This window comes from uncultured Roseobacter sp., assembly GCF_947488185.1.
GTDB lineage: Bacteria > Pseudomonadota > Alphaproteobacteria > Rhodobacterales > Rhodobacteraceae > Roseobacter.
The window spans coordinates 1-115,343 of record NZ_CANKYM010000003.1 but is presented as its reverse complement, the minus strand read 5'-3'; the positions used below and the strand labels follow the sequence as shown (position 1 = coordinate 115,343).

Here is a 115,343-nt window from a genome sequence, read left to right as displayed (position 1 = left end):
CAGTATCTGCTCGACACCATCCGCGATTCCCTGATCACGCCCGGCGTGCCATGCCATCATCGAATCCCCCATTGCGAGAATTCGGGGGGATTTGTCATGTGGAACGGTTTCGCCGCACCCAACAAGAACGAGAATTAAAGCAATCAATTGACCCCAAAGAAGCTTCATGTACACCACCATCTTTTGTCACCAGACGCCCGCATGACAGGCGCTTCCACAGCGTCACTAGTACTTCCGGGACTCTGAAAACCCGTTAACGCTGGGCCATAATGCATGTTCTTAAATGCTAAGATTTTTGCACAAATCCGCTCAAAAGAAAAACCAAGACAACAGCTTAATCTTAAAAATAGGATTTGCATTCAATTACCTAAGCGATTTCACACCTTGGGGACGATTTGGGATCGCGTCAGAAATCAGCAACAATCAGTCTGCAGTAAAGGCATTCGGCCCATCGGGAGAACAATCTACCCTCCCAACACATCGTTAACAACCATGCGGCGACGAAACTCTCGGCGATTCTCGATCGAACCATCAGCTCCATAACCAAATATTGGGCCCACCAACGTCCTGAACAGGCCCCACGATCTCCCCAAGAATGCCTTTAGACGCACGCGGTCATCGAAGATTGACAAAAAGGCAACGACTATCTATTATTTCAGTCATGACAGAAATAACTAATAAAACGAACAGAACAGACGCTATGTCACAATTCATCCTGTATTGGGGTGACATGGGTGGCCAATGGGGCGTCAACCGCTCTGTCGCGCAAATACAGGCGCTGCTCTTTCTGAGTGTTTCGCCTTTGAATGCCGAACAGATTTCCGAAGAACTCGGTATTGCACGATCGAATGTGTCCAACTCTCTCAAGGAACTCGTCAGTTGGAAGCTGATCCGCCGCGTGCCGGTGGCTGGCGACAGGCGCGAACACTTTGAGGCAGAAACCGACGTTTGGGAGATTGCCCGTTGCGTGGCCCAAGGCCGGAAAGAGCGCGAGATTGACCCAGCCATGCGGGTGATTTCCGACTGCGTAACCACGGCTGAAAGCGAGGATAATCTCGATCCTATCATCCTCAAGCGGATGAAAGACATGCAGGAATTTTTGAGAACAGCGGACAGTTGGTATGCGCAGATGCTGGGTGTCCCGAAAGCGAAACTGAATTTACTTCTCAAGATGGGAAACAAGGTGCTCTCCGTACTGACACTGACGGGGAAGAAATCCGGCTGACTAAAAAATTTGCCAATGTATTTCTGTTCATACAGAAATTTCAGATTAAGTTAGAAGGTACTCGACATGCAGATGAACTCCCGATTTGACCCGCACCTTCCCCGGAAAGACACTCGCTTTAGCAAACTGCTGGGGCAAGAGATGTGGCACCGAATGCCACCGGCCATCCGGCAGCGTTTCGGAAAAAGAGTCAGAGGCGGCGCGAGCGTCGCATACCAGGGGGTCGTGACAGACATGCAGATGAACTGGGCCGGGTGGCTGCTATCGCAGGCGGCACGTCTGGTCGGCGGCCCCCTGCCCTATGACATGTCCTGCGTCGGTCAGCCTGCCATCGTGGTTGTGACCGAAGATATTGCGGGAAACGGGCAATTCTGGATACGGCAATATGGTCGGCAATCCGGATTTCCGCAAATGGTCCACAGCTCGAAGAGATTTACGGGACCGACCGGATTGGAAGAGTACATTGGCTATGGCATCGGCATGGCACTGAAAGTCGAGCCTCAGGAGGCGGCGCTCCTCTTCAAAAGCGACCACTACTTCCTGTCGCTTCTCGGTCTGCGTATACGCATGCCCGGCTGGATAAGCCCCGGCGCCCTGACCATCGGACACCACGATCTGGGCGGAGGCAGTTTCAGGTTTTCGCTGCGTCTCACCAATCGTCTCTTTGGGTTGTTGATCGGTCAGGATGCAGTCTTTCAGGACGCGGGAGGACCAGACTGATGCCCACTCAGGCGATCTGGGTTTTCGACAGCCTTTGTGCGCTTTGTGACGGCGGCGTGCAGTACACGCTGAAACACGAAAAAACCGACAGCATTCGATTTGTCGCTATCCAGTCGCAGGAAGGGCGCGATCTGGCGACCACGTATGGCATTGATCATGATGATCCGGCCACACTCCTGTTCATCGAAAACGGCGCGGTCCTTGAAAAATCTGATGCCATCCTTGCGCTTGCCCGGCACTTAAAGGGCCCCGCGCGATTGGTCCTCCTGACGCGTTTTCTGCCAAGGCGGCTACGCGATATCGGCTACAAACTGCTGGCCCGCTACCGTTACCGTCTTTTTGGAAAGAAAGACGCCTGTATGGTTCCGACCGCGGCAAACCAGCACAGGTTCAATCTATGAAACGGGCACGCATTCTTATCATCGGGGGCACCGGAGTCTTTGGCAAACGTCTGGCCCGCCACCTGATGGCTTTTAAAGGTATTGAGCTTTTCGTCACCTCCAGATCCAGCGCCAAGGCAGATCGATTTGCCGATGTTTTGCGTTCCGGTAATGGGGTCACCCCGGTGCACGGCGTGGCACTCGATTCTCACAAAAATCTAACGACTCGTCTGGACGAAATCAGACCTTTCGCCGTCATTGATTGTTCAGGCCCCTTCCAACATGCGGACTTTGAGACCGCCCGCAGTGTTGTCTCCGCCGGTGCACATCTGATCGATTTTGCCGACGCGCGCAGCTATCTTGCGGGTTTTTGCGATATGCTGGGCGAACTTGCCCGCGCAAAGGGTGTCGCAGCCCTGACCGGCGCAAGCTCGACCCCGACCCTTTCCACCTGCGTGGTTGATCACTTAACCCGGGAATGGCAACGTGTGGATACGATCGACATCTGCATTACCCCCGGCGGGAAAAGCGAGGTCGGTCGTTCCGTCATTGAGGCGATCCTGAGCTACGCGGGCAAAGACATCCCGATCTGGCGCAACGGCCAGCTGTCGCACACGTCCGGATGGTCTGAGCCGCGCCAGGTGGAAATCCCCGGTCTAGGTCGCCGGCGCGTAGCAGCTGTAGAGACATATGACGCGGAATATCTGGGCGCGCGCCACGAGGTTCAGTCCCGCGTTTCCTTCTCGGCAGGACTTGAATCCATCATTGAGCAACGCGGTATTGAAACCCTCGCGGCTTTGCGCAAAAGGCACCTGCTGCCAGACTTGGGCGTTCTGATTCCAGCGCTGCTGAAGGCAAGGCAAGTGACCCGCCTTCCCACCTCCGATCGGGGCGGCATGCAGGTCTCAATCTGCGGTCTGGATGCACAGGGCGGATTTACACAAGCCCATTGGACTCTCGTTGCCCAAAACGACCACGGGCCCAATGTCCCCATCCTGCCTGCGGCTGCCGCGCTCAAAAAACTGTTGGCAGGCGAAGTCGAGGCCGGCGCGCGCCTCGCACACAACGCCGTCACACTGTCCAACATCCTCGCAGAGGCACGTTCCTACGCGATAGAAACAAATACGGAGGTGATGACGCGCGACCACGGATTGTTTGAAGCACATCTTGGGACTGAGCGGTTTCGGCAGTTGCCACGCGCCTTGCAGCATTTTCACGGGCAAACATCGCCCCCCATCTGGTCAGGAGAGGCGGATATTGATGCGGGACACTGGTTCTTGCCGAGGTTTGTCGCGTGGGTGTTCGGCTTCCCAAAGGCCGGGCGAAACATACCCGTTTCAGTCAGCGTTGATCGAAAGATGTCGCGGCGCAGGTCCCCCATTGAGCACTGGACCAGAAGCTTCGATGGCCAGAAACTGACCTCGCGTCTGGCGCGTCAAAAAGATGGTTACCTGACGGAAACATTCTGGCCTTTCTCCTTTGTCCTCCCGGTTCGGGCAAGCCCTGACAGGATCAAGATGCCTGTTGCATCCTGGACCTTGGGCAAAGTGCCCCTACCCAGCCTCCTCGCACCAAGATCAGAGACATCCGAATTTCAGGACCACAAGGGTCGCTTTTGCTTTGATGTACGCCTCAGCCTGCCGATAATCGGCCTGCTGGCGCATTACCGCGGCTGGCTACGTCCAATTAGTGACAGGGCTGCCCGGACGAACAGCACAGAGACCAAGCGCCAGACATCTGGACACGGCTGACGCAACAAGCATTGATGGCGATTTGCGCGGATGAGCCTGAACCGTCCGCTATCTTATCCCGCCGCTCTGAGGCGTGCCCGAATGTACTTGGCGGCTGACCGAAAGTGGCTCGGCCCCGCCGCTTCCGCCCAGCGACCGGTCGTCCAGTTGTTGTTCGCTCCTTTCATAGGACTCCCGTAGAGCTCGGTCTCGGAGTGTTCTTCCAGGAATCGCGTCAACGCTTCGTATCTTTCCTGCAAAAGTCTGCACGCGTCATCCCAACTCATATGCGCTTGCTTTCGTCGCAATTCGGCGTTGTATCGCTTCAATTCATTCCATTTGTATCCTTCCGCAGGAAAGAAGACCGGCTTGCCGGCAAGCCCGTCATGATACCACCCAAGGAACAGATCAATCCAATGCGCACGATGCGCGATCACATCCCTGACAGACGTATCCTCGTCGTCGTTCCGCCGGGCAAAGGGCTCTTCGATCTGCGTGACAAGCCTCTGTAGCTTGGCATACTCTTTCCGGGTGATGTCGAGCAGTTCTGTCTTGTTTTGTGCGGCCATGACTTTTCTCACGATACCACCCAAGTCTGGCATCTCTCATGATCTTGCACATTGAGCCATGTCAACGGCGCCTGAGCGAGCGAACAGCTCTATCCTCAAAGCCTACCTGACAATAATCTGCGGGGGGCGCTCTTTTTACAAATGCCAAGCGTGTATTGGTGGTGCCCCGCGGGAAACTATGCCTAAATCCTCCAGACCACCCCCGAACGCTGCTGATCGCATGCTCAACCCGAAAGACCCCGCATGAAACGTTCCCGCATCAACGACACGCTGGCACAGGCGGATGAAATGATCCGCTCCTACGGTTTTACCCTGCCGCCTTTTGCCTATTGGTCGCCCGAAGAATTCAAGGCACGCAAGACCCAGGCACGCGCCCTGATTGACGCACGGTGCGGGTGGGACATCACCGACTACGGCGCGGGTCGGTTCGATGAAATGGGTCTCTTCCTTTTCACCCTGCGCAATGGCTTGCTGTCGGATCTGAAACGCGGTGGCGGCATGTGTTACGCAGAGAAACTCCTGATCTCACGACAGGATCAACTGTCCCCGATGCACACGCATATCATCAAGGCGGAAGACATCATCAATCGCGGCGGCGCGACGCTTGTGATCGAGCTCTTCGGCTCGGATGATGCCGGTGATTTTGCCGAGGATCGCGGCGGCATCGTCTGGTGTGACGGCATCCGCCGGGACTTCGCGCCGGGGGAAAAGCTGCTCATGGCACCGGGAGAGAGCGTGACACTGCGGCCGGGTGACTGGCATGCCTTCTGGGGCGAGGGCGGCGACGTTCTGGTCGGCGAGGTTTCCACCGTGAACGATGACGAGACCGACAATATCTTTCGCGATCCCATTGGCCGCTTCGCCACCATTGAGGAGGACGCAGACCCGATGCACCTGCTGGTCAGCGACTACGAGACCTGGCTGCGCTGACATCGCTCAGCCAAGGCGGATATCGCCCGTTCTGACGCGACACCATTGCTTAAAGCTGCTGAAGCAATCGGTGCCGCACCTGTGATACAGCTCCGTCTGCCATGGCTGCCGAAAGATCGACAGAATAGTCCCAACCCGGGAAAAACCGCAGCTTCGTCGCCTCTTCGATATCCAGAATATCAACCAGAAACCGGTCCAGTGGCGTGCCACGCGGCGCATCCTGGGGAAAGAGAAAGCAGGCAATATCCACGTTACTCTCCGCATCCCAAGGATAGGCGAAGGGATCAACCGAGATGTAGTAGTACGCAGTAGGGATCGGCACCTCAACGCCGTCACGAGCGATCACCTCAGAATCCTCGCCAAAAACAGGACCGGCAATTGCCCAGATATGATCTTTCTGGGAGGTGTCATCGATGTTCCTGATCTTGTTTTCGAGATCAAGCCAGACACCGGTGTTCAAGCTGCCGCGCTGCGGGCTCATATTGGTCATGAAAAAGGTTTCGAGCTGTGCCAGACGCCCGAATTGCCGGTTGATGGCTTCGTTGGGCACCATGTGGCCCACATGGTATTGAATGCCGTCTTTCCGACCGAAGGTCTTTGAACTCAGCCTGATGCCTTTCTCGATGCGTTCATCGGCATAGTAGAGATGTGGGCGGTCATAGCCGACATCGCGACTGGCCCGCGCAACACGGTACGCGGACCAGAGCGGTTGAAACCGGGTTGGACAGTACCCGGCCACGTAGCCGTGGTTGATGAGGATGGAGACCTCATGGTCCTCATCTTCGTTGACCGGCGCGCCCTTGAATAAAAAGAGGTCAATCAAATGCGCGAAGTGCTGACTGCTCGGGTGAACCTTGGTATTGTCGACCATTGAAAAATCCTTTTTTAATGAATGATTTTCACTGCCCGGCGGGCGGGTCAGTTATTGATCCGCCATGCGGCGGCCAATTGATCCCCGTCAAACCCCTGCAGATAGAGGGTTTCGAAGGCGCCAACATCTTCAATGATCAGTTCCGTATCACCATCCTCGACGTCCAGCGCGCCAATCGGCCGATTGTCCAGATAGACATCGACCCGCGCGAGGTTCTCCGTTTCGATGGAGATCGTAAGATCGCCAGCTTGCTGGCTCACAATCTCACCACGCAACACCCGTGTGGGCAGTTCAGCAAGCTTGCGCGCCGCGAATTCAATCAGATCGACATTGCCATCCAGCAAATCGGCGCGTGTCGGATTGTGCAGAAAATCGGGTTGCACCCCCAGATCCTCTACCGGCGTGCCGGAGCGGTCCTTGACCCTTAGGGTGCGCCGGATGGCGACCCGCATGTTTGCGCCCCCCGGCAGACCCGCATAGGGACCACCGCGACCCGCCAGCCGCCGCAACAGCGAATGCGTCCAGACATTCGCACCGCCTGCCCCGGTGTTGCCGTCCACCCCAATGATCGGGCCAATATCGTGATCCTGAAATCCGGCGGCAAAGATGTCAGTGGTCGAATAACACTTGGCATCGGTGATCAGCACAACCGGCCCCTGATACCGTTGCCCAATGCCATTCGCCGTCTCAACCTCCGTGATCGGATAGCTTCTGGAGTAGACTGCCCCGGTTGATATCGATTCCTCCATGGAGTCGCGCCACGGTGCCAGGTCAAGCCCGATCAGCGAGGACGAGGGCGCGTTCTTGCGAACAATATCGAGGTTGAGCGCTGTATTGATGAATTGTGTACGCTCCGTCTCGATGGGCTGAGGCGTCAGTACCTGCAACAGCCGCTCGCCCGCGTAAATCAGGCCACCGCCATTGCCGCGCACATCGATGATCAGACCGTTTTGCGGCAACAATTCGGCAAGGCGCACGAACTCGGCCACGAAGGCATCGGCATCGTCCACACTAAACGTGTGAATGCGGATGTGCCCGACCTGCCCCGCCGCAGTGTCCACTGTCTTGGCGTGCAGGACCGATGGCATCGACGACGGCACTGCCTCACCCACATCAAATTTCTTACGCCTGCGCGACGGCTTCTTCGCGCGGACAGCGGCTTCGGCGGCCACGACTGAAGGTGCGAACAGCAGCTTCTTGGCGATCCCCGCAAGCTCGCCGTCGATGTCCACGCCCATTGCGAAGGCGTTGCCACTGACGTCCTCGATTTGCGCAACCACGGCACCGGAAGCATCAGGCGTGAAGACCAGCCAATTCAGCCTGATTTCATGTTCAGCGCCATCCGCTGTCCGGTATCCAACCAACACGAAATCCTCATCCGGGGGCAGCGACTGGATGAGCGGCCGGATGGTCATCCGCTCCAATCCGCGGGCCCGGCGGGCCTCCATGTTTGAGCCTGCAAACCGGGTGGCGTTGGTCGCCACCGCCAGATCAATCGGTGCCCCGTTCCAGGACGTGACCTCAACGCCCGGACCAAAAGGGGGCTGATCCAGTCCAGCGACCAGATGAGACACCAGATAGCGTCGCTCATCGCCCTCGAAATAGCTTTCCAGCAGGAACGGCACATAGGCGGTTTTTGCGTTGTAGGGTGCGGGCAGAAAGTAGTTGGTGTGCAGGTCCCGCACCGAGGTGAAGATACGCAGCATGTCTGCGTGAAACTCCAGATCGGACATATCGTCTTCGGAAGACTCCAGTTTCTGCAACAGCAGGCTCAGCGCTTGAACCGGGCGCACAGCATGCATGTTTTCCTTGAGCGGCAAATGCACGTAGTTGTCCCGAATCAGAACCATACCCTGTCGCACCAGTTGGATTTTCTCGTCCGTTGCAAGTTCACTCGGCGTCTTGCGGAAATCCGGCAGCGTTTCGGTCGCGGCCATCACCGTCTTCACTGCGGCGTGGGCATGCATCAAAAACGGGGCGGCAAGATCCTTGCGACGGCTGCGAGTGGGTGTCTTTGGTTTGTTCAATGAACGTTGGAGCGTCTTACGGGCCATATCCTTCTCCAAAAAATGTACTTGAGTTAAAAAATCGAGTGAATTGGGCATCACGATCAAAATTCTCGGAGCCGTTGCACCTGACACGATAACCCGAAGTTGCAGAATCTCAAAATTGGGCCTTGATCCGATTGAGCGCTGCACATCGCACCTGACCTCCGCACCCACCGGGGTTCAAGCGCGCGGTAGCTGCCTGAAAGAGCTCGATTTGTGCGGCCTCCGGGCGTCTACGCGCCCGATTTGGAAGGACCGGAACAGCACGCCAAAAGATCCTGCACCCTGTCCAAAGCTATCAGGTCCGGCGCACCGGCGTCCGAAGGCATCCCGGCCAATTGTTGGGTACGCGAGCTAGGCGGTTGCTGCTGTACTCAGCGCGCCCCCGGATCGATGCTTTGCGCTCCAGATGTTCAGCAGGGCAACCGCGGCTTCCTCGCGTGCATCCGCATAAAGCGCGATGGCAAGGGGTTCGTGCCCAAGCTTGTGCGACAGGGAAAGAAACTCGCCCGTTTCGATCTCCCTATGCGCCATGCTGAATGGTATCCAGCCGACCCCGAGCCCCTTCAGCGCCATCTCCTTGATACCGCTGGAAAACGCAGATTCGCAAACTGGGTTATCCGTGAACCTTTGCGTCCCGAACGGCCGTTCCGCCTTGCCCAGCACCTCGCCGAAATAGCTATCCTCAGGATAGACAATCGCGGGCGTGTCGCTGGCGATCGTGGCATCACCCGTTACGCCATAACGCAAGCCACCGCCCACAACCGGGATCAGCTGATCGCTGCCCCAGATTTCGCGCCGCACCGTATCTCCAAACGGAAGCGGCTCCGTGTTTTCGGTCTCGTAGCACAGCAACATGCTCGTATCGCCGCGCAGGAAGAGAGAGACGCAGTCATGGTGGTTGCCGGCACGAAGCCTGAACTTCAGCGACGGATAGTACTGTTTGGCATGCAGGGCCATTTCCGGAAATGTTGAGAAGATCGGCGCGTGCTGCGCCGCTATGGCAACAGTCGTACTTTCAGGATCGAAGTTCGCGATCTTGCCACGCAAGGCTCGGATACGAGCCGCCAGTGCACGAATTTCATCTTCATTCGCGCTGAGCGCGGCATTGATGTCGATCCGGTTGGTACCGCGCGTGAGGATTGGCGCGCCAATCCAGTTCTCCAGCCCCCTGATCCGCCGCGAGAAGGCGGGTTGCGTGATGTTTCGCCGCGATGCCGCGCGGGTCATATTGCCCTCTTCCAGCAGCACCAGAACGTCCTCAAGCCATTGCGTATCCATGCTCTCCCCCTCTTTTGCCCATACAATAAGTATGAACAGGCAGAGAAAGAAGCATTATTCTTCACTTCGGCATTCGGCCTAGTTTGGGCACAGCAGTTTGAAGGACCCAAACCCTATGTCAGTGAGCGACGAGACAACGACGCCGGAACCGGCGGGCGCACCGGAGATGATGGCAAGCCGATGCAAGGATTTGTCGATCGCGCTTGCCCGTTTTCCGCGGGTGCGTCTGGGACATTTGCCCACTCCGCTGGAGTCCATGGATCGCCTGAGCGAACACCTGGGCGGGCCGCGGCTCTGGGTCAAACGCGACGATTGCACCGGGCTGTCATCCGGGGGCAACAAGACGCGCAAACTTGAATACCTGATGGCCGATGCGCAGGCCAAGGGGGCCACTTGCATCGTGACGCAGGGCGCCACCCAGTCCAACCACGCGCGCCAAACGGCAGCAGCAGCCGCGAAACTGGACATGCGCTGCCACATTCTGCTGGAAGACCGCACGGGATCGAACGATCCGAACTACACATTGAACGGCAACGTCCTGCTGGATCGCTTGCATGACGCCACGGTGTCAAAACGCGCCGGCGGCACCGATATGAACGCAGAGATGGAAGCTCTGGCTGCAACACTGCGCGATGATGGCCAAACGCCCTACATTATTCCTGGCGGCGGGTCGAACCCGACCGGCGCGCTCGGCTATGTGAACTGTGCGCGTGAGCTGGTGGAGCAAGCGACCGAGATCGGCCTGCACATCGACGCCTTTGTGCATGCAACCGGCAGCTCCGGCACGCAGGCCGGGCTGGTCACCGGGTTGGCCGCGATACAAAGCGATATGCACCTCTTGGGGATCGGCGTGCGCGCGCCACAGGGGAAACAGGAAGATATGGTGTTCGATCTTGCCCAGCGCACGGCCGATCATCTGGGCACCGGATTGCAGATCGACCGGACGCAGGTGCGTGCCAATTGCGACTATGTCGGGCCGGGTTACGGCCTGCCAACCGAAGGCATGATCAAAGCGGTCAAACTTCTGGCACGGACCGAGGGCCTTTTGTTCGATCCAGTCTATTCCGGCAAGGGGCTGGATGGCCTAATTGACCTGATCCGCAAAGGATACTTCGACGGGATGGACAACATTGTCTTTCTGCATACGGGCGGCAGTGCTGCCCTCTTTGGCTATCCCGACACTTTCGATCTGCACGGATATGCAGACTAAAAAATCAAGAAAACCAACAAGGAGACGAACGATGCCGTTCAAGAAATCACTGATCACTGCCCTATGCGCTTTGGGGCTGTCCGCCCCCGCCGCCCTCGCGGACGGCCACGGCGGCACATTGGATAAAATCGCTGCAAGTGGTGAAATTGTCATCGGGCACCGCGAAAGCTCTGTCCCCTTTTCCTACCTCGACGACAGTCAGAACCCGGTGGGGTATTCTATCGATCTTTGCCTCAAAGTCGTCGACGCGGTTGCCGCCGAATTGGGCAAGGAGTTGACCGTGAAATATGTGCCGGTCAATCCCAAGACCCGGATCGCGCTGATGGCCAATGGTACCATCGATCTGGAATGCGGATCGACCACCAACAACCTGACACGGCAACAGCAAGTGGAATACCTGCCGGTGACCTTCGTAACCGGGACAAAGATCCTGACGCGCAAGGATTCCGGCATCGGGTCGGTCGCCGATCTGGATGGGAAGGCCGTAGCCCTGGCGCAAGGTACGACGAATGAGCGTGCCGTTCTGGCCGCCGTTGAAGCCGCCGGTCTCGACGTCAAAGTCCTGCCCGTGCGGGATCATGCCGAAGGGATGTTGTCGCTGGAGACGGACCGTGTGGATGCCTATGCCACGGACCACATCCTACTCTTCGGTCTCATCTCGAAGTCCAAGACCCCTGAGGAATTCGCTGTTGTCGGTGATTTCCTTTCCTTTGATCCCTATGCGCTGATGGTCCGACGGGATGACAGCGCCTTTGAGCTCATCGGTAAGAAAGCTCTGGCAGAGGTGTTCCGGTCCGGCGAAATCAACGCGATCTATGCCAAATGGTTTGACCCGCTGGGCGTCCCGGCTGATCCGCTCTTGCAGGCGGCATTCAAGCTGGGCGCCTTGCCAAACTGATGCGGTTCCGGGGCCGGGCACGCATGATGTGACCCGGCCCCGGATCAACAGATGCAGCGGGGCAAACGAGCATGAACTACAATTGGAATTGGGGTGTTCTCTTTGAAGAGCAATACCTCAACTGGCTGATCTCCGGTTTTGGCTGGACCATCTCCGTCGCTCTCTCGGCCTGGTGCATCGCGATTGTCATCGGCTCTCTGGTGGGGGTCGGCAAGACGGTCCCAAACAAAATCGTACGCGGCATCTGCGCCACCTATGTCGAGATCTTCCGCAATGTCCCGCTGCTGGTTCAGATGTTCATCTGGTACTTTGCGGTGCCGGAAATGCTGCCCGAGGACTGGGGCCGCTGGATGAAACGGGACCTGCCGAATCCGGAGTTCGTGACCGCCGTGGTCGCGCTCGGCCTCTACACCGCCTCCCGTATCGCCGAGCAGGTCCGCGCGGGCATCGAGACGGTCCCGCCGGGCCTGTCTGCTGCGGCAACGGCGCATGGTCTCAGCACCGCGCAAACCTACCGCTATGTGCTCCTGCCGATCTCCTTCCGCATCATCGTCCCGCCGCTGACGTCGGAATTCCTGACCGTTTTCAAGAATTCCTCCCTCGCGCTGACGATTGGCCTGCTGGAGTTAACGGCGCAGAGCCAGCAGATCGCGGAATACACTTTTCAGGGGTTCGAAGCCTTCACCGCCGCCACCGTGATCTACGTTTGCATCGCATTGGTCGCGACCATCCTGATGCAGGTGCTGGAGAAGTACACACGCATCCCGGGCTATGTCGGCAAGGAGGCCTGAGCGATGACGGATTTCGATTTCAACGTCATATGGTCGTCCCTGCCTTTCCTGTGGCAGGGGCTTCAGCTCAGCCTGTTACTGACCCTTCTATCCATCATCGGCGGCATTGTTCTGGGCACTCTGCTGGCGCTGGCGCGGCTCTCCGGCATTGCCCCCCTCGCGATTGTGGCAGCCACCTACGTCAACCTGATCCGCTCCGTGCCGCTGATCCTGGTGATCTTCTGGTTCTACTTTCTGGTGCCCCTGGCGCTTGGCCGCCCCATCGGCGGTTTCTACTCCGCGCTGATTGCCTTCGTGCTGTTTGAGGCGGCCTACTATTCGGAAATCATGCGCGCCGGCATCCAGAGCGTGAAACGCGGGCAGGTACATGCCGGGCAATCCACCGGTCTGAGCTACTGGCAAATCCAGCGCTATGTCGTCCTGCCACAGGCGTTCCGCAACATGGTGCCGATCCTGGTCACCCAAGGCATCATCCTCTTTCAGGACACCTCGCTGGTCTTCGTGGTCAGCCTGCGGGACTTCATGACAGCCTCCTCCATCGTGGCGCGTACCGAGGGCAGGTTGGTAGAGATGTATCTCTTTGCAGCCCTTGTCTATTTCGTAATCTGCTTCTCCGGTTCGATGCTGGTCCGAAGCCTCAAATCCCGGATGGCCACATGATCGACATTGAAAACATATCCAAGTGGTACGGTGACTTCCGGGTTTTGACGGACTGTACAGCGCAGGTTGCCAAGGGAGAGGTTGTCGTCGTCTGCGGTCCCTCAGGGTCCGGCAAATCGACCCTGATCAAATGCGTGAACGGTCTGGAGCCTGTCCAGCAGGGTCGGATTTCCGTGGATGGGGATGACGTGACCGCCAAGGGTGCCAATCTGACAGCCTTGCGGTCGCGGATCGGCATGGTGTTTCAGCATTTCGAACTCTACCCGCATATGAGCGTGTTGGAAAACCTCTGTCTGGCGCAGGAAAAGGTCCTTAAACGCGCGCGGGCGGAGGCCGTGGCTCGGGCAGAAAAATTGCTCGACCGCGTCGGCATGGCCGATCATGCGGCCAAGTTTCCAAGCCAGCTGTCAGGCGGTCAGCAGCAACGCATTGCCATCGCCCGCTCCCTCGCAATGGATCCGATTGCGATGCTTTTTGACGAGCCAACCTCGGCGCTGGATCCCGAGATGATCAAGGAGGTGCTGGACGTCATGGTGGAACTTGCGCAGGAAGGCATGACCATGATGGTGGTGACCCATGAGATGGGCTTTGCCCGAAAGGTCGCCGACCGGGTGATCTTCATGGACAACGGCGCCATCGTCGAAGACAGGCAAACCACGGCCTTCTTCGACAATCCCAAAAGTGAGCGCGCGCAGGATTTCCTGTCAAAAATTCTCGATCACTGATCGACGTTCAGCCCATTGAGGGTCTCCGACAGACGTTTTTCAGATGCTTGCCAAAGGCCCGGGGGCCGTGGCGACAGGATCAGGTCTCCTGTCCGATCAGGGAGCCAAGCCAGATGCCAAGCTCCTTCGCAGATCGCACTGTTTCGGGGTGGTCATTCATGATGACGCTGTTTGGCATCCCTGCGTGTTGCGCATCCTTTGGGTCCTGCACAATGGTCTGACCGCCCATGTCATAGATCACCTGAGCCCCGCGCATCCCGTCTTTCATTGTCCCTGAAAGGACCACGGCAATCGCCCGGCTGCCGTATTCAGCCGCAAGCGTCATAAACAACGCGTCGATAGAGGGGCGAAATCCGGAATCTCTTACAAGGCTGGAAAGGTGAATTCTTTCGTTCCGGAAAAATGCATGGGTCGCGCCGGGCACAGTATAAATCCAGCCTTTCCGCAGTTTTTCACCGTCCTCAGCTCGCTTGATCGGCAGATCACTCACGAGCTTCAAAACATCCGCCAACCTGGACGAGGGTTCGCTGTGCACGGCAATCACAATAGGCGCGTCAAGATCGGCAGGAAGCTCCGCAATCAGATCCTTGATCGCCGCCAGCCCGCCAGCCGATGCCCCAATCGCAACGACGAACTCAAGCTCATCTGCAGATGCCATATACTATCCATTTCCCCTGATCCGGGAAGCCTAGAGAATACGTCGGCGGCCCGCAAGACGTGGCGGCGCTCCCCGAGGCGACGTTGCAACAGGGGCGGTGCTTCGGGAGTGCAAGGCTGGGCCACCAATCCGCGCGCCAAGACACGCATTGAGACCGATGTCCTGCTGTGGTAGCGCGGATATGTGAGAGTATTGCGACGAACAGGCACGCCGCGCAGGGTACGTCAGACCGGAGACGACAGCCCCGCGTCCTCCTTGCTGGGGTATGTGTGGCGCATGAGCGAATGGCATCAGGTTGCGGTTTGCCTGCTGGGGGTTTGTGTTGCCGTCCTGAACCTCGCGCCTCTGGAACTGCAACGCCGCATCGTGAACGAAGTGGTGGAAAGCCGGGATGTCTCCATGCTGGTGCAGTTTGGCACCGCCTATGTGGTGCTTATCCTTCTGCATCAGGCGCTCAAATTCGCTCTTTGGATTTATCAGTCCTGGATCACGGAAAGCGCCAGCCTCTACACGCGCCGCCACCTCCTGACCCTTCACGAGGAACGCAACGGCGACGCGGCGGACGGCAACGGTCGCGCCGTATCGATTGTGGGGTCGGAGGTGGAAAAACTCGGCGGTTTCGTGGGCGAGGCGCTGTCCGGGGCCTGCGCAAACGGGGCGATGCTGTTGGGTGTGGCCCTCTACATGTTTGTCGTGGAGCCCCAAATTGCCATCTTCGCCCTTGGATTTCTGGTGCCGCAGGTGGTGCTGACCCCGCTTTTGCAGCGGCGTCTCAATCGACTCATCGAAGAACGTGTCGGCCTGTTGCGCGACCTTGGCGACGAGATTTCGGACCACAGCGTCGAAACGCGGGACCAGTGCAAAAGCCTTCTGACCGATATCTACAAGAACCGTATGCGTTTTTTCATCCTGAAATTCGCCATGAAATCAGCGCTCAACCTGTTGAATGCGATGGGTCCGTTGACCGTCCTGCTGTTCGGCGGATATCTCGCCATGCAGGGCGAGGTTCAGTTGGGTGTGATCGTTGCCTTCATCTCCGGGTTTGAACGGATTTCTTCCCCCCTGCGCGAACTCATCGGCTTTTACCGGGTGGCCGCGCAGGCCAATGTGCAACACCGGCTGATCGCGGACTGGATGTCCAAGTAGGCGCAGCCTTCGACTATTCCCCACGCGACAGCAGGTCTTCTTCTCCCTCCTCGACACGTGTGGTCGCCTGTTGCTGCAAATCCTCCGCCTCATTTGCCAGGTCGGCGTCGAGGCTGGAATGAGCGGGTTCATGAGGGAGCTGCGCAGGGGCCTCTGTCTGAACAGGCGTTGCACCCGCGGCGTCCTCGCCGTCAGTCGCGTTCTTGATCGGTATGCCCTGCGGGAAGATAACCTCACGGGCTTCGTCCGGCATGGAGACACCGCCTTCGGTCAGTGCCTTCTTGGCCTGCCGCAACAGGGCTGACTTGAGTTTCAGGGGCGAGAGCTTGGAAAAATCATACCAGTAATAGACCTTGATGTTGACGGTCGAGGTCCCCAGCGAGTCCACCAACACCATCGGGTGTGGATCATCGTAAATCATGTCATTTTCATTCAGCAAATCGGTGATGATCTGCTGCACCTGAACGACTGAGGCATCATAACCGATGCCCACATCAAAGGTGTCACGCCTTTTCGCTGCGGCGGAGAAGTTTTCGATGGTGTTCTTGAACACGGCCGAGTTGGGGATCTGGATGTGGTTACCTTCGCCGGAGATGAGGACGGTGCTGCGGGTGTTCATGCTCTGCACCAGCCCCTCCTGACCGTCGACGCGGATCCAGTCACCGCGCCTGAAAGGCTGCCGGATGCTGAGCAGCAGGCTGGCGAGGAAATTCTCCGCGATATCGCGAAAGGCGAAACCGATCACGATGCCCAGAACACCGGCGCCCCCCATGACCGACAGAGCCAGCTGGGTCAGTCCCGCCATCTGCAGCACCAGATAAAGCCCCAGCAGGAACACCGGGAAGGATATGGTGCGCGCGATGATGTCTTTCAGAAACGGCGACTGGATTCGGCTGCCCATCATCCATCTGGCAATGCGCGACACCAGCCTGGCCAGCATCCACGACAGCGGTAGAATGAACAGCGACAGTAGCACGAGCGGCATCGCGACAATTGTCTGCTGCATGAAGTTGCGCAATTCCCGCCGCGCCGGATCAAGGCTCCAGGAGACCTTTTGCTCCACCTCCAGCCGGTTGACGACGGCGACGACCCCATCGGTCTTTGCCGCCAGATCCCGCGCCCATTTGCGGTGGTCCGCCAGTGCCACGGTCCCGTCAAGGAATGCGACCCCCTCCTGCACGCGCACCACAGGATTGATGAACCAGCCCGTCGCCTCGAAAATGCTTTCGACACGCTCGGCAATTGTCACATCGCTGGCCGTGGGTTCGAGTGCCACGGTCTGCTCCGGCACGGATATGTCGGCATTCTGGCTCGTGTCCTGTGCCGCGACGGTGGTGGTCAGCAAACTGATCACGATGAGGCCGAGGAAACCCTGGCGCAGGGTTGTCAGATTCAAGCAAATCATAAAGGTGTCCCGGATACTGGCCGACCTTCGGCCGTTCTACTGAATACTCTGACTCAAAGATTGCGCTGAAGTGAGCCGGGATGGAAAGCCCCCGCCGGCGGTATCCTTGCGTGCATGATGAAATTTGTCAGCGCGACGGCCCCGCACCTTTCTGTATTGCGCGCATCCCGTGCGGAACATAAAGTGAACAAATGACTCGCATGACCGTCAAAAGAAAGCTCGAAATCCTGAGCGATGCCGCCAAATACGATGCCTCATGCGCCTCGTCAGGCTCCAGCAAGCGCGACTCGCGGGATGGCAATGGGCTCGGCTCGAACGAAGGCAGTGGCATCTGTCACGCCTATGCCCCGGACGGACGGTGCATCAGCCTGCTCAAGATCCTGATGACCAATTTCTGCGTCTACGACTGCAGCTATTGCGTGAACCGGGTGTCTTCGAACGTGCCACGTGCACGCTTTACCGTAGATGAAGTCGTGGACCTGACGATCAACTTTTATCGGCGCAACTACATCGAAGGGCTGTTTCTCTCCTCAGGGATCATCCGCTCGCCGGACGCAACAATGGCGGATATGGTGCGGATCGCGCGCAGGCTGCGAAGGAAGGAATCCTTCAGGGGATACATTCACCTGAAAACCATTCCGGACGCGGCGCCCGAACTGATTGCCGAGGCGGGGTTGCTGGCGGATAGGCTGTCGATCAACGTCGAATTGCCTACAGATGCCGCGGTCGAGGCCTACGCGCCGGAAAAAAGCCCCGAGCAGATCCGGGGCGCAATGGCAGATGTCAGGCACCGCAAGGACGCAGCACAGGACAGGTCACACCGCGGTCGCCGTCCGCCGCGGTTCGCGCCCGCCGGTCAGTCAACGCAGATGATCATTGGCGCGGATGGCGCGACAGATAAAACGATCCTGGGCCGTTCCACCCGGCTCTACGGCGACTACAAGCTCAAGCGCGTGTATTACTCGGCGTTTTCGCCGATCCCGGACAGCTCCGCCAAACTGCCCCTGATCAGCCCGCCGCTGCAGAGAGAGCATCGGCTGTATCAGGCGGATTGGCTGCTGCGCTTTTACGGGTTCGAACTGGATGAAATCACCTCGACCACACGGGACGGCAATCTCGACCTCGCGGTCGATCCGAAGCTCGCATGGGCGCTGGAACATCGCGCATTGTTTCCGGTGGACGTGAACAAGGCGCCGAAAGAGTTGTTGCTGCGGGTGCCCGGTTTTGGCGTGAAGACGGTCAAGCGGATCGTGAGCACCCGACGGCATTGTTACCTGCGCTATGACCATCTTCTGCGGATTGGCGGCGCGATGAAAAAGGCCCAGCCCTTTATCGTCGCGGGCGGGTGGAGCCCGGGCAGCCTGACCGACAGCGCCTGCTTGCGTGCGCGATTTGCGCCGCCGCCCGAACAGTTGACCCTCTTTTGATGTATCACGTCGTGATCCCCAAAATCGGAGCTGCCACTGCGTGGCGCACAGCAGCACGGGGCTTTCTCGCAGCGCAGGTCCCTCCCCATGAAATATGCTGGCAAGAGCCGGGCGCCGCGCCAGAGCTCTTTGCCCGTACGCAGGCGCCGCCCCCCACAGGCGACATCAAGGTGTCCCGCCGCTTTGTCGCGATGGCCAACAGCGTTGTCTGGCATCGGGATCGCGATCGTTTCGCGCGCCTTTACGGTTTTCTGTGGCGGCTGCGGGATGCGCCACACTTGACCGGCGATCACGGTGACTCGCGTCTCGCGCGCTTGCGGCGGATGGAAAAGAACGTGCACCGATGTCAGCACAAGATGAAGGCCTTTGTCCGCTTTCGGGAGATCGGCGATCCGGAAGCACCACGCCGCTCTTTCGCCGCGTGGTTTGAGCCCACGCATCACACGGTCGAGCCGACGGCATCGTTTTTCGCGAGACGCTTTGGGGACATGGACTGGCGGATCATAACGCCTGACAAAACCGCCATATGTGTTGATGGGGTGGTGTCGTTTTCAGCGGGCCAACCGCGCCCGGATTTACCCGAGGATGCTCACGAAGACCTGTGGATCGCTTATTTCGAGAACATCTTTAACCCCGCCCGCCTGAAGGTGTCGGCGATGTGTTCCGAAATGCCCAAGAAATACTGGAAAAACCTGCCCGAGGCGGTCGCCATCCCGAACCTCGTGAAAACTGCGCCCGAGCGCGCAGAGAAAATGGCCCGCGCCGCACCGACCTTACCGCCACTACGCGCGGAAAGAATGAAGGAGCGGCTTGCACAGGGCAACGCAACGGACGGGACGCTGCCTTCTCAAAGCTCTGCCCTGCGCCAAAGAAAGTGACCTGGTCGGTCGCTCGGAAAGACAGCGCCTTTCGACGCCAGGCACAAAGGCCGATCGCTCCGCATCAGTTCAGGTTTTGCAAGAACCTCACAGGGACATCTTCAATTCATATTGTCCAAGTGTCCGCTCCGCGCCGAGAGAGGCCATGAAAGCGCGGAAACCATCCGAGGCGGTGTCGGCATTGATCACGCGCAGACTTTCCACGTCCAGATAGCTTCCCAGCAGCGCGCCAGCGATCCCCATGCGCCGTTTGTCTTGCCTGACGGCAATCTGCGCCAGGGTCCCCGTGCTTGGAACAATCGCCGCGTAACCTGCCACCCCTGCACCGTCGAAAACCGCATGACATCTCACATCATCGGCGATCGCGTTCAAGGATTCGGCGTCGTTTTGCCAGGACGGCTGAAAATCCTGCAGGGGCTGAACAGCCTGCGCCACCGCGTGCCAGGAAACCTCTGACACCTCATGTCGCCCCGCCGGACCTTCTGGACGTGACAGAGCATAGCAATCCAGAACACGCGCGGTCGTCATCCCGAGCGACAGATACAGATCATGGGCTTGTTTGTTGTCGATCAACACTTCTGTCTGCAAACTTGCCGCCCCGGCGCGTTTGAATGCCGAAAGGCACTCTGCGGCAAGGGCACGCGACAGCCCACGCCGCCGATGTGTCGGGTCAGTTCCGCTGGAAATCAGATAACCCGCCGCGCCGCGAACGGACACGAGCCAAAGTGCGGCAATTTCACCATCGATGAGCGCAACTCTGGACGCCGCACGATCAAACCCTCTCTGGCGCATCATGAAAGTGAAGGCCTCGGTCGTCAGATGCATCGGCACTGCGTAGTCGGAGAAGGATCGGTTCATCGCAGCACACAACGCCTCCATCGAGCAGGCTTCTGCGGATTGGATTTTTGCGGGACTGGTAATGGCTGATGATCCTTAAATGCGGACAGGTGTGTTGTCTTCGGGTTGCCTGGACGGGTAGCGATAATTTGTCGTCATCCAAGTGCGACCTAAAATCAACCGTTCTCGCTGAATTTCAATGCATGTTCAGCCGCCGGACGCCAATCGAAAACCCATGTGCGGCACAAAGAGGCCTTGTCGCCACTCAACGTCGGCGCAATCAAACAGCGCCATACATCAGATTAGACGCCGCAGTTTCTGCGCGACATAAACACAGCCGATACCTGCATTGCGCCTTTTATTGGTAGAGCTACATGTCGACAGCGTAACACCCAGCAGAACAGTCAATGTCCAAGGCTTGGAGTTTCAGATGCTTAAGCGCCTTTCGCCAAACACTCTCCGTGCAGTTCCTGAACAGTACCAAGGCATATATGTGCATGGCACCGAAATCACGGAACCACGTAGGTTCGTCTTCCTATCCGGCCAGATCGGTGTAGCGCCGGACGGCACGACCCATGCGAGTTTCAAAGATCAGTGCAACCAAGCGATTGACAACGTCGAGGCGCTCTTGGTTGACGCGGAGATGACGACTGCCGATATTCTGCGTGTCACCTACTTCGTGACTGACGCTGACAACCTTGCAAGCCTTTCCGAGGTGCGTCAGACCAGATGGAACGAGGGAAATGCACCTGCCGTGACAACTTTGGTTGTGGCCGCGCTGGCCGCTCCCGATTTGTTGGTAGAAATCGAAGTCACGGCTGCGAAGTAATCTGTTTCAGATTGACCCGTTATCTTCCAGAGATATGCAGTTTTAGACCGCAAATCCATAGGTGTAGTCGTGCTGCAGCTACGTAAGACAGTCGCTCTGCAGGCATTTGGGTCAAAGACTGTTCCCGGAGTATCTCTCCGAACGGTGCTTGCTGAACAGCTGCTTGCTCAGGCGCACTTCAGCAGCCAGCCAGCTAGATAGCTTTGCAAATGCATCGGTCTGCGCAAAATCACATGTGGTAACCAACCAGTATTTGGACGCAACTGATTTGGGTGGCCCGGAGTTGACGAGCAAACCAGCCTCCAGATCACTTTCGAAGAGCAAGCTGCGTGCAAGCGCATGTCCCATACCACCTATGGCCGCCTGTATCGCAACATCCGTACGCTCGAATGTCACAGAGGTATCAAAGGGACCTTCTCCATATCTTTCAGCCCCAAGATACTGCTCCCACGAGTTGTCGGGATCGTCCATCTCGGCGCGCGTATCCCGCAACAGCACCGCGCGGCGCTCACCGCTCATCAAGGATGATGCCAAACTGCCGCTGGATACGGGGATGGCAAAGCAACTTGACAGCACCGTCGCGAACAAACCGGGGTATGGACCCGGGCCGAAGCGGATCGCAGCATTTGACGCGCTACTCGGGCCAAACTCCGTTAGCTCGTCATCTACGTTGAGCGTCAGTTTCAAACCGCTCGCCTGAGCGCGCGTCATGGCGGGCACGACCCATTTCATTGCAAGAGATGAAGAGAGGGACAGAGTTGCTCCATCGCGCTGCTGAATGCGAAGGACGGCGTCCAAGGCGTGTTCCAGCGCATCCGTTGCGCTTTCACTGGCCGCGCAAATTGGCCCACCTTGGAGCGTCGGCGTCACGTTTCGCGTGGTACGTGTGAAGAGAGCGAACCCCAGGTCCTCCTCGAGAGCGTTGATTTTATGACTGATGGCGGACTGATGGACGCCCAGCTCATGCGCCGCCTGCGTAAAGCTCATTGTCCGAGACACGGCCGCAACGGTTGGCGCCGCCGCTGCAAGTTTCCGAATAGATTTCTGACTAATTCTTTTCATGAAAAAAGCTCATTAATATATGATCCATTTTCACGCAAACTCCTTTTATAGATGGGCATAACTATCCACCTGAGGAAGGTACCATGAACATAACAGATGAGAAGACAAAAGTGACTGCCCACATCGTCAATGGCTTCGTCAAAAACGGAACGGGTGGAAATCCCGCTGGCGTAGTCTTCGATGCAGATCATCTAACCGATGAAGACATGTTGCAAATTGCGGCAAAGATTGGCCTGTCAGAAACGGCATTCGTGTCCCGCTCTGATAAAGCCGGGTTTAGGTTGGACTTCTTCACACCGAACCGCCGTATTGCGCATTGCGGTCACGCGACAATCGCCGCCTTTGCGCATATGGCCGAGACCGGTGCCGTTGCTGAAGGCGAAACGTCAAAGATGACGGTTGACGGTCCACGCAAGATCACCATCAAGGGCGAGCAAGCCTTTATGGAGCAGATCGCTCCGTCGTATGAAACACCCGCACAATGGTCCGACAAGGGTGTCTCGCTCCAGGATGTGTTGAACTCCCTGGGGCTCGACGAGGCCGACATGATGGATGGCGTTGACCCCCAGTTGGTCAATACCGGGAACAGTTTCGTGGTTGTTCCGGTCAAGAATGAAGACGTGCTCGCCGGGATTACACCAGACCTAGACGCAATCAGCGCGATCAGCGACAAACTCGATCTCATCGGCTACTATGTATTTACGACGTCGCCTTCTTCTTCCTCGAGCCACGCGACGACGCGGATGTTTGCCCCGCGATATGCAATCCCGGAAGAAGCTGCTACGGGTATGGCCGCTGGCCCGCTTGGATGTTTTCTCTACGATGTCATGGGCATCAAAGAGACCCATATGACCATCGATCAGGGTGATTTCATGACCCCGGCTTCACCAAGCACAATCATTGTCGATCTGACGCTTGATACAACCGGAGCGATCACAAGCCTGACTGCGGGTGGGTACGGGCGCTCAATGCGACAAATGGAGATTGAGCTCGAATGACAGGCTCGCCGCACCGGGGTCGTAGGGCCCCGGGAGCGTCAGCCAAACGCGGGACACGCAGCCGGGCACCCCTAGCGCTTCTGTCAGATGCGCGTGAGCGAAAACTATCTATGGCGATTATGCGCCGACGGCTTCCGCAGGCGCATCTTTTGCCCCCGTCATGAAAGCAACGGCGTCGGACATCGTGTAGTCCTTGGGGTTGATGACACACAGCCGCTTTCCCAACCGGTGCACGTGAATTCGGTCAGCGACTTCAAAGACATGCGGCATGTTATGGCTGATCAGAATGATCGGAATGCCACGGGACTTCACATCCTGAATGAGTTCCAATACCTTGCGGGATTCCTTGACGCCCAGCGCCGCCGTGGGCTCATCCAGAATAATTACCTTGGACCCAAAGGCCGCTGCCCGCGCGACCGCCACACCCTGACGTTGCCCACCGGACAGAGTTTCGACCGCCTGATTGATGTTTTGAATGGTCATGAGCCCCAGTTCAGTGAGCTTTTCCCGCGCCAGGCGTTCCATCTTGGGGCGATCCAGCTTGCGAAACCACTTGCCCATGATGCCCGGGCGGCGGATTTCGCGGCCCATGAACATGTTGTCTGCAATCGAGAGCGCGGGCGACATCGCGAGCGTTTGGTAAACGGTCTCGATCCCTGCTTCGCGCGCCTGAATGGGCGACCGGAAACTGATTTGCTGACCTTCCAGAAAAACCTGTCCCTCGTCCGGGATGACCGCACCGGATACCGCCTTGATCAGGGAAGACTTACCCGCACCGTTGTCGCCAATCACAGCCAGAATTTCACCGGGCATCAGATCAAAATCGCAGTGGTCCAGTGCCGTCACCTTGCCGTAACGCTTTACCAGACCACGTCCTTTGAGAATGGGTTCCATTACGCGGCCACCTTTCTGATCCATTGGTCCACGGCAACCGCCGCGATGATGAGCACGCCAATCAACAGATAGGTCCACTGTGCGTCCGCCCCCATCAGGCGTAAGCCAAGGGTAAAGACGCCCACGATCAATGCACCGAAGAAGGTGCCCAGAATGGAACCGCGCCCCCCGAAGAGCGAAATGCCCCCGATCACCACCGCCGTGATGCTTTCAATGTTCAGCAATTGTCCTGATGTGGGCGAAACTGATCCGATCCGCCCAATCAGGGCCCAACCGGCGAAACCACAGATCAGCCCGGCCACAGCGTATACGGAGATGAGCGTGCCCTTGACGTTCACGCCAGACAGCTCAGCAGCTTCGGGATCATCCCCAACGGCATAGACATGGCGCCCCCAGGCCGTGTGGCGCAGCACATAGGCCAGCAGGACGACCAGCACCACCAGGAAGAGCACACCGACCGTAAAGACCGCCCCCCCCACTTTGAACTTGGCGCCCAGCAGCTGCAGCAAGGCGGCGTTGGACGCGATTTCCTGACTGCGGATCGTCTCATTTGCGGAATAAAGGAAGTTTGCGGCCAGCACGATTTGCCACATGCCCAGGGTGACGATGAAAGGCGGCAGTTTCATCACCGCCACCAGCCAGCCGTTCACATATCCAATGGCGGTCCCCGCGATCAGGCCGCAGGCGACGGCCACTTCGACCGGCAGGCCATAACGAAAGGTGAACTGCCCCATGATGACGGATGAGATGACAGCAATTGCGCCCACACTCAGATCAATACCTGCCGTCAGGATAACCAGCGACTGCGCCGCCGCGACGATGCCAACGATCTGCACCTGCTGCAAAATCAGCGTCAGGGCAAAGGGCGAGAAGAATTTGGATCCCAAGAGCAGACCGAAGACAACAACCGATGCCACCAGAACGATCAGCGGCACCAGAGCCGGATTGATATGCAGCCAGTGTTGCAGTGTCCCGATAAGGCCGCGGTGCGGATCGTCGAACTTGGCGACCCCGTCGTCTGTCATCTCTGCGCGTGACATTTCTTCCCTCTCCCTTGGTAAAAAGGGGCGCGCCAAGCCGCCCCTCTTCTTAGTCTAGACATCTAAGGCACTCGGCGTCAGCCCCAGCAGAGGTTTGTGCCTTCGGTTGTGTCGATGCTTTCCACGCCCTCGACAGGCTCGTCCGTGACCAGGGCAACGCCCGTGTCAAAGAAGTCCTTGCCCGGTGTCAGAGCAGGCTTGGTGCCATCCTTCGCCCAGGCCGCGATGGCTTCAACGCCCTTGGACGCCATCAGCAGCGGGTACTGCTGGGATGTCGCGCCGATCACACCGTCCTTGATGTTGGCCACGCCAGGGCAGCCGCCATCGACGGAAACGATCAGCACGTCGTTTTCACGACCGATGGATTTGAGCGCCTCATAGGCCCCTGCCGCGGCAGGCTCGTTGATGGTGTAGACGACATTGATTTCCGGGTCCTTCGCCAAAAGGTTTTCCATCGCCTTGCGACCGCCCTCCTCATTCCCCGCCGTGACATCATTGCCCACAATCCGGGGGTCAGTCTCGTCCCCCCATTTGTTCGGGTCGCCTATGTCAATGCCGAAACCCTGCAGGAATCCCTGATCCCGCAGCACGCCAACGGTTGGCTGCGATACGGCAAGATCAAGCATCCCGATCTTTGCATTTGCGGCCTCATCGCCAAGCTTGGCGGCGGCCCATTTGCCGATCAACTCGCCCGCCAAAAAGTTGTCCGTGGCAAACGTCGCATCTGCGGCATCAATCGGAGAGAGGGGCGTGTCGAGCGCAATGACAACCAGACCGGCATCCCGCGCCTGCTGCACAGAGGAAACGATGGAGGAGGTGTCGGACGCCGTCAGCAAGATGCCTTTTGCGCCGTCGGCAATACATGTCTCGATCGCAGCGACCTGCGTTTCGTGGTCACCATCGACTTTACCGGCAAAGGATTTGAGCGTCATGCCCAACTCTGCCGCCTTGGCTTCGGCACCTTCCTTCATCTTGACAAAGAATGGGTTGGTGTCTGTCTTTGTGATCAGGCACGCGGTCACGGCATGACCATCTGCAAATGCCGCACCGGACAGTGCGGTCATGGCGACAGCAGTTGTTGCGAGTAGTTTTTTCATGATGTCCTCCCAGACGATAGATCCAATTAAGCGGAACCAATTTTTAACAAAACCGATTCTCAGAACAGGGTCAATAAATAAATAAACTTGATTTATTAATCGCCCGCGACGTATCCTTGACGTGTAACTTTGCGTTTAAGGCCTGTATCTATGGATGGGTCCAAGATCAGAACTCTCAGTGGTGGCGTGAACCAGAGCGGGTTGCGAAACCACAATGAACGTCTGCTTCTGTCGATGCTGCAGCGCAACGGCCCCCTGCCCGGGAGCGATCTCGCGCGGCTTGCCGGTCTGTCCCCGCAAACCGTTTCTGTCATCCTGCGCAAGCTTGAAAAAGATGGCCTGCTCCAGCGCGGCAAGCCGGTACGTGGTAAGGTCGGAAAGCCCTCGGTCCCGATGAGATTGGCGCCCGATGGCGTGTTTTCGATCGGGGTCACGATCGGACGACGCAATGCCAAGATCATCCTGATGGATTTCACCGGCGTCGTGCGCGCCGAACGGGCCATCGGATTCCAATATCCCTTGCCGCATGAAATCTTCGCGTTCTTGCGGGATGGATGCGCAGACCTGGTCGGCGTTTTACCGGCGAAGCTACAGGACAGGATTTGCGGCATTGGGATTGCAGCCCCTTTCGAGCTGTGGAACTGGCACGAGATGGTGGGCGCCAGCGCAGAAGAGTTCGCGCTGTGGCAGGATGTCAGCTTTCGCGAGGAAGTTGCCGAGTTCTCGGATCTACCGGTTCACATCGTCAATGATGCCACTGCCGCCTGCCGGGCGGAACATGTCTACGGACGGGGGAAAGAGTTCCGCGACTACGCCTATTTTTTCGTCGCGGCCTTCGTCGGCGGCGGTGTTGTGCTCGATCATTCGGTGTTCGAAGGACATCAGGGCAACGCGGGCGCGCTGGGGTCTTTGCGCAGCGTCGGCCCGAATGGGGAAAGCCGCCAACTGATCGACATCGCCTCGATCCATCTGCTGGAGGCGCGGCTGGCAGAAGTGGGGCTGGACCCCAGCGCCCTGTGGACCAGCGGCGACTGGAGCCCCTACGAACGCTATGTCGAACCCTGGATCAGGCAGACCGCGCAGGAGCTTGCCAAGGCTGCACTCTCGACCTGCGCCGTGATCGATTTCGAAGCCATTCTCATTGACGGCGGCCTGCCCGCGGACGTCAAGCGCACACTGGTAGAACGGACCCGGCGCTACATTTCAAATCAGGACACGCGCGGTCTCATCCCCCCGCAGATCGAAGCGGGCGAGATCGGGCACAAGGCGCGCGAAATCGGCGCGGCATGCGGGCCGATCTGGTCGCAATTCCTGCTGAAATCAAATGCCGGGCTGACCTGACCCGCCTCCAGATCCGCCCTGACTTTTCCCAGAGCGTTTTCGTCACACCATCGGACCCGAGATCGTTGCAATCGCACCCGCGCGGTATTTGAGGAAAACCTGGCGTCGTCCACCCCACCCCTTCTCGACGGCTTTCCGACCAAGCCCATGTAGAATGAACCACGGGCATTTGGACACCCTGTGGCGCCCTCCGTGCCCGCGGGAATCGTAGCAATCGATTCGCGCAAGCGGCCACGCCGGAAGGCCCAAAAACCGCAATCAACACCCGAAACACGCCTGTCCTGAAAGTCAGATGAAAATTCGATGAACCCGCAGTTAAGCGTTCATAAATTTATTATTAAAATCAATATCTTGGTTGAAAGCACAGATCAAGCCTCTCATCCTCGACACATACCCGCCGGACAGCCTTCGGGTCAACACGCGGGTGCGAACGTGAACCTGACCAGACAATCGACCCCAGAGAGGACATGAAATGCAATACTTCAAACGGCTCAAATCCGAGATTGATCCGACCCCGTTTCTTGACGAGATCAACAGCGTCGCAAATGCCTGGGACGCGTCCACCGGCAGACAGGACAAGATCGCCGTCCAGCGCGAGGCCAAGGCTATCCCGCTACGCGGTCTGCGCAAATCTGCCATCGGTGATCGCAAACGGCGCGATGTACATGAGAGCAGATGGACCACCGGATCACAGAACTACCCACTGGCACGCGCGTTTCTGGAGGACTTCGCACAAGAACAGGACAGCATCCTCGGTCGCGGAAAAATCGTCTGCCTGCCTGCAGGGAAACGTGTCTATCCACATATCGACCGCGGGCAGTATTACCGCGTCCGCAACCGCTACCATTTCGTGCTGAAATCAACGCTTGGGTCCTGGATGAAGGCCGGCGACGAAGAAGTGCGCATGCAGCAGGGCGAGCTCTGGTGGTTCGATAACGATCAGATGCACGAAGCCAACAACGACGGGGATCAGGACCGTATCCACATAATCTTTGACATGTTGCCCCGTCACCTCGCCGAGGAAGTTCTGGGCGCGGCCGCCTGAACCATCAGAAAACGGGAGCGTTACCATGTGCATCGATTTGAACACTCTTACCCCCAAAACCCCGCCTCACCGATTGGTTTTTCGGTCCGGGAAAGGCGCGGACGAATTGGATTGCTGGATGGCGCTCCCCCGCAAAATCGCGCCGGATGTCCCTCCGCTCATCGCGGTGCATGGCATCCGGCGCGGTGCCAGGCTTCAGGCCGCTCTCTTTGCAGAGCGGGCGGCGGCCGTGGGTCAAGCGGTGATTGCCCCGATTTTCGACAAAATCAGCTGGCTTGGGTATCAGCAGGCGTTCCTCTGTGGACGCGCCGACCTGGCCGTGTTGGACCTGATGCTTGCACTGAGACACGAGGGCACCGTAACGGCGGAGCAACTCGATCTTTTCGGCTTTTCAGGCGGCGCGCAATTCGCGCACCGGTTTGCCATGTTGCATCCCGACCGCGTCTCGCATCTCAGCATCGCCTCGCCGGGATGGTACACCTTCCCGGATAACGCCACCTATCCCTACGGCCTCTGGCCACGCCCCAATCATGCCGACGCATGGAGCTACCGCATGATTGCAAATCTGGACAGGTTTCTTGCCTTGCCCATGCAAGTGAGTGTGGGGGAAAACGACTGCCTGCGGGACAAGAACACGCGCAGCGGTGCCGCAATCGACGCGCAACAGGGTTTGACCCGTCTCGACCGCGCCCGCAAATGGACGGAGGCGATCCGCACCGTTGCCGCGGAGATGAAGATCGCGCCCAAGATCACGCTGCATGTGTTGGAGGGATGCGGACATGACTTCGAGACCTGCGTGACCAAAGGCGGGCTCGACTGCATCGTGATCCCTGATGCCCCAGCACAACTTCAGCCCGCGGCCCTTTGCCGGGGCACATGTAGCGCACGGCAACAGATGGCCTGCCAAGCCAGGCGCGCAGCCACGCCCCTTCACCAGATGGAGGCCACGCGATGAGCACCCTGCCAAAGGTCATGGGCGAAAGACGCGGGCACAGTATCCTGCTGCTCACCTGTCTGGCCCTGGGTCAGGCCACGGCGACGGGCATTGCCGCCTTTGCCACGCGGGATGTCTTTGCGGCATTCCGCGACACTTCCGCGTCACTGCCTCTTTTGGCGCTGGCCTGCGTCGCCCTCAGCGGTCTTGCAATCGGGTTCTTCAGATTTCGCGAGCGACTGACCGCTGAGAAAGTCGGCCAGCACTATGCGGCTTCTCTACGCATCAAACTCTTCAAGCACATGGCGCGGGTGTCCGCACGCGATGTTGCAGCCCGCCGGAATGGGTCACTGGCGCTGAGGTTCGTAGGCGATCTGACGGCTGTGCGGGCCTGGATCAGCATGGGGTTGGCCAGGCTGATCTCGGCCCTGATTGTCCTGCCTGTCGCGGCCGGGGTTCTCTTTTACATGAATGTCGAGATTGGATTGGCGGCCACGGTGCCAATTGCCGTGGGATTGCTGTTTTCCAGTGTTCTGGGACCGAGGCTTGGTCCCGCGCACAAGCGGTTGCGCGCCCGACGGGCGAGATTGGCAGCAGATATGAGCGAGCGCATTCCGCATGCCCCTGAATTGCGGCTTTTAGGACGTATCCAGACTGAAACCCGGCGGCTCAAAGTGAAGACGGAAAAACTGGTCGACGCTGCCCTTGAACGGGCGAAGGGGGCCGCTTTGCTGCGCGCGATACCTGACATCGTCTCCGGCATCGCGGCTGCGAGTGTATTTAGCGTGGCATTGCATCGTGGGTTGCCTGCCGCAGAAGCGGCCGGTTGCCTGGCCGCTGTTGGCTTGATGATCCAGCCTATGCGAGACCTCGCAGGCGTTTGGGACCGGCATCGTGCATGGCAAAACGCCCGCGAGAAATGTCTCAATCTGCTGAATGTGCCAAAGCTTGAGATTGACAGGTCCACGGATGTTACCGTGCCAGATGCGCCGCCTGCTCTGATGTTTTCCGATGTCTCTGCAGGCGCACTCTCAGCGATCAGTGCAACGGCATTGCCGGGGCAACGGATCGGGATTGTTGGCGCAAACGGTGCTGGCAAATCCACGCTACTCAGCCTCGCCGCAGGGCTTGAACATCCAACGTCCGGCACCGTGATGTTTGGAGACATCTCACCTGCGGCATTGACCACCCGGGAACGCCGCCAGATGATTGCCCTGATTGGCACAAGATCCCCGATCCTGAAGGGATCACTGCGGCGCGCGCTGACCATGGGTGTTCAGGGGCGCCCGGCGGACGCGGATATTGTGCGCCAGGCCAAGACCTTCGGACTTGGCAAAGTTATCTCCCGCCTAGGTGGGCTGGATGGCACGGTGTCGGAAGGCGGTCGCAATCTATCTGCCGGCGAAATCCGCAGGGTGCTTCTGACCCGTGCAGCGCTGTCCAACCCACGCCTGATGCTGTTGGATGAACCTGACGATGCCTTGGATCAAGAAGGCCCGGAACTGGTGCGTACCCTTGTGCACGGATGCGAGGCGACAACGATTCTGATTACACATAACATGCAAATTGCGAAAATGATGGACGTCCTTTGGGTCATTGAAGACGGGTGCATCGTGCAAACGGGCACGCCAGACGAAATATTGATAAACCTCGCGATCAATGGCTGATGTCCGGCGGCGGCATGCCGTGAAGCGTACCCCCCGTCTTCACGGCACGCCCATTTTCTATTCGGATGAATTGGGAAGCCACAGCAGACAGCATCCCGTGACAAACCCCGAAGAGAATGGCGCGTAACCTGGCAAGGGCCAGCATGAGTTTTGTGCCTGAACAGCACTGTGCACAGGCTTGGCATCCCGACACGGGCCTACCCGAACCGATAACCGGCCCCGCGCACCGTTGCGATGAGTTGACCGTACGGGCCGAGCTTCTTACGCAACCGACCGATGTAGACATCAACGACGTTGGTCATCGGGTCCTCATGTGTGCCCCAGACGGAATTCAGAATGCGTTCTCGGCTGAGAGCCTTGTTCTTGCTGGCCATAAGAATGGCGATCAGTTCCCGTTCCTTGGCGGACAGATCAACCACCACACCGTCTACCGTCAGCACCATGGCGGCGCTGTCATAGACCAACCCCTGATGCTGCAGCTTGCCCTCGTCGCCATTGCTGGCGTATCCGGTCGCACGGCGGTGCAACGCGGACACCCGCGCAATCAGTTCATCGAAATCGAACGGTTTGGGCAGGTAATCATCGGCCCCCAGGCGCAAGCCCGAGACACGTTCATCGGTGCTGTCCAATGCCGTCAGCATCATCACAGGCGTTTTGTTCAACCGGGCGCGCAGTTTTTGACAGACCTGCTGACCACTGATGCCGGGTAGCATGAGATCGAGGATGATGACATCGAATTTCCGGTCCCGGATGATGTCCAAACCAGTCTCGCCGTCACCTGCATGCTCGACAACCCATCCTTCGGCCTTCAAACCACGACGGATAAAGTCTGCCACCCGCAATTCGTCTTCGATCAACAGGATATTCATAGCCAATGCGCCTTCTTGCTGTCTTTCGGGCGCGTTGCTCTCGCCCTGTGAAAGACAAACGGCTAGGGCTATCACTTTATTCCCGATTAACTTCTCGAACCAAACGCGCGCCGCAAAACTGTCAGGATTGCGATACAACCCGCAAGGGCGTGGAGACTGGCAGTTCCATAATGCTCGAGAGTCCGCCGCCATCCCGGTCCTGCAAAAGCGCGTTTCCGCCATGCGCACGGGCTATGGAACGCACCACCGGCAGGCCAAGACCTGCCCCGTCTTCATATTGGTTTGCGGCGTTCGATCCGCGGAAGAAGCGCTCGAAGGCCTTCTCTTTCTCGTCATCTGGAAGGCCTGGGCCGTCATCTTCCACACAGACGCGGTAACCGGTTGCCGTCCGCACCAATCGGACGATAATCCCGGGTCCGCCGTAACGGCGGGCGTTCTGGATCATGGCCGCAACGCATTGCCGAACGCGCGACACATCCACCGACACCTCCGCCGTCTCGAGATCAGTGACAACCGGTACATCCGGACCAAAAACGCCGACCGCGTCAGACAACAACTGCTTGAGATCAACCCGTTCCAGCTTGAGGCGAGTTTGCCCGGCCTCTTCGCGCGAAATGAACAGCAGGTCATTTACCAGCAGGTTCGTATGCCTGGCCGTCTCGCGCGTGCGCCGCAGCGCCTCGCGATATTCTTCGACCGTCTTGTCCGCGCCGCGCAGTGCCACATCGCTTTCCCCCTGAATGATGGTCAGCGGGGTGCGTAGCTCATGGCTGACGTCGGCGAGCATCTGGCGGCGCGCGTCTTCGGCGACCCGCGATTTTGTAAGCAGGCTTTCCAGTTCTGCCGTTCTGCTACGCACGGCTTCTTCCAACTCGGTGTTTTGCGAGGTCAAGGATTTCGTGCGGGCTTCGACCATGGCGGCCATCGTGTCCATCACGCCCCCGATCGCAGAAATCTCGCTACGTCCTTTCAATGCGATACGCTGCCCGAATTTACCTTCGGCCAATGCGCTGACACCCTCCATGAGATGGCTCATGGGGCGCAGGATCTGCCGCGTGTAGATCCACAAGGCCCCGGCAGAGACGCTCAACGCCAGTACCACAAGAAAAAATGCCACCGAATTGGCCGTTTGCAGGTGCTTGTCTGCCGCTGCGCGGGTCGCCTCGACCTCTTCCAATTCTTCGTCAAGGGCGGCGTTGATCATTGAATGAAAATCACGGTCGATCTCGTCGTCCAACATGACCGACAGACCGGTCCAATTACGTTCAAACCGGTCAAATGCAGTGTCTGTGCGAACAATTTCGAAACGTGTGATCAGGCCTTCGATCTTACGCTCGATCTGGGAAAGCAACTCAAGCTCTTCGACCTCTTCATTTCCAACCAGTTCGATCTCCTGTCCGATCAGGTATCGAATCGAGCGGATATTTTCCCGGATCAACCGGATCAACTCGGCCTCTCCCCTGCCCTCGTCACGATCTCCGATCAGCATGGCATCGCCATATTGCTTGAACAGTTGATAGGTATTGCCGCTCAACTGCAGATGAACCTCATAGGATTCATGCGCCAGATTGATCCGTTCGTTGTAAAATGCGGCCCGCTGCGCCGTCCAATACGCGAGCGCAGATCCGCTCAGCGCCACAATCAGCATGATTGCCGCAAGGATACGCAGCAGATTGGCAATACTCATACTCTTCTCCTCAGCGCTCCAGGCAAAGCGACGAATAGCTTTTGCGTTATGTGCGCCGACCCTTTCCCCGATGCTACTAACACCTCATGAAAGACGGCAGGCTCTGTCGCGGCCATGCTATCCGCAACAAGGGCCGCATGAAACATGCGGCCCTTTCTTTTCAGTATGGCAGTCTTGGTCATGCGGCAGTCATCTCTTCGATGACCATCGGTGTTCCCGCCCGCTGGGCGGTTGAGACGCGCAAAACGATCTCGGCGACAGCCATCACCTTCGACGGTGTGCACAAATCGGTGCGGGAAAGAGCGGGGATGCCAGTTGCTTTTTCGGCCTCCATCGTTGCGAGAGGCGACTGCGTGAGCTTGCCTGACATCGCGAAAGGCCGCAAACCGTAGTCAGCCAATACCCGGGCTCCACCAACCGCACCCAACGCATCAGGTGTCGCAAAGAGGATACCATCCATACGGTCACAAATGGACGATCCGGCCAGAATTTCCCGGGTTTCCTGTTGGAAAACACCATCTGCGATTTCCACAACCACGATATCCGCGCCATTTGCCGCTGCTGTGCCGACCAAAGTGTCAAACCCCTGCTCGACCCGGTCCATGGGCATCCGGTAGGTTGTGGGCATGCCTGCATCCGTAAAATCCATGGCACTGACACCAGCATCTTCGAACGCGTTGAAATCGCTGAACGCCCCAGTCCCTGTTGCTTTGACCCCGACCACGCTGAAACCAGCTTGCGAGAGGCCATGTGCCAAGCTGACTGCGGCAGTCGTTTTACCGGCATTCATTGAGGCACCGAAAACCCCGATGACAGTCACATGGTCAGGGATAGTTGCTGCTGGCAATCCGTAACGCGCGATGTTGATCACCTCGCCTGTGCGGTCTGTTAACAAACCAATCGGACGGAGCTTGGTGGGTGCGATCATCCGGTCATGTGCATGTTCCATGCTACCAACCACGCCGCCCCCGGCAAGCAAGTCGGCGCCTGCAGCCGTAACACGTGCGGCACCTTCGAATTGATCCGGCGCATAGCGGTCGCCGATACACAGAACGACCTTGTCGCCAACGTAACTGGTGGACGCGCGGCCGCTGGCCAGCTGAATTTTCTGATGCTGATTGACTTGTGTAATTTCACACAGCGCCAAGTCTCCAGCGACACCCAACTCGACGGCAGGATCCAGCCCGGTCACATCGTCATGATTGACACGGCGGGTTGTGAAAGCCCATTTCGCGGTCAGGTGCAGCATTGTCAGGTCGAAATCGAAGTTGTGAACGGTCATGTCAGTTATCCTCTTGGGTTAGTGTGTCTGAGGATCAATTTAGGCAGAGTGATTGTCTGTATCCTGTCGTCGGGATGAATGGTTCGACAACAGACAATGAACAGGAAATGAACACTTAATATGTTGTTTTAAAAAAGTAAAATCCACCCATTAGGGTGGACTTACCTCATCGCCAGCTTGAAAGGTGGCGGGTTCAGCGCAGCGCCTCCAGTGCCGCTGCCTCAGCTTCCAAATCAAGGGGAGGACCGGCATCGTTGGCCGTAAGATATGCATCCAAGGTATCCAGCGACGACGCCGGCGCATATCCGGTATCGGTCGCTGCAGCAGCCGCAACGGCCATCTGCACATCCCACGCGCCATCTCTCTGGCACGCGACGGATACGATTGTCATCCCATCTGCGCGGTCGAACTCAAATTCCCGACACAGCGTCTGCGCCCCATCAAAGAACGTCGCAATCGGCGCAATCCGCGCGCCATTCTCCAACTGCGTATCTTCCCCCGAAGGCAGCGTGTCCAAAGCGGCGATAACCTGACGATCCGTCAGCGCAGCAATCTCGATACTGCCAAAACTGCTGCCGCTATCCTGAGACAGCATCAATCCCGCGCCAAGACCCACCGCTAGTGCCAGACCCGCCGCCAGCGGCAGTTTCCAAACGGGCGTTGCCGCCTCTGGCCGTGCGCTTTGCGGGAAGGCGACAACTATATCACCGGCGGCTTCGTGCGTACCCTCATCAGCAGCCGCGAGATCGCGGACACGTTGTACAAGGTATTCCGGGACAGGTTCCTGCAGCACGGGCTCCCAGGCGTCCTTCGCGACCATCTTGGTATCGACGAACAGCGCAAGGCGATCTGCCAGATCAACGCTCTCGGCCAGCGCGAGATCCAGCGCCGAGGCCCGCTCTTCCACCAATTCGCCGTCAGCGTAGGCCATCAATTCCTCATCTGTAAATTCAGGCTTTTGCATCTCAGCTGTCTCCTTGACTGCCAGAAGAACGCGCGGTGTCGGTGTTTATTCCCAACTTTTTTGCAACCGCCAGCCGCGCACGGGCAAGACGGCTCATAACAGTGCCAACCGGCGTGTCCAGAACCTCTGCAGCCTCTTTGTAACTCATCTCTTCCACACAGATCAGCATCATGACATCGCGTTGGGCTTCGGGCAGCGTTTCAATCGCGGCCTTGGCCGATTTCAACATCAACGCGGTTTCTGTTACCTTGGTGCCGTCCACCGTGCTGGCATCGGGCGCATCCTCTATGTCAATCTGCGTGCCCCGTGTCTTGGTGCGGCGCGTCATGTCGATCCAGGCATTGCGCAGAATCCGAAACAGCCATGCCTCAAGGCGGGTGTCCGGGTCGAACTGGTGACGCGCGGCAAAGGCGCGTTCAACTGTGATCTGGACAAGATCATCCGCCGTGTCCGGTGATCTGCACAGCGAGATCGCAAAGCGCCTGAGGTTGGGGAGAAATGCGATGATGTCATCTGCAAAGGTATCTGACACCATTGTTATTTTCTCTCTCGTTAAAGAATGGAATATTCCGCTGGGTGTGCCGTTACCTTTATTGCAATCTGGAAGCGCGGCGCAATAACTTGCGGTCTTTGGCTGTCCAATCGTGCAAATTGCGGCTCACAAGGAGGCCCCGAATGTCAAAGTCACTATTTCGGTTCGCATTGACCCTTCTGCTTGTGACGGCCCTGCCGATTGTCTCACCGTATGGCCCCTATTATTCAATCGCCCTCGCCGATGACGATAGTGATGGTGACAACGGGGACAGCGACAATGGTGGCGATAGCGATGATGACGACGATGATGATGACGACAGGGACCGGGGAAGCGGTTCAGAACAGGGAAGCGACAGATCGCCGCGACAGGCCAACCCGGGCGGCAATCTGCTCGACCGGATTTTTGGCCGCACCCCTCAGCCCCGCGCAGCCCAGAGACCGGTGCCGCAACCCCTGCCGGACCGCGCCACTGACGAGATCGTTGTTCTTGATCTGGCGCAGAGCGATCTCGATGCGTTGATCGCGCTTGGATACCAGGTGCTGCAGGTCGCGGAGATCGGCACCCTGGACAGCACCATCCGACGGTTGCGCGTGCCGTCAGGCACATCGCTGGATGCGGCGCTGGAGGAGATACGCCAACTGCCAACGGGTCAGGCGGCGGACTTCAATCATTTCTACCGGATGAGCGAGGGCATCACGCCGCAATGCGAAGGTCTGCACTGTCCCACCTTCGACCTGATCAGTTGGAAACCACCCACGTCGTCTCTGGCCTCCTGCAGTCAGGCGGTCGTGCCCATCGGTCTGATCGACACCGACATCAACCCGGACCACGAGGCCTTTGTCGGCAGCCAGTTGTCTGTGCTGGACTTTGACACCGGCCAGAAAGCGGGATCGGGTGCGCAACATGGCACCGCCGTAGCCGCCATCCTTGTTGCCTCCCGCCAGGGACGTGCGCATGGGCTACTGCCCGAAGCAAAGCTGATTGCCATCGATGCCTTCTATTCAGCGGGGCGCGATGAACGCAGCGACGTCTTCAATCTCGCGCAGGCCATGGACAAACTGGCGGCAGCGGAGGTCAGGATCATCAACATGAGCCTCGCGGGTCCGCACAACGCGCTGCTGGAGCAGATGGTGGCGCGGCTGAGTGATGCGCAGATCCTGATCGTGTCAGCAGCAGGCAATGACGGCCCGCGCGCCGCGCCGGTTTTTCCCGGCGCCTATGATCCCGTCCTGACCGTCACAGCCGTGGATGCCTCGGGGCGGGTGTATCGGCGCGCCGGGCGTGGACCCCACGTCGATCTTGCGGCCCCCGGCGTCGAGGTTTGGACGGCAGCCTCGATCAGGGGGGTTCGCACGAAAACGGGCACCTCCTTTGCCGCCCCTTTTGCCACGGCCGCGGCCGCGATCCTGATGTCAGAGCAACCCGACATGGCGGTGGCGGAGGTGAAATCATTCCTGCGCGACACTGCATTGGATCTTGGAGATGAAGGGCCGGATGAGGTTTTTGGCGCAGGACTTGTCCAGTTCGCGCCGATTTGCGCAAGCCCGCCGGGCGTGCAACCGCTCCTGTTGGAATAAGGGGCCTTTCACCGCACCTCCATCATCGTTTCAAGAAGCAGACGTATGGCACCGCGAAGGTGCTGCGTAGATAGTCCAACTTGGCCATTCTGCAGACGATGGCAGCGAGACTGCATTGACCCTCCGTCAAGGTTGGCGGCATATCCGCTTTCTTCGCTCAGTGAACGGAGCGGTTATGGCCGGATACCCGGCGGTGCACTTTTTCGGGCAAACCCCGCAGGTTTCTGGAACGGGCTTTGTCTCATGCTCCTTTTGCAAGCGGACATGTCCCTCGATGACAACCCCGACGGCTACAAGAGCTGCCTCATCACGTCGGCGACCAGACGCCCATGTTACGATTTTATGACATCCACTGGAATAAGCGCTGCGCCGCGACGTTCCCTTCTCAAACACGCAAACGGAAGGACGCCCGATGACCAGCCTCTCACTGTTGCCACCCCTCTTTCGCAACTGGCCTCTGCAACAGACCGAGATGGTGGCCCTCCCGCTGGCACTCGTTGCCGTTGCGCTGTTCTGGACCCTCCCTGAAACGCTCAGCCCCGGCGGACGCAGCGCGCTGACAATCACCGCCTTCGCCGTGATCGGCTGGACCATGACCCGCCTTCCGGATTCGCTAGTGGCCATTGCCGCGGCCCTTGCACTCGTGCTGACCGGGACGCTGCCCGAAGACCGTCTCTTCGCCTCGCTGGGCCGCGACCTCGTGTGGTTGCTGGTGGCCGCCTTTGTCATCGCGTCCGTTCTGAAATCCAGCGGGCTGATGGAGCTTCTGGTGGCGCGTGCCCTTCTCCCCTTTCGCAGCTTTGTCTCCGTCGCCTATGTACTGACCCTGCTGATCGCCTGAACCGCGTTTTTCATCCCATCGACCTCAGGGCGCGCGGCATTGCTGTTGCCGGTCTTTCTTGCCCTTGCAGCACAACTGCCCGACCCCAGATTGATCCGGCCCCTGGCACTCCTGTTTCCCACGGTGATCCTGATTTCGGCAGGTGGCTCCTTGCTGGGTGCCGGCGCGCATCTGATTGCCGTCGACGCCATTTCGCAATCCGGCGGCGCCACCATCGGGTATCTGGAATGGATAACCTTGGGTCTTCCGGCGTCCCTGCTCTCCTGCCTTCTGGCAACGGCTTTGATCCTTTGGCTTTTTGTCCCGCCAGATCTGCAGAGTGCCCCGCTTGTGTTGCAACGGTCCACCGGCAGGCTGACCGCGCATCAAAAGCGGCTGGTCGCCGTCCTTGTCATGCTTCTGGGCCTGTGGACCACAGCGGGGCTGCACAATGTCTCCATCGTGCTGATCGCCCTGGCAGGTGCGCTTGTCCTGCTCAGCAGGCCCTTCACGGACAGGAAGACCAAAGAAATTTTTCGCGACGTCGATATGGAGCTCATCCTTTATCTGACCGCCACCATCGTCATCGCAGACGCCATCATCGTGACCGGCGCGGATCGCTGGCTGGCCGATGGCATGCTGTCAGTGCTGCCGGAAACGCTCGCGAGAAACCGCGCGGTTGCCATTGGCTTCATGACACTGACGGCGGTGCTGTCCCATCTGGTGATCACCTCCCGCAGTGCGCGCGCCGCCGTTCTGATACCCGCAGTCGCCTTGCCGATTGCCGCCTTCGGTCATGATCCGACGCTCATCGTGATGGTCGCCGTTCTCGGAACCGGGTTCTGCCAAACGATGATGGCCAGCGCAAAACCGGTGGCGATCTATGGCGGTTTGGAGCAGCCGACCTTTGACCAAGGAGATCTGTTCCGGCTTGCCGTGCCCCTGATGCCTGCTGTTGCCATGCCACTTGTTCTCGTTGCCGTGACCCTCTGGCCCTGGCAGCTCGATCTGAACACGCCCGCGAAAGATCACATGGCGGCGATTGTGCCTCTCCACCCGGCGACGGCCTCCACATCCTATGCAACCTCCGACCTTGTGCCCTCCTCCAGTTCACGCCCCGTTTTACGTCCGGACAGAGTGCTGGCAACAACCGCCCCGCCACCGAAGCCGCAGCGATCTGCGCCGTCACGACGCGTCACCCGGCTAAAGGTCGAGCTGACAATAGCGGCGCGCGAGGTGCGGCAGTCCGTCCGCATTCTGGGACAAAAGCTGGGCCTGCGCTGACTGCGCGGCGTTCTGCCCAAGACGCGCAAAAAAGGGACCTACAGGGAAAAATCCTTCTGCCCCACCGTTCTCCTTTCATGAACAAATTCAAGGAGATAAGATATGTCTTTCACTATTCTCGTCGCCCCGTCGGGGTTCAAGGAATCCCTGTCCGTCAATGATGTCACCCGCGCGATCAGCGCTGGCGTTCGCAGCGCCCTGCCAGCAGCACGCGTGCTGGAAGCCCCGATGGTCGATGGCGGCGAAGGCTTTACCAAAGCCCTCGTCAACGCCACCAAGGGAACACTGCACAAAGCCATCGTGACCGGCCCGGTCGGCTGCCCCGTCACCGCCTTCTTTGGCATCATGGGAGGCGACGGCCCCCGCACCGCGGTCCTGGAAATGGCCGCTGCCGCCGGTCTGAGCCTTGTCCCGAAGGACAGACGCGATCCGGGCCGCACCACCAGTTACGGCGTTGGCGAATTGATTTTGCGCGCACTGGACCACGGTGCGGACAGAATCCTGATCGGCTGTGGAGACAGCGGCATCAATGACGGCGGCGCTGGCATGGCACAGGCCCTTGGTGCCCGTCTGCTGGATGTCGATGGACAGGACATCGGGTTTGGTGGCTACGAACTGACACGGATTGCCGAGATCGACGAAAGTGGGATCGACCCGCGACTGGCCGATGTGTCAATTGATGTCGCCGTGAACTGGCACAATGCCTTGCTCGGGCCCAAAGGCGTTGCCCGCGTTTTCGGACCGCAGAAAGGGGCAACACCGGATCAGGTCGACGCCCTTGAAACCGGACTTGAGCGATACGCCGATCTGATCCATCAAACCACCGGGCTGGACCTGGGCCAATCGAATGGGTCAGGTGCTTCGGGCGGCCTTGGCACCGGGCTGGTCGCTTTTGCCGGTGCCACGCTGCATCCACGCTTTGACATCGTGATGCAATATCTTCGGTTTGACGACATGCTGGACAAGGCGGATCTGGTGATCACCGCCGAGGGCTCTCTGGACGGGCAATCGCCCTATGGCAAGGTGCCCTGTGAGGTCGCCAGACGGGCGCGTGATCAGGGCATTCAGACCATCGCTCTGGCCGGAACTATCGGCAAGGGGGTGCATGAAACGCTGGACAACAGCATTGACGCCTTCGCCTCGATCATCAAACGCCCCTGTTCGCTGGATGAAGCCATCCACAAGGGCGAGAAACTGCTCCGCCGTGCGGCGGAAGACGCGATGCGCATGATGATCGTGGGCATTCGTCTGACGGACCGTCCTGTCGCCGTTCCAGCCCAAAAGCCTCTTCACGCGCTCGGATAGTGAGAGCATCGAGGGACAGTTTCACGAGAACTCCACCAGCGTCTGCATCAGGCGCTGGTGGGTGATTTTTTGACCGGCCCCATGGATCAGGCAATCGTATCTCCGAACAAGCCCTCTTGAAAATCATCTGTGACGGCAAACCAGTTTTCGGCGCCCAAAAAGCGGTCTGGTAAAGCAGGTCAGCCCGAACGTTTGGTCAACAGATTGATCGCCTGCAGCAGATCGTCAGTATCCATTGGTTTGCCGAAAGCCATATCCGCCCCGAGATCCCGTGATATTTTCAAAAGCTCCGACATGCCCTGATTGTGAATCGCACCCGAGATGGCGATGATCGGCATCTTTTTCATCCACGGCTCCAGATTCCAGCTCAGCGCGCCGCGCAACCGCGAGATCAAGGAAATGCCACCGTCCGGCACCGGGGCGTCATCTTTCAGAACAATGATGTCGGTGATCAGCAGATCGTACCGGTTTTTGGCAATCAGGTTGAAAGCCTCGGACGCGGACTGGGAGGTCGTGACAACATGCCCATTGGAGGAGAGCACCTCGTCCAGGACTGTGCTCAGATCAACATCATCTTCCATCAACAGAATACGGGCCATGCGCTACTCCACCAAATTTGTCGGTACTACTTGTTGCCCGGCGTTCGCGGACGCGGTTTTTGAAGCGGAGAGCGGCAGGCAGGCATCAGGCAGCATTCGTTATCCCAGTCTCTCGGACGGCTTACCCGCCAGCGTGTCGGCCAGTATTTCCGCCAGTTCACCGGGCGGGCACGGTTTCTGAACCATCGGTGCCACAACCTCGCCCATTTCGGAAGAGGTAAATCCGGTGTAGCCGGACATATAGACGACAGGCAGATCGGGACGCAGCTTTCTGACCCGCGTTGCCAGTTCAAACCCGCCAATACCGCCGGGCATGACGATATCCGTCAACAACAGATCCACCGCATCTCCCATCTCGATCAGCTCCAGCGCCTCGGCACCCGACCGTGCGGCGATGAATTCGAAACCGAGCTCACTGATCAGATCTTCCATCACCATCAGCAGGCTGACTTCGTCTTCGACGACAAGGATTTTTTCACCCTGCCCGCGTCGCGGCGGCAGACGGGTCATAGGCTCTTCTCTTTCATTCTCCAGTGTCCCTCGCGGTAGGATCAGTCTGATCGTTGTGCCAAATTCCAGTTCAGAATAGATGCGCAATTCGCCATCGGAATTCTGGATGAACCCATAAACCATCGACAGACCCAGACCGGTACCCGAATTCGTATCCTTTGTGGTAAAGAACGGATCAATCGCACGCCTTTTCACCTCATTCGTCATGCCGGGACCATCGTCTGTCACCGACAGTTCGACATAGCGATACGCGCGTTCATCCTTGCGTGCCACATCTGCGGCATGCTCCTCCCGCATGCCTTGGGTGATATAGGCATGCAGGTCCTCGCGCCGGAGCGCCAGATCGACATCCACCTCGTCAATCGCACGTGCCTTGACGATGATCTTGCTGCCCTTGCCGCTGCGCATGATGGCGTCCCGGCTGTTGAGCACCAGGTTCAACAGCGCATTGTCGAGTTGGCCATGGTCACAATAGACCAGCAGTTCCGGGTTCGGTGCCAGGAAGGAAATGTCGACCGTCTCTTCGATCGCAGGTCGCGCAAGCGCTTCGAATTCGGCAAAGGTCTCGGTGAGCGGGCGCGATTTTGCCAACCCCGGTTGCCGCTTGGCAAAGGCCAGCAGCCGGTTGGTGAGCGCGCGCCCCCGCTCGACCGCATTCAGCGCCGTCAACAGAACCCGGTCAGACCGTTCCGAAATATTGTCTGTCCGCGTCAATTGCATTGCGTAGAGGATGGTGGCGAGCAGATTGTTGAAATCATGCGCGATACCGCCGGTCAGCTGACCAAGGGCATCCAACCGCCCCTTGCGCTCGACCTGCTGCCGGTTCTTTTCCAGAAGGGAGACATCATCCAGGACAATCACACATCTCAGACTGTTCGTGCCATCGGCAACCAAAGCGCTGGACACACGGACGTAGCGGTTCTCTGGGCTGCCACTGCGGGTCATCAAATGCGTTTCACCAGTCAGGACCTGCCCGGCAAGCGCGCGATTGATCGGATCGGAAGACGCATCCAGCGGATGCATGTCCGCCACGTCCAGAAACTTGATCTCGTCAGGCCATGCAAAGGGCGTCACCTCCGACTTGCCACCAAGCATATGACGCGCCGCTGGATTGATGACATCCACCACCCCTTTCTCGTCAAGCCCGATGATGCCGTTTGCGGTTGTGTCCAGCACAATACGCAACTGTTCGGATGTTGCCCGCAGGTCGCTTTCGAAATCAAGGAACCGATCCCTTGTCTTGTTGATTTCGGTTGCAATCGCATCAAGGTCATCCCCGCTGTGGACATGTTTTCGGTCCAGGGTCAGCGGCACATCGACCGTGAACCATTCCGGCTTTGAAACATAGGCTGAGATGTGCCGTAAATGGCGACTGACCAGACGACGGAAGATCACCAGAATTGCAATCGCGGCAAAGCCGGTCTTGGCCATGTTTGACAGGAACACCACCAGCACCTGTGCGTAGATGTTGGACCAGATCCGTGCACGGCTCAGGCCCAGTTCCAGCGTTCCAACCGATGCAGTGCCGCGCACCGGATCGAGATATTCGAGATCGAAACGTTCGACATCCAGTTGCTCGTCAGGAGTGGACGGTAGACGTTCCCAGATCTGCCCATTGCTCCCGGAGAGCGTGAGCGAGGCGATGTCGCGATTGGCGTGGATACCATCCAGAATATCGTCGACCTGCTGCGTATCAAAGGACCACAACGCCGAACTCAGGCTTTGCCCGAAGCCCCGTTCGACCTGTACCACAGTGTCGCGAAGCGCATCTTCCTGCCTCTGAAAGGTGACGTAGAGTTGCACGGAGGTTGCCAGGACAGACAACAGCGCACTGCACAGCAAGACCCACAATAGCAGCGAGAATGCGAGCCGATTGTTCCATCTTTCGGGCATGTGAGGCTAGTCCGCGCTATGCTTTTTCAGCAGCGCGTCCAGCGACCCATCGGCGCGCATATCGGCCAGCGCCGCGTTGAAATCCGTTACGATATTTGCGTGATCCGGTCGCAGCCGGGACACCGCCATGTGAATTTGCTGTTTGGTCAGGGCTGGTTCGAGAAACTCAAGTTGGTCCTCAAGGGCGTCGTCCGTGAGCTGCATGGAGTGCCGCACGACATGTGCGCTATCCAGGGTCAAATCGACACGCCCGGCGGCCACCATCTGCAGGCCCTGCAGGGTCGTGGTCACTTCGAATTTGTTGAGGTAGTCCGCATTGTCGAAGGCGGCTTCGTACAGAAATCCGGCACCGACCGCGATGACATAGGATTGCAAGGACTCCAGCCCGTCATAGGCGATGTCACTGCCTTTTTGCCGCACGAACTGAACCTGCGTTTCAAAGAACGGCTCGGAATAGAACACGGATTTTTGCATTTCCGCGTCGAGAAACAGGCTGGTAACGATATCGTACTCGCCGGATTTTGCGCCGCTGACCACGCGAGACCACGGCAGGATCGCCGTATCCACCTCATAGCCGGCACGCTCGAGCACGGCACGGGTCACATCGATGGAAATCCCACGTCCCGGCAATCCCTCCCCGGAAAAAGGAGGCCACTCATCCGCGACGACAAGGAGACGTTCCTCGGCAACTACAACGCCATTGCAAAAGACGAAAATTGCGATCAACCAGGCGCAGACGCCTTTTCCAATGGACACGAAATCTCACCTCTATCACCTGCAGGAGACCATGCACGTGATGGTCGGAAAATTCAAGTTGAGGTAGAAAGCCCCCCAAAGCCTTTTCGCCGGTTGAGCTTTTGTGACAACTCTTTGAAACCTGATCTCATCAGCCTGTCCGATATTTTTCCTCCCCACCACCATTCCGGTGAACACCTCACAAAGGGCTGGCTACCGGACGTTAGATCCGCCTGGTCGCGCGGTAGGTATCGCATAGATCGGCAAGACAGCAGCCGTGACACGTCGGCCATCTTGCCGGACATTGACGTTGCCCATGACGCTTTATCAATTGGTGATGGCTGTCCACGTTCGGCGCGCCCCATTGTTGCGGCAACAAGGGCGACAGCTGCTCGAACGCTTCAACCGTCCCCGCACGCTGACGGATCAAACCAAGGCGACGGGCAACCCTCAAGTGATGCGTGTCAATCACGAGGGCCGGTTTGCGAAGGGTGCTGAAGTTCAACACCGTCGCCGCCGTTTTCCGACCAACGCCGGGCAGTTGTTCCAGCCAATTCAGCGACGCGCTAACCGACATTGGTTTGAGCAGATCAAGCGTCAGGGCGCCTTGGCTGGCGGTCACCATCTGAAGGGCTGTCTTGAGCCTGCGCGCCTTCACCTCCGCAAAGGTCACAGGCGCGATCAGATGCCTGATCTCCTGCACCGGGGCATCCCGCAGGCTTTCCCAATCATGAAACCGTCCTTTGAGCGTGCAAAAGACGGATGTCGAAATATCTTCCCGCGTCTTGCCCCCGATAAGCCCCATGACAAGCTGTGAGACCGGGTCCAGCAACACGTGAGGGCCTTGAGGACCGTATTGCCTGCGCAGGCGTCGATGGATGGACAGCAGGCGGTCTTCCCGATTATCTGGAATCAAGGATAGCTGCATGTGCCGCAGCGTAACAAAAATAGAACAAAACATGAACTAAATTCTCGCCTGACGAGAGTTCCTGCCTGTTGCCCGCGACCAAATCAGTGGGTTGAAAACGTGGCAGGAAGGGCTGAATTCACTTTGTCCGCACGGGGCACCGTAAGAAAAAGCGTTCAGCCCCCAATGCCTTGACATCCGCATTTGACGCCCGACCGATCACCATGTCCGCCAGCAATTCGCCTGACTTCGGCGCCATCATCAAGCCGTAGTGCGAATGTCCAAAATTCAGAAACAACCCTTGTTTTTCCGGCGCTTCGCCCAAAACCGGCAGGCTGTCGGGAAAGGACGGACGGTGCCCCATCCAGAAGCTTTCCACACCCGTGTTCAGGTCGGGAAAGGCGGCTTTCGCCAGCTTGCGCAACTGCCCGCGTTTTCGATCATCAGGTGGGGCGTCAACCGGTGCGAATTCGGCTTGCCCGGCGATCCGGACACCTGCCTCCATACTGCTGGCAACCAGTTTCGCATCGACATCCATCACCGAGTTCCGGATCTCGATCCCCGGCTGCGCGAATTCCAGATGGTAGCCGCGCTCGGCCATCAGCGGCATCCGAAGACCAAGGGGCGCCAGGAGGTCGGCGCTCCAAGCCCCCATCGCCACGACGACCCGAGCGGCAGCATGTGTGCCGCCATCACAGACAATCTGCCAGTCACCGTCCGACCTGTTCAGCTTGCGAACATTGTCCGAAACGAAATCAACCCCAAGGCCCCGGGCCTTTTCTGCAAGAACACGTCCGATCCGCCCCGGAGAGAGCGCGCGCGCCTGATCGTGGATCAGGACTGCCGCGTTGAAGTCAGGGCTGAGTGCCGGTTCGGTGGCCTGCAGCGCCTCCGATCCCACCAATTCAAGATTGGCCCCTTTCTCCTGCCGGATCGCGTAGTCGAGAGACTTGAGGTTGGCCCGGCTCCCGTCTCTGAACGCATGTACGTAAATGCTGTCCTTGATAAGACTTTCCGCGCCCGTCCCCTGCAGGTGCCGCCGGTAGAGATCAATAGAGGGCGCGCAAAGCACCTCCATGACATCCGCCGTTGCCCGCACCCGGGCTTCGCTGGCCTGCCGCAAAAACCGCAAGCCCCAAGGGATCATTTTCGGCAAGGCGGCAGACCGGATCGAGAGCGGTGCCGCCCGCCCGAACATCAACTGCGGGATTTGCCGCCACACCCCGGGCATGGATTGCGGAATGACCGACCAGGGCGAGATAATGCCAGCGTTGCCGAAAGAGGTCTCCTGCCCAGGCTCCCCGCGATCAATGATGCGCACCGCAACGCCGCGCTCCGCGAGAGAGAGCGCCGTGCAGATACCGATGATACCTGCACCCAGAATGATGACCGGTTGATCCATTCAGCTTGCCGCTTTCACTCCACGCCGCGCCTTCAGTTGCGTGACGATCACGGGCGACGCAACGATCAGCGCCACCAGATCGGCCTGCAACGAAGGCGCAATGAAAATCAGCCCGGCAATGGCCAGCAACCAGCGGAACGCGATGTTCACCGGGGCCAGCCAGTAGCCGACGACGGCAGAGGACAAGGCGATCACCCCCGCCATGCAACTGGCCGCCGTATAGGTGAACTCCCACAGATCGAAACCGGTCGACGAGACAAAGAGCAGCACCGGCGCATAGACAAAGGCCATGGGCGCCACAACCTTGCCCAACCCAAGGGTGAAGGCGGAAATCCCCGTGCGGAACGGGTTGGAATTCGCGATGGCTGCGGCGGCGTAGGCCGAGGTGCAGACCGGGGGCGTGATTTCAGCGACAACCCCGTAGTAGAGCACGAACATATGGCTCGCGATGGGAGGAACGCCCAGTTGCGCCAGCGCAGGCTGCGCCACGGACACAAGCATGATGTAGAGCGCGGTGGTCGGCACCCCTGCCCCCATCAGGATGCAGGCCAGTGCGATAAAGACCAGGCTGATGAAGAGCGTCAGGTCTTCGACGGAAAACAACTCATAGGCCCCAAAGGTAAAGAGCCACGCGATGTCATTGCCCAGATTTGAAGCGGCCTGCGTCACCATGAAACCGATGCGGAACCCAACGCCGGTGGTGTTGATCACGCCGATCACGATGCCAACCGCCGCCGAGGCGGCACCGACGGCCAGCGCGTATTTCACGCCGGTCTCGAAGGTGTCGCCCATCTCCGGCAGGGAAATGCGGCGTTGGGGGTTGAGCGTGGCCACGACTGCACCAAGAATGAGGATGGCGGACATGGGGATATCAAAGCCACCGCCGCCCTGTTTCCAGAGGACGAAGCCGATGAAAGCTGCGGCGTAGATCAGCGTCACCGGCTCTTTCACACGGCTCATGCCCGCGATGATCGCCAGCGAGATGCCGCAGAAAGCCGACATATAGGGCGTATAGCCTGAAAAGAGCACCACCAGCAGGCCGACCAGCGGCACGATATTTGCCCAGCCGTCGCGCCAGACCGCGCGCATTTTCGGCAGCGCGTCTTTGGTCAGCCCCTGCAGGCCCAGCTTGCGCGCCATCAGATGCACAACAGTGAACACGCCGACATAGTGCAGCAGTGCGGGGAAGATCGCGGCAATGACGATGGTAGTGTAGGGAAGCTCCAGGAACTCCGCCATGATGAAGGCCGCAGCGCCCATGATCGGCGGGGTGATCTGGCCACCGGCGGAGGCGGCAGCCTCGACGCCACCGGCAAAGTGACCGGGATAGCCCAGCCGTTTCATATTCGGGATCGTCAGCGCGCCCGTTGAAACCGTATTGGCCACCGATGAGCCGGAAATCGTGCCAAAGAAGGCCGATGATACGACGGACACCTTGGCCGGTCCGCCCGTGTAGCGGCCAGCGAGAATAGTCGCATTGTCGATGAAAAGCTGCCCCAGCCCGGTGCGCTGCGCGATCACGCCGAACAGCACGAAATGAAAGACGATTGTAGAGACAACCCAGAGCGTAACACCAAAGATGCCTTCCTGCGGGAAGTACATTGAGGAAACGAAGGTGTTGAATTTCACACCCGGGTGCTGGAGCAGGCCGGGAAAATACGGGCCAAGCAGCGCGTAGGAAATGAAGATGCTGATGATGAAGGGCAGTATCCACCCCAGTGTGCGCCGCGCGATATCGAGCACCAGCAAGATCAGGATGCAGCCGAACAGCAGGTCGTAACCGTTGGGATTGCCCATGCGAAAGGTCATTTCCTCCACGCCCAGCACCCCGATCCCGCGCCAGGCCAACCCCAGATAAAGCGCAGAGGCGACACCCAGAACCATCAGAATGATATCGAGGTAGGGCACCCCCCCAAGGCGCAGCGCGCCGGTGTTAAGATCAAAGGAGGTTGGGGTTTTGACCATCGGATAGAGCGCATAGGTCAGGATGAAGAGCCCCGACAGGTGCCAGCCCATGTGCCAATAGTCCGGCGGCAGGGCGAAACCGGCCGTCAGATAGTGATAGACCGCAAAGATCAGCGCCACGTAGCGCAGGACCTTGCCAAAGGCCGGTGTAACCGACCGCGTGGCCGCGCCCTCATCGTATTTCTCTTCAATGGCGGCCAGTTCTGCTTGGGAAAGGTCGCGCACGGCTTCGGACTGCTGATCGCTCATCTGGCGTCCCCTGTCGTCATGTGGTGCAGGTCATCCATCGGGCGGCGGACAGGTGTCGCCCGCCGCCCGTGCTCTGGTAAGGCTGGAAGAGGAGACCTTACTTCAGAAGTCCGGCTTCCCGATAGAATTTCTCGGCGCCCGCGTGTAGCGGCACACCAAGTGCGGCGATGCCATCAAGCGCAGTATCCGGCGTGATCTGCTTGCCCTTGGCATGACCATTGTCGAGAAGTTTGCGTGTGTTGTCGTTCCACATCGCTTTGGTGATGCCATAGACCAGTTCTTCCGAAAGGTCCGAGGACACGATCAGCAAGGCGGAGACCGCCGGCGTTTTCACGTCGTAATCCACGCCCTCATAGACACCCGCGGGGATTTTCGACGGGATGTAAGCCGGAATGATCTCATTGATCTTGGCCAGATCTTCGTCGCTGAAGCTGTGCAGCTCCATGCCCTTGGTCGTGGAAAGCTGCACCATCGCGGAGACCGGCCAGCCCGCGGCGTAGAAATAGGCGTCAAGCTGCCCGTCCGCCAGACGTTCCGCGGACTGACTGTTGTTGAGCTCCGCCTCGTCCATGTTGTCGCGGGTGACACCCCATTCTGCCAGCATCTGCTCGACGGCAACCTGGGTGCCGGATCCGGCCTGGGCAATCCCGACCCGTTTGCCCGCCAGATCAGCCAACCCACCGAGCGAAGCGCCCTTTGGCATGACGAGGTGCAGGTCTTCGGGGAAGAGGTTGGCCACAATCCGCAGTTTGGGATGGGGTTTGCCGTCAAACTTGCCTTCGCCCAGATACATCGACCGGGTCACGTCCGCCGCGGCAAGCCCGGCTTCCAACTCGCCATTCTCCACTGCTGTGTTGTTGAACACCGACGCGGTCGTCGATTGCGCAATTGCGATCAGACCGGGCACGCCGCATTGGCCACCTTCATCACAGGCGCGCGATCCCGGAGGCGCGGAAATGCCGTTGGCGATTGTGCCGCCAATGGGGAAATAGGTGCCCCCTGCACTGCCGGTCCCGATCCGAAAGAACGTCGGATCCTGGGCGACCGCCGTTCCGGCTGCCAGGGTCGTCGCGAGGGCAACGCCCGTAAGCTTTGAAAATACCTTCATTACATTCTCCCATGTAGCTGACTTCTAAAACGAGTCATGCAGGGCAGCGTAGCCAATCCAAAAATAAAGGCAAATTTGAATATCTTTTCTTTCCATAGAATTTAGTTATGTATTTCCTTATGAATATTTCACAGATTTCAGCCTTTCAGGCGGTCATGACATCGGCCTCCCTGTCGGATGCGGCCAAGAAACTTGGCCGGACGCAGCCCGCCGTCAGCGCCGCCATCAAGACGCTGGAAGACCAGTTGGGCCTTCAGCTCTTTGACCGGCAGGGGCGCAAGCTGGTCCCCGTCCCGGAGGCGCACTACCTGCTGACAGAAACCGATGCGATCCTGAGCCAGCTGTCCCGCGTTCGCCAGACCATGCGCAGCCTTGTCGATGGACAAACCGGCAATCTGAGCGTTGCCGCCATGCCGGGGCCTGTCTCCGTCCTGTTTCCCCGGTTCATTGCCACCCAGATCAAAGGGGATGCGGGCATCACCGTATCGATCCTTGCGCGCAGTTCGAACCAGATCGCCGAACTTGCCCGCGCGCAGAACATCGACTTTGGATTTGCCGATGCGCCGCAAAACACCGAAGCGCAAAGCCTCTACAATGCCGAGTTCATTACAGCGGAGTGTTTTCTGGCCATGCCATCAGATCACCGTTTGGCAGAGCGGGATGTCGTATCCCTCTCTGATCTCGATGGGGAACCGATGGGTTGTCTACAGGCCAATCACGCCCACCAGCAGGACCTGCAAGGCATGTTCAGGGCACGTGATCTGACCTTTCGAACCATGGTGGAGAGCCAGACCTTCCTGCCCATCCTTCAATTTGTCTCCGCCGGGCAATGCTGTTCCATTCTGGACCCGCTCACCGTGGTACATGTGAAAACTGCCGGTGCGATGACAGAGCACATTCAGGTGCGCCCTCTTGCCGAAAAAATCCGCTATCGCTACGCCATTATCGCGCCGCGCTACCGACCGGCGTCCGTGCTGGCAAACAAGATGCGCGATGCCTGGCGTCAGGAAGTCATGACACTGCTGAGCGACGTCGGATCAGACCCGCGCATGGAGATGTAGCGCAAACCCTGACAAGAGCAGTCCCCGATCGCCACCGACAAACGTCACCCCAGGATGGATGGCAGGGTCATCGACACCGCCGGAAAGAATGTCGTCAGCATCAGCGCCACGAGGATCGCAAAGTAGAAGGGCCAGATCGTACGCACGGCGACCTCCATCGGCAGCTTGCCGACGGCGCAGCCGACGAAGAGACAGGACCCGACAGGTGGGGTGCAGAGACCAAGCCCGAGGTTCATCATCAGGATCATGCCAAACTGCAGCGGGTCAATCCCAAGGCTGTGGGCCACCGGCAGGAAAATAGGCGTGCAGATCAGGATCAGCGCCGCCATATCCATGATCATGCCCAACACCAGCAGGGACAGGTTAACCAGCAACAGGATGATGATCGGGTTGTCGGTCAGCGCCGTCAGGAAATCCACCGTCTGCTTCGGCACGCGGAAAAAGGTCAGCATATAAGCGAAAGCGCCCGCGCAGGCGATCAGGATCATCACCATCGCCGTGGTGCGCACCGCCTGCAAGACGGCGATGCAGAAGTTGTCCCAGGTGATCGTGCGGTAGACCAGCAAAGTGATGACAAAGGCGTAGATCGCGCCGAAGGCCCCGGATTCGGTCACCGTGAAGACGCCTGACAAAACGCCACCGACGATGATCACGGCGGTGAAAAGTCCGGGCAGCGCAAAGATGAAACTCAACGCCAGGGCGGTCCAGCCGGGGAAGGTCTCTGCCGCATACCCCCGCCGCACGGCGACCACATAGGCGGCCAGGGCAAGGCAGATACACATCAGGATGCCCGGCACCACGCCTGCCAGAAACAGCTTGGAGATTGAAATGCCGCCGCCCGCCGCCACGGCGAAAATGATCATATTGTGGCTGGGCGGGATCATGATGCCCGCAATGGAGGAGGTGACCGTGACGTTCACCGCGTAATCCGTGTCGTAGCCCTTTTCCTTCATCACCGGGATGAGGATCGAGCCCAAGGCGGAGATATCGGCCACAGCGGAGCCGGAAATGCCGCCGAAAAGCATGGAGCTGAAGACGTTCACAATGCCCAGCCCACCCCGGACAGCCCCGACGGCAGCGGAGGCGAACCGCACCAGTCGGATGGCGATGCCCCCATGGAACATCAATTCGCCCGCAAAGATGAAAAACGGGATGGCCAGCAGGGAAAAAACGTTGATGCCGGAGACAATGCGCTGAAACCCGATCATCAGCGGCAGCCCCTCCCACCAGAAGGCGGCGATGGCCGAAATGCCCAGGGCAAAGGCGACAGGCGCGCCGATCAGAACACAGAAGGCAAAGATGCCAAGCAGAATGGTAAGTCCCATCAACGCGCCTATTCAATCGTGTCTTTGCGGAGATCTGCGCCGCGCAGGATGCGCGTCAGATGCCCCAGAGAGAAGAGAAAAATCAAACCGCCCGACAGGGTCAGCGGCAAGGACCGCAGCCCTTCGGGCAGTTGCAGCATCGGGATCAGCGACCCCCATTTGAAGAGGGTAAGCTGCGCGCCATACCATGCCATCAGCAGACCAAACCCGCCCATGATGCAGTCTGTCATCACGGCCAGCACCTGCCGGATTTTGCGCGGCACGGAGGTGCGCAGAATGGTGACGGAGAGATGTGTATTCTCATGGATGCCGACGGCAGCGCCCAGAAAGGCGATGGTCATGACCAGCAAAAAGGCCACCTGTTCGACCCAGGTCGGCGTGGCGTTCAGCACGTAGCGGCCAAAAACCAGCCAGCCGAAGATCACGGTCAGCGTCACAAGCGCGATGCCAGTGACGAGCTTGCAGGCGTGGCTCAAACGATCCAGGGCCGCGTCAAATAGGGCCCATTTTTGGCGCGACATCTCGATGATCCCCCGTGCTTTCCCCGCCCGGCACCCATGCGCCGGGCGGGGAAGTATGCTTCTTTTTATTCGGTGTTCTGGATCAATTCGACCAGGCCGCGCAGGTCGGGATTGGCCTCGAGATAGGCTTCGTAGACCGACGCCATGGCTTCCTGAAACGGAACCTTGTTCGAGATTTCGTTGAACTTGACCCCGGCTGCCATAACCTTTTCCTGGCTGGCGGCTTCGCGTTCCTTCCAAAGCTGGCGCTGAAGCAAGGCAGCTTCTTGCGCAGCGTCCTTGACCGCCGCCTTCATTTCGTCGGACAGGCCATCGTAAACGGCCGTGTTGATGCACAGACACTCGGGAATGATCAGGTGCTGGCTGAGCGAATAGTAGCCCGCCACCTCGAAATGCCCCGTGGCCTCGTAGGACGGCCAGTTGTTTTCGGCGCCATCAACAACACCGGTTTTCAGCGCCTGATACACCTCACCAAAAGCCATCGGCGACGGGTTACCGCCAAGGGCCGAAATCATGCCGGTGAAAAGATCGTTGTTCATCACACGAACCTTGAGGCCGGTCACATCCGCCGGTGTCTGGATCGGTTTCTGGCTGTAGAAGGACCGTGCACCCGCATCGAACCACGACAGCGGCACGAGACCTTTTTCGGCCATGCCTGCCGCAATGGCTTCGCCGCCCTCGCTTTCAAGAACGCGGAACATGTGGTCCACGTCCTTGAAGATGAACGGCAGGGAGACGACATTGGCGGACGGCGCAATCGGGCCGATCGGACCAAGGTTGAAGTTGCCGATTTCCAGCCCGCCGATGCGCACCTGCTCGATCCCGTCAGGTTGATTGCCCAGCGTGCCGCCGTGGAACATCTGCAGCGTGATCTCGCCGCCGGTCTTCTCTTCCAGAAGTTCCGCGAATTTATCCATCGCGACGGTGTTCGGATAGCCATCCGTATGGATGTTCCAGCCCCGCCAGTTCTCAGCCTGTGCGGCGGTGGCCATCAGGCCGACAAGGCCCAGCGTGCCCATGGTTTTGGTCAAGCGCGTAAACATATATCTTTTCCTCCCTATTGCGCGTGATCGGTCTTTGGTCGTTTGCGGCGCCCCTCCCGGGCGGACGCGGCCTCTGCCGCGTCTGCGTTATGAGAACAGCGTCCCGCCGTTGATGTCGATGTTCGTGCCGGTGATGAAGGCCGCCTCTTCCGAGGCCAGATAGGCCACGAGGTTGGCCACATCCTCCGGCGCACCCTCGCGTTTCAGGGGCGTCACGTTGGCCACGTGGCTGCGCACCTCGGGCTTGGTAAAAACATTGTGGAAATCGGTGTCGATCATGCCGGGGCAAATGGAGTTTACCCGGATGTCGGGTCCAAGCTCCTTTGCCAGCCCGCGGGTCATTGTCATCACGGCCCCCTTGGCCGCGCCATAAGCAACAGCGCCCGGACCACCCCCGTCGCGCCCTGCCTGACTGGCCAGCCCGATGATCGAGCCACCGCGCCCCATGTGGGGCAGCACCGCCTTGACCGCATGAAAGAAGGAGGTGGCATTCAGGTCCATCACCCGGTGCCAGTGGTCGATATCCATTTCCGGAATCGCCTTGCGGGCAACCAAGCCGCCGGTCACATGCACAAGGATATCGATACCATCCCCGAAAGCTTCGCGGGTCTCGGCGACCAGCGCGCCGACATCTTCTTCCCGTGTCATATCCCCTTGCAGCGCGATGGCTTTACCGCCCATGGCTTTTATGTCCCTGGCTGCGCTGTCTGCCCCTTCGGACGAGCTGTGGTAGTTGATGGCAACGGACGCTCCTGCCGCAGCAAGACGCAGCACACATGCCCGACCAATATCACGCCCGCCGCCCGTGACGATGGCCGTTTTGCCAGTCAAGTTCCGGGAGCTGGTGGGGGATGTTTCGGGCATATTCATTGCAGTTTTCCAACATAAACAGGATCGATATGCAGACTAGTATACCAGTTTTTCGAACCGGTCAAACACGAATTCTTTCGCATCTGCAGCATAAAACTATGTAAATATGCTGGATTTCACCTAGATCAGTCAGAGTATATGCCTTTTCTCTCTGAAACTGGTATGGTAACCAGTTGTTCAGACGACAAAGGAATAACGGTTTGCAAAATCCAACAACCGCGGAACGGCGGACCAGCGCGGATGAGGTCTTTGATTTTCTCCACGGTCAGATCTCCGCGCTAAAGCTCATGCCCGGCACACGCATTTCAGAAGTCGAAATCGCCAAACGCTTTGACATGTCGCGCCAGCCTGTCCGGGAAGCTTTTATCCGGCTGGCAAATCAGAATCTCATTCAGATTCGCCCCCAGAAGGCGACTATTGTCAGGGGGTTTTCCTACGAAGCCATCCAGCGGTCACGCTTCATCCGCCTTGCCGTGGAATGCGAAATCATCCGCCGGGCCTGTGCCGAGGCGGACGACGCGGATCTCAAACGCCTGCGCCGCAGCCTTGAGCAGCAAGCGGACGCCGTCGCGCGCAATGACATCGAGCGGTTCCACGCGTTGGACTATGAGTTTCACAAAACGCTGTGTGCCGCCGCAAGATGTGTTTTTGCCTTCAAGACGATCACGGAAAACAAGGCCATGGTGGACCGGCTTTGCCTGTTGAGCCTGACGCAGGCTACAGAGATGGACAAGCTGCTGGCGGACCATCGCGAGATCGTTGATCATCTGGAAGCACGTGATGAGGACGGCGTTGTGACTGCGATCCAGATGCACCTGTCCCGGCTTGATGATGTCATCACCAGCATCCGGAAATCGCACGCTACCTACTTCGAAGACTGAGCGCGAATCCTCAAATTCCTGCCACTGCATCTAACAACAGCGCTCCCAGCAGGAATTCGCCACCCGACGATCGGGCAAAGCGCTTGCTTGCAAAATCAGAATTTCCGAGGCTAGCTCTAAGGACGTAACCGGGCAGCGGGGTGTCTTCCGGACTCGCCCGACGTCACCATGACGCGTGAAATCCCCGTGAAACCGGCCCCTCTGCAGGGGGCTTTTTCGAACGCCGCATCAATGTCTCAATGCGGAAAAAAACGGGAGTTTTTCACATGAAAACCACGGGCGTCATCGGCATTGGCGACATGGGCAGCGGGCTTGCAAAGAACCTGCTGAAAGGCGGATTTTCAGTCACCGGGATCGACCCGGTCAAAGACCGGATGAGTGCTTTCACCGATATGGGCGGGGTCGCTGCGGCATCGGTTGCGGAGGTGGCCCGAGCTGCGGAGGCGGTCTTTGTCATGGTCATGAGCGGCGATCAGGCGAAGTCGGTCATCCTGGGGGCGGACGGGCTGGCGGCGCATCTCAAGCCTAGCAGCGCCATTCTGCTCAGCGCTACGATCAAGCCGCATGAGGCGCGCGAGATCGGGCAGGAAATGTCGGGATCGGGCGTGCATCTGATAGATACGCCGGTCTCCGGGGGGTTTCCGGGTGCGCAAGGCGGCACGCTGACGATGATGGCTGCAGCGCCTGATGCGGTGCTGGATAAATTTGCCCCGGTCATGCAGGCGGTCTCGGCCAACATCCACCGCGTCGGCACCCGACCGGGGGAGGGCCAGACGGTCAAAGCCTGCCTGCAATCCCTGATCGGCGCACAGTTTGCGGCGACCTTCGAAGCGGCAGCACTGGCGGCCAAGGCAGGCGTGCCGGGCCAGGTGCTGTTGGATGTCTTCTCGACCTCCTCGGCGGGCTGCGGCGTCGTGAACAACGCGCTGGAAAAGATCATTGATCGTCAGTTCGAAGGCACCGGCAGCCACATCAACACGATGCACAAGGATCTGACCATCTCGATGGGTTTGGGGGAGGAACTGGGCGTGCCGCTGCACACGGCAAGCGCCGCCATGCAGATTTTCCATGCAGGGCGCACCCGGTATCCCGATGGCGACAACTGGGTCTGCACGCGCGTGATCGAAGAGATCGTTGGCGCCGAACTTCACCGACAGGCCAAACCATGAAGCTTGGGGTGATCTGCGACGGCATCAGCAGGGATCTACGCCATGCGGTGAATGTCATGGATGAGTTTGGGCTCGACTACGCGGAACTGCAATTTGTCGGTGACACCGAAGTGGGCGATCACACCGCTGCCGAAGTGCGCGAGATCAATGCCCTGCTGCGGGATCGCGGCAAACCGGTCTCCTGCCTGTCGCGGCATATCTTTGCGGGCATGTCGGCCGAGAACCGCGCCGGGGACGCGCTTCACACCCGGCATATGGACGCGCTGAAGCGGGTGATCGAGATGGCCCATGTGGTCGGCGCCCCGCTGGTGCGGATCATGACCCAGCGCAAGGAGCAGATCCTCTGGGGCCACAACGGCGCGGAGAAATGGAATGTGGCGCATGGCGCCTGGGACAGCATGCCCCCGTTGATCGCGCCCGCGGTGGAGCTGGCACGGGCGGAAGGGGTGACGTTGGTGGTCGAGACCGGCAACGGCACGCTGGTCAATTCAAACTACACCGCACGCAAACTGATCGACGCGCTTGATGCCAGAGACGCGCTCAAGGTGCTTTGGGATCCCGGCAACAACTGCTGGTGCCATGAGGTCGCCTATCCCGATGGCTATGCGGAGGTGAAAGACGGCTATCTGGGGCACGTGCATATCAAGGACGTGCTGGTCGATACCCCGCGTGCAACCCTCGAGGTGCGCAAGATGGGTGAGGGTCAGCTTGGCCCGCTCTTCCCGCAGATCGCCGCCGCGCTCCGGGCGGACGGGTATGACGGTGTGATCTCATTTGAGAGCGTGTTTCATCCCGGCAATGGGGATTTCGAGGCGGGCTTTCGACAATGCATCACACATTTCAAAGAGGTGTTCGGCGAATGACCTCAGCCGCAGGTAGGTGATCGCACCCACACGTGCCCTCTGCTGGCGCTGACGCATGCCTGACGTGTCAGCGCCCAATAAGATGCGCCGCCTCACAGAGACGGCGCATCACGGTTTTCACATCGTCGATCAGTTCAGATCGAAGCGATCCAGGTTCATCACCTTGGTCCAGGCGGACACGAAGTTTTCGACAAAGGCGTCTTTCGCATCATCCTGCGCGTAGGCTTCAGCCAGCGCCCGCAATTGCGAGTTGGACCCGAACACCAGATCGACGCGGGTGCCTGTCCATTTCACGTCACCGCTGGCCAAATCGCGTGCTTCGTAGAGGCCCGGCGATCCTTCAACAGGCGCCCACGCGAGGTTCATGTCCAACAGATTTGTGAAGAAGTCCTGCGTCAACTGGCCGACGCGGTCCGTGAACACACCATGCGTAGCGCCATCCGCATTCGCTCCCAGAACACGCAGACCACCCACCAGAACTGTCATTTCCGGCGCCGTCAGGGTCAGCAGTTGCGCGCGATCCACCAGCATTTCTTCGGCAGAAACCGAATACTCCTGCGGCTGATAGTTGCGGAACCCATCTACGCGCGGCTCCAGCACAGCGAAGCCTTCCGGGTCGGTCTGTTCCTGCGTGGCGTCCACACGGCCCGGGGTGAAGGGCACGTCGATGTCGTGACCTGCCTCCTTGGCCGCCTTCTCGACCGCAGCGGAGCCCGCCAGCACGATCAGGTCAGCCATGGAAACAGATGCGGCAGACGCCGACTGAATGCCTTCGAGCACGGACAGTACCTTGGCCAACTGGTCAGGTTGGTTCACCTCCCAGTCTTTCTGCGGCGCAAGCCGGATGCGGGCACCGTTTGCGCCCCCGCGGAAGTCCGACCCGCGATAGGTCGAGGCCGACGCCCAGGCCGTGGAGACCATCTCCGGGATCGTCAGATCAGACGCCAGAATTTGCGCCTTTAGGTCTGCGATATCCGCTGCCGTCAGAGGCCCGCCTGTCGCTTCGGGCAGCGGGTCCTGCCAGAGGAACTCCTCTTGCGGCACTTCTTCACCGAGATACCGGGATTTCGGCCCCATGTCGCGGTGAATGAGCTTGAACCACGCCTTGGCAAAGGCATCGGCGAACTCTTCGGGGTTGGCCATGAAGTGGCGCGAGATTTTCTCGTAGGCCGGGTCCATGCGCATCGCCATGTCTGCGGTGGTCATCATGATATGCGTCTTGCCCGCATTATCGGCGGTCGGCGCCATATCCTCGTCCTTGAGGTTCTTGGCCTGCCACTGGTGCGCGCCTGCCGGGCTCTTGGTCAGCTCCCAGTCATACCCGAAGAGCACGTCAAAGTAGGACATGTCCCAGGTTGTCGGTGTCGGCGTCCAGGCACCTTCGATCCCACTGACGGTCGCATCGACGCCAAAGCCGCTGCCATGGGTGTTTTTCCAGCCAAGTCCCATCTGTTCGATGGGCGCGCCCTCCGGTTCCGCACCTACCAGACCGGCATCGCCGGCCCCGTGCGCTTTGCCGAAGGTATGGCCACCTGCTGTCAAGGCCACGGTTTCGTAGTCGTCCATTCCCATGCGGGCGAAGGTTTCACGGATATCGCGACCGGATGCGACCGGATCAGGATTGCCGTCCGGACCTTCCGGATTGACGTAGATCAGACCCATCTGCACCGCAGCCAGCGGGTTCTCCAGCTCCCGATCCCCGGTGTAGCGCTTGTTGCCGAGCCATTCGTCTTCCGCCCCCCAATAGATGTCCTCTTCGGGCTCCCAGACGTCTTCGCGGCCGCCACCGAACCCAAATGTTTTGAACCCCATCGATTCCATCGCCACATTGCCAGTGAGCACCAGCAGATCAGCCCAGGAAATCTGGTTGCCGTACTTCTGCTTGATCGGCCAGAGCAGACGGCGCGCCTTATCCAGACCGCCGTTGTCCGGCCAACTGTTCAGGGGCGCATAGCGTTGCGACCCGGTGGAGGCCCCGCCCCGGCCATCGCCGGTCCGGTAGGTGCCCGCCGCGTGCCAGGACATGCGCACGAACATCGGGCCGTAATGCCCATAGTCCGCCGGCCACCACGGCTTGCTATCCGTCATCAGCGCGGTCAGGTCTTTCTTGAGCGCCTGATAGTCGAGGGACTTGAATTCTTCCGCATAATCGACCGTGCCGCCAAAGGGGTCCGTCTGAGGGCTGCTTTGGTTCAGGATCTTGAGGTTCAACTGGTTTGGCCACCATTGCCGGTTGCCCTGCACTTCGTTCGTTGCATGAATGCTTGTGCCATGCATCACGGGGCATTTGCCTATATCGTTGCCGTCCATTGTATCTCCGATCGGGGTTGATGTGGGTTAAATTCCGGGTGCCACAGCGCGTGCGGTCGCGCGTAGAATAACAGAGTCGACCCATACATTGAATTTGAAATTTATTATGGCAGTGATAACTTCATCCTATGGAAAACTTCACGATCAGGCAGCTGCGATACTTTGAAGCCGTCGCCCTGCATGGGCATTTTGGCCGCGCGGCAGAAGCGTGCTCGATCTCCCAGCCCGCGATTTCCGTGCAAATCAAGGAGTTGGAGGAAACTCTTGGCCAACTGCTCTTTGAGCGGCACGCGCGGCACATACGCCTGACATCTTTCGGCGAAGAGTTTGCCCAGCGGGTCCGGCCGATACTGCGTTCTATCGATGACCTGTCGGACCTCGCACGCGCGTCCCAGGCCGGGCTGATCGGCAAGCTGCGCTTGGGCATCATTCCCACCGTCGGACCCTACCTTTTGCCCCGGCTGGTTGCCGATCTGAACGTCGCCTACCCCCGGCTTGATCTGCGCATCCGGGAGACACAAACCGAAAACCTGATCTTCGATCTGTTGGGCGGGCAACTGGATGTGGCGCTCGTTGCCCTGCCGATCTCGGAGCCTGGCCTGACCGAAGTTCCCCTGTTCAACGAAAGTTTTGTCCTGGTGCGCAGCCTGTCGGACGCAGAAAAGCCAGTGCCCAGCAGCGAAACCCTCAGCAAAATGCGTCTTTTGCTTTTGGAAGAAGGGCATTGCTTTCGGGATCAGGCGCTGGCCTTTTGTGGTACCCCGTCCAACCTGCCGCGCGAAAGCATGGAGGGCAGTTCGCTCTCCACGCTGGTGCAGATGGTGGCCAGCGGCCTCGGCGTGACACTGATCCCCGAGATGGCGGTGGCGCTTGAAACCCGTTCCGCAGATGTCTCTGTCGCGCACTTCAAACGGCCCGAACCCACCCGCACCATTGGCATGGTTTGGCGGAAATCGACGCCGCTGGCCGATCAGTTGACCGATCTGGCAGGCCGGGTAAAGCAAACGGTGACCGGCTAAAGCTTCACGGGCTGGCCCGTCGCCCACGATTGACTGGCGGCGTCTGCCAACATCTGGGCGCGCAGCCCGTCAGTGATGCCAGGAGAGAGCGCCGTCTCATCACGGACCGCTGTCACAAAGTGCTGCATCTCAGCCAGGTACGCCGCCTCGTAGCGTTCAAGGAAGAAGTGTTTGGCAGGTGCTGTAGCAAAGCCTCGCGCGGTGGCGGTCTCAATGCTGTGCTCCTGAACATTCGCGGCACGCAGCATGCCGCCTGACCCATGCACCTCAATCCGCTGATCGTAACCGTATGTCGCCCGGCGGGAATTGCTGATCTGGCAAATCCTACCGCTGGCGGTGGTGAGCGTGACAGCGGCGGTGTCGGCGTCCCCTGCAACGCCGATCTCCGGATCGATCAGGGCCGCACCTACCGCGAAGACCGTTGTCGGTTCCTCGCCCAGAAGGAACCGTGCCATGTCGAGATCATGGATCATCATGTCGCGGAAAATCCCACCGGAGCTTGTGATGTAGCTGACAGGTGGTGGCGACGGGTCGCGCGACAGGATCGTTACGATCTCGGCGTCGCCAATGTCGCCTGCGGCGAGGCGCGCTTGCAAATGCGCAAAGTTCGGGTCGAACCGTCGGTTGAAGGCGGTCATGAAGGGCACGCCCGCCGCCTCGACCGCTGCGATACAGTCGCGGATGCGGTCGGCGGACATGTCGATGGGCTTTTCGCAGAAGATCGCCTTGCCCGCTTTGGCCGCCGCTTGGATCAGGTCGTAATGCGTGTCCGTCGGGGTACCGATGACCACAGCGTCCACATCCGCGCTGGCAATGAGCCCGGCGCTGTCCAACACCTGTGCGCCGGTCTTTGCGGCAAGCGCTTCTGCAGCTGCGGGCACCGCGTCCGAGACAGCGCTGACCCGCACGCCGTCGAGCCGGTCGATGGAGCCAGCGTGCACAACGCCGATGCGTCCACAGCCCAGGATGCCGATGTTCAGCATTGATCTTCTCCCTTGAAACCGCGCAGCACGGCGCGCGTGGCCGCAACCAATGGGTCGTGCGTGTCCTTGAGTATCTGTACGCGGTCAAAGCGGCTGGGGTGACTGTTGACGGCCTCGCGCAGCGCGTCTCCAAAGGCCATGCGCAGCTCGGTCCCGATGTTGAATTTGCAGATGTTGGAGGTGCGCGCCAGATGCTGGCGCTGTGCCATGGGCACGCCGGAGCCGCCGTGGATGACGAGTGGCGTGTCGGTGATCTCTTCGATGGCACGGATACGTGGCTCATCAAGGCCGCCATCCTTGTTTTCCTGCAGGTGCACGTTGCCGACAGAGATGGCCATGGCGTCGACATGGGTCGCTCTCGCGAATTCTGCGACCTCGTCGGGGTTGGTGCCCGCCGAGCTTTCACCATCGGCATAGCCGACAAAACCAATCTCCCCTTCGCAGGAGATGCCCGCGCTGTGGGCCATTTCCGCAATGGCGGCAGTCTCATCGATGTTCTGTTGCAGCGGCAGGCGGGAGCCATCGAACATCAGTGACGTGAAGCCGCTCTCGAGGGCCTCGCGACACTCGTCCGCCGTATAGCCGTGGTCGAGATGGGCCACGACGGGCACGCTGGAGCCTTCGGCGAGGTGAAGGAACATCTTGCCGAGCACTGGCAAGGGCGTGTGCTCACGACAGGAGGGGCCGGCTTGCAGAATTACCGGCACGCCTTCGGCCTCGGCGGCCGCCACATAAGCGCGCATGTCCTCCCAGCCGAGAGTGACAAGGCCCGCGATGGCGTGGCCGCCCTTGAGCGCAGGTTGCAGGACATCGGAGAGGGTGACGAGGGGCATTTTCGAACAGTGCGTTGAGGGCGGTCCTCGACCGCGGGTGGGGGTGAAGCCCCCGCCCAGGGGGGGCGGTCGGGGGCTGCCCGGCGGTGCCGCCGGGCGTGGTGCGTAACTACAGTCGATTCGCTGGAGACCGGGTCACTTGAACTTGGCCACCATGTCCTTGATGCCGGGGATCGTCTCAATCTGATAGGCATGGGTCGGCTGGAAGAACTGCACAAGGCTCCGCTGGCTGAGCCCGCCGAGGATGGTGAAGTAATACATCTCGTACCCCGGCATCACAGCACAGGGGTGATACCCCTTGTCGATGCAGATGGTCGAGCCATCCATCAGCTGGTAGGCATCGCCCGGCTTGCCCTCCTCGCGCTGCAGGATCTGCACGCCCGAGCCGTGGTTGGGCCGGAAGCGGAAGTTATAGGTCTCATCATGGCGCGTCTCGTGCGGCAGGTTATCCGTGTCGTGCTTGTGCGCGGGAAAGCCGGACCAGCCGCCCTGCCCCACTGTAAAGAGCTCAGACACCAGCAGCCGGCCCACTTTGCCATGCTGTTTCTGGCCGAGGATGTGCTTGATCTTGCGGTGCGTCTTGGTGTCATCGGAGCCGTATTGCACCTTGTCGAGCTCGGGCACGCGCACATCGAAGGGCTCCAGCACCTTGTCGTATTTTGCGCCGGCGATGAAGGTCTCGGTCGCCTCGGAGGTGCAGGTCATGCGGACCTTGGCGCCAACGGGCACATAGGCGCCCTCAGGTTCGCCGTCCCAGACATCGATGCCGCGATTGCCAAGCGCGGCGAAGGACACACCCTCGACCTCCACATCGACGGTGCCGGTGGCGGGCACGATACAGGTCTCATAGCCCGGCACCTGATACTCAAAGCTCTGGCCCTTCTCCAGCTTGACGATGTTGAAGTAGTTCAGCGGAACGGTTGGGTCACCCGCATTCACGATGGGTGTATTCTGGTTGTCGTGCGGGGCTATGTGCATGGGTTATCCTTCCTGGGCCGCTGTCGGGCCGGGGTGAGCGGCGAGAAACGCCTCTAGTTCATCGGTGTCGGGCATAGCGGGAGAGCAGCCGGGCTTGGCCACGACGACAGAGGCGCAGGCGGAGCCACGCAGGACCGCCTCCTTCAGCGGGCGCCCTTTGGAAAGGCTGGCCAGCAGCCCGGCCATGAAACTGTCGCCTGCGCCGGTCGGTTTCACCGCCTCGACAGGGTAGATGCCAGTACGGGTCTCGGTGCCATCCGCGAAGGTGATCGCGCCTTTGGGGCCCATCTTGTAGATCACCATTTGGGCGCTGGTCTCGGCGAGCGCGCTTGCCTTGGCAAGGCCTCTGTCGATGTGACCAGCCATGAAGCCGAATTCCTCGTCATTGCCGACGATCACATCGGCCATCGCGCCCGCCCGTGTTAGCACCTCTTCAGCCTCTGCCGCCGAGGGCCAGCTATAAGGGCGGTAGTCAATGTCAAAGAGGATCGGCAGGCCCGCCTCCTTGGCCTTGTCAAAGGCACGGAAGGCGGCACTTCGGGAGGGTTCAGCCGCGAAGACTGTACCCGCAGTGATGACGGCACCGTAAGCGGTGAAGTCTATGGCGTCGATGTCGGCAGCATCCATCTGGAAATCAGCCGCATTGTTGCGGTAGATGACGGATTGGTGCTCTTCGATGCGGGTCTCGTATACCGCAAGCGACGTGCGGTATTCACCGCGCACCCGCTTCACATAACTGCGGTCGACGCCGTAGTGATCGAGCTGCCCTTCGCAATACCAACCGACCGCATCATCCGACACCGCCGTGACCAATGCGGCCTTGCAGCCCAATTTCACCAGACCGGCGGCGGTGTTGGCGGCAGACCCGCCCATGCCCACGCGCATCACCGTGGCGTCGCGGGTGCGGGTGCCCGGCGGATCAGGGAAGAAATCCATCCCGACCCGGCCGACGACCAGGAAATTGCCAGTAGCAAGCGCGTCCTGCAGCATCAGATGCCCCTTCGCTGGCGAACACGCGCGCTTTCCCATTCGGCGTGGGCCGCGCGCACCTTCTCCGACGTCGAGACATGCGGCGTGCCGCATTCCCACCAGGTGTGGCCCTGGGTGGTCCAGCCTTCGTAAGCGTCGACTTTCATGACGATTACGGTGGTCTTGTCAGCGGCTTGGGCGCGTTTGAACGCCTCAGCCAGTTCGTTGGGATTTTGAACGGTTTCGGCATTGGCACCCATGGAGGCAGCATGCGCCTCGAAGTCCACGGCAAAGGGCTCCGGCACTGTGGGGCAATCGGCGATGAGGTTATTGAAGCTTTCGTTGCCGGTATTGTTTTGCAGCTTGTTGATCACCGCAAAGCCGCCGTTGTCGAGCAGGAGGATGATCAGCTTTTTGCCCGTGAGCACCGAGGAGTAGATGTCGGAGTTCAGCATCAGATAAGAGCCATCGCCGCAGAAAGTGATCGTATCGCGCTCCGGCTCGCGTTGGGACTGGGCGATGCGCGCGCCCCAGGCGCCCGCGATTTCATAGCCCATGCAGGAAAAGCCGAATTCGACGTCCACGGTGCCCGGATCGAGCGTGCGCCAGTTGGCTGTGACCTCCGCAGGCAGACCGCCCGCAGCCGCTACAACCCGGTCGCGCGGATCACAGAGCGCGTTCACCACGCCGATGGCCTGGGCATAGGAGTTGGGGCGGTTGTCGCCATAGGAGACGTTGTCGGCCACGTAAGCATTCCATTTTGTCCGCTCGGATTGCGCGTGCTCGACCCACTCACCGGGCGCGGTATAGCTGTCGAGTGCCTCACCCATTGCTGTCAGCCCCAGTTTGGCATCGCCCACCACCGGAAGAGAGCGGTGCTTGCCCGCGTCGTGGCGACCTGCATTGAGCGAGATGAACCGCGCGTCTTTGGCAAAGGCCGTCCAGGAGCCGGTAGTGAAATCCTGCAGCCGTGTACCCACGGCGAGGATCACATCCGCCCGCTCGGCAATGGCATTTGCGCTATCTGATCCGGTTACACCGATGGGTCCAATGTTCAGCGGGTGCGTGTCAATCAGGTTGGCCCGGCCCGCAATGGTCTCGACCAAGGGAATCTGATGCGCTTCGGCAAAGGCTGTCAGCTCGGCCACAGCGCGGGAATACTGCACCCCACCCCCGGCGATGATCATCGGGCGTCTGGCGGTTTTCAGCAGCCCGGCGGCATCCACGATTTCGGCGGCGTCCGGTGTTTGACGGCGAATGCGATGCACGCGCTTTTCGAAGAATTCGTCGGGGTAGTCAAAGGTCCAGCCTTGCACGTCCTGCGGCAAGCCGATGAAGGCAGGGCCGCAATCCGCTGGATCGAGCAGTGTGGCCAGGGCTGCGGGCAGCGACTGGATGATCTGCGCGGGATGGGTGATCCGATCCCAGTACCGGCTGACTGATTTGAATGCATCATTCACACCGAGGGTCGGGTCGTGGAAATGCTCCATCTGCTGCAGCACCGGGTCCGGCAGGCGCGTGACATAGGTATCGCCACAGAGCAGCAGCAGCGGCAGACGGTTCGCATGGGCCAGCGCCGCCGAGGTCACCAGGTTCGATGTTCCCGGTCCTGCAGACGCGGTGCAGAACATGAACCGTTGGCGCAGCCACTGCTTGGCGTACCCTGCCGCGGCAAAGCCCATGCTCTGCTCGTTCTGACCGCGATAGAGCGGCAGAGTGTCCCGCACATTATAGAGCGCCTCGCCCAGACAGGGCACATTGCCGTGGCCGAAAATGCCAAAGCCGCCCCCACAGATCCGCATTTCGACGCCATCGATTTCGATAAACTGATTGTCGAGCCATTGGATGATGGCCTGCGCGGTGGTCAGGGTCTGAGTGGTCATGGATACAGAGGTCCTTCGGGCGATTATTGCGACCAGATCATTTCGCGGCTTGAACAGCTTCGACTCTCACGATACTAATTTTGCAACCGGTTGCAAACGGATTCTCAAAAAAGGACGCGCCGATGGCTGAGATTGGGATAGGCATCGTCGGTGGCGGCTACATGGGCAAGGCCCATGCGGTCGCGATGTCAGCTGTTGGCGCGGTGTTCGACACAGCACTCAGGCCGCGGCTGGAGATGGTCTGCGCCAGTTCTCCTGCCAGCGCAGAGCGGTACCGCGCAGCATTCGGTTTCGCCCGTGCGACCGATGACTGGCGCTTGCTGGTTTCCGATCCGGCCATCGAGGCCATCGTGATCGCCAGTCCGCAAGACACCCACCGCGCCATTGCCGAAGCCGCTTTTGCGCTTGGCAAACCGGTGTTCTGCGAAAAACCACTGGGCGCGTCATTGGAAGACAGCCGCGCGATGGTGGCCGCCGCCGCAGCATCCAGTGCCCCAAACATGACCGGTTTCAACTATATCCGTACGCCCGCCAGCCAATACGCGAGGGCTTTGATTGCCGACGGTGTAATCGGCGACGTGACGTGGTTCCGGGGGGAACACACCGAGGATTTCCTGGCCAATCCGCAAACGCCCGCGTCCTGGCGTACCGACGGGGGTGCCAACGGCACCATGGGGGACCTCGCGCCGCATATGATCAACGCAGCCCTTGCCCTGCTGGGGCCCATTGAGCGGTTGATTTCCGAAGTCGAGACGGTTCACGCGACCCGCCCCGGCGGCGCGGTGACCAATGACGATCATGGCCAGATGATGTGTCGCTTTACAGGCGGCGCAATGGGGCAAATGTACTTTTCGCGCATCTCGACTGGGCGCAAGATGGGGTATGCCTATGAGATCATCGGGACAAAGGGGGCCATTCGGTTTGATCAGGAAGATCAGAACGCGCTATGGCTCTATCGTGCCGAGGGGCCGGAGGCGACGCGGGGGTTCACCAAGATCCTGACCGGCCCGGCCCATCCTGACTACGAACCCTTCTGCCAGGGGCCAGGGCATGGCACCGGCTATCAGGACCAAATCATCATCGAGGCCCGCGATTTTCTGCGGGCCATTGAGACCGGGCAGCCGGTTTGGCCAACGTTCAAGGACGGTATGGAGGTGAACCGCGTGATTGCCGCGGCCATGGCGTCTTCTAAAGACAAAACCTGGAAAGAGATTTCCGACTTCTGACCCAAGAAAGGGCTCTCATGACAATACGGATTGGCAATGCGCCCTGCTCCTGGGGTGTGGAGTTTGCAAATGACGCGCGCAACCCGACGTGGCAGTCGGTGCTCAAAGACTGTGCGGAAGCAGGATACAAGGGCATTGAGCTGGGCCCCGTCGGCTTCATGCCGGAAGATCCGTCACAGCTGGGAGAGGCGTTGGCAGAACATGATCTGGAACTGATCGGGGGGGTCGTGTTCCGGCCGTTTCACGATCCGGGGGCCTGGGACGAAGTGATGGACGGCTCGGTGCGCACCTGCAAAGCGCTGGCCGCCCACGGCGCGCAGCATCTGGTGCTGATCGATTCCATTTCGCCACGCCGTGCGCCCACCGCGGGGCGTGCTTCGGAAGCCGAGCAAATGGACAGTGCCGAATGGAACGCATACCGCGACCGCATCGCAACCATCGCGAAGATGGGGGCGGAGGAATATGGGCTGACCGTGGGCATTCACGCCCATGCAGCAGGGTTCATGGATTTCGAACCGGAGTTGGAGCGGCTGCTGGATGAGGTGGATGAAAACATCCTGAAGATCTGCTTTGACACCGGGCACCATTCCTATGCGGGCTTTGACCCTGTGGCCTTCATGAAGCGGCACATCGGGCGAATTTCCTACATGCACTTCAAGGATATCGATCCAGCGGTGAAGGCGGATGTCATCGCCAAGCGCACCGGATTCTATGACGCCTGCGGGCAGGGTATTTTCTGCAACCTCGGCCAAGGGGATGTGGACTTTCCCGCCGTGCGTCAGGTGCTGCTGGACGCTGGCTTTGAAGGGTGGTGCACGGTCGAGCAGGATTGCGACCCGCTGCTTGATCCGGACCCTATGGGCGACGCAAAAGCGAACCGCGAATACCTTGAATCCATTGGCTTTCAGTAAGGAACTTCACCCATGGCAAAACTGAACTGGGGTATGATTGGCGGCGGTGAGGGCAGCCAGATCGGGCCAGCACACCGGCTTGGCGCACAGGCTGACGGGAACTTTGTGCTGGCCGCTGGTGCACTGGATGTGGATGCGGAGAAAGGCCGCGCTTATGCGCAGTCTCTAGGGGTCGCTGCAGACCGGGCCTATGCCGGTTGGCAGGAGATGCTGGACGGTGAAAAGGATCGCACGGATCGGGTCGATCTCGTCACCGTGGCCACGCCCAACAGTACCCATTTCGAGATCACACGCGCGTTTCTGGAAGCGGGCTTCAATGTGCTCTGCGAAAAGCCGATGACCATGACCGTCGAGGAAGGCGAAGAGATCGTGCGCGTGGCCGAGGCGTCGGGCAAGATTTGCGCGGTGAACTACTGCTATTCCGCCTACCCCATGGTGCGCGAGATGCGGCAGATGGTGAAAACGGGCCAGATCGGCAAGGTGCGGCTGGTCGTCGCGAACTTCAGCCACGGGCATCACGGCGATGCGGGCGACGCGGACAATCCGCGGGTGCGCTGGCGGTACGATCCGGCGATGGCGGGCGTGTCCGGGCAGTTCGCGGACTGCGGCATTCACGCGCTGCATATGGCGGGTTTCATTGCTGGGGACGAGGTACGCAGCCTGTCGGCGGATTTCGCCTCGACCATACCCTCGCGGATGCTGGAAGACGATGCGATGGTGAACTTCCGGATGGAGGGCGGCACGGTCGGGCGGCTGTGGACGTCCTCGGTGGCCATCGGACGGCAGCACGGGTTCGACATTCAGGTGTTTGGGGAAACCGGCGGGATGCGGTGGGCCTCCGAGCAGCCCAATCAGGTCTTCTACACGCCGGTCGGCGGGCGCACGCAGATCATGGAGAAGGGCGAAGGCGGGCTGTCGGATGAGGCGACACGCCTCAGCCGGGTGGCCATTGCGCATCCGGAAGGCTTCCCGCTGGCGGTAGCAAACATCTATGTCGATCTCGCCGCAGCAATTCGGGGCGAGACGCGAGACGCCCTGCCGTTCGCAGTCGATGGGCTACGGTCCATGGCGGCGGTCTACGCGGCGGTTGACTCGGCCAAGGCGGATGGCGCTTGGGTCGATGCGCGGCCACCAATTTTGCGGTGATTGACCAGACTTGTAGGGCAGCCTTGCGGGACAAAGCGGACTTTTGCTGTGTTAAAACGAATGGCGGTTTATCTCGGGACGGATCGGATTTGCCTAGCCTCATTACTGTCGGCACACTTGAGAAGTGTTTTCAAGACGCGGTCGTGGCTTGAGACTAGGCGAAGCAGCGCCTTTGGACAGTTATTCGCAGTCAGATAAAGGCGAGATCGGGCGTTCTGACACAGAGCTATCACCCAAAGATCATCACACTTTGGGTGCTGAAGGCCAGTGGCAAACCCGCATGTGACCAGACCCGCTCATTCAGGTAATGCGCCCCATCAATGCCAACTTCGCCATAGCTTGACATGATGATCCCTTGAGCAAGATCAAAGGTTTTTGCACAGCGTAGAAAATGCATGTTCCAGACAACAGTAGAGAGCGGGTGGTATTCGCTGAGTTGCTGAGCCGGTGTCGGAGGACAGGCATCCATAAGGCAGACGAGATGTGCCAAACCCCTGCCTGAAGGTGGTTCTTTGAACGAAATGCCAACCAGATGCTCACGATCGGTCGAGCCGCTATAGAGCGGCGCGCCCTTGTAAAACCGATAGTCAAAATTCGCTTCAAACCGGGGATTTAGCCCCACTGCCAGCCGCTGTTCTGGTATCGCGATGTCGTTTGGTCGCAGCGGTGCAGTTTCGGCAGCAATTTCGATTGCAGAGTTGACCGTTCCGGCAAAAACGGCGACGGCATGAGCCCGCAACTCACCATCTTGCTTTGCTCTCACGGAGTATTGCTCGAGCGTCTTACCACGCCGCAAGACCTCCACTTCTATCTCAATCTCTGACTCAACCTTTACTGGGGCACAAAACGTGACAGAGAAGGAGATCATATTCCTTTCCGGTGAGTGTCGCTGCATAACTAAATGGCACATAACAGCCGCAGTAGCCCCTCCAAAAGCGGTTCGACCTTGTCCCCATTCTGCTCCGATGATGTAGCTATTTTTTCCGTTGGTCGGGCTTAGCAACTTATTGATGGACACTGTTATGACCTCACGATTTGGACTTCAGGCGGGAAATTGAGCTGTCAGTGATATGTGTGGCCGTCAACATCCTGATAACACGTTGAAATTGTCATGGAGCGGTATTGTCCGATAGGAAGCATTTGAACCCGATCAAACCAACCAGACTCCGTTTGTTTTAACTCGCTGTTGATTGACCGCAAAAGCCGACATTCATTAATAGCGGAACATCTGTCAACTTTGGGCTCTTGAAGCGGTTATCCGCATAAGAGCTATTTCGCCGGCCTGAGCGTCCCCCGCTCGACAATCGAGCAGGGGAAAATGCGCGCTTCGGGGTAACGGTCCGGCTCGTCGAGCATGGCGACCATGAGTTCAATGGATGACGTGACGATCTGGCGGATCGGCTGATGGATCGTGGTGAGGTTGATGTTTTCCCAGCGGGCCATTTCCATGTCGTTGAGGCCGATGATCCCGATGTCCTCGGGCACGCGCAGCCCGCTATCGGCGATGGCGGAGAGCACACCGATGGAAAGCACATCGTCGCCGCAGAAGTAGGCCTCCGCCGGGTCGGACTTCAGCAGATGCAGCATCTCGCGGCGGCCGGCGTCGAAGGAGTAGGCGTCAGCGAAGCTGTAGCTGGTGGTGAGGCCGCGATGCGCGCCCAGTTCCGAGAAAAACCCGGAATAGCGGTCTTGTGTGGACGTGGCGCGTTCGGGACCGCCCAGGAAAGCGATCTTGCGGTAGCCGCGGGCTACCAGCGTGCGCGCCGCCATGCGCCCGCATTCCACGTTGTCGATGCCCACCACATGCACCTGCGGTGCGCTTGAGTAGCGCCCGAAGCTGTGCACCACCGGTACACCCGCGTCGCGGAAAGCCTTGGAGAACCCCGGCGGCAGGGTGGACGAAGCCACCACCGCACCGTCGACCGAGTATTGCCGCAGCATTCGCACGGAGGCCTGTGGGTCGGTCTCGTCCGTTAGATTCACCAGCAGCGGGCGCAAGCCCCTGTCCTGCAAACCCCGCGTAAAAAGATCGAAGACCTCGAGAAAAATCGGGTTGTGAAAGTTGTTGGAAATCAAACCGATCAGCTTTGTGCGCCCGGTCGTCAAAGAGGACGCCAGCGCATTGGGACTATAGCCCAGATCACGCGCAGCCTTCTCGACCTTGCGACGCATTTTTTCGGAAACCGATGCGCCATCGGTGAAAGTGCGTGACACAGCCGACCGGGACACTCCCGCGCGCTCTGCAACCTCTTTCAATGTGATGGCCATGTCAAATCTGTCCGTTGGTCCTGTATCTGCGCTCTTTTATCTGACGGTTCCGCGACTTGCAGCATGAATCAATGCGTCGCCTTTTGCAACCGGTTGCAAAAATAATGACCTCGTGCTTTAGTTGGAATCGGAGAGGTGACAAAGTCACTCTTTTGCCACGAGAACGGTGAATCCTTGGGAGGAAAACATGACGTCCTTGATGAAGAAACTTGTGCTGGCGACCGCAGTTGTCGCCGCCCCTTTCATGACTGCGCAAACCGCAGCAGCAGAAGGTGAAAAATACATTCTGGTCAGCCACGCGCCCGATAGCGACAGCTGGTGGAACACGATCAAAAACGGCATAGCACTTGCCGGTGAACAGGTCGGCGCGGAAGTCGAATATCGCAACCCGCCCACCGGCGACATTGCCGATATGGCGCGGATCATCGAGCAGGCAGCTGCCAGCCAGCCAGACGGCATTATTACAACGCTGGCCGACTATGACGTTCTGAAAGGACCAATCCGCGCGGCTGTGGATCAGGGCATTGATGTCATCATCATGAACACCGGCACACCGGATCAGGCCCGTGAACTCGGCGCGCTGATGTATGTGGGTCAGCCGGAGTATGATGCAGGCTTCGCCGCAGGACAGCGCGCCGCCGGCGAGGGGGTCACGAACTTTTTGTGCGTGAACCATGCGATCCAACAGCCGACCGTTGGCGAGCGATGCCGTGGATATGCCGATGGTCTGGGCATCGATCTTGGCAGCGCGATGATGGACAGTGGCACCGACCCGTCAGAGATCAAGAACAAAGTCCTGGCCTATCTGTCGGCGAACCCTGATGTGGACGGCATCCTGACACTGGGTCCTGTCTCCGCCGACCCGACCATCGCCGCGTTGAAAGAGAACGGCATGGCCGGTGCGATCCACTTCGGCACCTTTGACCTTGGCGAAGAGATCGTGAAAGGCATCAAGGACGGCACCATCAACTGGGGCATCGACCAGCAGCCCTTCCTGCAGGCCTATATGCCGGTTGTGATCCTGGCCAACTGGGACCGCTACGGGGTGCTGCCCGGCAACAACATCAACTCCGGCCCGGGCTTCGTCACCAAGGACGGTCTGACCAAGGTTGAAGAGTTCGCGGGCGAATTCCGCTGATCCTACTCAACATCCCGGGCGGCCTTCACATCACGACGGCCGCCCTTTCTTTAAACGCTTCAAGCCGAGGGACAGGCGATGGCGGACACCCCGCAGATAGATGAACGCATCAAAGAAATCTCACCGTTACGCCGAGCCCTGATCCGACCTGAACTTGGCGGGATCGTAGGGACCTTCGCGGTTTTTACCTTGTTTGCACTTTTCGCTTTTGACAGCGGCATGTTCAACAGCCAAGGCGTGATGAACTGGTCCATTGTCTCGGCGCAATTCATGATTATCGCGGTGGGCGCCTGCCTGCTGATGATCGCAGGCGAATTTGACCTCTCCGTGGGCTCGATGATCGGTTTTGCGGGCATGATGATCGCCGTTTTCGGCGTCGTGCTGGCCTGGCCGATGTGGATAGCGATCATCATCACTTTCGTGATCTGCTGCGCGCTTGGGGCGCTCAATGGCTGGATTGTGGTACGCACTGGTCTGCCGAGTTTCATCGTCACGTTGGCGTTTCTCTTTATCCTGCGTGGTTTCACCATCTACATCCCGCAAACCATTGAACGCAAAACCATCATTGGCGGCATTCGTGATGCGGCCGAAGGCGACTGGCTCGCCCCGATCTTTGGCGGCAAGATCGGCCAGCCCATCTTTCAGTGGCTGGGCGATATCGGCGTCATCGGTGTGTTCGAGCGCGGCACGCGGGCCGGACAACCGGTGGTCGATGGCATCCCGATGCTGATCGTCTGGGCCATTGTCCTGATCATCTTCGGGCACATCCTGCTCACCCGCACCCGGTTCGGAAACTGGATTTTCGCCTCGGGCGGGGATGCCGAGGCCGCGCGGAACTCCGGCGTGCCTGTCAACAAAGTCAAAATCCTGATGTTCATGTTCACCGCTTTCTGCGCCACCGTTCTGGCCGTCTGTCAGGTGATGGAGTTCGGCTCCGCCGGGGCGGACCGCGGCTTGCTGAAGGAATTCGAAGCGATCATCGCCGTGGTCATCGGCGGCGCCCTGCTGACCGGCGGCTATGGCTCGGTCATCGGGGCCGCCTTGGGCGCGCTGATCTTTGGCGTGGTGCAGCAGGGCCTGTTCTTTGCCGGCGTTGAATCCAGCCTGTTCCGGGTGTTTCTGGGCGTCATCCTGCTCTTTGCGGTGATCCTGAACACCTACATCCGCCGCATCATCACGGGAGAACGCTAATGTCTGCTTCTCAAAACGCGACCCCGCCCATCATCCAGATGAAAGGCATCGAAAAGCACTTTGGCAGTGTGATTGCCCTTGCCGGCGTCTCTGTCGATGTCTTTGCCGGTGAATGCCACTGCCTGCTGGGCGACAATGGTGCGGGCAAATCCACCTTCATCAAGACTATGTCAGGCGTGCACAAACCCACGGCAGGCGAGATCATCTTTGAAGGCAAGCCGCTCGACTTCGCCGACCCGCGCGATGCGATCACCGCCGGGATTGCAACGGTGCACCAGCATCTCGCGATGATCCCGCTGATGTCGGTGAGCCGCAATTTCTTCATGGGCAACGAACCCGTCAAGAAGGTCGCGGGGCTCACGTTCTTTGATCACGACTATGCCAACCGCGTCACCATGGAAGAGATGCGCAAGATGGGCATCAACCTGCGCGGGCCCGATCAGGCGGTGGGCACCCTGTCGGGGGGGGAACGGCAGACCGTGGCAATTGCCCGCGCGGTGCATTTCGGCGCAAAGGTGCTGATCCTCGACGAGCCGACCTCGGCATTGGGAGTGCGCCAAACCTCCAACGTGCTGGCGACCATCGACAAGGTGCGCAAACAGGGTATCGCGGTTGTATTCATCACCCACAATGTGCGCCACGCGCTGGCGGTCGGGGATCGCTTCACCGTGCTGAACCGTGGCAAGACCCTCGGGACGGCAAAGCGCGGCGAAATCACGCCGGAGGAGCTTCAGGATCTGATGGCCGGTGGGCAAGAGTTGGCGCAGTTGGAAGGTAGCCTGGGCGGCACGGTCTGACCGCCGCCCCGTTGTGCCTGATCAAGCCTGCCGTTTGGCGTCCATTGCGTCAATCCTGAGGGCAAAGCTCTCCGCGTCCATTCCTTCCCTCAACGCGCGTGTAAAGAACGCCGCTTGCGTCTCCGGTGCAAGCCCTCCTGTTGGCGGGTCGCTGTCAAGGTTGGTGGGGAATGCATATCCTTCGGCGGTGCAGGCAATAACGGCGGCCAGTTCATCCTCGGACAATCGCCCCTCCGACAACGCCGTCGCAATCATCGGATAGAGATTTTTGCACATCGCACTGCGATCCACCGTTTCCATCGCCCGACCAAAGGCCGAAGAAATTTGCAGCAGGTTTGCCATCCTGTGAATGTCTTTGGTCCTGTTCTCGCCCGCGGCGTGGAACAGCGCCGGGTTAAAGAAGATCGCATCCCCCTTCGACAGTGGGACCTGAACACAATGCTCCTCGAAACAGGTGCGGAACTCCTCCCGTCGAAACGCAACGTAGCCCGGACGATAGGTCTGACTGAACGGTAACAGCTTGGTCGGGCCGCTCTCAACCGGCATGTCACAATGCGCAATACCGCCCTGCAAGGTCAGGGCAGGCGACAACATATGCACATGGGCCGGGTAGGACGCCGCCTGCCCCGTTGTCTGAAACCCAAGGTGATAGTCGCGATGCGCCTCCTGTGCGGTCCCGCCGGGATAGACGACATTAATCTGCGCTGTCATCTGGAAACCGGGCCCAAGCCACGCTTCGCACACAGCGGCCATCGCTGCATTCGCAAAATAACCCAGGTAGGTCTCCGGCGACCGCTCACACAGTTTTTGCAGACTGTTCCAGATCCGATCATTGGCGCCAGCGGCGGCAAAGTGATCCCCACCCCCGCCGCTCACCTGCCTTTCCTCTGCGATGATCTGCTCGTAGAGGGTGGTAGCCTGATCGAGAACCTCCGTCTGCTGATACGCCCCCGACAGCACGAGCACGCCCGGTCCGTCCAGCAGAACCCTAGCCCACTCCTGCAGTAGGCTCCGACGCCCGGCAGGATCATCCAAGACGCCCCGCAGCGCGCGCATGGCGTAGATTGGCACATTTTTTTGAATGCCCATCGCTTGCGGCACATCCGCAGCCTGGGTTTCGCGCTGCACGATCTCGATGAAGTCCGAGAGGTCGCATGCATCAGGATCGTAGTACCCGCTTTCGGCGTCTTTTTGGTCTTTCATGGTTTGGCATCTCCCCGATCCAAGCCTAGCTGTCGGTCTTTTGCCTGTGAAGACATTTGTCGCTTTGGCAGGCCGACCGGTGCGCTTGTAGCGCGCATTGCCAATTCACTCGGACCAAATGGGAAAACGGCATTTGCCTTCCGCAAACTGCCAAAGTAGCGTCTCCGAACTGTCGTTTTGAAAAGGACAATTCAGGACCCGCCCGGCAGAACGCATTGCGGTATCTGAAAAAGAATTGGGAGAAAGAGATATGACAATTTCGCTAGGTACGCTGAAGGGCATGGTGGCTGGTGCGGCCATGGTGGTCGGCCTCGCGTCGATCGCCTCGGCACAGGAGCTGAAGTTCTTTACCATCGGGACCGGTGGCACCGCCTACACCTATTACCCGGTCGGGGGTGTGATCGCCAACGCGATTTCCAAACCTCCGGGATCGCGCGAATGCGATGCGGGCGGGTCTTGCGGTGTCGAGGGGCTGATTGCCTCTGCGGTGTCGTCGCGCGGATCGGTGGACAACGTGAATGCCATCATCTCCGGCCTGCGAAACTCCGGCTTTGCACAATCGGACGTGGCGTACTGGGCATACACCGGCACGGGCACCATGGAGGGCAAGGAGCCTGCAGAAGACCTGCGGACCATTGCCGCGCTCTTTGAAGAGCACATTCACCTCGTCGCGCTGGCCGACAGCGGCATTGAGTCGGTGGCCGACCTGAAAGGTAAACGCGTGTCTTTGGATGAACCGGGATCCGGCACCTATGTCGACGCTAACCTGATCCTCGAAGCCAACGGCCTCGCCCTTGAAGATGTGACTGCCGAAGCCTTGAAGGGCGGTGCCGCGTCGGAAGCGCTGCGCAATGGCAAGATCGATGCCTTCTTTGTGGTCGCGGGCTATCCAACGGGCTCCCTGGTGGAACTCGCCTCCGCCGCAGAGATCAAGCTTGTGCCTATTGACGGCGCAGGCGCGGATGCGCTGGTGGACAAGTACGGCTTTTTCGCCGCCTCAGACATTCCGGAAGGCGCCTATGAAGGCGTCGGCACCACGGCAACCGTCGTCGTGGGTGCACAGTGGTTCACCTCTGCCAAGGAAGATGACGACCTGATCTACGAGATCACCAAGGCGCTGTGGAATGACAATTCCCGCAAATTGCTGGACGTGGGCCACGCCAAGGGCAAGACAATCACCCCTGATACCGCGCTCAACGGTGTCGGCGTTCCGCTGCACGCGGGGGCGGAGCGTTTCTACAAGGAAGTCGGTTTGCTCAAGTAACCTCGACCTGACCAAACAAGGCCCGGATGCAATCATGCGTCCGGGCCTTTTACGCTGTGGCGGGGGACGAAGATGACATCGGATACGCATAAAGAACTGACCGCCGAAGAGCTGGCTGAAATCGAACGCAAGTTCGATCCTGAAACCGCATTTCGGGCAACCGGCCCCGGCTTGGGACTGGTTATTGCCGCCGTGCTCGTTGCGATGTCTGTCTATCATTTCTACGCGTCAGGGTTCGGGCTGATCCGTGAACTCCTGCACCGCGGCATCCACCTGTCGTTCGTGCTGGGCCTCGTCTATCTGCTGTTCGGCTGGCGTAGCGACAAGAGCACGCAAGTTGCCACCCCGGCCTGGTACCGCGTGCAGGGTGTCCCCCTGCTCGATATCGCCTTTGCTGTGCTCGCGGTTGGCGCGGCGCTGTATCTGCCGCTTCTCCCGCCAACCATTGCTGCTGAGCGCGTCGGCAATCCGTCGCAATTCGATGTCTTCATGGGCACCGCTCTGTTGCTTTTGACCTTGGAGGCCACGCGCCGGTCTGTAGGGCCCACCCTGCCGATCATCGCATTGCTCTTCATCATCTTCGCCATCTTTGGTCCCCTAATGCCCGGTGCCCTGAAACACGGCGGCGCCTCTTGGCTGGGGTTGATCAATCACCTCTACATGACCAATCAGGGCATCTACGGGGTCGCCATCGGCGTGATGGCGCAATACGTCTTCCTCTTCATCCTCTTCGGGGTGCTGGCCACGCGGATCGGCCTGGGACAGCTCTTCATTGATCTGGCCATGGTCATTGCCGGGCGCTATTCCGGTGGCCCGGCAAAGGTCGCGATCTTTTCATCTGCTTTCATGGGCACCATTTCCGGGTCTTCGATTGCCAATACGGTGACCACCGGCGCGCTGACCATCCCGGCGATGAAGCGCGTGGGCTATCCTGCGCATTTCTCCGGCGCCGTGGAAGCCACTGCGTCAACCGGTGGGCAGATCACCCCGCCGATCCTCGGAGCGGCGGCCTTTATCATGGTGGAATACCTAGAAATTCCGCTGCGCGACGTGCTGGCCGCCGCGCTTTTCCCCGCGCTGCTGCACTACTTCGGCATCTTCATCATGGTGCACCTCGAAGCCCGGAAACTGGGCCTCAGAGGCCTGCGTGCCGAGGAATTGCCCAAGGCCGCACTTGTCCTGAAACAACACTGGTTGTCGATTATTCCACTCGGAATCCTCGTTTACTTGATTTTATCGGGCAAAACACCGGATTACGCCGCCGTCTATGGCATCATCGCTTGTGTCGTCGTGGGTTTCCTCAATCCGGTCAACCGGCTGACCCTTACAGATCTCTGGAATGCACTGGCGGCCGGCGCCAAGAACACACTGGCCGTCGGGGCGGCCGCCGCCACCGTGGGTGTGGTCGTTGGCGTGGTGACCCTCACTGGTGTCGGCTTCCGGCTTGGCTATGTGGTCGTGCAAACGGCAACAGATATCGGCGCGTTTCTCTCGACGCTCTGGCCGCTGAGCTATTTCGCCATTGAACAGTGGGCACTTTTCGTCTCGCTGATCCTGATTGCGATGTCCTGCATCGTCATGGGCGCGGGCATCCCCACGACAGCCACCTACATCATCCTCGTAGCTGTTGCCGCCCCGGCACTCGCGCAGCTCCAGGTGGAACCATTGGTCGCCCACTTCTTCGTCTTCTACTACGGTGTGCTGGCGGACATTACACCACCGGTCGCGCTTGCCGCCTATGCCGCGGCAGGCATTGCGGGTTCCAACCCTTTCCAGACCGGCAACACCGCCTTTCGGCTGGGGATCGCCAAGGCGCTGGTGCCCTTTGTCTTTGTCTACTCGCCTGCTCTTTTACTCGTGGCCGAAGGTTTCACCTGGGCCGCCTTCACCATCACCCTTATCGGCGCAATGCTGGGGATCGCCAGCCTTGGCGTCGCATTCTCCGGTTTCCTGATGGCCCCTCTCAAACGCTGGGAGCGGTGGTGGGTTGCGCTTGCCTCGTTCCTTTTCATCGCGCCAGGGCTGGTCACCATGGGTATTGGGTTACTTGCCATGGCTCCGATCGTGATGTTGCAAATCTCCCGAAAGCCTGGAGATGCGGGAAGCCCAGGCAAAACCAACTAGGGCCAGCCAAATAGAAACGGTCGAGGATTCCCCTGCCGTGAAAACTCCCGTAATGCAAAAGTCAGCTGCGCCGCCGGCGAAGTCCGACCATCGCCACCACAGCCAGACCCAGCAGAGGCAATGAGGCTGGCAGCGGGATCGGCGCGACATCGGAAAACACTTCCACACCAACGGGAGAGAAAAGCCCATTGTCCTGGGTTTCCTCGAAGAATGAGAAGACAACAGTGGCAGTATCACCGAACAGGTCTGCATCATCGCCCGATAGGGTGTCGAAGATCAGTGTCAGGAAGTCTTCTGTTTCGGTCGCATCCGTGTTGACCGGGTTGATGATCAGAACACTGCTGGCAAGGCTGGCGCTTGCCAGCAGTGTATCCCCGTTGAGGTTGGAAATCAGCAGATCACTGACCAGCGTGCCGCCGATCTGCTCGCCGTTGACGGCGACGTCGATATCGTCGAAATCAAAGTCGATGAACTCGCCGAAGAAACCGGTGGCTGCGTCGCCACCGATCAAGGCATCACCTTCAGCTTTGAAGATCGGAAAGAGGGCTGCCGTGGCCGCCATCGGCGTCAGCAGGAACAGGCCGACAGCAAGAGCTTTGAGAAGTTTCATACATTAAGTCCTTCAAGGGTAGAGGCCACGGCACCAGGCGCCGAGCCAGAAAATTAGGCGATGTCGAAAACATCGTCATTGATAATGTCGATGTCTTCAATATCGCTGATCCCGCGCAGCAGGATCGTGTCGCGGTCTTCGTCCAGCGTGATCAGCAGATTGTCGCGCCCGATGATCCGGGTGGCAGCAATGACCGCGCCATCCAGATCGAGTGTGTCGATACCGGCTTCGAAATCCTGAATCCGCAGGCTGTCGCGCTGCACATCTGTGTCGGTGAAGACAAAGGTATCTGCCTCACCACCACCGCTGACCACATCCAGACGACCGCCGCCCGAAACGATGCGCTCTGCCGCGTCGGTACCAGCCAAACGGTCATTGCCGGAGGTTCCTGCGATCAGCAGATCGGTGTCGCGGTCGAGATCGAGACCGACGATCACCGGGTCATGATCGGACCCGCGCAACGGGCTGTTGCCATCAAAGAGGCCCTGATCCGTCGGGCGTTGGGTATCGGGGCCGGTGAATGTGTCATCAAGGTTGTAGTCGAAGAACACAGGGGTATCGGAGTTGATGTTCCAGGTGGTGGCCCCGGTCACCTGATCCCGCAACCCCTCATTGGCCAGCGCATAGTCGAGCGTGCCAATCTGGCTGCTGAAACGGTAGGAATAGACGTCATCCCCTTCGAATTCGCGGGCGAGGTCGGTGTATCCCGCCGCCTCGAGCACCTGGATCGGTGTTTCGCGCGCATAGGCATTGAGGTCGCCAAGGATCATCACGTCTTCATCGTCGACGCCGGTCGGATTAGTCTCCAGCCAGGCCGAGAGTTCCCGGGCCGCCTCTTCGCGGGTGGCATTGTTGCGCCCGGCCCCGTCGCCCTGATCCAGATCCTCGACGGCCCCTGTGGGCGAGCCTTTGGATTTGAAGTGGTTGACCGACGCGGTAAAGACACCGCCGGTTTCAATCTCCTCAAAGCTCTGCGCCAGCGCCGCCCGGTTGAACGCGTCACCGCCCTGGCCAGCGCCAAGCGGGTCGAGGAACGCATCCGTGTCGAGGATCGCCGCATCCCCCACCAGTTTCGTCGTGGTGGTGTCGTAGATGAAGGCCACCGCGATGGCATCATCGCCCACGAACTCGGTGCCCGGATCAACGAATGACCATACGTCCGACCCGAGGGTGGCATTGATCTCTCCCACCAGCGTCTTGATAGCGAAATCATCCCCGGCAAAGTCGTTCTCGATCTCGATCAGACCGATCACATCGCTGTCCATACCAAGGATGGTCTGCACCAGCTTCTCGGTCTGGCGGGCCAGTTCTTCCGGGTTATCGGCGCCGCGCGGGTCCTCGCCGTTGTCGAGTTGCCCTTCAAGCGTGGTGAAGTAGTTCAGCACGTTCAGGGATCCGATCTTGTAGTCGCTGCCGACGTCTTCCGGCTCGGTCGGGACGGGGTTTGTCTCTTCCTCCAGATCAAACGCCACGCCCTCCGGCAGGCGCAAGCGATATTCGCCGAAATCAAAATCCATGATCGCCGTCAGACCGTCGACGGATTGCCCCATGCGGACCCCATCCACTGGCCCTTCAACAAGGGACCCGTCTGGCAAGGTGATCGGGTCAAAATCGTCCCGCGCACCATTGGTGCCGTCATCAATCAGGATCGAGCGGTTGGCAGCCTCCTCCTGATAAGCGGCGTTGCCGTCGGCATCCGGCGTATTGATCTGGCTGTACTGATAGATGGGACCGTCAGAGGACAATGTCGCCGCACCGAAGTCTTCGTAGTCGAAGCTCTCGGAGAAAGTCAGCGCCTCGTCGATGGTCACGAGCATGTTTTCGTAGGCCTCGCGGTCGTCCAGATCGGGCAAGGCAATCGATTGTGCCAGTGTCATCGGATCAACGGCGGCTGTCTCTTCCACCCGGATCTCCTGTACCTGGATCGTGGTTTTGCCAAAGCGCTCCACCACGGTGCCCAGCACGCGCACCTTGTCGCCATCGGCCACATCGGCCAGCAGATCACCATTGCCCTCATACGCGAAAATGCCTTCTGAGGTCGTCGCGTCACCGTCCTGATCGGCACTCTCCTCCATCAGGAAGAAACCCCCAAGATCGCGGAAGGTGTCGTCATCCCCGTTCTGGAAATCGCCGGTTACGATCGCTTCGATCACCACGGTCTGCCCGACCAGCGCGCTCGCATCCCCATTGCCCTGAACCGTACTGATCAGCGTCGGCGCGTCATCGATGTCGCCCTCACCACCGCCGCCACCACCACCGAGCCCGGTGCCTGCGGTCGGCGTGTTCACTGCCGGATCGTTGCCAAAGCTGAGGATTTCGAAGTCTTCCGCCGTATCGGTATCCACGCCATCGGTCACCCGGCCCACACCGGCGGGCAGAAAACTGCCGTCGGGTCCTACAGCAGGCGCCTCCAAAACGGCCGTATCGGCATCTGAATCGAGAGCCGCAACGGAATCGATCACCACCTCGTCCCCGGTGACTGCGCCACCTTGCAGGCTGGAGGTTTCCACCAGCGCAAAGGTGGTCGAGCTGTTCTCGAAGGCATTGGCGGGGATGGAGATATTGGCCTCCACACCATAGGTCGTTTCTGCGGTCTGATTGGCCAGCAGCAAAAAGCCGTTGTCGCCCAGAACCGTGCCGGGTTCGAAATCGATGCGGAAATCGATGGTACCTTTGGACCCGCCGGTATCGCTTTCAACCGCGATCAAGCTCAGGCCATCCAGAGATGCCCCCGGTGTGCCGAAAAACTCGACATATTCGGAATCCGTGCTGGTGGTGCTTATCAACACTTCGTTGATCACCACGCTCACGTCGGTGCCGCCATCCTCGAACACAGTGTCCTCGCGGAAGTTCAGGTTCTGAATGCGGGTGTCGCCAGGCGCATTTGTGTCTTCCTCGGCAAAGGGCGCGTCGAGATCGTCTAGGTATTCTGCCAGGGCATCCTGCTCCGTTCCGTCATCGGCGAATGTTGCATCGCCGGTCCGTGCGGCATCCTCTGTGGTCAGATCGACGCGGTTCGCGCTCTCGCCCTGCGGGAACGGATAGCCGTCCCCTCCCCCCGCCAGGAAGTTCAGCGTGACGATCCGGAATTCCTGCGTTTCATCACCCACGACCGCGCCGTCCCGCACAAGTTCCGCGATTTGATTACCGTCCTCATCAACGATTTCCGCGTTTACGATGCGGCTGCCAGCGTCGAGGTCGGGATCGAAAGAGAACTCGACACCCGAGACCTGCGGGAAACGGCCCGCGACATCCGGCAACCCGCCAACCCCGTGTTCCAGTACCTCGACCAGCTCCGCCTTGGTCAGGGTCAGCAGGGTGAGCCCATTGTTGAAAGCAAGTGTCGTCTGAATGTCGTTCTGGCTGATCCCGCCTTCAGGTTTCACAACGTTGCCGTCGCCATCGACGATCTCGCCATTCGGCAGGCGTGTCGCCTCGGTGTCCCCTGGCAGCACGAGCGTTTCACCGATGGAGGCCCGGATACCGCCGCCATTCTTGATGGAAACAACCACCGTCTCATCGACGTCCCGTGCTGCGGTCAGATTGGCATCCGCAGTCAAGTTGCCGAGGTTGGTTTCCTGCGTCCGCACGCCGTCCCGGTTACCATCGACACCCGACCGGTTGCCATTGAGGAAGACATCCGATGTGCCGAAGACATTGGACTCCGTTGCAATGATCTGCGCCTCGATCGCATCGGCGATGGCCTGAATTTCAGGATCAACCAGCGCTTCGGCACCGAGATCGGCCACACCCTGGGAATCCGTGGCATAGGCCCCCGAAACCTCCGGGTCGTAAGACCCGGGAATGATGTTCCCCTCCGCGTCGAAATCAAGGACAAGGCGACCGACGTATTTATAGCTGCCATCCGTATTGACCACGGCCGTTTGAGTGCCACCGGCATTCTCGACAAAGATCGGGTAGTCGCCCTGCACACTGTCGCCCTCCCGGGGGCGATCATTTTCGTCGAAGAGGCGGGTATTCGAGCCGCCGGCCACAATCACATCGACATTCTCAAGGCGGGCCGCAAGCTCCTGCTCGATGTTCAGGCGCTGCATATGCGCCAGAAGGATCACCTTGTTCATCGACGGATCAGCCGCCAGCAGCGCATCCACTTCCTGCTGAATCTCTGTAGCAAGCGCGTCAAGCTGCTCCGGTGTTGGATTGTCGTCGAAGTCACCGGGCAGGATGTCCAGATCGCCGGGGCTCGAAATGCGATCCAGCGTGGGTGTCGTGGCCCCGACGACGCCGATTTTTTCACCGCCTGTCTCGAAGACAACCGAGGAGGTCACCGTATTGCCAAGGGCTGCCTCACCGCCTGCCCTCTCCAGCGGCGCAAGGTTTGCATCGGTGGAAAAATCCAGGTTTGTCGAGAGATAGGCAAAATCCGTTCCGCCAAAGTCAGTGCCGAACACATCGCCGGGTGCATCACCTGAGATCAGATCCGCCAGCGTTTCGGTTCCAAAGTCAAACTCGTGGTTACCGAGCGCGATGGCCTGAATGCCCAATTCATTCTGAATCTGGATATCCGCAATGCCAGCGGAGCCAAAGACTGCTTCGGACGCGTCGAAAAAGACGCCCGGAATGATCGCGTCCCCCGAAGACAGGGTCAGCGTATTGTCGGCAACACCATCATCGCCAAGATCCTGAGCGCGCAGAGCATTCAGGACAGCGGAGAGGTTCGGTGCGTCCACAACGGCTCCGGAAGAAGCTTCCTGATCTGCGATATGCAGCAGTTCGAGCGTGAAGACGCCGCCATTACCGTCTGTGGCTTCCAGCCCGTCAACTACGAGGTTGTCGATGCCGAATTCGTCGCGGGAACCGCTGCCGTCAACGTCATCGCCAGACCACCGGAGATAGAATGTTGAGCCTGCCGGCAGGTCCGGCAGCGGCACGGCAATGACAGTGCCGACCACACCGTCTGCGTTCGGCGCGGCGGCACTGGCAAACATATCGAGCGGCGAGAAGGTCAAGCCATCGAGCGAATAGGAAAGGTCAAACGCATTGGCACGTGTCGCGTCATTGTTGACCAGCCGTTCGAAGGTCACGACGACATCGGACAGGTCCGTATCGCCGCTGTTCAGGGTCAGCGTAATGTTGCCGGGCGTGAAATCACTGCCCCCCGGTTGCAGGTAGAGCGCGTTGTCACCGTCACTCCGGTTCAGGGCGTAAAGACCGCCCGTAGATACGCCGCCGTCTGTTTCACCGCGGGACAGATCCGCCACGGAGTTGAAACCCTCGACGGACCAAAGAAGAGAATCCAGCTGGCCCAGCGTCGGGGCCTCATCCAATCCAAGACCGAGAAAAGCGTTGAAATCATTGGCGTAAATTTGGCGGCGCATGGCAAAACCTATCTTTGAAACAAGGAATACAGATGACGGTCAGCAAAGTTTAGCTGCCGGTTTCTGCGCTTACTGGACCCGTGGGTAGGGGGTAGATGTAACGACTTGTTAACGATTACTTTACAATTTTGTTCTGCGGGCAAAACAACCATAAAGTGTATTACCCTTAGGGAATGCGCGGAATTCAGCTTGTTTCGAGGATCGCTTGATAACCGGCTGAGCATTTGACCAAGGAAACACCCCCCGCTGGGTTCTGGCCGAGTGCCAGCGTCCGGCGACGCAACAGGTCAATCGCGTCGGATCGTTTTTCGGGGAGATCTTGCCGCAGGACCGGCGCACTGATGTGAACACGAAAGGGCTGGCGATCTTTGTTCAATGTTTCATGAAACAATGTTATGTCCCGCAGGGTGGGATGCAGCAGATCCAGAAGATAGAACAGCGCCGAATTGCGTGCCTGGATGTTCACGGGGACAATCGGCACATCGAACTTTTGCGCGATCATGACCGCTGATTGCATCCATGTGCGTTCGTAAAGGTGCAGCTGCCGACGTTTCGCCAGCCGCCCCGAGGGGAAGATAATGCCCATACGACCTTTCGAGAGGGCGGCGCCGGTCAACTGCATGGTCTTTTTCGTTTTCTCATAGTTCCGCCGATCAAGCCGCCATTCGACAGGCAGGATCAGTTTTTGCATCTGGGGCAGAACGCGCAGGATGTCGGAATTGGCGAAAATGAAGAGATCCGGCCGAGAGCTGGCAAACGCGTGATAGAGGATGATCCCGTCTGCAATTCCCGTGGGGTGATTGGCCACGACCAGCGCGGGCCCTGATCGCGGGATATGCTGAACGCCAGTGATCTGTACATCCCGCGCGATGCGGTTGGTCAGGGTCACCATGATCTGATGCATCGGCATGTCGCGAAAACGGTGCACCAGCTCTACCGTTTCATTATGGCGCAAGACGTATTCCGCAACACGCCGCGCCGCCCGCGTAGCCGGGTGGGGCCGGAAAAGCCATGGCGCGCGCTCTGCAATCAATGGGTCAAGCCGGTCTCTCATGCCGCAGGCCTTAGCGGTCTTTTGAAACAGCAGTGTAAAGCTTGCTGCACCATCAGCGGCCCATTGGCGAAATCAAACCCGCCGGGTCACTGTCATGTCCTGTGTCTGACTGTCACACCCGCTCCTGTAAGACCGCCAAACGCAACGCAAGGTGCCAGCATTGCGACATCCGAGGTCAAGAACGACCACAGTCTGCCAATGATCGGATGTGACAATGCCAAGGCGGCTTCTATGCGCAAAAGCATCGTCACACCATCGGTCGCCGCCAGATCGCCGTCATTTCGGGTTTCAGCGAGAACGACGATAGAACAGCTGCGTAGCTGACCGGGATCAAGCAAGACGGAACAGACGATCTGCACTTGACGCAATCGGATATCGATTACCACACCGCGGGCAGATAGCGCCGCCGCGTTGTTGGAAAAGCAGCCGACATTGACAGGTTTTCTATGCCTGTTGGACCTGCGCGCTCAAGGGGTTCTGTCTGGTCTTCGACATATGGGCATAAGTGTCCCGGCAGATATGTCGATCATCGGGATCGACGATCTGCACGGTTCCGCAAGCACCTGCCCGCCTTTAACAAGCGTAGGATTACCGGTGGCGAAAATGGGCCACCAGGCTGCAAGAGCACTCGAAGAATGGATTGAAGAAGGAGACCCCCACGCCCCCTGAAGCCGGAGAGACGGGTTTCACTGCGCCAATCGACCCGCTCCATCATGCCACACCTGTTGGTTGGCAGCTCTGTACCAAGCCAGACTACACTTTCCGGTCGCCCAACAACTACGCCTTATGAACAACAGCACCCGGAAACCAAACCTCCGCCTTGCCATGCCGGGCAAAGCTGCTCCCTTCTCTCGAAAGTCGTCAGTCTTCTTCCATCGGCTGGCTGTCCGCCGAGGTCAGATCGAGCCCATAAGCGCTCCGCATCTGTTCGATGAAGCTCAGTGTTTCAACGTCAAAGGGAGACTTGCCCTCCAAACTGTGAAGCAAAATTCTCTCAAGCAGATCGCCCAACGAAATCTCATGCTGAGCGGCTACCGCCTTGAGAACTTTCAATATGCGTTTTTCGATGCGAACACCGGTCTGCACACGTTCTATCCTTTTTTCAGCCATTCAGCCCCAACCGCTCGTAGCCCCTTTGTTTCAAGGGTTGAACGTAACAACTTCGATGGGGACTGGAAAGACCTGGTTGATGTGACGGGCTGTACAAGACAACCCTTTCGATGATGTACTCCTCCCCAAATTGACCGCCATCAGACTTTGTTCTCGGAAGAGGTGAGGAAATTCCTCTCAGGCGGTCGGTCGGGAGGTGCCACAAACAATCTTTGCGGCACCGCGACCTCAGAACATTGACCACCCTTCGACGATGGTCGGCTCTTCAGCTACTTGAGGCTCAAACTCAAGTGGTAGTTCGGTGTCACGACCATCCAGTTCGGTGTGGAAAATATCATAGTCGGCAATCTGTTGATTCAGGAGCGCCGCATTCACATCCTCGAGAACCGCAATCACCTTTATCTCGGGAGCATACTCCCAATCCTCCAGCTTTTCTCCAGCAGATGTTAACTTCGTAACCGTCGCATACAGAAGTGTGTCTTCACCGTCCGGGACGCCATGTAGGTAGTACAACACACTTGCAGGAGGCGTAAGAAACTTGAAGAAGTAGCCAGCTTCAAAGGCAAACTCGTCCTCCAAGACATCGAAATCATAAATGATGTCGGTTCCCCCGGAGGTGCCTCTATTAAACTGCACCACATCCTCACCATCTCCAGTATAAATGATATCGGTGTTGCTTCCTGAGACGATGGTGTCATTTCCATTCCCAGCGAGAACCAAGTTGATACCCAAGCCTCCGTCGATGTAATCGTGCCCGTCACCGCCTTCCAAAACGTCGTTACCACCCTCACCCAGCATGCGATCGTTACCCTCGCCACCATAAAGCTGATCATCGTTTTGACCGCCGTTCATGGTGTCGTGGCCATCACCACCAGACAACATGTCCTGTCCCTTTTCCCCATAGAGACGATCATCACCATCGCCCCCATAGACAGAGTCGGCGCCCTCTCCTGCCACAAGTAGATCGTCACCGGCATGGCCCTTAATGCTATCATTGCCGTCAAAGCCATAGACGGTGTCTTCGCCCGCGCCCATCCACATGACGTTCGCATCTTCGGTGCCGATGACGTCATCGTCGCCACCACCGGTCTGGACACGTTCAATGCTGTACAGAAGATCAGTACCAAGGCCTCCGCCCCAGGCGATGCCGCCTTCCAGATCAACATGCATGTCGCCGTTTGTATCGAAAATCGCAAAGTCTAGACCATCGCCGCCATAAAGGGCGTCGTCACCGGCACCACCTTCAAGCGTGTCCTGACCGTCGCCTCCCCACATGCTGTCATTGCCGTGGCCACCGTTCAGCCTGTCGTTGCCGTCGTCACCCTTCAGCGTGTCCTTGCCATTGCCTCCGTTCAACGTGTCGTTGTTATCGCCGCCCCGGACGCTGTCATGGCCATCGTTACCAGAAATACAATTCGCGTTTCCATCGCCTATGATGTGATCACCGCCTTGACCGCCGCTGATGTTTTCAACGTTGGAGAAGGTCATTTCGATAGCAAGATCAGCGTTCTGCCATCCGCTCGGTGTCCAACACGACACCGGCGGGATATGCACAGTTCCCGTTCCAGACGCCAGATTGACGGTGATCGGGTGATGAGAGTCTTGCAGGCTGACCTCATCCGTGCCGCTCCTACCGTTGAAGTGGATTTCCCTTTCGAAATTCGGGATGGTCATGTAATCCCAATCGACCACCGGGTTAAACCTGATGACATCGTCCCCCCCATAGCCGAAAACGTCATGGTTCCAATAGCCATTGATGACAGGATCCTGATCCAATCCCACGATGTAAATGTAATCTGCTTCACCGGTGCCCTTGATGGCTATTGGATCTATTTGTTTAGCCGGTTTAACCATTGTCTTAACTCCTTCTTTCGTGCCGGACGCAGGTCACTTTGCGTGACACAAAAGACGTTTCGAGGTTTGTGGTTTAAGGCTTGTCGCCAGGCTTTGGGTTTCGACGGAACGAAAGACCTTTGCGGAACAGAACCGATGCGTCCGAACCCGCACCACCATGGGCGCGATCCGGCGGGTCCCCACCCAATTCGAAATTCCCGATGTAATCCACGGCAGCTGGCACCCCTGCGGTGAAGAAATATTGACCGCAGGACTTTCACACCTCTGAGCGTTTTTACGCTTGACTTCAGATGCGTATCCAAAGGTTTCGGCGCGACCATTCCGGCAAACGGCGCCAGGGCGCCGAATGAGTGCCTTGCTGGAGAATGCGGGGAAAAAGCGGTTCCAGAAATCATTGCTAGCAACCAAAGATGCGTGGGCATCACGCCTGCGCGCGATGCCCATCGCACCTGACCCGCTGGCCTGCGAACTATGTTTTGATGCACAAAAGACATCCGCGACCAGAGCGCCAGCCCAGGCGATAACCCGGCCTTTGGTGCCCAAAGTGACGTTAAATTTTTTGCCGTAAACTGGCGACCGTTCAATCATTTTACACTTCTCCTCCGCGTGACCCTTAAGTCGCGCATTGGCCAAATTTTTCGTACCTATTGCGTGCAATCCCACGCGGGGTTTGCACCATCACTTTGCTGTGAGACTGGAGATACACAGGCACCGGGTCTACAGGAACCCGAACGCCTGCAAGCAGCTTATGCGCGGCTGCATCACCGTCCTTTCGGTGACGAGGATCGCAGACAAAATCGCTCCCACAGTCAGTTCAAATTATTGTTTTTAAATAATTTAGTTTTGAGAAAGTGAATTAATATCGCGCACTCAAAGCAATTATTTGAGCCCTTGGCAGCACCATGAATTTTTGGAACAAGGTTGACAAAATCCAGGCTTTTAGTGATCACCCCACCTGCCAGATCCCGGACATCCGGTGCCTGGGAAAACCTGCTCACTCCGCGCTCTCGACCACGCCCTTGCTGATCAATTCATTCAGCCCCTCCGGCGCAATCGGCGGCTTGTAGTCACCATCATCCGACAGCCTGTGCTTTCGCGGAATATTGATCGCACCGTACATATCCAAAAGCGCGTTTACCGCGTGCTGGCTCAGGAACTTGTTGGCTTTAGGGCTGGTATCGATATTGAGTTTATCCAGAGCTGTTCCAACGTCTTTGATCGCTTGGGTACCATACCGATCCAATTTTTCATCGGCATGCTCAAACCGTTTTTTGTGTACCCATTTGTAACCCCTTTCCGGAAAAAAGAATTGGCCATCGAAAGGCAACCATTGACCCGGCTTTTTAGAGCTCTTTCCAGTGGACTGATAAAAGGCCTGCATCACGGTATCACCCGTCTCGTCGCGCATCTTGACGATCACAAAGGCACGGGTGACTTTTTTCCCGTTAATAACTTCCACAGCGTCCTTGAGAATGAACACGTCGGACGCGACCGATCCGTCGCGCGGCAGCTTGATGTCTCGCAAGCCCGGAGCGGGCGGCTTGCCAAGCCGGAACTTCTTTCCAAGGTATTTTTTGATGCGTTTCCATCGGGTCCGCGCCGTGATCCTGGTCACCTCGACCTGTGCTTTGCTCTTCTGCGCCCGCGTGGACGGTTTCACTGTCGTCACAGGCAAGCAGTTGATCATCATCTGTGACGTCGGCGCGCCCACTTGCGGTTTGACATTGCGCGTGAATTTCTGCGCGGCCGTGTTTTTGCCGCCGATTGTCCCTTCAATGGCCTGTCCTTGATGGCCTACCGCATTGATCACATTCTGATCGTCGGTGATCCAACTGGCGACGGTCGCACTCGTGCCACCAAGAAAGCTGGACGACATGATCTTGGCAGTATCCAACTGCAGTCTGAGCATTTGAATACGGTGGTGAACACTCGCCTGGTACCCCGTGCGAACAACGCCGTCGGCATCCCACCGCTTTACCATCATCAACCGGTGATATTCTGCAGCCTCTGGCGAGGCCAACGCCCGAAGGCGACCTTCGAACTCGGCCTCCATCCAGTAATTCAGCCGGTCCAGACGCGCCTCTGCATCCCTGTCTCCGGCCTGATCAGGGTACATCTCGTCCAGAACCTGCAGGACGTTAGCCCGCAGGCGCGCACGCTGCTTGTTGGCACGCTCCGCGGGGCTTGGCGCGGGGGCGCTGTCCTTCGGCTCAGGCGAGGCTGTGGCAAGCGGATCGCCCAGATGAAAATCCATCAGCGGCGTAACGGAGTTGGGATCGGTGAACGGGTCGAAAACCATCGCCCGGCCAACAGCGATATTGAAATCGGTGGTGTTCAGATTGTGCGACGCCTGAAAAAACAGGTTGCCCGGCTCGCCACTGATCAGCCCGGAATGCCCGTAGTATTCCAGAAAATAATTGCCCTGCCGGTCCTGTTTCACATCGCCATGGAAAATTCCGTAAGGCTCGCTCTTGTCCTTGTCGTTGGCGTGGATGTTCCGCTCGATACTGAATTCCTGGACTTTATCCATGGTGTCAGTCCTGCAGGCGGGTGATCATTTCCTCGCCAATGATCCGCGCCTCGAAATGCGTGAAAGCGGCCGCGTTCACCGCCAGCGCGATACGTTCGAAATGCCCAGCACCGGCATCCAAGGTTTTGCTGGTGTTCAAAACGGCTTGCAGATTGGCGGAAAAACGCATCGTTTGCACGCCGGATGCCGCAAGCTCCACCGGCGGGTCAAACGCCCCGATGTTGAGCATTTCCGACAGGGAATGAAACCGGAGCGCGGAGTCGATCTCCTCCAATACGCTGACCCCGTGCAACAGCGGCAGACCCACACCGTCCTCAAGCCGCCCGCGCCTGCGTTCGGAGAAATAGGTGGACGCACTGACCTTCGCAACAAACTCAAACTGAAAGGACACAATGCCGGACAGGCCCAAGCCATCGGCGAAACTCTTGTCCGCGGAATCGGCATTGACGACCAGATCAATGATATTGGCAGAACCGCCCTCGTCCACCACGTGAAGCCGCGCGGTATAGGTGAAGGCGCCGTCGTGGGTGCGTTTGGACACCGCCATGTGCCAGGCGACCGCGTCAATATCGCTCGGTGTGACCAGATCAAAGGATTTGGACAACCAGCGGCAGGTGTCCTGATCCGACGCCACAAGCGTAAGCACGCCCTGCACATCCGACAGAAACGCGTTTTCCAGCACACCACCGCTGAAATCCTCCTGCCCGGAAATCGCATGCACACGGGTTTTGTAAGCGTCCCGGTAGTGCCCGGGCAGCAGTTCGCGAATGACGCCGATCTCCAGGATCGGATCCGTTTGCCGTTTCAGCATCTGGGCAGCCTGATCAGTGTCGAAAACGAAATCCAGACCCGAAACCTCCCACTGCTGGCCACTCTTGAGAGGCGAAGACAGGGCGGTTGTGACACCGGTGGCGCCCGAAGCGAGGTTCAGGCTTCCACTACTTAGGTCGGTGAAGTAGGTCGCCAGACCACTCAGATCGATCGTATCAGTTATCATCCCAGACCGGCGCCTCCGATACGTCATACCAAATGTCGATATCCACATCCTCTCCCAGATCGGACCCGAAACGAACCGCCAGAGCGTCCCGCACCCCGCGCCGCATCTGGTTAGCCAGCGCGGGCATCTCCATGCCCAGCGGGATGGTGCCCACGATGATATCGCGCGGCTCACCCTGCCAGACGACTTCATTGCCCTTGATGCGATCCAGATCGGTGTTCGGAACTGTCTTGCGTTCAATCACCCGTTTACTTTCGCCACCCGAGGTCTCCGCGTAGCTCACCGCATCCTGCCCGTCGGTCTTCTTTTGCTTGCTGAAGGCGTGGGTGGATCTGGATGCGGCTTTCTGGATGCTGCCCTGCGAGCCAAAGGAATGATTGCCGAGAATGCCAGGCCAGAAATGCGCGGAACTGGTGCCCAGGCTGGCGCCAAACCCGATACCCACATTTATGCCTCCGTTCACACCGGGGGAGATGTTGAAGCCGTTGAGGTAGTTCTTCCAAAGCCCCGGGATCATATTCACGGTTGGACCGCTACTGCTGGCAGGCCCGGTGGTCAGCAAAGCCATGATCTGGGGGCCCAGATCTGGCGGTGGCGGTACCTGCGTGACCAGGTCAAAGAGTTGCCGCAGGAATTCGCCGTTGTTCTGAACCGCAGACGCGGACGACAGGATCGGCGAAAAGGGGGAGAAGGTGAGCGTGTGCAGGCCTTCGATCTCTCCGGGGGCCAGATCTCCCCAGTTTTGCTGAAAATCTACTGTCAGCGGGTTGGCGTTTTCGAGCGTGACAATCTCCTGCGAAGGGTCGCTCGTCACATAACGTCGCGCGTTGTTCACATAGGACGCCGCGTCCTCCCAGTCGTTCGAGACGGTCGGATAGAGGTGTTCCGTGTGCGAGCGCACCTCTTGCGACCCGCGCGATTCAAAGCCCGCGTGTGTCTCGCCACTGCGGTCGGTGTAGCTGACACTTGGGCCCATTTCGGTCTGAATATATCCTTGGGACGAGGATTGCGTGATGTGCAGCGCGTAGTTTGGTCGCTCTTCTTCCGGAAAGGCATCGGTGTAGTCATTTGCGCCATAGGGATCCTGCCCCGCGGTCTCCTTTGTCGTGTAGACCACTGATTTTTCAAATTCGACAGACCGCCGCCTGGAGTTCTGGAACACCTGCGCCTTGGTGGTGTTCAGCATATCAAGGAGGCTCTTGAACTGCGCCACCTTCTGGCGCTGACCGGTTTCCCTGACCCGTTCAATCCCGAGCGTGAAACCGCGCGATCCCAGCACCGCATAGTCATCCAGCAGGTCTTTTCCGATCAGGCGGAAATGCAGCGCCTGTACGGTCTGAGATGTCGACAGGCGGGGCGTGATCCAGACATCGGATGACTGAAAGAAGTCGAGTTGGGAGACGACGATCCGGCAGGTTTCGCTGTCAGCATTGGACAGGCGGATCGACAGGTATTGCGCAGAGGTGGGCTGATCAAAGCGCAGACCGTCCTGCGCCAATCTGAAAATATCCATGAACGTAGAGACATGTGTCTGCGCGATGCGACGAAGATACTCTGGCGAGGAGGCGATGCGAGTCGCGGCAAGACCGTCGGGCGGATCAACCTCAAAGACCTCGATCTGGATACTTTCGCAAAAGTTCACCGAATTGGGCAACTGCAGGATGTAGTCTTCTAGGACTTCCTCCAGCGCCTCGCGGCTGACCGTTTTCAGACTGTTGAGAAAGGTGAACAGGATGTCGCTGAAGTCCACGCTATCGGAATGGCGTTCGACGTCCTGCATTCTGTCAATCAACGCTTCGATGTCTTCTGCCCGTTTTTCGTCCGGGATGAACGGCAGCCGCATCTTCAGCCCGGCCACACAGCGCGGTTCATCATCCGCCTGTTCAAAGAGCAGATCCACAGCATCGCCGTTGCCAAGCGGTTCAGAGACAAAAATCTCCTTGTATCCTTTGCCTGCGCGGGTGGGATTTGCCCGATAAGACCGCGCTGGGGACGTCAGCGAGGCGGCGGAATAGACCCCATACTGCCCATCCGGATGCAGGATCGCCGATTTGCTGTGAATGGAGGTACCCCCATCGCTGTCCCGGTCGGGATACTGTTCTGACAGCACCCCGAAACCGGTCAAGGGACGGTACCGCATCGCCTCTTCATGCGTGTAGAAAACAAGCTGCGGGATGTCGTAGCCCAGTGAGAATTCCAGCCGCTCGCGCATGTCACCGCTGAGGTCAGGTAGCTTTTTCTGCTCGTATTCGAACGGAAAGAAGGGAAAGTTCGACAGTTTCAGAGTAACCGCTGAAGTATAGGTCGGCTCAATCGGTATATAGTTGGCGCCAGAGTGATAGTTGCTTTCCTGATGCACCAATGTGTTGTCGGCATCGAAAAAATTCTGCCCCCTGAGGGGTTGCAGCTCGGCATCGACGGAGCCTGCGTTCGTGATCTGAATTTCACGTGGGAGCCCGAAGTTGGCACTGCTCTGGCCAAATCTGTTGAACGTGTAGGGAATGTAGGGATTGCCGAAAACACAAGCCCCGCCCAGAAGCGCGGGCCGGGCAAAGCGGATCATGAGCTCTACCGAGGCTCTGCGCCCATGCGTGAAGGCCGCCTCATAGCTGGTTTTGGACAGCAGCAAAGGTTTGGAGAGGGCGGAGAGTTGCACCGCGTCTTGTTTGTCGCCCCCGGTAAATTTCGGTCGTTCAAAGACAGTGAGGCCCGTCGCAGGTGCGATCACATTCCCATTGGCATTGAGCTTGGGCAGGTAGTCGTCAAACCGATGTTTCCCGGGGGTTCCCAGATCAAAAATATTCGACCTGAATGAAAACTCGAACGCGTCCGTCGCAGCGCTGAGCCTGAAAACCCGGGCCGCTTCTGAATTCTCGTGGCGTCCAAAACCGGAAAGCTCGATAGGTCGACCAACATTGGTTCGGATCGGATACCGCGTACTACTAATCATGCCCCACCCCTGGTTGAGCAGATGCTGAAGGTGACGCTACGTTAAGTCAAGAAGTTTGCGTCTTGAGAGGATGGTGGCATCACCTTGGGTAATGGGCTCAGATCACGATCGGCGGCATCCTCTTTGGGCGGTGCAGCAATACATCGCCCAAAGATCACGCTGCATCTTGGCTGGCAGCTTCGTGGTTCACGGCACGAGATGTCCCTTCCCATCTGGACAGCTCTGCCAATAGGCCTTCGCCGTGCTCTCTGATGGCGTCCACGGCGTCATCACCCAGCGCAAGTCGCAGGGGAACCATATCACCTTGCAACGCATCCTCGATCGCTTTTGCGGCTTTCATGGGATCGCCGGTTTGCGTGCCATGCATCTCTCTGGCAAAGGTGCGCGTGTCGCCAACGATATCCTCATAATCGCTGATCTTTGGCATGTGCCTTAATGCAGCATCCGCAAATTCAGTTCGAAAGGCACCGGGCTCCACAATCAAGGTTTTCACTCCAAATGGGGCCAATTCTTGCGCAAGCGCCTCTGTCAGACCCTCCATCGCAAACTTGCTGGCAGAATAGGGTCCGAACCCGCTGAACGATAGCTGCCCGCCCAGAGAAGACATCATCACGATTGCCCCCTTGCGCCTTTTCCGCATCATGGGCAGTGCTGCCCTGGTCACTGACACGGCCCCAAAGAAATTCGTTTCCATCATCGCCCGAAGCTCTGCGTCCGGTGTTTCTTCCACGGCACCAACAATGCCGTAACCTGCGTTGTTGATCAGCACGTCGATCCCACCAAACCGATCTTCGGCGGCCTCGATAGCCTTCGATATCTGACGGGGTTCCGTGACATCCATTTGGTGCGCCAATACCCGGTCAGGCGCCTGCCGGGCGATCTTTTTCAGTCGATCAAGGCGGCGGGCGGTGACCACGACATTGTAACCGCGACCAATTGCGTATTTTGCAAATGCGGCGCCGAATCCGGACGAGGCGCCAGTGATAAACCATGTCTGTCTCATAGTTTGGTCCTTTCGGTGAAGTCTGGTGAGGGAAGAATTGAGGTATTTGGGAATTCAGCTGCCCGGCGTATTGCGTACATAGACATTGCCGCGTTCCGCTGTTGCCGTGAACGACATGGCATTCACCCGCCATCCATCAGCGGTTCTCTCGAACCCATGTTCATATGTGCCCCAGACTTCCCAAAGCGCTTCACCACCGTTTTCGGGCAAAGCCCCGGAGGCCATCCGGTTCCATGCATAGCCATGGCTTTTTAGGATAGCGGCATCTGCTCCATCGAACGAAATCCGATGGTTCCCACGCAGATGGAAGCTTTCCTTCTCACCGGCAAGGTTAGCGGACCAACCTGCGATCAGGCCGTCGGCGGGGATCGTCGCGGGGTCGCCCCCCACAAGCGACGTGAAATCCACTGTGATCTCTTGTGTAAAGAATGCCCGCGCGGTGGCCCAGTCCTTGGCATCTACCGCTGCGTCGATGGTATCCGCGATACGGGTCATCTCGGCCCGGTCCAAAAGCGTTTCTTGGGTCACCGGGTCTCCAGCCGTATCGGCAAATGCTGGTCCCGTCAGAGATACAATCGCGAAAATTACGTGTTTCATTGCATTGGTCCTTTCTGAGTACATGAAGCAGGCCGATAGGGTCGGCGTCGTAACCGCGTTAGAGCCGCGGGGACAAAAGCTCCGAGAGGGGGCGGTTTTCCCATTCGGGCGATGTTTTCAGCGCGGTGACCTGCCAGCCCTCTTCGGTATTCTTCAATACGTAGTCGAGGCGGCCACGCTGCTGCCAAACCTCGCCGTCACGTTGGTAGGTCGCGTCATATCGGGCGGTTGCCGTAGCAATGACCGATGACACCCCCAAAATCTCGATCTGCGAGACATCATGCGCGGTACTGTCAAACTTTGGGAACAGCTCCGACCAGGTATCGACAACGGTTTGCTCATCAACCCGCGCGCCGTCCTCTGTCGCCAGCGACAGTTGGTTCAGGATGACATGGTCAGCGAACTTGAGATCCAATCGAGCCCAATCCTGCGCGTCGGCGGCAGTGGCAATCCCTTCTATTGTCTCGGCAATCATGACTTCGTCGCTGGCAAAGGCGGAGGCCGGGACAAGGATCAGAGCGGAAAAAAGAAGATGTTTCATGGTGATACCTTTTGGTCGGAGAGGTTGTGTTTGGGGGAATGAGGCCGGGGACAGACATGGTGCCCGGCGCTCAGATTAATCTCGGATCAGCTGTCCCGATCCGGCTGTGCAGTAAAGTGCCGGGCCATCGCATCTGCGGCACGATCTACGTCTTCGGGATCGTCATAGAAGTCCGATTGCGTGACGTTTTCGAGCCACGTCACCGCCGCTTCGCCCGTATATCCGGCGAGATAAGCATCGACACCCTGGGGGATGGCGGCGGCCCGCGAATGGACAATGGCCAGCGGTTGATCAAGGGAGGACGCGGTATCCACCGGCAAATAGGTCAGCCAATCGTCCCACCCCGCGTGGTTCCATTTGTTGTCATATGCCGCGATGAGCCCACGGTCGAAATTACTGTAGTAGTCGCTCGCCTGCATCAGCGAGCCTTCGGTATAGGCCGCATGGATCACGTGACCGCCCTGCGCTTCCGCCTCGGCGGCAACCTGCATCAGCCCATCGATACCGTCCGCACCGCCATAGATAGTCTCGACAATTGCGCGATCCTGGAGCCAGGGCGCGACGAGGCCAACACTCTGGATCAGCGGATTTCCTGCTGCGGCGTCGGCCATGTAGCCTGCCGATGCGCAGATACCCATGCCATTGATTTGCGACGCATCAACTTCAGGAAACGTGCCAATGAATTGGGCCGCGGCGTTGATGTCCGAAATCTTGGCAGTGGGATTTTCGATAAATCGCATGCCACCCGGGGTGCTGGCAGGCAGGTTGCCCGACTTGCCCCAGCCGCGGAAATCAAAAGTCACCGCCGCGAACCCACGCTCGACCATCTCCGCGGCGTAGAGCGCGGGCATTTGCTCTTCGACAGAGGTCCATGAGCCGGTAACGAGAACCGTGGGGAGTGCCGAGCCGTCATGGTCCTCCGGCAAATACAGCGTTCCCGACAACACGGCACCCTCATTCTCGAAAGTGAAGGTGCGGGTCTCGACATCTGCAAGTGCGCTTGTGGTCATCAAGGTGGCGGCAGCAGTGAGCGTAAATCTTTTCATCTGTCATCTCCCATATTCATTCAGGTGCGAGCGTGTTGCCCGGTGACATGAGAGATACGGCCTGCCAGTGCCGATTAATTGAACCGGGCAACTCGGTTTTTGAACGATGCTGCTTTTTGTAGAAAACTACTCAGGCAGATTGAGACGCGCGATATTGGCGCGGCGTCTGACCAATTACCTGTTTGAAGCTGCGCGAAAAGTGCGCCTGATCTGCAAAGCCGCATGTAAGTGCGATATCACCCAGGGCACGGGCAGGGTCCGCCATCATCCTGATCGCTTGTTCAACCCGGTAAGCGAGGACGTATTGCATGGGCGTCGATCCGAGCGTCTCCTTGAAGACACGGCTGAAGTGAGACGGGCTCATACCCGCCTCGCGCGCCAGGTCATCGACCGAGATCGACTGGTCCAACCTGTCCCTGATCATGGCCAGGACCCGGTTGTAATGCGCCGATGTAAACCGAGCCGTCAGCGCGACCTCTTCAGGACGTCTCTTTCCATATCGCTGGAGAAGTTTGACCAGCAGCACCCGGCTCATGGCTTCGAACATGACGCCGGAAGACATGTCGTCGTTTTCCAAGGCATCGCGCAACATCACACCGGCAGCGCAGAGATCAGCGTCTGAAAACTGCGGCAGATCACGAAACTGCTGCACATGGAGCAGCAGGCCCATTTCCGTCTGTGCAAAGCGTTCCACTTTCACTGGATCAATGGTGACAACAATCACGTCGGATTTGTCAAACCAGCGCCAGCCGGATCGCATGCCGGCCGGGGTCACGATGATATCGTTCTTGTAGAATGTGAAATCCCGCATCTCACCGTCCCGCCGGTTCTGGACCCGGTGCGGTTCGTCCTTGAGGTTCAGCAACACATGGTGTTCGGCAAATACTTCTTCCGGCATGCTATCCGGCTCTGCCTGAAAATATCGCACGGACATCAGGGAAGCTGCCGATGTGTGCTCCAGATCGTCGCTGTTCAGCAACGGCAAAGACGGATAAATTTCCTCGTATCTGCGGGGCATGATCAGGATCCTTCCTCCATGAAAACTAGCATGCCGCCCGAAAACGGCCAGCCGGGGTCGGACAAATCGATGCCCCATGCCTTGGTGTCTCAGACTGCGATATCGTCGCTACCGGGAGGACGGATCGGCTGACTGCAATTTATGGGATTCATCGCTGCTCTTCCAAGAGAGGCCGTGACGGCCACTCTGCGCGTCTTTCTTTCAAAAATGGAAGGATCATTCCAAAGCATTTCATAGGTGTTTTTCCTGTCCTGTGGCTAACTCTTTTTGAAGCCGCCAAAGGAGTTCCAAAATGATGTTTCTCGATCAGAAAATTGCACCGCTAGGCATGGGCTGCTGGCCCATCGGTGGGCCGATGTTCTCAGGCGATCAGCCGCTGGGGTACACCAATTCCGATGACGCGGAATCGCTGCGCGCGATTCACGCAGCGCTTGATGGTGGCATCCAGCTTTTTGATACAGCCGCAGCCTATGGGGCAGGACACGCAGAGCGGCTGCTTGCACGCGGATTAAAAGGCCACCGCGAAGCCATGGTGGTCACCAAGGTTGGTATCACCATCGATGAAGCCACCAAACAGCTGACATTTGAAGACGCCACACCTGAGGCGATCCAGCCTGCCATTGACCAATGCCTGTCCCGGCTGGACCGCGACCGGATTGACCTCATGCTGCTGCATCAAAACGGTCTTTCGGTGGCCCAAGCCGAAGTCGTTTTCGACGAAATGGAAAAAGCCTGCGATGCGGGCAAGATCAGGGCGTACGGCTGGAGCACCGATTTCGCGGATAGCGCCACTGCTTTCGCACAGCGACCCAACTTCACCGCCGTTCAACATGCGATGAATGTCCTGCTGGACGCCCCGCGTATGCAGAACGTCGCGCGAAACCATGGCTTGACTGCCCTTATCCGCTCACCGCTGGCAATGGGATTGTTGAGCGGCAAGTATGGTGCGACCTCAAAAATCCCGTCGGATGACATTCGCGGCACGGACAATCTGATGGTGAAGTATTTCGATGGTGCGCGTCCGAACCCTGAATTCCTCGAACCGTTTGAGGCCATCCGCGATTTGCTGACGACAGATGGGCGCAGTTTGATACAAGGCGCGATCTGCTGGCTCTGGGCCAAAGGCGAGATGAATATCCCAATCCCAGGCGCGCGCACTGCCGAGCAGATCCAAGGCATCACCGGAGCGCTGCAACACCCCCCGCTTCCCAGCCATGTGATGGAAGAGATCGAAACCGTGTTGAGACCTGATCCCGACAGTACCCATGCAGACAAGGAACGGTAGTTTCCCCGCGCCTCCTGGCATCGCAGCCCTGGAGGTTGTCACAAGGCTTGCGTCCAGTGTCACGGTATCCACCCCGAGTTCAGTTGGTCTTTGGGAATGGCGGGATGGTAACAACGGCACGCGCGGGGGCGACTGCATGACGCCCCATCGCCAGACTGGCCCTAAAGACCTTTGTTCAGGTCGCTTACCCTCAATTTGTAGTGCCCATGCGCCAAATGATCCGTCTCGCAATAGGGCTGAGAGGCCAGAAAACTGCGCTTGAAAAGATCGTCATACGTGAGGCGCGGGCCCAAAACGTACTTGCCCGCGCCGTCTTTGCCCAACCCGTCCCCGTGGTGCTTTGCCGTCTTCAGCGCGTTGTGCATCCAGTTCAGACAGTTGATTGCCGTAAAGGGGTCGTTCACCCCCGGCGACAAGGCGCGGGCCAGCATTTCCACCAGTTGATCCACCAGAAACAACACATTCTGATGTTCTGTACGGCTGACACCTAGGGCGTAGGCTTCACAAAGCTCCGTATAGTGCTCATCCGACAGACCGCCTTCGGTCCAAACGGTCAGTGCGGGTGTAAAGGGGGTCACGAAATCACCGGGCAGTTTTTCGATCCTGATCTGTAAATCTTTTTCGCGCATCAGGTCTTCGATCAGGTCATAATTTAGCGTCTGGATATAGCCCGCTGATCCCAGCATGATCTGATGGTCCGGCGGGCGGTCCGGGTAGTTGATCTCAGGGCGCTCTTCCAATGCGGCTTCGGCTTCGATGATGTTGACGATCTCGGTCTCCAGCCGCCGCCCCAGCGAGGCCGTTATGTTGGAGACGTTGATGGTTTCCGGCACGTGGTGCACAAAATAGATCATGGTGAAGACGGCAATGATGCAGCCCAGCATGGCCACCAGCATTGAATACTGCGGGACAAAAGCGTCCACGCCCGCCGCCTCGGACGGGTCCTGAACCGCACGCAGGATGGAGAGCGCATAAGCGAAGGTTGCGATCAGAATACCAAGGCTGATCTGATTGCCCCGGTCCCGCATGAAGTTGCCGATCAGACGCGGGCCGTAGTTCCCTGCAGCGAAGGACACTGCAACGATTGTCATCGAAAACATCACACCGGTCACACCGATGACAGCTGTGGATATGGTGGACAGGGTGCTGCGGGCGCCATCAACCTGCGTATTCACAAAGGGGTCCGGCAATCGAAAGGGCAACAGCTCGGTGTGGCGGTCGATCCACTCTGTTGCGTGTGCAAGGCCCAACGCGGCGAGAACGAGGGCTGCCGGGATAAACCAGTAGCTGGCACGCATATCCTGTGCCAGTTTGAGCAGGAGCGCGCGTTTTCTCATGTTGCATCTTTCCTCTGCCGACCCATTTCCCCATCCCCTGAAGCTGCACCGCACTGGGCCAGACCCGGCCGGAGATCAGGACCCGAAGGACACACCAGCCTGTCTCGACCGGTTTGCACAAGTGGCGAAGTCAAGTGCTTCACGGCGACTGTCTTCTGGTATTGTCGGCAGCCCCCAGAAAACTGCCTATGACATTCAGGCGGTCGACCTTGTCACAGACAACCTTGAACACGAGCAAAAACGGCACGGCCACCAACGCCCCGGCGACGCCCCAGAGCCAGGCCCACAAAACGACGGTCAGAAAGACCGCCACGATGTTCAACTCCAATCGTTTACCGATCAGGTAAGGCGTCACGAACTGCGCCTCTATCGACGTCAAAGCCTGGTACACAATTGGTGCCAGCAGCGCGTAGGACAGGCTGTCGAAGAAGATCACCGAATGGACAGCCACCAGCACGGTGCCAATGACGCCACCCAGAATTGGCAGATAGTTGAGCAGGAAGGCGGCAATGCCCCAGATGTAGGCGTATTCAAGCCCCACCAGCCAGAGCGCCGCGAAAACGGCCAGACCCAGCCCCGCATTGATCACCGTGATCGTCAGCAGATAGCCGGACACCCGCCTTTCAATGTCGTAGACGGTTGAGAGAGCCTTTTTTTTCTCGCTGAGCTTTGGAAAGGCCTGCACCAGCTTGACATAAAAGAGATCACCAGAGGCCAGCAGGAACAGCGCAAGGATAAGTGCAACGCCGATAGACGTGGCGCTACTGGCAACCACGGTGACAGCGGAATTCAGCAGACCCGGCTGTTGAACGACAACCTCCTGCGGACCATCCGCTGGCGCCGCTGTCATCTCTTCCACTTGAGATGACGCATCCTTTACCGCCTCAATGGCCTCCTGCACGCCGCTCAGTTTGTGCTGGAGCTCTCTTGCGATGTTGGGGGCGTCATCGGTCCATGACCGAACCGTCCCACCGGCAAAGTAAGCGGCTGAACCAATGGACGCCGTCGCCATGAGGATCAGAAAGGCCGCGGAGAGCCCCGCGGGCAGGCCTTTACGCTGCAGGAACCTGTTGATGGGACTGAGTGTCAGCGCAAAGAGAAACCCCAGCATGATCGGCAGGATTAGATCGCGGGCAAAATAAGCAACTACGAAGATGGCAATCGTCGTGAGGGTGTTGGCACTTCGTCGCAGGGCTTTGATATCTTCGTTCATCTATCGATCCACTGAATCGCCGCAGAAACCTGTAGACCCCGGCCCCTGCGGTTCCTGGTATTTTGGGTCGGACCACGCATCAGCAACGCCCTTACACATCGCCGTCAGAAGCGCCCTATTTCTGGAATAGCGGCACCGTCGAGATTGACATCTTGGCCGATCCATTCTGCACCTCGCGCGCATGCGCAACATAAATCAACGTTTGATTTTCGTCATCAAAAATACGTTTTACGCTCAACGACTTCCAGATGATCGACCTCCGTTCTGAAAAAATGCTCTCCCCCTCGTCCGACCGATCGATGTCTCCAATTGCAATAGGACCGGTCTGGCGGCACGCAATCGAAGAGTTGGACGGATCTTCGAACCAATTGCCCTTCTGAAGACGGTCGATCAGGCCGCGCTCAAAATACGCAACATGACACGTGACACCTTCGACCTCCGGGTCCGCAAAGGCCTCGATCACGATATCATTGCCAAGCCAATCCACATCGACATTGCCGACTTTTTCTGCCGCAACAGGCTCGGCGATCACGAACAAAGCCACAATTCCTGGCAGGAGGTGGGGAAACCGCGACCCTCTGTCGTTCAGGATCATCTCAGGCCAAAGAACGACAAGACAGCCAAAATGACGACGATGAGGCCAACGATGTAGATAATGCGGTTCATGATGTTTCCCTGTTTGTGGCGTCTGGCGCACGACGTCGTGCCGCGCATCCAGCGCTCTCCCAAGCAAACACTTGAGGCTCCGCATGGTTCCCCGATTTCTCCCCCAAGATTGATTTATCCGGTCGGCTGACTGTCGTGAATTGCGGTAAGGGGCGCGCGTGCTTAAGCGCCACGCTCGTCCCAGGTTGCCCGATGGCCTCTGGTATCCACGTGGACAAAGCTGTTGTATATCCCGATGCCGCCTTCGAAAAACCCGTTCTGCCGCAGCTCCTGCGCAACATCCGCCCAATCCCCGGAGTTGCCATGTCCGCCATCGATCACCCGAAAATCCGCAGCGTCAAAAGCCATGTGCCGACTGCTGCTGGCCCCGTTGATCGAGCCATTATAGGCAGGGCTGCGATAGACGCTGTTGAGGCTGATGCGACCACCGATACGGTCCCGTATCTCATCCAAGACGCGCACCAATGGCACAACGCTTCCATAAAGATCTGAAGGCGGGTCGGTGTTGTTCTGGTGTGTCGCGTTGGAAGCGCCCTTGAACAGGAATTCGTCCCAATTGAAATGACGCACATCTGACAGCGAGTCCTGCCAGAAGGCCTCGAACGGATGACCCGCCACAGCAGCCGCATCCCGGTTGATATCGTCACCTGTCTCCAGCGGATCATCGGCTTCCACATCGGCGAACTGGTTGGACACCAGCTTGATCCGACCATCATTGGACAGTTGCCGCAACAGGGCCCCGACTCCGCATTGCTGTGTCACTGCATTGGCATCAAACACGTGATCGGCAATGAACTTGCCGCGACGGTAGATGGTGGAAAACCCCCACAGATAGGGTGACGGAACGCTGCGCGACCGGTAGCCAAACCCATTGTATCTTTCGAACCGAAAGAGCGCACGCGGCAGGGACCAGTCAGCTTCCTGATCGAACCCTTTCAGGCGCAATGCATCTGTCGCACTTTCCTCGAATGTGAAAGGCGGCGTGCCGATTTCCGGCTTACCCCCCGGAACACGCGAAGTCCGTGCACCCAAGGGATCACCATTGTGCAGATGGGCCTCGAAATTGTAGGTCGATTCCATCTGGTGTAGCCCTGCGACGAACCACCACGGGATGCCTAACGGTGTCCCGATGGTCTGGTATCGGGCGCGATTGTCATAGGCGGTCTGCGCCATCTTCCTGACCTTCGGCACATGGCTTGGGCGAATACCGGCCCCGTTGAAAAACCTCACATATTCATCCGCAAGATCGGCGTAGTTGCTTGAATCGATTGGTACCTGATCATTCAAAATATCTCCGGGCGCCAATGCGGGTGTCGTTGCCCCGTCGATGGCCTCCGCGTCACTGCCAGGGTCAGGCGCGCTGGGATCATCGGCTGGATCGCTTCGCCCGGCGTCGTGCAACTCCGCGTGTAGCCGCCCCATTTCAGCGCGCATATCGCCAATCGCCGGCGAGGCCGAAAACCCGACCGTGCGCGTCAGATGTTCGATATGGCCGATGATCCGCCCGATCACGTCCAGCATGGCCACCGAATTGTCGCGCAGGTTCTTGAGCGCAGCCAGCCGCATGGCCTCTTCCGCCTCGGTCCACAGCTTTTCGACCAAATCAAGTTCTTCGTGAGATTGCGCCTGTGACGCGAGTTTTATGAAATGATCTTCATCGTATCTGAATTCCGGCATCTCATGCTCCGATCAACGATCTTTATCTCTGAGGTCTTTCAAATCAGTCAGGACGCTCTCCAGCAAAATGCGGGTCTCCGTCGCCCTGCGTACAAATTCAGTGCTTCTTTCAACGGAATTGACGGTCTCCAACGTGATCGCTTGGCGTAGCGACACCAGCGTCTTGTCGGACCGGTCGAGTAGCTTCACGTAGTCGGTCAGGGCGTTTTCAAAAAGGATCGCCTTGGCCGCGTTGCCTTCGGGACTGCGCAGCGCGTCGAGCTTGCGCTGCAAGCGTGCCTGCTCTTCGGTCTTGCCGTCCAGACGGGCTCGGTTCAAGGCAATCGATGTCTGCCTCACCGAACCGACAAATTGCGAAACATACACGGCGTAAAGCGCGGGCGTATCGTCGATCATGAGACCGATCAGCGACCGGATATCCGGCTCTAGTTTCAGGACTGAACGGGATGCGGCATTCTGCGTGGCGGCGGTGACAAGCCGTTCAGCAATATTGGTCACGCCTGCAATGGGCAGTTCGGCAAGAACGACGCCAGTCCCGGTAAAAAGTGCTGTCACCGCCGTGTTCACCGCGCCCAACTCCTTGCCGCGCTGCGCAATCACCGATGCAGGCCTGCCAGCGGAGACATCGAGCAGGATTTCGGAATAGGTTTCCAGAACCGCCAATGCCAGACGGCGAACTTGAATATCGGGATGCTCATCAATACGCACCCCTTCCTCGCCCAAGGCAAATTCGACCCGGAAACACGGGCGGTACCCCTGCGCATTGCGCTCGCAAGAGGTGGCTTTTGGCCCGCCATCCGTGACCAACACCGCCGACACCTCGTCGAGGATCAGGTCACCAGCCGCCTTGGTGTTCGATACGCTGTCCGCGTAGGCGGCGAGTTCATTTTTGGGCAGTACAGCGCAGGCAGAAAGAAAAAGAGCCGCGACAAATACGTAAATAATTCGGGGGCTACCCACAATAGTCCTCCAGCTAAAAATGACCGGAAAAAATAAAAATAATTAAAATATTAACAGCTATTAAAGCGCATGGAGGTGTGATCTGGCAAGGGTTTCGTTTATCGCGACGCACCCTGCAGTTGTGTGATCCCATGCAACCGGGAAGTGCGGAGACAAACCCAAAGCGCTGTTTTCAAAAGAATTTCAGGTTTACGACAGGGAGAAGGACCTTGCTTTTGAGACACGCGAAGGCGAACCATTCGCAGGGTCGTCAGAGCCTACGATAGATGAAATCGGGCACATCGACAGTGCCCACTTCCTGCACCAAAAGCGCATCCAGCGCCGCGCGGCCCGGGGACTTTCGGCACACCGGATCGGTCGCCGAAGGATCGCCCAGAACCGCCATCGCCTGACAGCGGCAACCGCCAAAATCAATATCGCGTCGTTCGCAGCTTTGGCACAGGTCCGGCAGCCAATCCGTCCCGCGATAGGCATTGAACGCCGGGCTATCATACCAGATGTCACGCAGAGGCTGCTCCGTCACCCGCGCAAAGATGAGGCCCGGAATGGTCTCCGCCGCATGGCAGGGCAGAACAGTTCCGTCCGGCGTGATATTGACCCCGGTCGAGCCCCAGCCGTTCATGCAGGCCTTGGGGAAATCGGAATAATAATCGGGGGGCACAAAATCGATGACCAGCGTGCCGCGCAGCCGTTCCGCCGCGGCGCGCACGATCCGCTTGGCCGCGTCCACCTGATCGCGGCTCGGCTGCAGCGCTGCCCGGTTGCTCAGCGCCCAGCCCTGGAACTGCACGCAGGCCACCTCGATCCGGCGCGCGCCCAGACGGACAGCCATCTCGATCGTGGCCTCCAGATCGTCGAGATTTTCCCTGTGCATCACCGCATTCAGAGTCAGCGGAAAACCCATTTGCGCGATGTGATCCGCCACATGCATCTTGCGGTCGAACCCGCCCTTGTAGCCACCGATCCGGTCGGCGATCCGGGCATTCACGCCCTGGACCGACAGTTGGATATGGTCGAGACCTGCATCCTCCAGCGCCTGCAGACGTCTTGGCGTCAGGCCGATCCCGGAGGTGATCAGATTGGTGTAGAGCCCCGCATCCCGTGCTGCAGCGACAAGTTCGACAATATCCGTGCGCGATGCCGGCTCCCCGCCCGAAAGGTGCAGTTGCAACACCCCAAGACCTGCGGCTTGTTCAAAAATATCCGCCCATTGGTCGGTGGACAGCTCCCGATCCTTGGCCGTCAATTCCTGCGGGTTGGAGCAATAGGGGCACGCCAGTGGGCAGCGGTGCGTCAACTCGGCAAGCATGGCGAGCGGCGCGTTGGTCATGTCCTGACGTCCAGCAAGCGCTTGTCCGCGAGGTCGCCCAGATAGGCGATCACATCCGCCATAATCTCGGATTTCTCCGCATCATAGAGCCCGGCTAGCGTATCGGAAATCTGATCGATGCTCGCCTGCCCATCTACATGATCCAGCACCGCGCAACCGATCTGGTCCAGCATCAACACCCGCTCCGGGCCCAACAGCACCGGGGTATCACGCACCTGGTCGAAATGTCGACGCACCCCGCGCGGCAGAGAGGGGACATCCGCAGGTCCCATCACAACAAACCTTCGCCCGGTTGCCAGGCCCCGGGCGGAATGCGACCCGGGTCGACATAGGCAGAATGGAGCGCATCCAGCTGCGACCACAGCACCTCGGTCTTGAAGATGAGCGCATTTGCGGCGGCATCCTGATCCCTTTGCGTGACCGCATGATCCAGCACCCAGCCCAAACCAAAGGCCACATCGCGTGGGGCTTCGTTCAACCGGTGCTGGAAATAGGAAATCGTCTCGGCATTCGCGAAGTCATAGTGTTCCAGCAGCCCCGCAATACGATCCTTGTGGATTTTCGGGGCAAAGAGTTCGGTGAGCGAGGAGGCCACCGCAGGCAACATCGGCTCGTCCCGCACGAACCGGACATAGGCATCGACGGCAAAGCGCGTGGCGGGCAGCACGCCCTGCGCCGAGGACACATAGTCGGGGTCCAGCCCGACACCCTCGGCCAGCTTCAGCCAGCGGTGAATGCCGCCTGTGCCCGCTTCGGTGCCGTCATGGTCTTCGATCCGCCGCCGCCAACTACGCCGCAACGCGGGATCGCTCACGCGGGACAGAAAGGCCGCATCCTTCATCGGGATGCGGGACTGGTAATAATAACGGTTGATCACCCAGGCGCGCACCTGATCCGGCGTGCAGCCCCCTGAATGCAGCAGGTGATGGAACGGGTGCTTGTCGTGATACCGTTCCTCTCCAATCTGGCGCAGACGCGCCTCAAACGCGGCACGATCAGGGGCTTGGGTCACAGCGATATCTCCATCCCGTCATGGGCAATCTCCCATCCGGCGGCGGTCACAGCGGCCCGTTCGGCGCTGTCCGGTTGCAGAATGGGGTTGGTGTTGTTGATGTGCACGAACATCTTGCGCGCCTCCAGACCGGCGAGCCGCGCAATCGACCCCTCCGGACCGTTGAGCGCGATATGCCCCATGCGTGCGCCAGTTTTTTGCCCGGTGCCGGTGCGCGCCATATCATCGTTTTCCCAGACCGTGCCGTCAAAGAGCAGGAAATCCACGCCCGCCAGCCGGTCAAGCAACCAATCCGGCACCGTCGCGCAGCCGGGCACATAGGCCGCGCGCCGACCTCCCGTTTCCAGCAGCAGCCCCACGGTCTGCTCTCCCACCGCTTCAAGATCCAACGCGGCCTCGTCTTCCAGGAACAAAGCAACCTTGCCCGGCACCGCAAAGGGCGTGATCCGCAGGCCTGGCACCGGTTCGAAAGGCGTATCCAGATGGATGGTCTCGCGCCCAACGAGATCAGCATCCAGCACGTTGAAAACAGAATTGCTCGACGTGATCTCCATGCCTGCCGATGTGGCGTAAAGCGTAAAAGCGGTCTTTTCGCGCAATGTCAGGAGCCCGGCGATGTGGTCGATATCGCCATTGGTCAGCACGACCGCCCCGATTGGCGTATGCCGCAGCGATTTGGGATGCAGCTGCGGGGTTCGCAGCAGCTGTGCAGAGATATCCGGGGAGGCGTTCAGGACCGCCCAGGTCTCGCCATCCGCCGAAACCGCAATCGACGACTGCGTCATCACGGGCAGCTTGCCCGCCCGCGCATCCGCGCAATTCCGGCACCCACAATTCCATTGGGGCAGCCCACCACCGGCGGCTGCCCCAAGAACAACAATCTTCATAATGTTGAATCAGCGGATGATTCAGATCACGTCGCGGTCGCCGCCACGCTCATCATCTTCGCCGGGGCCGTACATGTTGATTTCCATGCCACACTTGATTTCCCGGGCCTTCGGTTTGCTCCAAGCCATATCATTCCTCCTCTGAATGTCTCCAATAGCTAACATATAAAGGTCTGATCGGAAAATGCGACCTTTGGATGAGGTCACGCCCTTATGTGCTTTACCCAAACATCGGGAGAAGGATCATACCTTAGTCCCATAGGACAGGTGCCTGCGCGAGCCTAGGATCATCCCCATGACAGGGAGAGAGACTGCAGCTGTACGCGCACTAGGGGCGTTAACGGCCTTGATTTTCTGGGCGGTCTCCACCGTGCAGGGAACAGCCGAGCCTTTGTCCCGTGAGGCCCTGGAACCCCGCATCGCTCCGCCCATGTCGCTGGGTGAGCAGATCAGCGACACCGGTGTCTGGCAGCTTCTGAACTCGGGGGGCGCGGAAGTCGGCTACGTGTTTGAAACGGAACCGATGGCACCGTTACCGGGGTTTTCGGGCGCGCCGATCAATCTGCTGGTGGTGCTTGATCTGGACGGTCGATTCCTGGATGTGAAACTCCTGTCGCATAACGAACCGATCTTTGTCTCCGGCCTTGGACAGGCGCCGTTTCACAAGTTCTTCGAGCAATATCGCGGGCATTCGATCACCGACAGCCTTGTGGTTGGCACACCTTACGGATCGGGCGGCGATGGATCGGCACTGGTCTATCTGGACGGGGTGACCAAAGCGACGGCCAGCGTCCGCATCGCTCATGAAAGCGTACTGGCCGCCACCCTGCAGGTGGCCCGCGAAAAGATGGGCGGTATTGCCACCGGCCCACCCGCCTATCCGGACCAGGAGTACACCGAAGACCTCACATGGGACGATCTGGTAACGCAAGGCATCGCCGTGCGCCGGATTGTCAGCAATGCCGAGGTGGACGCGGCCTTCGCAGGTACCCTGTGGGAAGACGACGACCCAGAGGCCACCGATTACCCCGACGAGACCTATCTGGACCTTTGGGTGATCGACATCGGGCCGCATTCCATTGCCCGCGCGGTTCTGTCCGACGACAGCCTCGCCGAGTTGGAACAGTTCATGTCGATCTCCACAATGGACGAGCCCGTTCTGGTCGTGGAAACAGCACGGCACGGCCTGATCACGGATGACTTCGTGCGCAACACAGCCCCCGACCTGATCAGCGCGGAACAGGGTGGGTTCCCAATCGCCTTTCGCGACGCCGATATCTACGTGGAGATGCAGGACACCGTGCCCGAAGACATCCGCGACGGCACCGCCCTGATCCTTCGCACGGACCGGCGGTTGGGCTTTGACCCAACGGCCGAATGGCAGCTGCAGATCAAGGCCTTGCGTGAACACGGCGTCTTTCAACCGGAAATCGGGTCGGTGACGTTCGAGGTCCCCTATCAGGCCCCCGAACGGTTCTTTGCCCGTCAAGAGGTGGTCAAACCGGCCCCGCCCTGGGTGGATGCCCTGCGCAACCGCGCCACTGACCTGATCGTGCTGGGGGTTTTCCTGACCGGCCTGCTGCTGCTGTTGGGCCTCTCGCTCAACAGGCTGGCGGCGCACCCGCAGTTCACCCCGATCCGCCTCGCCATTCTGGCCTTCATGACCGGCTTCATCGGCTGGTGGGGTCAGGGGCAGCTCTCCATTGCCACACCGCTTGCCGTGCTTCGAACGACATTTGAAGGCGGCAGCTATGCCTTCCTGCTCTACGACCCTTTCTCGCTGGTGCTCTGGGCCGTCACGATCATCGGTTTTGTCCTTTGGGGGCGCGGTCTCTTTTGCGGCTGGCTCTGCCCGTTCGGCGCAATGCAGGAGTTCACCGCCCATCTGGGGCGTCTGCTCCGCCTGCCGCAGATCGAACCGAATGCCCTCTGGGATGACCGTCTGAAACTCCTGAAATACGTCGTGCTCGCGGGTCTCGTCGTGCTCCTGTTCACAGCCCCTGCCCGGCTGGACAAAGCCATTGAGGTTGAACCCTTTAAGACCGCCGTCACGACCTTTTTCATCCGCGAATGGTACTACGTCGCCTACGCCGTTGGCCTGCTGTTCCTGTCCATGGTGCTGTTCAAAGGGTTCTGTCGGTATCTCTGCCCGCTCGGCGCGGTGATGGCCATTGGTGGGCTGATCCGGGGTCGCGACTGGATTGCCCGACGCACCGAATGCGGCACACCCTGCCAGCTTTGCCGCGTCAAATGCAGCTACGGCGCCATCAAGAAGACCGGCGAGATCCAGTATTCCGAATGTTTCCAATGCCTCGACTGCGTCACCATCCACGACGACGAACGTCAATGCGTACCACTCGTGCTCGCGGGCAAAGGCCGCAGCCTGCAAAAGGTGGCCGCCGAATGATCCTGAGCAGACGTCGCTTTCTGACCATTTCTGCGGGGTTCGCCTGCGCACCGGGGTTTGCGCAAGCCCATACTTGGCAAGGGCGTGCTTTTGGCGCGGATGTGTCAATTACCCTGCGCGGTTCCAAAGCGCAAACCATAGTGGCACTGCGGAAGGCGCGTGCGCAGATTGCCGAGATCGAGAAACTCTTCAGCCTCCACGATCCCGCCTCTGCCCTGTCACAGCTGAATACCACGGGCGCGTTGCACAGCCCGGATTCCCGCTTTGTGGCGTTGATGCAGGCTGCAGATCACGCCTTCACAGTGACCGATGGGCTTTTCGACCCAACCGTGCAAACCCTCTGGCATGCCATCGCTGCGGGTGAAGACATTGACGTGGCGCAAAGGGCCGTCGGCTGGCACAAGGTGCGGTTCGACGCTCAAAAGATCACACTCGGCACCGGTCAGGCTCTGACGTTCAACGGCATCGCCCAGGGCTTTGCCACAGATGAAATCACCCAGACACTGAAGGCACACGGACTGCAGAACGTGCTGGTGAACATCGGGGAATACCGAGCCATCGGCGGCCCATGGCGTCTAGGGCTCGGCGATCCGACATGGGGACATCTGGGCACACGTACGGTAACGGATACGGCGATCGCCACTTCAAGCCCAGGTGCGATGTCCCTTGGCCGTGCAGATCATATCCTGCACCCTGCCGCCCAACCGCAATGGTCAACGGTCTCGGTTGAAGCGACGACAGCGACATTGGCGGACAGCCTGTCCACGGCGCTGGTGCTGGCACCGCTTGATCAAATCACCACCATCAAGCAAGCGTCACGCGATTTGGGTCGCATAACGTTGGTGTCCGGTCAGGGCGAGGTGACTACAATCTAGAGTTGTTCAGCCCTGCCGTTTTGTGGCAGGGCTTTTTGTGTCGCGGGCCTTTTACCCTGCGTTTTGCGTTGCGCGTTTTGTC

At 58.8% G+C, this 115,343-nt stretch carries 101 protein-coding genes and 1 pseudogene (1 of these 102 running past the window's edge); 40 read left to right on the top strand and 62 right to left on the bottom strand.

Annotation, left to right across the window (positions count from 1 at the left end):
• Positions 1-180: the start of an SGNH/GDSL hydrolase family protein gene (locus Q1A52_RS11705; protein WP_300015258.1), read on the bottom strand. It extends 513 nt beyond the left edge of the window; the window shows 180 of its 693 coding nt (coding positions 1-180); it begins with the start codon at positions 178-180; its stop codon lies off the left edge, out of view.
• A gap of 415 nt (positions 181-595) precedes the next feature.
• Here Q1A52_RS11705 and Q1A52_RS11700 point away from each other — a divergent pair, with 415 nt between their 5' ends.
• From Q1A52_RS11700 to Q1A52_RS11685, 4 genes are all read left to right on the top strand, one after another.
• Positions 596-1,225 (top strand): MarR family transcriptional regulator, encoded by a 630-nt coding sequence (locus Q1A52_RS11700; protein WP_300015255.1) that lies wholly within the window; start codon positions 596-598, stop codon positions 1,223-1,225.
• Between the two features lie 66 nt (positions 1,226-1,291).
• Complete coding sequence (locus Q1A52_RS11695; RefSeq protein ID WP_367278027.1) at positions 1,292-1,945, top strand: DUF4166 domain-containing protein; 654 nt, start codon at positions 1,292-1,294, stop codon at positions 1,943-1,945.
• The gene (locus Q1A52_RS11690; RefSeq protein ID WP_300015249.1) at positions 1,945-2,346 is read left to right on the top strand and encodes a thiol-disulfide oxidoreductase DCC family protein; all 402 of its coding nucleotides are present in this window, start codon (positions 1,945-1,947) and stop codon (positions 2,344-2,346) included. Before Q1A52_RS11695 ends, Q1A52_RS11690 begins: the two co-directional genes overlap by 1 nt.
• Positions 2,343-4,076, top strand: coding sequence for an SDR family oxidoreductase (locus Q1A52_RS11685; protein ID WP_300015246.1), 1,734 nt, complete (start codon positions 2,343-2,345; stop codon positions 4,074-4,076). The genes Q1A52_RS11690 and Q1A52_RS11685 overlap by 4 nt, the downstream gene beginning before the upstream one ends.
• 53 nt (positions 4,077-4,129) lie before the next feature.
• Here the strand turns inward: Q1A52_RS11685 and Q1A52_RS11680 are convergent, their stop codons facing one another.
• Positions 4,130-4,624, bottom strand: a complete 495-nt coding sequence (locus Q1A52_RS11680; protein ID WP_300015243.1) for a ClbS/DfsB family four-helix bundle protein — start codon at positions 4,622-4,624, stop codon at positions 4,130-4,132.
• A 243-nt stretch (positions 4,625-4,867) separates the two neighbouring features.
• On the opposite strand from Q1A52_RS11680, the gene Q1A52_RS11675 reads away from it, so the two are divergent.
• The gene (locus Q1A52_RS11675) at positions 4,868-5,554 is read left to right on the top strand and encodes a D-lyxose/D-mannose family sugar isomerase (protein WP_300015240.1); all 687 of its coding nucleotides are present in this window, start codon (positions 4,868-4,870) and stop codon (positions 5,552-5,554) included.
• A gap of 49 nt (positions 5,555-5,603) precedes the next feature.
• Here the strand turns inward: Q1A52_RS11675 and Q1A52_RS11670 are convergent, their stop codons facing one another.
• The 3 genes from Q1A52_RS11670 to Q1A52_RS11660 all read right to left on the bottom strand — a co-directional run bounded on the left by Q1A52_RS11670 (position 5,604) and on the right by Q1A52_RS11660 (position 9,754).
• Positions 5,604-6,425: a DNA/RNA non-specific endonuclease gene (locus Q1A52_RS11670; protein ID WP_300015237.1), complete on the bottom strand. Its 822-nt coding sequence runs from the start codon at positions 6,423-6,425 to the stop codon at positions 5,604-5,606.
• Positions 6,426-6,472: 47 nt separating this feature from the next.
• A complete protein-coding gene (locus tag Q1A52_RS11665) occupies positions 6,473-8,479 on the bottom strand; it encodes a S41 family peptidase (protein WP_300015235.1) in 2,007 nt (668 codons plus the stop codon).
• Positions 8,480-8,827: 348 nt separating this feature from the next.
• Positions 8,828-9,754, bottom strand: a complete 927-nt coding sequence (locus tag Q1A52_RS11660; RefSeq protein WP_300015233.1) for a LysR family transcriptional regulator — start codon at positions 9,752-9,754, stop codon at positions 8,828-8,830.
• Between the two features lie 166 nt (positions 9,755-9,920).
• Here Q1A52_RS11660 and Q1A52_RS11655 point away from each other — a divergent pair, with 166 nt between their 5' ends.
• From Q1A52_RS11655 to Q1A52_RS11635, 5 genes are all read left to right on the top strand, one after another.
• Entirely contained in the window at positions 9,921-10,964 is a 1,044-nt protein-coding gene (locus tag Q1A52_RS11655; RefSeq protein ID WP_300017280.1) for a D-cysteine desulfhydrase, read from the top strand.
• Between the two features lie 31 nt (positions 10,965-10,995).
• Positions 10,996-11,862, top strand: a complete 867-nt coding sequence (locus tag Q1A52_RS11650; protein WP_300015231.1) for an amino acid ABC transporter substrate-binding protein — start codon at positions 10,996-10,998, stop codon at positions 11,860-11,862.
• Positions 11,863-11,933: 71 nt separating this feature from the next.
• Positions 11,934-12,653: an amino acid ABC transporter permease gene (locus Q1A52_RS11645; protein WP_300015228.1), complete on the top strand. Its 720-nt coding sequence runs from the start codon at positions 11,934-11,936 to the stop codon at positions 12,651-12,653.
• Positions 12,654-12,656: 3 nt separating this feature from the next.
• Complete coding sequence (locus Q1A52_RS11640) at positions 12,657-13,313, top strand: ABC transporter permease subunit (protein ID WP_300015225.1); 657 nt, start codon at positions 12,657-12,659, stop codon at positions 13,311-13,313.
• Positions 13,310-14,038 (top strand): amino acid ABC transporter ATP-binding protein, encoded by a 729-nt coding sequence (locus Q1A52_RS11635; RefSeq protein WP_300015222.1) that lies wholly within the window; start codon positions 13,310-13,312, stop codon positions 14,036-14,038. Before Q1A52_RS11640 ends, Q1A52_RS11635 begins: the two co-directional genes overlap by 4 nt.
• 79 nt (positions 14,039-14,117) lie before the next feature.
• Here the strand turns inward: Q1A52_RS11635 and Q1A52_RS11630 are convergent, their stop codons facing one another.
• On the bottom strand, positions 14,118-14,696 hold the full coding sequence (locus Q1A52_RS11630; RefSeq protein ID WP_300015219.1) for a chemotaxis protein CheB: 579 nt from the start codon (positions 14,694-14,696) through the stop codon (positions 14,118-14,120).
• Positions 14,697-14,972: 276 nt separating this feature from the next.
• Between Q1A52_RS11630 and Q1A52_RS11625 the strand changes: the two genes are divergently transcribed.
• The gene (locus Q1A52_RS11625; RefSeq protein WP_300015216.1) at positions 14,973-15,842 is read left to right on the top strand and encodes an ABC transporter ATP-binding protein; all 870 of its coding nucleotides are present in this window, start codon (positions 14,973-14,975) and stop codon (positions 15,840-15,842) included.
• Between the two features lie 13 nt (positions 15,843-15,855).
• Here the strand turns inward: Q1A52_RS11625 and Q1A52_RS11620 are convergent, their stop codons facing one another.
• Positions 15,856-17,247, bottom strand: coding sequence for a mechanosensitive ion channel family protein (locus tag Q1A52_RS11620; RefSeq protein ID WP_300015213.1), 1,392 nt, complete (start codon positions 17,245-17,247; stop codon positions 15,856-15,858).
• A gap of 191 nt (positions 17,248-17,438) precedes the next feature.
• Between Q1A52_RS11620 and Q1A52_RS11615 the strand changes: the two genes are divergently transcribed.
• Both Q1A52_RS11615 and Q1A52_RS11610 read left to right on the top strand, forming a co-directional pair.
• Positions 17,439-18,674, top strand: a complete 1,236-nt coding sequence (locus Q1A52_RS11615) for a putative DNA modification/repair radical SAM protein (RefSeq protein ID WP_300015210.1) — start codon at positions 17,439-17,441, stop codon at positions 18,672-18,674.
• Positions 18,674-19,498, top strand: a pseudogene (locus Q1A52_RS11610) (TIGR03915 family putative DNA repair protein); the annotation flags it as partial. The gene Q1A52_RS11615 and the pseudogene Q1A52_RS11610, both read left to right, overlap by 1 nt.
• A gap of 141 nt (positions 19,499-19,639) precedes the next feature.
• Here Q1A52_RS11610 and Q1A52_RS11605 read toward each other — a convergent pair.
• Positions 19,640-20,410 (bottom strand): GNAT family N-acetyltransferase, encoded by a 771-nt coding sequence (locus Q1A52_RS11605; protein ID WP_300015207.1) that lies wholly within the window; start codon positions 20,408-20,410, stop codon positions 19,640-19,642.
• A gap of 472 nt (positions 20,411-20,882) precedes the next feature.
• On the opposite strand from Q1A52_RS11605, the gene Q1A52_RS11600 reads away from it, so the two are divergent.
• Positions 20,883-21,218, top strand: a complete 336-nt coding sequence (locus Q1A52_RS11600) for a RidA family protein (RefSeq protein WP_300015204.1) — start codon at positions 20,883-20,885, stop codon at positions 21,216-21,218.
• Between the two features lie 111 nt (positions 21,219-21,329).
• Here the strand turns inward: Q1A52_RS11600 and Q1A52_RS11595 are convergent, their stop codons facing one another.
• Positions 21,330-22,280: a LysR family transcriptional regulator gene (locus Q1A52_RS11595; protein ID WP_300015201.1), complete on the bottom strand. Its 951-nt coding sequence runs from the start codon at positions 22,278-22,280 to the stop codon at positions 21,330-21,332.
• Positions 22,281-22,363: 83 nt separating this feature from the next.
• Here Q1A52_RS11595 and Q1A52_RS11590 point away from each other — a divergent pair, with 83 nt between their 5' ends.
• Complete coding sequence (locus Q1A52_RS11590; RefSeq protein WP_300015196.1) at positions 22,364-23,278, top strand: PhzF family phenazine biosynthesis protein; 915 nt, start codon at positions 22,364-22,366, stop codon at positions 23,276-23,278.
• 117 nt (positions 23,279-23,395) lie between these two features.
• Here Q1A52_RS11590 and Q1A52_RS11585 read toward each other — a convergent pair whose 3' ends face one another.
• From Q1A52_RS11585 to Q1A52_RS11575, 3 genes are all read right to left on the bottom strand, one after another.
• Complete coding sequence (locus Q1A52_RS11585) at positions 23,396-24,172, bottom strand: ATP-binding cassette domain-containing protein (RefSeq protein ID WP_300015193.1); 777 nt, start codon at positions 24,170-24,172, stop codon at positions 23,396-23,398.
• The gene (locus tag Q1A52_RS11580; protein ID WP_300017277.1) at positions 24,172-25,197 is read right to left on the bottom strand and encodes an ABC transporter permease; all 1,026 of its coding nucleotides are present in this window, start codon (positions 25,195-25,197) and stop codon (positions 24,172-24,174) included. The genes Q1A52_RS11585 and Q1A52_RS11580 overlap by 1 nt, the downstream gene beginning before the upstream one ends.
• A 92-nt stretch (positions 25,198-25,289) precedes the next feature.
• Entirely contained in the window at positions 25,290-26,309 is a 1,020-nt protein-coding gene (locus Q1A52_RS11575; protein WP_299868202.1) for a sugar ABC transporter substrate-binding protein, read from the bottom strand.
• 150 nt (positions 26,310-26,459) lie between these two features.
• Here Q1A52_RS11575 and Q1A52_RS11570 point away from each other — a divergent pair, with 150 nt between their 5' ends.
• The 4 genes from Q1A52_RS11570 to Q1A52_RS11555 all read left to right on the top strand — a co-directional run bounded on the left by Q1A52_RS11570 (position 26,460) and on the right by Q1A52_RS11555 (position 31,296).
• Positions 26,460-27,650: an ROK family transcriptional regulator gene (locus Q1A52_RS11570; protein WP_300015189.1), complete on the top strand. Its 1,191-nt coding sequence runs from the start codon at positions 26,460-26,462 to the stop codon at positions 27,648-27,650.
• Positions 27,651-28,122: 472 nt separating this feature from the next.
• Positions 28,123-28,695 carry an aspartyl/asparaginyl beta-hydroxylase domain-containing protein gene (locus Q1A52_RS11565; protein ID WP_300015186.1) on the top strand — a complete coding sequence of 191 codons (573 nt, stop codon included), beginning with the start codon at positions 28,123-28,125 and terminating at the stop codon, positions 28,693-28,695.
• Positions 28,696-28,813: 118 nt separating this feature from the next.
• Positions 28,814-29,650 (top strand): alpha/beta hydrolase, encoded by an 837-nt coding sequence (locus tag Q1A52_RS11560; protein WP_300015183.1) that lies wholly within the window; start codon positions 28,814-28,816, stop codon positions 29,648-29,650.
• Entirely contained in the window at positions 29,647-31,296 is a 1,650-nt protein-coding gene (locus tag Q1A52_RS11555) for an ABC transporter ATP-binding protein (RefSeq protein ID WP_300015180.1), read from the top strand. Before Q1A52_RS11560 ends, Q1A52_RS11555 begins: the two co-directional genes overlap by 4 nt.
• Positions 31,297-31,493: 197 nt before the next feature.
• Here the strand turns inward: Q1A52_RS11555 and Q1A52_RS11550 are convergent, their stop codons facing one another.
• From Q1A52_RS11550 to Q1A52_RS11530, 5 genes are all read right to left on the bottom strand, one after another.
• On the bottom strand, positions 31,494-32,165 hold the full coding sequence (locus Q1A52_RS11550) for a response regulator transcription factor (protein ID WP_299831201.1): 672 nt from the start codon (positions 32,163-32,165) through the stop codon (positions 31,494-31,496).
• Positions 32,166-32,286: 121 nt separating this feature from the next.
• Positions 32,287-33,852, bottom strand: a complete 1,566-nt coding sequence (locus Q1A52_RS11545) for a sensor histidine kinase (RefSeq protein ID WP_300015177.1) — start codon at positions 33,850-33,852, stop codon at positions 32,287-32,289.
• Between the two features lie 178 nt (positions 33,853-34,030).
• Positions 34,031-35,134: a hypothetical protein gene (locus Q1A52_RS11540; RefSeq protein WP_300015174.1), complete on the bottom strand. Its 1,104-nt coding sequence runs from the start codon at positions 35,132-35,134 to the stop codon at positions 34,031-34,033.
• Positions 35,135-35,327: 193 nt separating this feature from the next.
• The gene (locus tag Q1A52_RS11535) at positions 35,328-36,098 is read right to left on the bottom strand and encodes a hypothetical protein (RefSeq protein ID WP_300015171.1); all 771 of its coding nucleotides are present in this window, start codon (positions 36,096-36,098) and stop codon (positions 35,328-35,330) included.
• 1 nt (position 36,099) lies between these two features.
• Positions 36,100-36,633 carry an RNA polymerase sigma factor gene (locus Q1A52_RS11530; RefSeq protein WP_299783633.1) on the bottom strand — a complete coding sequence of 178 codons (534 nt, stop codon included), beginning with the start codon at positions 36,631-36,633 and terminating at the stop codon, positions 36,100-36,102.
• 140 nt (positions 36,634-36,773) lie between these two features.
• Here Q1A52_RS11530 and Q1A52_RS11525 point away from each other — a divergent pair, with 140 nt between their 5' ends.
• The 4 genes from Q1A52_RS11525 (at position 36,774) to Q1A52_RS11510 (ending at position 41,619) form a co-directional block, all read left to right on the top strand.
• The gene (locus Q1A52_RS11525; RefSeq protein ID WP_300015168.1) at positions 36,774-38,210 is read left to right on the top strand and encodes a S8 family serine peptidase; all 1,437 of its coding nucleotides are present in this window, start codon (positions 36,774-36,776) and stop codon (positions 38,208-38,210) included.
• Positions 38,211-38,622: 412 nt separating this feature from the next.
• A complete protein-coding gene (locus Q1A52_RS11520) occupies positions 38,623-39,051 on the top strand; it encodes an anion permease (protein WP_300015165.1) in 429 nt (142 codons plus the stop codon).
• Between the two features lie 90 nt (positions 39,052-39,141).
• Positions 39,142-40,314 (top strand): SLC13 family permease, encoded by a 1,173-nt coding sequence (locus Q1A52_RS11515; protein WP_300015162.1) that lies wholly within the window; start codon positions 39,142-39,144, stop codon positions 40,312-40,314.
• Between the two features lie 102 nt (positions 40,315-40,416).
• Positions 40,417-41,619, top strand: a complete 1,203-nt coding sequence (locus Q1A52_RS11510) for a glycerate kinase (protein WP_300015159.1) — start codon at positions 40,417-40,419, stop codon at positions 41,617-41,619.
• Positions 41,620-41,798: 179 nt separating this feature from the next.
• Here Q1A52_RS11510 and Q1A52_RS11505 read toward each other — a convergent pair whose 3' ends face one another.
• From Q1A52_RS11505 to Q1A52_RS11475, 7 genes are all read right to left on the bottom strand, one after another.
• On the bottom strand, positions 41,799-42,218 hold the full coding sequence (locus tag Q1A52_RS11505) for a response regulator (RefSeq protein WP_300015156.1): 420 nt from the start codon (positions 42,216-42,218) through the stop codon (positions 41,799-41,801).
• Positions 42,219-42,317: 99 nt separating this feature from the next.
• Positions 42,318-44,621, bottom strand: coding sequence for a PAS domain-containing hybrid sensor histidine kinase/response regulator (locus Q1A52_RS11500; RefSeq protein ID WP_300015153.1), 2,304 nt, complete (start codon positions 44,619-44,621; stop codon positions 42,318-42,320).
• Between the two features lie 6 nt (positions 44,622-44,627).
• On the bottom strand, positions 44,628-45,377 hold the full coding sequence (locus Q1A52_RS11495; protein ID WP_300015150.1) for an ABC transporter substrate-binding protein: 750 nt from the start codon (positions 45,375-45,377) through the stop codon (positions 44,628-44,630).
• A 202-nt stretch (positions 45,378-45,579) separates the two neighbouring features.
• Positions 45,580-46,188: a hypothetical protein gene (nth, locus tag Q1A52_RS11490; RefSeq protein WP_300015147.1), complete on the bottom strand. Its 609-nt coding sequence runs from the start codon at positions 46,186-46,188 to the stop codon at positions 45,580-45,582.
• A gap of 214 nt (positions 46,189-46,402) precedes the next feature.
• Positions 46,403-47,665 (bottom strand): FAD-binding oxidoreductase, encoded by a 1,263-nt coding sequence (locus tag Q1A52_RS11485; protein WP_300015143.1) that lies wholly within the window; start codon positions 47,663-47,665, stop codon positions 46,403-46,405.
• Positions 47,666-49,879, bottom strand: a complete 2,214-nt coding sequence (locus Q1A52_RS11480; RefSeq protein ID WP_300015141.1) for a TRAP transporter fused permease subunit — start codon at positions 49,877-49,879, stop codon at positions 47,666-47,668.
• A 97-nt stretch (positions 49,880-49,976) separates the two neighbouring features.
• A complete protein-coding gene (locus Q1A52_RS11475) occupies positions 49,977-50,987 on the bottom strand; it encodes a TAXI family TRAP transporter solute-binding subunit (RefSeq protein WP_195818332.1) in 1,011 nt (336 codons plus the stop codon).
• 119 nt (positions 50,988-51,106) lie between these two features.
• Between Q1A52_RS11475 and Q1A52_RS11470 the strand changes: the two genes are divergently transcribed.
• Positions 51,107-52,048, top strand: a complete 942-nt coding sequence (locus Q1A52_RS11470) for a LysR substrate-binding domain-containing protein (protein ID WP_300015139.1) — start codon at positions 51,107-51,109, stop codon at positions 52,046-52,048.
• A 44-nt stretch (positions 52,049-52,092) separates the two neighbouring features.
• Here the strand turns inward: Q1A52_RS11470 and Q1A52_RS11465 are convergent, their stop codons facing one another.
• From Q1A52_RS11465 to Q1A52_RS11450, 4 genes are all read right to left on the bottom strand, one after another.
• A complete protein-coding gene (locus Q1A52_RS11465) occupies positions 52,093-53,373 on the bottom strand; it encodes a TRAP transporter large permease (protein WP_300015136.1) in 1,281 nt (426 codons plus the stop codon).
• Between the two features lie 8 nt (positions 53,374-53,381).
• Positions 53,382-53,894, bottom strand: a complete 513-nt coding sequence (locus tag Q1A52_RS11460) for a TRAP transporter small permease (protein WP_300015134.1) — start codon at positions 53,892-53,894, stop codon at positions 53,382-53,384.
• A gap of 65 nt (positions 53,895-53,959) precedes the next feature.
• Positions 53,960-54,937, bottom strand: coding sequence for a TRAP transporter substrate-binding protein (locus Q1A52_RS11455; RefSeq protein WP_300015131.1), 978 nt, complete (start codon positions 54,935-54,937; stop codon positions 53,960-53,962).
• Between the two features lie 87 nt (positions 54,938-55,024).
• A complete protein-coding gene (locus tag Q1A52_RS11450) occupies positions 55,025-55,768 on the bottom strand; it encodes an SDR family NAD(P)-dependent oxidoreductase (RefSeq protein WP_300015128.1) in 744 nt (247 codons plus the stop codon).
• A 239-nt stretch (positions 55,769-56,007) separates the two neighbouring features.
• Here Q1A52_RS11450 and Q1A52_RS11445 point away from each other — a divergent pair, with 239 nt between their 5' ends.
• The 3 genes from Q1A52_RS11445 to Q1A52_RS11435 all read left to right on the top strand — a co-directional run bounded on the left by Q1A52_RS11445 (position 56,008) and on the right by Q1A52_RS11435 (position 58,720).
• Positions 56,008-56,688 (top strand): GntR family transcriptional regulator, encoded by a 681-nt coding sequence (locus tag Q1A52_RS11445; protein WP_300015125.1) that lies wholly within the window; start codon positions 56,008-56,010, stop codon positions 56,686-56,688.
• A gap of 266 nt (positions 56,689-56,954) precedes the next feature.
• Positions 56,955-57,857 carry an NAD(P)-dependent oxidoreductase gene (locus Q1A52_RS11440; RefSeq protein ID WP_300015122.1) on the top strand — a complete coding sequence of 301 codons (903 nt, stop codon included), beginning with the start codon at positions 56,955-56,957 and terminating at the stop codon, positions 57,855-57,857.
• Positions 57,854-58,720 carry a sugar phosphate isomerase/epimerase gene (locus Q1A52_RS11435; RefSeq protein ID WP_300015119.1) on the top strand — a complete coding sequence of 289 codons (867 nt, stop codon included), beginning with the start codon at positions 57,854-57,856 and terminating at the stop codon, positions 58,718-58,720. The genes Q1A52_RS11440 and Q1A52_RS11435 overlap by 4 nt, the downstream gene beginning before the upstream one ends.
• Before the next feature lie 129 nt (positions 58,721-58,849).
• On the opposite strand, the gene katG is transcribed toward Q1A52_RS11435, so the two are convergent.
• A complete protein-coding gene (gene katG / locus Q1A52_RS11430; protein ID WP_300015116.1) occupies positions 58,850-61,030 on the bottom strand; it encodes a catalase/peroxidase HPI in 2,181 nt (726 codons plus the stop codon).
• 128 nt (positions 61,031-61,158) lie between these two features.
• Here katG and Q1A52_RS11425 point away from each other — a divergent pair, with 128 nt between their 5' ends.
• The gene (locus Q1A52_RS11425) at positions 61,159-62,049 is read left to right on the top strand and encodes a hydrogen peroxide-inducible genes activator (protein WP_300015113.1); all 891 of its coding nucleotides are present in this window, start codon (positions 61,159-61,161) and stop codon (positions 62,047-62,049) included.
• Here Q1A52_RS11425 and iolG read toward each other — a convergent pair.
• From iolG to iolD, 5 genes are all read right to left on the bottom strand, one after another.
• Positions 62,046-63,032 carry an inositol 2-dehydrogenase gene (gene iolG, locus Q1A52_RS11420; RefSeq protein ID WP_300015110.1) on the bottom strand — a complete coding sequence of 329 codons (987 nt, stop codon included), beginning with the start codon at positions 63,030-63,032 and terminating at the stop codon, positions 62,046-62,048. The genes Q1A52_RS11425 and iolG overlap by 4 nt on opposite strands.
• Positions 63,026-63,865: a class II fructose-bisphosphate aldolase gene (locus Q1A52_RS11415; RefSeq protein ID WP_300015107.1), complete on the bottom strand. Its 840-nt coding sequence runs from the start codon at positions 63,863-63,865 to the stop codon at positions 63,026-63,028. Before Q1A52_RS11415 ends, iolG begins: the two co-directional genes overlap by 7 nt.
• A gap of 135 nt (positions 63,866-64,000) precedes the next feature.
• Complete coding sequence (locus Q1A52_RS11410; protein ID WP_300015104.1) at positions 64,001-64,843, bottom strand: 5-deoxy-glucuronate isomerase; 843 nt, start codon at positions 64,841-64,843, stop codon at positions 64,001-64,003.
• Positions 64,844-64,846: 3 nt separating this feature from the next.
• A complete protein-coding gene (gene iolC / locus Q1A52_RS11405; protein ID WP_300015101.1) occupies positions 64,847-65,833 on the bottom strand; it encodes a 5-dehydro-2-deoxygluconokinase in 987 nt (328 codons plus the stop codon).
• Positions 65,833-67,695: a 3D-(3,5/4)-trihydroxycyclohexane-1,2-dione acylhydrolase (decyclizing) gene (iolD, locus tag Q1A52_RS11400; protein ID WP_300015098.1), complete on the bottom strand. Its 1,863-nt coding sequence runs from the start codon at positions 67,693-67,695 to the stop codon at positions 65,833-65,835. Before iolD ends, iolC begins: the two co-directional genes overlap by 1 nt.
• A 122-nt stretch (positions 67,696-67,817) precedes the next feature.
• On the opposite strand from iolD, the gene Q1A52_RS11395 reads away from it, so the two are divergent.
• From Q1A52_RS11395 to Q1A52_RS11385, 3 genes are read left to right on the top strand one after another with little or no spacing between them, the layout of a single operon-like run.
• Entirely contained in the window at positions 67,818-68,921 is a 1,104-nt protein-coding gene (locus tag Q1A52_RS11395; RefSeq protein WP_300015096.1) for a Gfo/Idh/MocA family oxidoreductase, read from the top strand.
• A 17-nt stretch (positions 68,922-68,938) separates the two neighbouring features.
• Positions 68,939-69,832, top strand: a complete 894-nt coding sequence (locus Q1A52_RS11390) for a TIM barrel protein (protein ID WP_300015094.1) — start codon at positions 68,939-68,941, stop codon at positions 69,830-69,832.
• Between the two features lie 12 nt (positions 69,833-69,844).
• A complete protein-coding gene (locus tag Q1A52_RS11385; protein WP_300015092.1) occupies positions 69,845-70,978 on the top strand; it encodes a Gfo/Idh/MocA family oxidoreductase in 1,134 nt (377 codons plus the stop codon).
• 229 nt (positions 70,979-71,207) lie between these two features.
• Here the strand turns inward: Q1A52_RS11385 and Q1A52_RS11380 are convergent, their stop codons facing one another.
• Both Q1A52_RS11380 and Q1A52_RS11375 read right to left on the bottom strand, forming a co-directional pair.
• Positions 71,208-71,996: a thioesterase family protein gene (locus Q1A52_RS11380; RefSeq protein WP_300015090.1), complete on the bottom strand. Its 789-nt coding sequence runs from the start codon at positions 71,994-71,996 to the stop codon at positions 71,208-71,210.
• Positions 71,997-72,247: 251 nt separating this feature from the next.
• Positions 72,248-73,246, bottom strand: a complete 999-nt coding sequence (locus Q1A52_RS11375) for a LacI family DNA-binding transcriptional regulator (RefSeq protein WP_300015088.1) — start codon at positions 73,244-73,246, stop codon at positions 72,248-72,250.
• Positions 73,247-73,433: 187 nt separating this feature from the next.
• On the opposite strand from Q1A52_RS11375, the gene Q1A52_RS11370 reads away from it, so the two are divergent.
• The 3 genes from Q1A52_RS11370 to Q1A52_RS11360 all read left to right on the top strand — a co-directional run bounded on the left by Q1A52_RS11370 (position 73,434) and on the right by Q1A52_RS11360 (position 76,372).
• Positions 73,434-74,384 carry a sugar ABC transporter substrate-binding protein gene (locus Q1A52_RS11370; RefSeq protein WP_300015086.1) on the top strand — a complete coding sequence of 317 codons (951 nt, stop codon included), beginning with the start codon at positions 73,434-73,436 and terminating at the stop codon, positions 74,382-74,384.
• Between the two features lie 78 nt (positions 74,385-74,462).
• Positions 74,463-75,575: an ABC transporter permease gene (locus Q1A52_RS11365; protein WP_300015084.1), complete on the top strand. Its 1,113-nt coding sequence runs from the start codon at positions 74,463-74,465 to the stop codon at positions 75,573-75,575.
• Positions 75,575-76,372 carry an ATP-binding cassette domain-containing protein gene (locus Q1A52_RS11360; protein WP_195818310.1) on the top strand — a complete coding sequence of 266 codons (798 nt, stop codon included), beginning with the start codon at positions 75,575-75,577 and terminating at the stop codon, positions 76,370-76,372. The genes Q1A52_RS11365 and Q1A52_RS11360 overlap by 1 nt, the downstream gene beginning before the upstream one ends.
• Positions 76,373-76,393: 21 nt before the next feature.
• Here the strand turns inward: Q1A52_RS11360 and Q1A52_RS11355 are convergent, their stop codons facing one another.
• Positions 76,394-77,575, bottom strand: coding sequence for a phytanoyl-CoA dioxygenase family protein (locus Q1A52_RS11355; protein ID WP_300015081.1), 1,182 nt, complete (start codon positions 77,573-77,575; stop codon positions 76,394-76,396).
• A gap of 250 nt (positions 77,576-77,825) precedes the next feature.
• On the opposite strand from Q1A52_RS11355, the gene Q1A52_RS11350 reads away from it, so the two are divergent.
• The gene (locus tag Q1A52_RS11350; protein WP_300015079.1) at positions 77,826-78,839 is read left to right on the top strand and encodes a TAXI family TRAP transporter solute-binding subunit; all 1,014 of its coding nucleotides are present in this window, start codon (positions 77,826-77,828) and stop codon (positions 78,837-78,839) included.
• 72 nt (positions 78,840-78,911) lie between these two features.
• Positions 78,912-80,963 carry a TRAP transporter fused permease subunit gene (locus Q1A52_RS11345; RefSeq protein WP_300015077.1) on the top strand — a complete coding sequence of 684 codons (2,052 nt, stop codon included), beginning with the start codon at positions 78,912-78,914 and terminating at the stop codon, positions 80,961-80,963.
• A gap of 61 nt (positions 80,964-81,024) precedes the next feature.
• Here Q1A52_RS11345 and Q1A52_RS11340 read toward each other — a convergent pair whose 3' ends face one another.
• The 4 genes from Q1A52_RS11340 to Q1A52_RS11325 all read right to left on the bottom strand — a co-directional run bounded on the left by Q1A52_RS11340 (position 81,025) and on the right by Q1A52_RS11325 (position 88,352).
• Positions 81,025-81,573, bottom strand: a complete 549-nt coding sequence (locus Q1A52_RS11340) for a hypothetical protein (RefSeq protein ID WP_300015075.1) — start codon at positions 81,571-81,573, stop codon at positions 81,025-81,027.
• A 53-nt stretch (positions 81,574-81,626) separates the two neighbouring features.
• Positions 81,627-86,912, bottom strand: a complete 5,286-nt coding sequence (locus tag Q1A52_RS11335) for an ExeM/NucH family extracellular endonuclease (RefSeq protein WP_300015073.1) — start codon at positions 86,910-86,912, stop codon at positions 81,627-81,629.
• A gap of 184 nt (positions 86,913-87,096) precedes the next feature.
• The gene (locus Q1A52_RS11330; RefSeq protein WP_300015071.1) at positions 87,097-87,966 is read right to left on the bottom strand and encodes a 1-acyl-sn-glycerol-3-phosphate acyltransferase; all 870 of its coding nucleotides are present in this window, start codon (positions 87,964-87,966) and stop codon (positions 87,097-87,099) included.
• A 92-nt stretch (positions 87,967-88,058) separates the two neighbouring features.
• Complete coding sequence (locus tag Q1A52_RS11325) at positions 88,059-88,352, bottom strand: hypothetical protein (protein WP_300015069.1); 294 nt, start codon at positions 88,350-88,352, stop codon at positions 88,059-88,061.
• 25 nt (positions 88,353-88,377) lie between these two features.
• On the opposite strand from Q1A52_RS11325, the gene Q1A52_RS22870 reads away from it, so the two are divergent.
• Complete coding sequence (locus Q1A52_RS22870; protein WP_367278026.1) at positions 88,378-88,635, top strand: substrate-binding domain-containing protein; 258 nt, start codon at positions 88,378-88,380, stop codon at positions 88,633-88,635.
• A 192-nt stretch (positions 88,636-88,827) separates the two neighbouring features.
• Here the strand turns inward: Q1A52_RS22870 and Q1A52_RS11320 are convergent, their stop codons facing one another.
• The 11 genes from Q1A52_RS11320 to Q1A52_RS11270 all read right to left on the bottom strand — a co-directional run bounded on the left by Q1A52_RS11320 (position 88,828) and on the right by Q1A52_RS11270 (position 101,612).
• A complete protein-coding gene (locus Q1A52_RS11320) occupies positions 88,828-89,076 on the bottom strand; it encodes a hypothetical protein (protein ID WP_300015067.1) in 249 nt (82 codons plus the stop codon).
• A gap of 228 nt (positions 89,077-89,304) precedes the next feature.
• The gene (locus Q1A52_RS11315; RefSeq protein WP_300015065.1) at positions 89,305-90,930 is read right to left on the bottom strand and encodes a calcium-binding protein; all 1,626 of its coding nucleotides are present in this window, start codon (positions 90,928-90,930) and stop codon (positions 89,305-89,307) included.
• Positions 90,931-90,963: 33 nt separating this feature from the next.
• Entirely contained in the window at positions 90,964-91,518 is a 555-nt protein-coding gene (locus Q1A52_RS11310; protein WP_300015063.1) for a hypothetical protein, read from the bottom strand.
• 406 nt (positions 91,519-91,924) lie between these two features.
• The gene (locus Q1A52_RS11305; RefSeq protein WP_300015061.1) at positions 91,925-93,460 is read right to left on the bottom strand and encodes a hypothetical protein; all 1,536 of its coding nucleotides are present in this window, start codon (positions 93,458-93,460) and stop codon (positions 91,925-91,927) included.
• A 4-nt stretch (positions 93,461-93,464) separates the two neighbouring features.
• Positions 93,465-94,457, bottom strand: a complete 993-nt coding sequence (locus Q1A52_RS11300) for a hypothetical protein (protein ID WP_300015059.1) — start codon at positions 94,455-94,457, stop codon at positions 93,465-93,467.
• Positions 94,447-97,407 carry a hypothetical protein gene (locus tag Q1A52_RS11295; protein ID WP_300015056.1) on the bottom strand — a complete coding sequence of 987 codons (2,961 nt, stop codon included), beginning with the start codon at positions 97,405-97,407 and terminating at the stop codon, positions 94,447-94,449. Before Q1A52_RS11295 ends, Q1A52_RS11300 begins: the two co-directional genes overlap by 11 nt.
• 154 nt (positions 97,408-97,561) lie before the next feature.
• The gene (locus Q1A52_RS11290; RefSeq protein WP_300015053.1) at positions 97,562-98,410 is read right to left on the bottom strand and encodes an oxidoreductase; all 849 of its coding nucleotides are present in this window, start codon (positions 98,408-98,410) and stop codon (positions 97,562-97,564) included.
• Between the two features lie 54 nt (positions 98,411-98,464).
• Complete coding sequence (locus Q1A52_RS11285; RefSeq protein ID WP_300015050.1) at positions 98,465-99,007, bottom strand: nuclear transport factor 2 family protein; 543 nt, start codon at positions 99,005-99,007, stop codon at positions 98,465-98,467.
• 58 nt (positions 99,008-99,065) lie between these two features.
• On the bottom strand, positions 99,066-99,548 hold the full coding sequence (locus Q1A52_RS11280) for a nuclear transport factor 2 family protein (protein WP_300015047.1): 483 nt from the start codon (positions 99,546-99,548) through the stop codon (positions 99,066-99,068).
• An 86-nt stretch (positions 99,549-99,634) separates the two neighbouring features.
• Positions 99,635-100,594 carry an alpha/beta hydrolase gene (locus Q1A52_RS11275; RefSeq protein WP_300015045.1) on the bottom strand — a complete coding sequence of 320 codons (960 nt, stop codon included), beginning with the start codon at positions 100,592-100,594 and terminating at the stop codon, positions 99,635-99,637.
• A gap of 130 nt (positions 100,595-100,724) precedes the next feature.
• Positions 100,725-101,612 carry an AraC family transcriptional regulator gene (locus tag Q1A52_RS11270; protein ID WP_300015041.1) on the bottom strand — a complete coding sequence of 296 codons (888 nt, stop codon included), beginning with the start codon at positions 101,610-101,612 and terminating at the stop codon, positions 100,725-100,727.
• A gap of 292 nt (positions 101,613-101,904) precedes the next feature.
• Here Q1A52_RS11270 and Q1A52_RS11265 point away from each other — a divergent pair, with 292 nt between their 5' ends.
• Positions 101,905-102,897 (top strand): aldo/keto reductase, encoded by a 993-nt coding sequence (locus tag Q1A52_RS11265; protein WP_300015038.1) that lies wholly within the window; start codon positions 101,905-101,907, stop codon positions 102,895-102,897.
• A gap of 161 nt (positions 102,898-103,058) precedes the next feature.
• Here the strand turns inward: Q1A52_RS11265 and Q1A52_RS11260 are convergent, their stop codons facing one another.
• The 10 genes from Q1A52_RS11260 to pqqA all read right to left on the bottom strand — a co-directional run bounded on the left by Q1A52_RS11260 (position 103,059) and on the right by pqqA (position 112,108).
• Complete coding sequence (locus tag Q1A52_RS11260) at positions 103,059-104,234, bottom strand: DUF2254 domain-containing protein (protein WP_300015035.1); 1,176 nt, start codon at positions 104,232-104,234, stop codon at positions 103,059-103,061.
• Positions 104,235-104,373: 139 nt separating this feature from the next.
• A complete protein-coding gene (locus tag Q1A52_RS11255; RefSeq protein ID WP_300015032.1) occupies positions 104,374-105,447 on the bottom strand; it encodes an AI-2E family transporter in 1,074 nt (357 codons plus the stop codon).
• A gap of 115 nt (positions 105,448-105,562) precedes the next feature.
• Complete coding sequence (locus tag Q1A52_RS11250) at positions 105,563-106,003, bottom strand: CreA family protein (RefSeq protein ID WP_300017274.1); 441 nt, start codon at positions 106,001-106,003, stop codon at positions 105,563-105,565.
• A 272-nt stretch (positions 106,004-106,275) separates the two neighbouring features.
• Positions 106,276-107,790, bottom strand: coding sequence for a D-Ala-D-Ala carboxypeptidase family metallohydrolase (locus Q1A52_RS11245; protein WP_300015029.1), 1,515 nt, complete (start codon positions 107,788-107,790; stop codon positions 106,276-106,278).
• Positions 107,791-107,802: 12 nt separating this feature from the next.
• Positions 107,803-108,750, bottom strand: coding sequence for a hypothetical protein (locus Q1A52_RS11240; protein ID WP_300015026.1), 948 nt, complete (start codon positions 108,748-108,750; stop codon positions 107,803-107,805).
• Between the two features lie 250 nt (positions 108,751-109,000).
• On the bottom strand, positions 109,001-110,080 hold the full coding sequence (pqqE, locus tag Q1A52_RS11235; protein WP_300015023.1) for a pyrroloquinoline quinone biosynthesis protein PqqE: 1,080 nt from the start codon (positions 110,078-110,080) through the stop codon (positions 109,001-109,003).
• Positions 110,077-110,352 carry a pyrroloquinoline quinone biosynthesis peptide chaperone PqqD gene (gene pqqD, locus Q1A52_RS11230; protein WP_300015020.1) on the bottom strand — a complete coding sequence of 92 codons (276 nt, stop codon included), beginning with the start codon at positions 110,350-110,352 and terminating at the stop codon, positions 110,077-110,079. The genes pqqE and pqqD overlap by 4 nt, the downstream gene beginning before the upstream one ends.
• The gene (pqqC, locus tag Q1A52_RS11225) at positions 110,352-111,092 is read right to left on the bottom strand and encodes a pyrroloquinoline-quinone synthase PqqC (RefSeq protein WP_300015017.1); all 741 of its coding nucleotides are present in this window, start codon (positions 111,090-111,092) and stop codon (positions 110,352-110,354) included. The genes pqqD and pqqC overlap by 1 nt, the downstream gene beginning before the upstream one ends.
• Positions 111,089-111,979: a pyrroloquinoline quinone biosynthesis protein PqqB gene (gene pqqB / locus Q1A52_RS11220; protein WP_300015014.1), complete on the bottom strand. Its 891-nt coding sequence runs from the start codon at positions 111,977-111,979 to the stop codon at positions 111,089-111,091. Before pqqB ends, pqqC begins: the two co-directional genes overlap by 4 nt.
• 21 nt (positions 111,980-112,000) lie before the next feature.
• Positions 112,001-112,108: a pyrroloquinoline quinone precursor peptide PqqA gene (pqqA, locus tag Q1A52_RS11215; protein ID WP_299783579.1), complete on the bottom strand. Its 108-nt coding sequence runs from the start codon at positions 112,106-112,108 to the stop codon at positions 112,001-112,003.
• Positions 112,109-112,274: 166 nt separating this feature from the next.
• On the opposite strand from pqqA, the gene Q1A52_RS11210 reads away from it, so the two are divergent.
• The gene (locus Q1A52_RS11210) at positions 112,275-114,386 is read left to right on the top strand and encodes a 4Fe-4S binding protein (protein ID WP_300015011.1); all 2,112 of its coding nucleotides are present in this window, start codon (positions 112,275-112,277) and stop codon (positions 114,384-114,386) included.
• On the top strand, positions 114,383-115,261 hold the full coding sequence (locus Q1A52_RS11205; RefSeq protein ID WP_300015008.1) for an FAD:protein FMN transferase: 879 nt from the start codon (positions 114,383-114,385) through the stop codon (positions 115,259-115,261). Before Q1A52_RS11210 ends, Q1A52_RS11205 begins: the two co-directional genes overlap by 4 nt.
• Positions 115,262-115,343 lie beyond the last annotated feature (82 nt).

Excerpts from the sequence above, each read along its gene's own strand:
- Q1A52_RS11605 (WP_300015207.1), bottom strand. The coding sequence starts at position 20,410 with ATGAACCGATCCTTCTCCGACTACGCAGTGCCGATGCATCTGACGACC.
- Q1A52_RS11670 (WP_300015237.1), bottom strand. The coding sequence starts at position 6,425 with ATGGTCGACAATACCAAGGTTCACCCGAGCAGTCAGCACTTCGCGCAT.
- Q1A52_RS11370 (WP_300015086.1), top strand. The coding sequence starts at position 73,434 with ATGACGTCCTTGATGAAGAAACTTGTGCTGGCGACCGCAGTTGTCGCC.
- Q1A52_RS11340 (WP_300015075.1), bottom strand. The coding sequence starts at position 81,573 with ATGAAACTTCTCAAAGCTCTTGCTGTCGGCCTGTTCCTGCTGACGCCG.
- Q1A52_RS11395 (WP_300015096.1), top strand. The coding sequence starts at position 67,818 with ATGGCTGAGATTGGGATAGGCATCGTCGGTGGCGGCTACATGGGCAAG.
- Q1A52_RS11435 (WP_300015119.1), top strand. The coding sequence starts at position 57,854 with ATGAAGCTTGGGGTGATCTGCGACGGCATCAGCAGGGATCTACGCCAT.
- Q1A52_RS11335 (WP_300015073.1), bottom strand. The coding sequence starts at position 86,912 with ATGCGCCGCCAAATTTACGCCAATGATTTCAACGCTTTTCTCGGTCTT.
- Q1A52_RS11460 (WP_300015134.1), bottom strand. The coding sequence starts at position 53,894 with ATGTCGCGCCAAAAATGGGCCCTATTTGACGCGGCCCTGGATCGTTTG.
- Q1A52_RS11535 (WP_300015171.1), bottom strand. The coding sequence starts at position 36,098 with ATGCAAAAGCCTGAATTTACAGATGAGGAATTGATGGCCTACGCTGAC.
- Q1A52_RS11205 (WP_300015008.1), top strand. The coding sequence starts at position 114,383 with ATGATCCTGAGCAGACGTCGCTTTCTGACCATTTCTGCGGGGTTCGCC.
- Q1A52_RS11410 (WP_300015104.1), bottom strand. The coding sequence starts at position 64,843 with ATGCACATAGCCCCGCACGACAACCAGAATACACCCATCGTGAATGCG.
- Q1A52_RS11465 (WP_300015136.1), bottom strand. The coding sequence starts at position 53,373 with ATGGGACTTACCATTCTGCTTGGCATCTTTGCCTTCTGTGTTCTGATC.
- Q1A52_RS11255 (WP_300015032.1), bottom strand. The coding sequence starts at position 105,447 with ATGAACGAAGATATCAAAGCCCTGCGACGAAGTGCCAACACCCTCACG.
- Q1A52_RS11615 (WP_300015210.1), top strand. The coding sequence starts at position 17,439 with ATGACTCGCATGACCGTCAAAAGAAAGCTCGAAATCCTGAGCGATGCC.
- katG (WP_300015116.1), bottom strand. The coding sequence starts at position 61,030 with ATGGACGGCAACGATATAGGCAAATGCCCCGTGATGCATGGCACAAGC.
- Q1A52_RS11645 (WP_300015228.1), top strand. The coding sequence starts at position 11,934 with ATGAACTACAATTGGAATTGGGGTGTTCTCTTTGAAGAGCAATACCTC.
- Q1A52_RS11260 (WP_300015035.1), bottom strand. The coding sequence starts at position 104,234 with ATGAGAAAACGCGCGCTCCTGCTCAAACTGGCACAGGATATGCGTGCC.
- Q1A52_RS11585 (WP_300015193.1), bottom strand. The coding sequence starts at position 24,172 with ATGGAACCCATTCTCAAAGGACGTGGTCTGGTAAAGCGTTACGGCAAG.
- Q1A52_RS11685 (WP_300015246.1), top strand. The coding sequence starts at position 2,343 with ATGAAACGGGCACGCATTCTTATCATCGGGGGCACCGGAGTCTTTGGC.
- Q1A52_RS11570 (WP_300015189.1), top strand. The coding sequence starts at position 26,460 with ATGGATGGGTCCAAGATCAGAACTCTCAGTGGTGGCGTGAACCAGAGC.
- Q1A52_RS11640 (WP_300015225.1), top strand. The coding sequence starts at position 12,657 with ATGACGGATTTCGATTTCAACGTCATATGGTCGTCCCTGCCTTTCCTG.
- pqqA (WP_299783579.1), bottom strand. The coding sequence starts at position 112,108 with ATGGCTTGGAGCAAACCGAAGGCCCGGGAAATCAAGTGTGGCATGGAA.
- Q1A52_RS11680 (WP_300015243.1), bottom strand. The coding sequence starts at position 4,624 with ATGGCCGCACAAAACAAGACAGAACTGCTCGACATCACCCGGAAAGAG.
- Q1A52_RS11475 (WP_195818332.1), bottom strand. The coding sequence starts at position 50,987 with ATGAAGGTATTTTCAAAGCTTACGGGCGTTGCCCTCGCGACGACCCTG.
- Q1A52_RS11275 (WP_300015045.1), bottom strand. The coding sequence starts at position 100,594 with ATGAAAAGATTTACGCTCACTGCTGCCGCCACCTTGATGACCACAAGC.
- Q1A52_RS11550 (WP_299831201.1), bottom strand. The coding sequence starts at position 32,165 with ATGAATATCCTGTTGATCGAAGACGAATTGCGGGTGGCAGACTTTATC.
- Q1A52_RS11530 (WP_299783633.1), bottom strand. The coding sequence starts at position 36,633 with ATGGTGTCAGATACCTTTGCAGATGACATCATCGCATTTCTCCCCAAC.
- Q1A52_RS11480 (WP_300015141.1), bottom strand. The coding sequence starts at position 49,879 with ATGAGCGATCAGCAGTCCGAAGCCGTGCGCGACCTTTCCCAAGCAGAA.
- Q1A52_RS11675 (WP_300015240.1), top strand. The coding sequence starts at position 4,868 with ATGAAACGTTCCCGCATCAACGACACGCTGGCACAGGCGGATGAAATG.
- Q1A52_RS11485 (WP_300015143.1), bottom strand. The coding sequence starts at position 47,665 with ATGGATCAACCGGTCATCATTCTGGGTGCAGGTATCATCGGTATCTGC.
- Q1A52_RS11580 (WP_300017277.1), bottom strand. The coding sequence starts at position 25,197 with ATGACAGACGACGGGGTCGCCAAGTTCGACGATCCGCACCGCGGCCTT.
- Q1A52_RS11470 (WP_300015139.1), top strand. The coding sequence starts at position 51,107 with ATGAATATTTCACAGATTTCAGCCTTTCAGGCGGTCATGACATCGGCC.
- Q1A52_RS11700 (WP_300015255.1), top strand. The coding sequence starts at position 596 with ATGCCTTTAGACGCACGCGGTCATCGAAGATTGACAAAAAGGCAACGA.
- Q1A52_RS11355 (WP_300015081.1), bottom strand. The coding sequence starts at position 77,575 with ATGAAAGACCAAAAAGACGCCGAAAGCGGGTACTACGATCCTGATGCA.
- Q1A52_RS11660 (WP_300015233.1), bottom strand. The coding sequence starts at position 9,754 with ATGGATACGCAATGGCTTGAGGACGTTCTGGTGCTGCTGGAAGAGGGC.
- Q1A52_RS11245 (WP_300015029.1), bottom strand. The coding sequence starts at position 107,790 with ATGCCGGAATTCAGATACGATGAAGATCATTTCATAAAACTCGCGTCA.
- Q1A52_RS11525 (WP_300015168.1), top strand. The coding sequence starts at position 36,774 with ATGTCAAAGTCACTATTTCGGTTCGCATTGACCCTTCTGCTTGTGACG.
- Q1A52_RS11505 (WP_300015156.1), bottom strand. The coding sequence starts at position 42,218 with ATGGCCCGTATTCTGTTGATGGAAGATGATGTTGATCTGAGCACAGTC.
- Q1A52_RS11695 (WP_367278027.1), top strand. The coding sequence starts at position 1,292 with ATGCAGATGAACTCCCGATTTGACCCGCACCTTCCCCGGAAAGACACT.
- Q1A52_RS11655 (WP_300017280.1), top strand. The coding sequence starts at position 9,921 with ATGATGGCAAGCCGATGCAAGGATTTGTCGATCGCGCTTGCCCGTTTT.
- Q1A52_RS11620 (WP_300015213.1), bottom strand. The coding sequence starts at position 17,247 with ATGATTTGCTTGAATCTGACAACCCTGCGCCAGGGTTTCCTCGGCCTC.
- Q1A52_RS11595 (WP_300015201.1), bottom strand. The coding sequence starts at position 22,280 with ATGAAAAGAATTAGTCAGAAATCTATTCGGAAACTTGCAGCGGCGGCG.
- Q1A52_RS11520 (WP_300015165.1), top strand. The coding sequence starts at position 38,623 with ATGACCAGCCTCTCACTGTTGCCACCCCTCTTTCGCAACTGGCCTCTG.
- Q1A52_RS11375 (WP_300015088.1), bottom strand. The coding sequence starts at position 73,246 with ATGGCCATCACATTGAAAGAGGTTGCAGAGCGCGCGGGAGTGTCCCGG.
- pqqB (WP_300015014.1), bottom strand. The coding sequence starts at position 111,979 with ATGAAGATTGTTGTTCTTGGGGCAGCCGCCGGTGGTGGGCTGCCCCAA.
- Q1A52_RS11510 (WP_300015159.1), top strand. The coding sequence starts at position 40,417 with ATGTCTTTCACTATTCTCGTCGCCCCGTCGGGGTTCAAGGAATCCCTG.
- Q1A52_RS11455 (WP_300015131.1), bottom strand. The coding sequence starts at position 54,937 with ATGTTTACGCGCTTGACCAAAACCATGGGCACGCTGGGCCTTGTCGGC.
- Q1A52_RS11385 (WP_300015092.1), top strand. The coding sequence starts at position 69,845 with ATGGCAAAACTGAACTGGGGTATGATTGGCGGCGGTGAGGGCAGCCAG.
- Q1A52_RS11500 (WP_300015153.1), bottom strand. The coding sequence starts at position 44,621 with ATGCCCGAAAGATGGAACAATCGGCTCGCATTCTCGCTGCTATTGTGG.
- Q1A52_RS11590 (WP_300015196.1), top strand. The coding sequence starts at position 22,364 with ATGAACATAACAGATGAGAAGACAAAAGTGACTGCCCACATCGTCAAT.
- Q1A52_RS11285 (WP_300015050.1), bottom strand. The coding sequence starts at position 99,007 with ATGAAACACGTAATTTTCGCGATTGTATCTCTGACGGGACCAGCATTT.
- Q1A52_RS11425 (WP_300015113.1), top strand. The coding sequence starts at position 61,159 with ATGGAAAACTTCACGATCAGGCAGCTGCGATACTTTGAAGCCGTCGCC.
- Q1A52_RS11290 (WP_300015053.1), bottom strand. The coding sequence starts at position 98,410 with ATGAGACAGACATGGTTTATCACTGGCGCCTCGTCCGGATTCGGCGCC.
- Q1A52_RS11390 (WP_300015094.1), top strand. The coding sequence starts at position 68,939 with ATGACAATACGGATTGGCAATGCGCCCTGCTCCTGGGGTGTGGAGTTT.
- Q1A52_RS11690 (WP_300015249.1), top strand. The coding sequence starts at position 1,945 with ATGCCCACTCAGGCGATCTGGGTTTTCGACAGCCTTTGTGCGCTTTGT.
- Q1A52_RS11315 (WP_300015065.1), bottom strand. The coding sequence starts at position 90,930 with ATGGTTAAACCGGCTAAACAAATAGATCCAATAGCCATCAAGGGCACC.
- Q1A52_RS11650 (WP_300015231.1), top strand. The coding sequence starts at position 10,996 with ATGCCGTTCAAGAAATCACTGATCACTGCCCTATGCGCTTTGGGGCTG.
- Q1A52_RS11565 (WP_300015186.1), top strand. The coding sequence starts at position 28,123 with ATGCAATACTTCAAACGGCTCAAATCCGAGATTGATCCGACCCCGTTT.
- Q1A52_RS11270 (WP_300015041.1), bottom strand. The coding sequence starts at position 101,612 with ATGCCCCGCAGATACGAGGAAATTTATCCGTCTTTGCCGTTGCTGAAC.
- Q1A52_RS11345 (WP_300015077.1), top strand. The coding sequence starts at position 78,912 with ATGACATCGGATACGCATAAAGAACTGACCGCCGAAGAGCTGGCTGAA.
- Q1A52_RS11415 (WP_300015107.1), bottom strand. The coding sequence starts at position 63,865 with ATGCCCCTCGTCACCCTCTCCGATGTCCTGCAACCTGCGCTCAAGGGC.
- Q1A52_RS11280 (WP_300015047.1), bottom strand. The coding sequence starts at position 99,548 with ATGAAACATCTTCTTTTTTCCGCTCTGATCCTTGTCCCGGCCTCCGCC.
- pqqE (WP_300015023.1), bottom strand. The coding sequence starts at position 110,080 with ATGACCAACGCGCCGCTCGCCATGCTTGCCGAGTTGACGCACCGCTGC.
- iolD (WP_300015098.1), bottom strand. The coding sequence starts at position 67,695 with ATGACCACTCAGACCCTGACCACCGCGCAGGCCATCATCCAATGGCTC.
- Q1A52_RS11320 (WP_300015067.1), bottom strand. The coding sequence starts at position 89,076 with ATGGCTGAAAAAAGGATAGAACGTGTGCAGACCGGTGTTCGCATCGAA.
- pqqD (WP_300015020.1), bottom strand. The coding sequence starts at position 110,352 with ATGGGACCTGCGGATGTCCCCTCTCTGCCGCGCGGGGTGCGTCGACAT.
- Q1A52_RS11635 (WP_300015222.1), top strand. The coding sequence starts at position 13,310 with ATGATCGACATTGAAAACATATCCAAGTGGTACGGTGACTTCCGGGTT.
- Q1A52_RS11265 (WP_300015038.1), top strand. The coding sequence starts at position 101,905 with ATGATGTTTCTCGATCAGAAAATTGCACCGCTAGGCATGGGCTGCTGG.
- iolC (WP_300015101.1), bottom strand. The coding sequence starts at position 65,833 with ATGCTGCAGGACGCGCTTGCTACTGGCAATTTCCTGGTCGTCGGCCGG.
- Q1A52_RS11665 (WP_300015235.1), bottom strand. The coding sequence starts at position 8,479 with ATGGCCCGTAAGACGCTCCAACGTTCATTGAACAAACCAAAGACACCC.
- Q1A52_RS11560 (WP_300015183.1), top strand. The coding sequence starts at position 28,814 with ATGGCGCTCCCCCGCAAAATCGCGCCGGATGTCCCTCCGCTCATCGCG.
- Q1A52_RS11295 (WP_300015056.1), bottom strand. The coding sequence starts at position 97,407 with ATGATTAGTAGTACGCGGTATCCGATCCGAACCAATGTTGGTCGACCT.
- Q1A52_RS11330 (WP_300015071.1), bottom strand. The coding sequence starts at position 87,966 with ATGAGAGACCGGCTTGACCCATTGATTGCAGAGCGCGCGCCATGGCTT.
- Q1A52_RS11210 (WP_300015011.1), top strand. The coding sequence starts at position 112,275 with ATGACAGGGAGAGAGACTGCAGCTGTACGCGCACTAGGGGCGTTAACG.
- Q1A52_RS11440 (WP_300015122.1), top strand. The coding sequence starts at position 56,955 with ATGAAAACCACGGGCGTCATCGGCATTGGCGACATGGGCAGCGGGCTT.
- Q1A52_RS11350 (WP_300015079.1), top strand. The coding sequence starts at position 77,826 with ATGACAATTTCGCTAGGTACGCTGAAGGGCATGGTGGCTGGTGCGGCC.
- Q1A52_RS11365 (WP_300015084.1), top strand. The coding sequence starts at position 74,463 with ATGGCGGACACCCCGCAGATAGATGAACGCATCAAAGAAATCTCACCG.
- Q1A52_RS11310 (WP_300015063.1), bottom strand. The coding sequence starts at position 91,518 with ATGATTGAACGGTCGCCAGTTTACGGCAAAAAATTTAACGTCACTTTG.
- Q1A52_RS11555 (WP_300015180.1), top strand. The coding sequence starts at position 29,647 with ATGAGCACCCTGCCAAAGGTCATGGGCGAAAGACGCGGGCACAGTATC.
- iolG (WP_300015110.1), bottom strand. The coding sequence starts at position 63,032 with ATGCTGAACATCGGCATCCTGGGCTGTGGACGCATCGGCGTTGTGCAC.
- Q1A52_RS11630 (WP_300015219.1), bottom strand. The coding sequence starts at position 14,696 with ATGGCATCTGCAGATGAGCTTGAGTTCGTCGTTGCGATTGGGGCATCG.
- Q1A52_RS11625 (WP_300015216.1), top strand. The coding sequence starts at position 14,973 with ATGAGCGAATGGCATCAGGTTGCGGTTTGCCTGCTGGGGGTTTGTGTT.
- Q1A52_RS11305 (WP_300015061.1), bottom strand. The coding sequence starts at position 93,460 with ATGGATAAAGTCCAGGAATTCAGTATCGAGCGGAACATCCACGCCAAC.
- Q1A52_RS11575 (WP_299868202.1), bottom strand. The coding sequence starts at position 26,309 with ATGAAAAAACTACTCGCAACAACTGCTGTCGCCATGACCGCACTGTCC.
- Q1A52_RS11540 (WP_300015174.1), bottom strand. The coding sequence starts at position 35,134 with ATGACCGTTCACAACTTCGATTTCGACCTGACAATGCTGCACCTGACC.
- Q1A52_RS11360 (WP_195818310.1), top strand. The coding sequence starts at position 75,575 with ATGTCTGCTTCTCAAAACGCGACCCCGCCCATCATCCAGATGAAAGGC.
- Q1A52_RS11300 (WP_300015059.1), bottom strand. The coding sequence starts at position 94,457 with ATGATAACTGATACGATCGATCTGAGTGGTCTGGCGACCTACTTCACC.
- Q1A52_RS11545 (WP_300015177.1), bottom strand. The coding sequence starts at position 33,852 with ATGAGTATTGCCAATCTGCTGCGTATCCTTGCGGCAATCATGCTGATT.